Annotated in this window: 110 protein-coding genes and 1 pseudogene (1 of these 111 only partly in view); 42 read left to right on the top strand and 69 right to left on the bottom strand. The window is 74.4% G+C overall.

All coding sequences use genetic code 11. The features are described 5' to 3' along the window. Window positions 1-40: 40 nt before the first annotated feature. The 5 genes from TNCT1_RS04815 to TNCT1_RS04835 form a co-directional block, all read right to left on the bottom strand. Entirely contained in the window at window positions 41-709 is a 669-nt protein-coding gene (locus TNCT1_RS04815) for a potassium-transporting ATPase subunit C (protein WP_143628590.1), read from the bottom strand. A gap of 5 nt (window positions 710-714) precedes the next feature. Beyond that, window positions 715-2,817, bottom strand: a complete 2,103-nt coding sequence (kdpB, locus tag TNCT1_RS04820; protein WP_174266151.1) for a potassium-transporting ATPase subunit KdpB — start codon at window positions 2,815-2,817, stop codon at window positions 715-717. Between the two features lie 32 nt (window positions 2,818-2,849). Next, window positions 2,850-4,511 carry a potassium-transporting ATPase subunit KdpA gene (gene kdpA, locus TNCT1_RS04825; RefSeq protein ID WP_143629376.1) on the bottom strand — a complete coding sequence of 554 codons (1,662 nt, stop codon included), beginning with the start codon at window positions 4,509-4,511 and terminating at the stop codon, window positions 2,850-2,852. A 32-nt stretch (window positions 4,512-4,543) separates the two neighbouring features. Next, window positions 4,544-4,633 carry a K(+)-transporting ATPase subunit F gene (gene kdpF / locus TNCT1_RS04830; RefSeq protein WP_037775329.1) on the bottom strand — a complete coding sequence of 30 codons (90 nt, stop codon included), beginning with the start codon at window positions 4,631-4,633 and terminating at the stop codon, window positions 4,544-4,546. A 224-nt stretch (window positions 4,634-4,857) separates the two neighbouring features. Then, window positions 4,858-5,229 carry a ferredoxin gene (locus TNCT1_RS04835; protein WP_143628594.1) on the bottom strand — a complete coding sequence of 124 codons (372 nt, stop codon included), beginning with the start codon at window positions 5,227-5,229 and terminating at the stop codon, window positions 4,858-4,860. Window positions 5,230-5,372: 143 nt separating this feature from the next. Here TNCT1_RS04835 and TNCT1_RS04840 point away from each other — a divergent pair, with 143 nt between their 5' ends. Continuing rightward, window positions 5,373-5,738 carry a DUF6479 family protein gene (locus TNCT1_RS04840; protein WP_235902341.1) on the top strand — a complete coding sequence of 122 codons (366 nt, stop codon included), beginning with the start codon at window positions 5,373-5,375 and terminating at the stop codon, window positions 5,736-5,738. Between the two features lie 93 nt (window positions 5,739-5,831). Here the strand turns inward: TNCT1_RS04840 and TNCT1_RS04845 are convergent, their stop codons facing one another. The 16 genes from TNCT1_RS04845 to TNCT1_RS04920 form a co-directional block, all read right to left on the bottom strand. Next, window positions 5,832-6,287, bottom strand: coding sequence for an RpiB/LacA/LacB family sugar-phosphate isomerase (locus TNCT1_RS04845; RefSeq protein WP_143628596.1), 456 nt, complete (start codon window positions 6,285-6,287; stop codon window positions 5,832-5,834). Between the two features lie 124 nt (window positions 6,288-6,411). Next, window positions 6,412-6,606 carry a hypothetical protein gene (locus tag TNCT1_RS04850; RefSeq protein ID WP_143628598.1) on the bottom strand — a complete coding sequence of 65 codons (195 nt, stop codon included), beginning with the start codon at window positions 6,604-6,606 and terminating at the stop codon, window positions 6,412-6,414. Window positions 6,607-6,687: 81 nt separating this feature from the next. Beyond that, window positions 6,688-7,938, bottom strand: a complete 1,251-nt coding sequence (locus tag TNCT1_RS04855) for an ANTAR domain-containing protein (protein WP_235902343.1) — start codon at window positions 7,936-7,938, stop codon at window positions 6,688-6,690. A gap of 135 nt (window positions 7,939-8,073) precedes the next feature. After that, window positions 8,074-8,493, bottom strand: a complete 420-nt coding sequence (locus tag TNCT1_RS04860; RefSeq protein ID WP_143628600.1) for an STAS domain-containing protein — start codon at window positions 8,491-8,493, stop codon at window positions 8,074-8,076. 197 nt (window positions 8,494-8,690) lie between these two features. After that, window positions 8,691-9,611, bottom strand: a complete 921-nt coding sequence (locus tag TNCT1_RS04865) for a glycosyltransferase family 2 protein (protein WP_143628602.1) — start codon at window positions 9,609-9,611, stop codon at window positions 8,691-8,693. After that, a complete protein-coding gene (locus TNCT1_RS04870; RefSeq protein WP_143628604.1) occupies window positions 9,608-10,534 on the bottom strand; it encodes a glycosyltransferase family 2 protein in 927 nt (308 codons plus the stop codon). Before TNCT1_RS04870 ends, TNCT1_RS04865 begins: the two co-directional genes overlap by 4 nt. Next, a complete protein-coding gene (locus TNCT1_RS04875) occupies window positions 10,524-11,528 on the bottom strand; it encodes a glycosyltransferase family 9 protein (RefSeq protein WP_235902345.1) in 1,005 nt (334 codons plus the stop codon). Before TNCT1_RS04875 ends, TNCT1_RS04870 begins: the two co-directional genes overlap by 11 nt. A 37-nt stretch (window positions 11,529-11,565) precedes the next feature. Further along, the gene (locus tag TNCT1_RS04880; protein ID WP_143628608.1) at window positions 11,566-13,002 is read right to left on the bottom strand and encodes a PfkB family carbohydrate kinase; all 1,437 of its coding nucleotides are present in this window, start codon (window positions 13,000-13,002) and stop codon (window positions 11,566-11,568) included. Continuing rightward, window positions 12,999-13,844 carry an SIS domain-containing protein gene (locus TNCT1_RS04885; RefSeq protein WP_143628611.1) on the bottom strand — a complete coding sequence of 282 codons (846 nt, stop codon included), beginning with the start codon at window positions 13,842-13,844 and terminating at the stop codon, window positions 12,999-13,001. The genes TNCT1_RS04880 and TNCT1_RS04885 overlap by 4 nt, the downstream gene beginning before the upstream one ends. Window positions 13,845-13,857: 13 nt before the next feature. Further along, window positions 13,858-15,096, bottom strand: coding sequence for a glycosyltransferase (locus TNCT1_RS04890; RefSeq protein WP_143628613.1), 1,239 nt, complete (start codon window positions 15,094-15,096; stop codon window positions 13,858-13,860). Beyond that, the gene (locus TNCT1_RS04895) at window positions 15,093-16,055 is read right to left on the bottom strand and encodes a glycosyltransferase (RefSeq protein ID WP_143628615.1); all 963 of its coding nucleotides are present in this window, start codon (window positions 16,053-16,055) and stop codon (window positions 15,093-15,095) included. Before TNCT1_RS04895 ends, TNCT1_RS04890 begins: the two co-directional genes overlap by 4 nt. Continuing rightward, entirely contained in the window at window positions 16,052-17,062 is a 1,011-nt protein-coding gene (locus TNCT1_RS04900) for a glycosyltransferase family 9 protein (protein WP_143628617.1), read from the bottom strand. Before TNCT1_RS04900 ends, TNCT1_RS04895 begins: the two co-directional genes overlap by 4 nt. After that, window positions 17,059-17,634: an HAD-IIIA family hydrolase gene (locus TNCT1_RS04905; RefSeq protein ID WP_143628620.1), complete on the bottom strand. Its 576-nt coding sequence runs from the start codon at window positions 17,632-17,634 to the stop codon at window positions 17,059-17,061. The genes TNCT1_RS04900 and TNCT1_RS04905 overlap by 4 nt, the downstream gene beginning before the upstream one ends. Further along, complete coding sequence (locus TNCT1_RS04910) at window positions 17,631-18,632, bottom strand: glycosyltransferase family 2 protein (RefSeq protein ID WP_143628622.1); 1,002 nt, start codon at window positions 18,630-18,632, stop codon at window positions 17,631-17,633. The genes TNCT1_RS04905 and TNCT1_RS04910 overlap by 4 nt, the downstream gene beginning before the upstream one ends. Continuing rightward, window positions 18,629-20,263, bottom strand: a complete 1,635-nt coding sequence (locus tag TNCT1_RS04915; RefSeq protein ID WP_143628624.1) for a carbamoyltransferase C-terminal domain-containing protein — start codon at window positions 20,261-20,263, stop codon at window positions 18,629-18,631. Before TNCT1_RS04915 ends, TNCT1_RS04910 begins: the two co-directional genes overlap by 4 nt. Window positions 20,264-20,296: 33 nt before the next feature. Further along, complete coding sequence (locus TNCT1_RS04920; RefSeq protein ID WP_143628626.1) at window positions 20,297-21,355, bottom strand: NAD-dependent epimerase/dehydratase family protein; 1,059 nt, start codon at window positions 21,353-21,355, stop codon at window positions 20,297-20,299. A 316-nt stretch (window positions 21,356-21,671) separates the two neighbouring features. Here TNCT1_RS04920 and TNCT1_RS04925 point away from each other — a divergent pair, with 316 nt between their 5' ends. Both TNCT1_RS04925 and TNCT1_RS04930 read left to right on the top strand, forming a co-directional pair. Next, the gene (locus TNCT1_RS04925) at window positions 21,672-22,565 is read left to right on the top strand and encodes a polysaccharide pyruvyl transferase family protein (RefSeq protein ID WP_143628628.1); all 894 of its coding nucleotides are present in this window, start codon (window positions 21,672-21,674) and stop codon (window positions 22,563-22,565) included. Window positions 22,566-22,666: 101 nt separating this feature from the next. Beyond that, window positions 22,667-23,230 (top strand): hemerythrin domain-containing protein, encoded by a 564-nt coding sequence (locus TNCT1_RS04930; protein WP_143628630.1) that lies wholly within the window; start codon window positions 22,667-22,669, stop codon window positions 23,228-23,230. A 123-nt stretch (window positions 23,231-23,353) separates the two neighbouring features. Here TNCT1_RS04930 and TNCT1_RS04935 read toward each other — a convergent pair whose 3' ends face one another. Together TNCT1_RS04935 and TNCT1_RS04940 are read right to left on the bottom strand one after the other, a co-directional pair. Continuing rightward, on the bottom strand, window positions 23,354-23,719 hold the full coding sequence (locus TNCT1_RS04935) for a DUF3040 domain-containing protein (RefSeq protein ID WP_143628632.1): 366 nt from the start codon (window positions 23,717-23,719) through the stop codon (window positions 23,354-23,356). 155 nt (window positions 23,720-23,874) lie between these two features. Then, entirely contained in the window at window positions 23,875-24,744 is an 870-nt protein-coding gene (locus tag TNCT1_RS04940) for an NAD(P)H-binding protein (protein WP_143628634.1), read from the bottom strand. 279 nt (window positions 24,745-25,023) lie between these two features. Here TNCT1_RS04940 and dhaK point away from each other — a divergent pair, with 279 nt between their 5' ends. From dhaK to TNCT1_RS04955, 3 genes are read left to right on the top strand one after another with little or no spacing between them, the layout of a single operon-like run. Then, entirely contained in the window at window positions 25,024-26,016 is a 993-nt protein-coding gene (dhaK, locus tag TNCT1_RS04945) for a dihydroxyacetone kinase subunit DhaK (protein ID WP_143628636.1), read from the top strand. 47 nt (window positions 26,017-26,063) lie between these two features. Then, a complete protein-coding gene (gene dhaL / locus TNCT1_RS04950) occupies window positions 26,064-26,678 on the top strand; it encodes a dihydroxyacetone kinase subunit DhaL (RefSeq protein ID WP_143628638.1) in 615 nt (204 codons plus the stop codon). After that, window positions 26,671-27,081: a PTS-dependent dihydroxyacetone kinase phosphotransferase subunit DhaM gene (locus TNCT1_RS04955; RefSeq protein WP_143628640.1), complete on the top strand. Its 411-nt coding sequence runs from the start codon at window positions 26,671-26,673 to the stop codon at window positions 27,079-27,081. Before dhaL ends, TNCT1_RS04955 begins: the two co-directional genes overlap by 8 nt. 379 nt (window positions 27,082-27,460) lie before the next feature. Here the strand turns inward: TNCT1_RS04955 and TNCT1_RS04960 are convergent, their stop codons facing one another. Then, on the bottom strand, window positions 27,461-28,159 hold the full coding sequence (locus TNCT1_RS04960; protein WP_143628642.1) for a glycoside hydrolase family 75 protein: 699 nt from the start codon (window positions 28,157-28,159) through the stop codon (window positions 27,461-27,463). A 379-nt stretch (window positions 28,160-28,538) separates the two neighbouring features. On the opposite strand from TNCT1_RS04960, the gene TNCT1_RS04965 reads away from it, so the two are divergent. Together TNCT1_RS04965 and TNCT1_RS04970 are read left to right on the top strand one after the other, a co-directional pair. After that, complete coding sequence (locus TNCT1_RS04965; protein ID WP_143628644.1) at window positions 28,539-29,522, top strand: fibronectin type III domain-containing protein; 984 nt, start codon at window positions 28,539-28,541, stop codon at window positions 29,520-29,522. 193 nt (window positions 29,523-29,715) lie between these two features. Further along, window positions 29,716-30,255: a hypothetical protein gene (locus TNCT1_RS04970; protein ID WP_143628646.1), complete on the top strand. Its 540-nt coding sequence runs from the start codon at window positions 29,716-29,718 to the stop codon at window positions 30,253-30,255. 198 nt (window positions 30,256-30,453) lie between these two features. On the opposite strand, the gene TNCT1_RS04975 is transcribed toward TNCT1_RS04970, so the two are convergent. The 4 genes from TNCT1_RS04975 to TNCT1_RS04990 form a co-directional block, all read right to left on the bottom strand. After that, a complete protein-coding gene (locus tag TNCT1_RS04975; protein WP_143628648.1) occupies window positions 30,454-31,038 on the bottom strand; it encodes a PadR family transcriptional regulator in 585 nt (194 codons plus the stop codon). Window positions 31,039-31,077: 39 nt separating this feature from the next. Then, the gene (locus TNCT1_RS04980) at window positions 31,078-33,093 is read right to left on the bottom strand and encodes an NADPH-dependent 2,4-dienoyl-CoA reductase (RefSeq protein WP_143628650.1); all 2,016 of its coding nucleotides are present in this window, start codon (window positions 33,091-33,093) and stop codon (window positions 31,078-31,080) included. Between the two features lie 188 nt (window positions 33,094-33,281). Continuing rightward, window positions 33,282-33,653, bottom strand: coding sequence for a hypothetical protein (locus TNCT1_RS04985; protein WP_143628652.1), 372 nt, complete (start codon window positions 33,651-33,653; stop codon window positions 33,282-33,284). A 118-nt stretch (window positions 33,654-33,771) separates the two neighbouring features. Continuing rightward, the gene (locus TNCT1_RS04990; RefSeq protein WP_143628654.1) at window positions 33,772-34,659 is read right to left on the bottom strand and encodes a hypothetical protein; all 888 of its coding nucleotides are present in this window, start codon (window positions 34,657-34,659) and stop codon (window positions 33,772-33,774) included. A 319-nt stretch (window positions 34,660-34,978) separates the two neighbouring features. On the opposite strand from TNCT1_RS04990, the gene TNCT1_RS04995 reads away from it, so the two are divergent. Beyond that, a complete protein-coding gene (locus TNCT1_RS04995; RefSeq protein ID WP_143628656.1) occupies window positions 34,979-37,057 on the top strand; it encodes a SpoIIE family protein phosphatase in 2,079 nt (692 codons plus the stop codon). A 6-nt stretch (window positions 37,058-37,063) separates the two neighbouring features. Here TNCT1_RS04995 and TNCT1_RS05000 read toward each other — a convergent pair whose 3' ends face one another. Next, the gene (locus TNCT1_RS05000) at window positions 37,064-37,870 is read right to left on the bottom strand and encodes a putative protein N(5)-glutamine methyltransferase (protein WP_143628658.1); all 807 of its coding nucleotides are present in this window, start codon (window positions 37,868-37,870) and stop codon (window positions 37,064-37,066) included. Window positions 37,871-38,276: 406 nt separating this feature from the next. Here TNCT1_RS05000 and TNCT1_RS05005 point away from each other — a divergent pair, with 406 nt between their 5' ends. Continuing rightward, on the top strand, window positions 38,277-38,684 hold the full coding sequence (locus TNCT1_RS05005) for a MarR family winged helix-turn-helix transcriptional regulator (protein ID WP_143629385.1): 408 nt from the start codon (window positions 38,277-38,279) through the stop codon (window positions 38,682-38,684). A gap of 9 nt (window positions 38,685-38,693) precedes the next feature. Here the strand turns inward: TNCT1_RS05005 and TNCT1_RS05010 are convergent, their stop codons facing one another. Further along, entirely contained in the window at window positions 38,694-39,449 is a 756-nt protein-coding gene (locus TNCT1_RS05010) for a GNAT family N-acetyltransferase (RefSeq protein WP_143628660.1), read from the bottom strand. Then, complete coding sequence (locus TNCT1_RS05015) at window positions 39,446-40,372, bottom strand: NADP-dependent oxidoreductase (protein ID WP_143628662.1); 927 nt, start codon at window positions 40,370-40,372, stop codon at window positions 39,446-39,448. Before TNCT1_RS05015 ends, TNCT1_RS05010 begins: the two co-directional genes overlap by 4 nt. Before the next feature lie 169 nt (window positions 40,373-40,541). Here TNCT1_RS05015 and TNCT1_RS05020 point away from each other — a divergent pair, with 169 nt between their 5' ends. The 6 genes from TNCT1_RS05020 to TNCT1_RS05045 all read left to right on the top strand — a co-directional run bounded on the left by TNCT1_RS05020 (window position 40,542) and on the right by TNCT1_RS05045 (window position 46,101). Beyond that, a complete protein-coding gene (locus TNCT1_RS05020) occupies window positions 40,542-41,147 on the top strand; it encodes a sulfite oxidase-like oxidoreductase (protein WP_143628664.1) in 606 nt (201 codons plus the stop codon). After that, window positions 41,140-41,907: a ferredoxin reductase gene (locus TNCT1_RS05025; RefSeq protein ID WP_143628666.1), complete on the top strand. Its 768-nt coding sequence runs from the start codon at window positions 41,140-41,142 to the stop codon at window positions 41,905-41,907. Before TNCT1_RS05020 ends, TNCT1_RS05025 begins: the two co-directional genes overlap by 8 nt. A gap of 205 nt (window positions 41,908-42,112) precedes the next feature. Next, window positions 42,113-42,697 carry a hypothetical protein gene (locus TNCT1_RS05030; protein WP_174266152.1) on the top strand — a complete coding sequence of 195 codons (585 nt, stop codon included), beginning with the start codon at window positions 42,113-42,115 and terminating at the stop codon, window positions 42,695-42,697. A gap of 216 nt (window positions 42,698-42,913) precedes the next feature. Next, a complete protein-coding gene (locus TNCT1_RS05035; RefSeq protein ID WP_143628671.1) occupies window positions 42,914-43,882 on the top strand; it encodes an acetylxylan esterase in 969 nt (322 codons plus the stop codon). Window positions 43,883-44,061: 179 nt separating this feature from the next. Continuing rightward, window positions 44,062-45,228 carry a serine hydrolase domain-containing protein gene (locus tag TNCT1_RS05040; protein ID WP_143628675.1) on the top strand — a complete coding sequence of 389 codons (1,167 nt, stop codon included), beginning with the start codon at window positions 44,062-44,064 and terminating at the stop codon, window positions 45,226-45,228. Between the two features lie 129 nt (window positions 45,229-45,357). Next, a complete protein-coding gene (locus TNCT1_RS05045; RefSeq protein ID WP_143628677.1) occupies window positions 45,358-46,101 on the top strand; it encodes a GntR family transcriptional regulator in 744 nt (247 codons plus the stop codon). On the opposite strand, the gene TNCT1_RS05050 is transcribed toward TNCT1_RS05045, so the two are convergent. Continuing rightward, a complete protein-coding gene (locus tag TNCT1_RS05050) occupies window positions 46,071-46,817 on the bottom strand; it encodes a class I SAM-dependent methyltransferase (RefSeq protein WP_143628680.1) in 747 nt (248 codons plus the stop codon). The two genes, TNCT1_RS05045 and TNCT1_RS05050, sit on opposite strands and share 31 nt — an antisense overlap. A 60-nt stretch (window positions 46,818-46,877) precedes the next feature. Then, window positions 46,878-47,447 (bottom strand): PadR family transcriptional regulator, encoded by a 570-nt coding sequence (locus TNCT1_RS05055; protein WP_143628683.1) that lies wholly within the window; start codon window positions 47,445-47,447, stop codon window positions 46,878-46,880. 72 nt (window positions 47,448-47,519) lie between these two features. Here TNCT1_RS05055 and TNCT1_RS05060 point away from each other — a divergent pair, with 72 nt between their 5' ends. Beyond that, window positions 47,520-47,918: a nuclear transport factor 2 family protein gene (locus tag TNCT1_RS05060; protein ID WP_143628686.1), complete on the top strand. Its 399-nt coding sequence runs from the start codon at window positions 47,520-47,522 to the stop codon at window positions 47,916-47,918. 18 nt (window positions 47,919-47,936) lie between these two features. Here the strand turns inward: TNCT1_RS05060 and TNCT1_RS05065 are convergent, their stop codons facing one another. Next, complete coding sequence (locus tag TNCT1_RS05065) at window positions 47,937-49,166, bottom strand: cytochrome P450 (RefSeq protein ID WP_174266181.1); 1,230 nt, start codon at window positions 49,164-49,166, stop codon at window positions 47,937-47,939. Window positions 49,167-49,581: 415 nt separating this feature from the next. Between TNCT1_RS05065 and rho the strand changes: the two genes are divergently transcribed. Further along, window positions 49,582-50,733: a transcription termination factor Rho gene (gene rho, locus TNCT1_RS05070; RefSeq protein WP_143628691.1), complete on the top strand. Its 1,152-nt coding sequence runs from the start codon at window positions 49,582-49,584 to the stop codon at window positions 50,731-50,733. Between the two features lie 206 nt (window positions 50,734-50,939). Next, window positions 50,940-51,773: pseudogene (locus TNCT1_RS05075) on the top strand (D-alanyl-D-alanine carboxypeptidase family protein); the annotation flags it as partial. A 59-nt stretch (window positions 51,774-51,832) separates the two neighbouring features. Here the strand turns inward: TNCT1_RS05075 and TNCT1_RS36785 are convergent. The 12 genes from TNCT1_RS36785 to TNCT1_RS05135 form a co-directional block, all read right to left on the bottom strand. Beyond that, window positions 51,833-53,224: a glycosyltransferase 87 family protein gene (locus tag TNCT1_RS36785; RefSeq protein ID WP_143628693.1), complete on the bottom strand. Its 1,392-nt coding sequence runs from the start codon at window positions 53,222-53,224 to the stop codon at window positions 51,833-51,835. Further along, complete coding sequence (gene mptB / locus TNCT1_RS05085) at window positions 53,221-54,624, bottom strand: polyprenol phosphomannose-dependent alpha 1,6 mannosyltransferase MptB (RefSeq protein ID WP_143628695.1); 1,404 nt, start codon at window positions 54,622-54,624, stop codon at window positions 53,221-53,223. The genes TNCT1_RS36785 and mptB overlap by 4 nt, the downstream gene beginning before the upstream one ends. A gap of 115 nt (window positions 54,625-54,739) precedes the next feature. Continuing rightward, window positions 54,740-55,678 carry a glutaminase gene (locus TNCT1_RS05090; RefSeq protein WP_143628697.1) on the bottom strand — a complete coding sequence of 313 codons (939 nt, stop codon included), beginning with the start codon at window positions 55,676-55,678 and terminating at the stop codon, window positions 54,740-54,742. A 46-nt stretch (window positions 55,679-55,724) separates the two neighbouring features. Next, window positions 55,725-57,134, bottom strand: coding sequence for an aspartate ammonia-lyase (gene aspA, locus TNCT1_RS05095; protein ID WP_143628699.1), 1,410 nt, complete (start codon window positions 57,132-57,134; stop codon window positions 55,725-55,727). A 43-nt stretch (window positions 57,135-57,177) separates the two neighbouring features. Further along, a complete protein-coding gene (locus TNCT1_RS05100; RefSeq protein ID WP_174266153.1) occupies window positions 57,178-58,200 on the bottom strand; it encodes an asparaginase in 1,023 nt (340 codons plus the stop codon). Window positions 58,201-58,273: 73 nt separating this feature from the next. Continuing rightward, window positions 58,274-58,999, bottom strand: a complete 726-nt coding sequence (locus tag TNCT1_RS05105; protein WP_143628703.1) for a FadR/GntR family transcriptional regulator — start codon at window positions 58,997-58,999, stop codon at window positions 58,274-58,276. 118 nt (window positions 59,000-59,117) lie between these two features. Beyond that, on the bottom strand, window positions 59,118-59,954 hold the full coding sequence (locus TNCT1_RS05110; RefSeq protein ID WP_143628705.1) for an undecaprenyl-diphosphate phosphatase: 837 nt from the start codon (window positions 59,952-59,954) through the stop codon (window positions 59,118-59,120). 75 nt (window positions 59,955-60,029) lie between these two features. After that, entirely contained in the window at window positions 60,030-60,404 is a 375-nt protein-coding gene (gene crcB / locus TNCT1_RS05115) for a fluoride efflux transporter CrcB (RefSeq protein ID WP_143628707.1), read from the bottom strand. Further along, window positions 60,401-60,781, bottom strand: coding sequence for a DUF190 domain-containing protein (locus tag TNCT1_RS05120; protein ID WP_143628710.1), 381 nt, complete (start codon window positions 60,779-60,781; stop codon window positions 60,401-60,403). The genes crcB and TNCT1_RS05120 overlap by 4 nt, the downstream gene beginning before the upstream one ends. Continuing rightward, on the bottom strand, window positions 60,778-61,239 hold the full coding sequence (locus tag TNCT1_RS05125) for a CrcB family protein (RefSeq protein ID WP_143628712.1): 462 nt from the start codon (window positions 61,237-61,239) through the stop codon (window positions 60,778-60,780). The genes TNCT1_RS05120 and TNCT1_RS05125 overlap by 4 nt, the downstream gene beginning before the upstream one ends. Before the next feature lie 68 nt (window positions 61,240-61,307). Next, window positions 61,308-62,258, bottom strand: coding sequence for an SMP-30/gluconolactonase/LRE family protein (locus tag TNCT1_RS05130; RefSeq protein ID WP_143628714.1), 951 nt, complete (start codon window positions 62,256-62,258; stop codon window positions 61,308-61,310). A gap of 6 nt (window positions 62,259-62,264) precedes the next feature. After that, window positions 62,265-62,555 (bottom strand): helix-turn-helix domain-containing protein, encoded by a 291-nt coding sequence (locus TNCT1_RS05135; protein ID WP_143628716.1) that lies wholly within the window; start codon window positions 62,553-62,555, stop codon window positions 62,265-62,267. Window positions 62,556-62,642: 87 nt separating this feature from the next. Between TNCT1_RS05135 and TNCT1_RS35480 the strand changes: the two genes are divergently transcribed. The 3 genes from TNCT1_RS35480 to TNCT1_RS05145 all read left to right on the top strand — a co-directional run bounded on the left by TNCT1_RS35480 (window position 62,643) and on the right by TNCT1_RS05145 (window position 63,773). Then, window positions 62,643-62,801 carry a hypothetical protein gene (locus tag TNCT1_RS35480; protein ID WP_160160375.1) on the top strand — a complete coding sequence of 53 codons (159 nt, stop codon included), beginning with the start codon at window positions 62,643-62,645 and terminating at the stop codon, window positions 62,799-62,801. A gap of 150 nt (window positions 62,802-62,951) precedes the next feature. Continuing rightward, window positions 62,952-63,302, top strand: a complete 351-nt coding sequence (locus TNCT1_RS05140) for a VOC family protein (protein ID WP_143628718.1) — start codon at window positions 62,952-62,954, stop codon at window positions 63,300-63,302. Between the two features lie 72 nt (window positions 63,303-63,374). Continuing rightward, entirely contained in the window at window positions 63,375-63,773 is a 399-nt protein-coding gene (locus tag TNCT1_RS05145) for a MarR family winged helix-turn-helix transcriptional regulator (RefSeq protein ID WP_143628720.1), read from the top strand. 73 nt (window positions 63,774-63,846) lie between these two features. On the opposite strand, the gene TNCT1_RS05150 is transcribed toward TNCT1_RS05145, so the two are convergent. The 3 genes from TNCT1_RS05150 to TNCT1_RS35765 form a co-directional block, all read right to left on the bottom strand. After that, a complete protein-coding gene (locus TNCT1_RS05150) occupies window positions 63,847-64,248 on the bottom strand; it encodes an SseB family protein (RefSeq protein WP_143628722.1) in 402 nt (133 codons plus the stop codon). Window positions 64,249-64,478: 230 nt separating this feature from the next. Next, window positions 64,479-64,802 (bottom strand): DUF2795 domain-containing protein, encoded by a 324-nt coding sequence (locus TNCT1_RS05155; RefSeq protein ID WP_143628723.1) that lies wholly within the window; start codon window positions 64,800-64,802, stop codon window positions 64,479-64,481. Window positions 64,803-64,948: 146 nt separating this feature from the next. Next, the gene (locus TNCT1_RS35765) at window positions 64,949-65,095 is read right to left on the bottom strand and encodes a hypothetical protein (RefSeq protein WP_174266154.1); all 147 of its coding nucleotides are present in this window, start codon (window positions 65,093-65,095) and stop codon (window positions 64,949-64,951) included. Window positions 65,096-65,273: 178 nt separating this feature from the next. On the opposite strand from TNCT1_RS35765, the gene TNCT1_RS05160 reads away from it, so the two are divergent. Continuing rightward, complete coding sequence (locus TNCT1_RS05160; RefSeq protein WP_143628726.1) at window positions 65,274-65,468, top strand: DUF2795 domain-containing protein; 195 nt, start codon at window positions 65,274-65,276, stop codon at window positions 65,466-65,468. 48 nt (window positions 65,469-65,516) lie between these two features. On the opposite strand, the gene TNCT1_RS05165 is transcribed toward TNCT1_RS05160, so the two are convergent. After that, a complete protein-coding gene (locus tag TNCT1_RS05165; RefSeq protein ID WP_143628729.1) occupies window positions 65,517-66,158 on the bottom strand; it encodes a chloramphenicol phosphotransferase CPT family protein in 642 nt (213 codons plus the stop codon). 181 nt (window positions 66,159-66,339) lie between these two features. Between TNCT1_RS05165 and TNCT1_RS05170 the strand changes: the two genes are divergently transcribed. Continuing rightward, window positions 66,340-66,753, top strand: coding sequence for a cold-shock protein (locus tag TNCT1_RS05170; protein WP_143628732.1), 414 nt, complete (start codon window positions 66,340-66,342; stop codon window positions 66,751-66,753). 60 nt (window positions 66,754-66,813) lie between these two features. Here the strand turns inward: TNCT1_RS05170 and TNCT1_RS05175 are convergent, their stop codons facing one another. Then, window positions 66,814-67,632, bottom strand: coding sequence for a universal stress protein (locus TNCT1_RS05175; RefSeq protein WP_143628735.1), 819 nt, complete (start codon window positions 67,630-67,632; stop codon window positions 66,814-66,816). A gap of 349 nt (window positions 67,633-67,981) precedes the next feature. On the opposite strand from TNCT1_RS05175, the gene TNCT1_RS05180 reads away from it, so the two are divergent. Further along, entirely contained in the window at window positions 67,982-68,863 is an 882-nt protein-coding gene (locus TNCT1_RS05180) for a universal stress protein (protein ID WP_143628738.1), read from the top strand. 164 nt (window positions 68,864-69,027) lie between these two features. Here the strand turns inward: TNCT1_RS05180 and TNCT1_RS05185 are convergent, their stop codons facing one another. Both TNCT1_RS05185 and TNCT1_RS05190 read right to left on the bottom strand, forming a co-directional pair. After that, window positions 69,028-69,900, bottom strand: a complete 873-nt coding sequence (locus tag TNCT1_RS05185; RefSeq protein ID WP_143628741.1) for a universal stress protein — start codon at window positions 69,898-69,900, stop codon at window positions 69,028-69,030. 55 nt (window positions 69,901-69,955) lie between these two features. Continuing rightward, window positions 69,956-70,819, bottom strand: coding sequence for a universal stress protein (locus tag TNCT1_RS05190; protein WP_143628744.1), 864 nt, complete (start codon window positions 70,817-70,819; stop codon window positions 69,956-69,958). Between the two features lie 564 nt (window positions 70,820-71,383). Here TNCT1_RS05190 and TNCT1_RS05195 point away from each other — a divergent pair. Next, window positions 71,384-71,596 carry a hypothetical protein gene (locus tag TNCT1_RS05195; protein WP_143628746.1) on the top strand — a complete coding sequence of 71 codons (213 nt, stop codon included), beginning with the start codon at window positions 71,384-71,386 and terminating at the stop codon, window positions 71,594-71,596. 155 nt (window positions 71,597-71,751) lie between these two features. Continuing rightward, window positions 71,752-73,440: a GAF domain-containing protein gene (locus tag TNCT1_RS05200; protein WP_373920460.1), complete on the top strand. Its 1,689-nt coding sequence runs from the start codon at window positions 71,752-71,754 to the stop codon at window positions 73,438-73,440. A 23-nt stretch (window positions 73,441-73,463) separates the two neighbouring features. Here the strand turns inward: TNCT1_RS05200 and TNCT1_RS05205 are convergent, their stop codons facing one another. Beyond that, a complete protein-coding gene (locus TNCT1_RS05205) occupies window positions 73,464-75,848 on the bottom strand; it encodes a phosphoketolase (RefSeq protein ID WP_143628748.1) in 2,385 nt (794 codons plus the stop codon). 159 nt (window positions 75,849-76,007) lie between these two features. Then, entirely contained in the window at window positions 76,008-76,496 is a 489-nt protein-coding gene (locus TNCT1_RS05210; RefSeq protein WP_373920461.1) for a respiratory nitrate reductase subunit gamma, read from the bottom strand. Window positions 76,497-77,165: 669 nt separating this feature from the next. Here TNCT1_RS05210 and TNCT1_RS05215 point away from each other — a divergent pair. Next, complete coding sequence (locus TNCT1_RS05215) at window positions 77,166-77,588, top strand: pyridoxamine 5'-phosphate oxidase family protein (protein ID WP_143628750.1); 423 nt, start codon at window positions 77,166-77,168, stop codon at window positions 77,586-77,588. 438 nt (window positions 77,589-78,026) lie between these two features. Continuing rightward, on the top strand, window positions 78,027-78,830 hold the full coding sequence (gene ppk2 / locus TNCT1_RS05220) for a polyphosphate kinase 2 (protein WP_143628752.1): 804 nt from the start codon (window positions 78,027-78,029) through the stop codon (window positions 78,828-78,830). A gap of 189 nt (window positions 78,831-79,019) precedes the next feature. Here ppk2 and TNCT1_RS05225 read toward each other — a convergent pair whose 3' ends face one another. The 4 genes from TNCT1_RS05225 to TNCT1_RS05240 form a co-directional block, all read right to left on the bottom strand. Continuing rightward, entirely contained in the window at window positions 79,020-79,913 is an 894-nt protein-coding gene (locus tag TNCT1_RS05225) for a universal stress protein (protein ID WP_143628754.1), read from the bottom strand. Window positions 79,914-80,073: 160 nt separating this feature from the next. Continuing rightward, window positions 80,074-80,703 (bottom strand): hypothetical protein, encoded by a 630-nt coding sequence (locus TNCT1_RS05230; RefSeq protein ID WP_143628756.1) that lies wholly within the window; start codon window positions 80,701-80,703, stop codon window positions 80,074-80,076. A gap of 139 nt (window positions 80,704-80,842) precedes the next feature. After that, window positions 80,843-81,526, bottom strand: coding sequence for a response regulator transcription factor (locus TNCT1_RS05235; RefSeq protein ID WP_143628758.1), 684 nt, complete (start codon window positions 81,524-81,526; stop codon window positions 80,843-80,845). A gap of 303 nt (window positions 81,527-81,829) precedes the next feature. After that, window positions 81,830-82,270 (bottom strand): pyridoxamine 5'-phosphate oxidase family protein, encoded by a 441-nt coding sequence (locus TNCT1_RS05240; RefSeq protein ID WP_143628760.1) that lies wholly within the window; start codon window positions 82,268-82,270, stop codon window positions 81,830-81,832. Between the two features lie 812 nt (window positions 82,271-83,082). Here TNCT1_RS05240 and TNCT1_RS05245 point away from each other — a divergent pair. The 11 genes from TNCT1_RS05245 to TNCT1_RS05295 all read left to right on the top strand — a co-directional run bounded on the left by TNCT1_RS05245 (window position 83,083) and on the right by TNCT1_RS05295 (window position 94,530). Next, the gene (locus TNCT1_RS05245) at window positions 83,083-84,150 is read left to right on the top strand and encodes a glucose-1-phosphate thymidylyltransferase (protein WP_143628762.1); all 1,068 of its coding nucleotides are present in this window, start codon (window positions 83,083-83,085) and stop codon (window positions 84,148-84,150) included. A 61-nt stretch (window positions 84,151-84,211) separates the two neighbouring features. Next, window positions 84,212-84,811, top strand: coding sequence for an acyltransferase (locus TNCT1_RS05250; protein ID WP_143628764.1), 600 nt, complete (start codon window positions 84,212-84,214; stop codon window positions 84,809-84,811). A gap of 289 nt (window positions 84,812-85,100) precedes the next feature. Further along, a complete protein-coding gene (locus TNCT1_RS05255; RefSeq protein ID WP_143628766.1) occupies window positions 85,101-86,273 on the top strand; it encodes a hypothetical protein in 1,173 nt (390 codons plus the stop codon). Then, entirely contained in the window at window positions 86,270-87,040 is a 771-nt protein-coding gene (locus tag TNCT1_RS05260) for a WecB/TagA/CpsF family glycosyltransferase (RefSeq protein WP_143628768.1), read from the top strand. Before TNCT1_RS05255 ends, TNCT1_RS05260 begins: the two co-directional genes overlap by 4 nt. Further along, on the top strand, window positions 87,040-88,299 hold the full coding sequence (locus TNCT1_RS05265; RefSeq protein WP_143628770.1) for a nucleotide sugar dehydrogenase: 1,260 nt from the start codon (window positions 87,040-87,042) through the stop codon (window positions 88,297-88,299). The genes TNCT1_RS05260 and TNCT1_RS05265 overlap by 1 nt, the downstream gene beginning before the upstream one ends. A 3-nt stretch (window positions 88,300-88,302) precedes the next feature. Then, the gene (wecB, locus tag TNCT1_RS05270; RefSeq protein ID WP_143628773.1) at window positions 88,303-89,418 is read left to right on the top strand and encodes a non-hydrolyzing UDP-N-acetylglucosamine 2-epimerase; all 1,116 of its coding nucleotides are present in this window, start codon (window positions 88,303-88,305) and stop codon (window positions 89,416-89,418) included. Between the two features lie 51 nt (window positions 89,419-89,469). Then, entirely contained in the window at window positions 89,470-90,297 is an 828-nt protein-coding gene (locus tag TNCT1_RS05275) for a Wzz/FepE/Etk N-terminal domain-containing protein (protein ID WP_143628775.1), read from the top strand. Further along, window positions 90,266-91,867 (top strand): lipopolysaccharide biosynthesis protein, encoded by a 1,602-nt coding sequence (locus tag TNCT1_RS05280; RefSeq protein ID WP_143628777.1) that lies wholly within the window; start codon window positions 90,266-90,268, stop codon window positions 91,865-91,867. The genes TNCT1_RS05275 and TNCT1_RS05280 overlap by 32 nt, the downstream gene beginning before the upstream one ends. A 5-nt stretch (window positions 91,868-91,872) precedes the next feature. Next, window positions 91,873-92,982, top strand: a complete 1,110-nt coding sequence (locus TNCT1_RS05285; protein WP_235902352.1) for a hypothetical protein — start codon at window positions 91,873-91,875, stop codon at window positions 92,980-92,982. Between the two features lie 28 nt (window positions 92,983-93,010). Continuing rightward, window positions 93,011-93,799, top strand: a complete 789-nt coding sequence (locus TNCT1_RS05290; RefSeq protein ID WP_143628781.1) for a glycosyltransferase family A protein — start codon at window positions 93,011-93,013, stop codon at window positions 93,797-93,799. 53 nt (window positions 93,800-93,852) lie between these two features. Then, window positions 93,853-94,530, top strand: a complete 678-nt coding sequence (locus tag TNCT1_RS05295) for a class I SAM-dependent methyltransferase (RefSeq protein WP_143628783.1) — start codon at window positions 93,853-93,855, stop codon at window positions 94,528-94,530. 30 nt (window positions 94,531-94,560) lie between these two features. Here the strand turns inward: TNCT1_RS05295 and TNCT1_RS05300 are convergent, their stop codons facing one another. Continuing rightward, window positions 94,561-95,460 (bottom strand): glycosyltransferase family 2 protein, encoded by a 900-nt coding sequence (locus tag TNCT1_RS05300; RefSeq protein ID WP_143628786.1) that lies wholly within the window; start codon window positions 95,458-95,460, stop codon window positions 94,561-94,563. Next, complete coding sequence (locus tag TNCT1_RS05305; protein WP_143628789.1) at window positions 95,457-97,496, bottom strand: O-antigen ligase family protein; 2,040 nt, start codon at window positions 97,494-97,496, stop codon at window positions 95,457-95,459. Before TNCT1_RS05305 ends, TNCT1_RS05300 begins: the two co-directional genes overlap by 4 nt. A gap of 68 nt (window positions 97,497-97,564) precedes the next feature. Between TNCT1_RS05305 and TNCT1_RS05310 the strand changes: the two genes are divergently transcribed. Next, window positions 97,565-98,236, top strand: coding sequence for a hypothetical protein (locus tag TNCT1_RS05310; RefSeq protein WP_143628792.1), 672 nt, complete (start codon window positions 97,565-97,567; stop codon window positions 98,234-98,236). Window positions 98,237-98,247: 11 nt separating this feature from the next. Here the strand turns inward: TNCT1_RS05310 and TNCT1_RS05315 are convergent, their stop codons facing one another. The 8 genes from TNCT1_RS05315 to TNCT1_RS05350 all read right to left on the bottom strand — a co-directional run bounded on the left by TNCT1_RS05315 (window position 98,248) and on the right by TNCT1_RS05350 (window position 109,498). After that, window positions 98,248-99,294 (bottom strand): glycosyltransferase, encoded by a 1,047-nt coding sequence (locus tag TNCT1_RS05315; protein ID WP_143628795.1) that lies wholly within the window; start codon window positions 99,292-99,294, stop codon window positions 98,248-98,250. Between the two features lie 139 nt (window positions 99,295-99,433). Beyond that, a complete protein-coding gene (locus TNCT1_RS05320; protein WP_235902354.1) occupies window positions 99,434-102,991 on the bottom strand; it encodes a DUF4082 domain-containing protein in 3,558 nt (1,185 codons plus the stop codon). A 114-nt stretch (window positions 102,992-103,105) separates the two neighbouring features. After that, window positions 103,106-104,224, bottom strand: a complete 1,119-nt coding sequence (locus TNCT1_RS05325) for a DegT/DnrJ/EryC1/StrS aminotransferase family protein (protein WP_143628802.1) — start codon at window positions 104,222-104,224, stop codon at window positions 103,106-103,108. After that, window positions 104,221-104,931 (bottom strand): acetyltransferase, encoded by a 711-nt coding sequence (locus tag TNCT1_RS05330; protein WP_143628805.1) that lies wholly within the window; start codon window positions 104,929-104,931, stop codon window positions 104,221-104,223. The genes TNCT1_RS05325 and TNCT1_RS05330 overlap by 4 nt, the downstream gene beginning before the upstream one ends. Beyond that, a complete protein-coding gene (locus TNCT1_RS05335; protein WP_235902355.1) occupies window positions 104,928-106,064 on the bottom strand; it encodes a DegT/DnrJ/EryC1/StrS aminotransferase family protein in 1,137 nt (378 codons plus the stop codon). The genes TNCT1_RS05330 and TNCT1_RS05335 overlap by 4 nt, the downstream gene beginning before the upstream one ends. Beyond that, entirely contained in the window at window positions 106,061-107,044 is a 984-nt protein-coding gene (locus TNCT1_RS05340) for an NAD-dependent epimerase/dehydratase family protein (RefSeq protein ID WP_143628808.1), read from the bottom strand. The genes TNCT1_RS05335 and TNCT1_RS05340 overlap by 4 nt, the downstream gene beginning before the upstream one ends. Window positions 107,045-107,072: 28 nt before the next feature. Then, on the bottom strand, window positions 107,073-108,128 hold the full coding sequence (locus TNCT1_RS05345; RefSeq protein WP_216856585.1) for a Gfo/Idh/MocA family protein: 1,056 nt from the start codon (window positions 108,126-108,128) through the stop codon (window positions 107,073-107,075). A 23-nt stretch (window positions 108,129-108,151) separates the two neighbouring features. Continuing rightward, entirely contained in the window at window positions 108,152-109,498 is a 1,347-nt protein-coding gene (locus TNCT1_RS05350; RefSeq protein WP_235902357.1) for a sugar transferase, read from the bottom strand. A gap of 437 nt (window positions 109,499-109,935) precedes the next feature. Between TNCT1_RS05350 and TNCT1_RS05355 the strand changes: the two genes are divergently transcribed. Next, window positions 109,936-110,194, top strand: partial view of a glycosyltransferase family 2 protein gene (locus TNCT1_RS05355; protein ID WP_143628815.1) — the start only. It continues 590 nt past the right edge of the window; only the first 259 of its 849 coding nucleotides appear in the window; it begins with the start codon at window positions 109,936-109,938; the stop codon falls past the right edge of the window.

The raw sequence follows: 110,194 nt of genomic DNA on the forward strand, positions 1-110,194 counted from the left end.
TGCGGCCGGTGCCGGGCCCGGCACCGGCCGCACGCCGCCGTCACCGGTTCGCCGTCAGCTCCCGCAGCGCGACGTTGAGCTCCAGGACGTTCACCCGGGGCTCCCCGATGAAGCCCAGGGTGCGGCCCTCGGTGTGCTCCCCGACCAGCCTCTCGACCCGCTCGACCGGCAGGCCGTTCCTCGCGGCGACCCGGTGCACCTGGAGTTCGGCGTACCGCGGGGAGACGGCCGGATCCAGGCCGGAGCCGGAGGAGGTCACCGCGTCCGCGGGCACGTCCGCGGGGTCCACGGTGTACCCGGGCACCGAGTTGTCCTTCACGACGGCCGCCTTGGCGGCTTCGACCCGATCGGCCAGGACCTCGTTGTCGGCGGCCAGGTTGGTCGCGCCGGAGAGGATCAGCTTGTACCGGCTGTTGAGGGTGTTGACGCCGAGCCCGTCGGCCGGGCGGCCCTGGAACCATCTCAGGTCCGGTTCCGGGGTCTGCCGGCCCTTCTTCGGGGGCAGGTCGTAGGACTGCCCGATCAGGGACGAGCCGACGACCCTGCCGTCCGCCTCGATCTCGGAGCCGTTCGCGGCGCCGCGGAGAAGACTCTGGGCGACGCCGGTGACGGCCAGCGGGTAGACGACGCCGGTGACCAGGGTCAGCACGAGCAGCGCACGCAGGCCCGCGCCCAGCAGCCGGGCGGTGTTCACGAAGGAGTTGGTCATGGCGGTCAGCCGATTCCGGGGATGAGGGAGATGAGCAGGTCGATGAGCTTGATGCCGATGAACGGCGCCACGAGGCCGCCGACGCCGTAGACGGCGAGGTTGCGGCGCAGCATGCGGTCGGCGCCGACCGGCCGGTACCGCACGCCCTTCAGGGAGAGCGGCACCAGCGCGACGATGATCAGCGCGTTGAAGACGACCGCGGACAGGATCGCGGAGTCGGGCGAGGACAGCCGCATGACGTTCAGCCTGTCCAGGCCCGGGTATACCGCGGCGAACAGCGCCGGGATGATCGCGAAGTACTTCGCCACGTCGTTGGCTATGGAGAACGTCGTCAACGCGCCACGGGTGATGAGGAGTTGCTTGCCGATCTCGACGATCTCGATGAGCTTGGTCGGGTTGGAGTCGAGGTCGACCATGTTCCCGGCCTCCTTGGCGGCCGACGTGCCGGTGTTCATCGCCACGCCGACGTCCGCCTGGGCCAGCGCGGGCGCGTCGTTGGTGCCGTCGCCGGTCATGGCGACCAGCTTGCCGCCGGCCTGCTCCCGTTTGATGAGGGCCATCTTGTCCTCGGGGGTGGCCTCGGCGAGGAAGTCGTCGACGCCCGCCTCCTCGGCTATCGCCTTCGCGGTCAGCGGGTTGTCACCCGTGATCATGACCGTCCTGATGCCCATGCGGCGCAGTTCCGCGAACCGCTCCCGCATGCCCTCCTTGACGACGTCCTTCAGGTGGACGACACCGAGGACGCGGGCGCCCCGCTCGTCGTCGACCGCGACCAGCAGCGGCGTGCCGCCCGCCGCGGAGATGCGGTCGGCGACGGTGGCCGCGTCCGTGGCGGTCCTGCCGCCGCGTTCCTCGACCCAGGCCATGACCGAGGCGGCGGCGCCCTTGCGGACCCTGCGTCCGTCCAGGTCCACGCCCGACATGCGGGTCTGGGCGGTGAACGCGATCCACTCGGCGTGCGCCAGCTCGCCCTGGTGGCGTTCGCGCAGCCCGTACCTCTCCTTCGCGAGGACGACGACGGAACGGCCCTCCGGCGTCTCGTCGGCCAGCGAGGACAGCTGGGCCGCGTCGGCGACCTCGGCCTCGGTGGCGCCCTGGACGGGCACGAACTCGGCGGCCTGCCGATTGCCGAGGGTGATGGTGCCGGTCTTGTCCAGCAGCAGGGTGGAGACGTCGCCGGCCGCCTCGACCGCACGCCCGGACATCGCCAGGACGTTGCGCTGCACCAGCCGGTCCATGCCCGCGATGCCGATCGCGGAGAGCAGCGCGCCGATGGTGGTCGGGATCAGGCAGACCAGCAGGGCCACCAGGACCACCGTCGTCAGGTGCGCGCCCGCGTGGCCGGCGAACGGCGGCAGGGTGGCGCAGGCCAGCAGGAAGACGATGGTCAGCGAGGCCAGCAGGATGTTCAGCGCGATCTCGTTGGGCGTCTTCTGCCGGGCGGCCCCCTCGACCAGGCCGATCATCCGGTCGATGAAGGTCTCGCCCGGCTTCGTCGTGATCCTGACGGTGATCCGGTCGGACAGCACCTTCGTTCCGCCGGTCACCGCGGACCGGTCGCCGCCGGACTCGCGGATCACCGGGGCGGACTCGCCGGTGATCGCCGACTCGTCCACGGAGGCCACGCCCTCGACGACGTCACCGTCACCGGGTATGACGTCACCGGCCTCGCACACGACGAGGTCGCCGACGGTGAGCGCGGCGCCCGGGACGCGTTCCTCCGCGCCGTCGCCGAGGAGCCGGCGCGCGACCGTGTCGGTCTTGGCCTTGCGCAGGGTGTCGGCCTGGGCCTTGCCCCGGCCCTCGGCGACCGCCTCCGCGAGGTTGGCGAAGACCACGGTCAGCCACAGCCAGGCGCTGATCGTCCAGCCGAACCAGTCGGCCGGGTCCGTGAAGGAGAAGACCGTGGTCAGCACGGAGCCGGTCCACACCACGAACATCACCGGCGACTTGACCATCACCCGCGGGTGCAGCTTGCGAAGCGCCTCCGGCAGGGACTTGACCAACTGCCCGGGTTCGAACAGGCCCGCTCCGACGCGGCCCGGGCCGGGCCGGTGCGGGGTGGTGAGGTCGCCGTGCGGCGCCCGGGCGGGTGTGACTGTGGACATCGGGTCCTCTGGCTTCTTGGTGCGGGTGGTCATCACGCCAGCCCTTCCGCGAGCGGGCCGAGCGCCAGGGCGGGGAAGTAGGTGAGACCGGTGATGATGAGGATCGCGCCCACCAGCAGCCCGGCGAACAGCGGCTTCTCGGTGCGCAGGGTGCCCGCGGTGACCGGCACCGGCCGCTGCCCGGCGAGCGAGCCGGCCAGCGCGAGGACGAACACCATGGGCAGGAACCGGCCGAGCAGCATCGCGAGCCCGGTCGTGGTGTTGAACCAGTCGGTGTTCGCGTTCAGGCCGGCGAAGGCCGAACCGTTGTTGTTCGCCGCCGACGTGAACGCGTACAGCACCTCGGAGAACCCGTGCGCGCCCGGGTTGAGCATCGAGTGCCCGGGGGTCGGCAGGGCCATGGAGGCGGCGGTGAGGACCAGCACCAGGGCGGGGGTGACGAGGATGTAGCAGGCGGCGAGCTTCATCTCGCGGGCGCCGATCTTCTTGCCCAGGTACTCGGGTGTGCGGCCGACCATGAGACCGGCGATGAACACCGCGATCACGGCCATGATCAGCATGCCGTAGAGGCCGGAGCCGGTGCCGCCGGGCGCGATCTCGCCCAGCATCATGCCGAGCATGGCGATGCCGCCGCCGAGACCGGTGAAGGAGGAGTGGAAGGAGTCCACCGCACCGGTCGAGGTGAGCGTGGTCGCCACCGCGAAGATCGAGGAGCCGCCGACGCCGAAACGCACCTCCTTGCCCTCCATCGCTGCACCGGCCGCCTGCAACGCCGGTCCGTGGTGCGCGAATTCGGTCCACATCATCAGGGCGGTGAAGCCGAGCCAGATGGCGGCCATCGTGGCGAGGAGCGCGTAGCCCTGCCTGGTGCTGCCGGCCATCACGCCGAAGGTGCGGGTCAGCGAGAACGGGATCAGCAGGATCAGGAAGATCTCGAAGAGGTTGGTGAACGGGGTCGGGTTCTCGAAGGGGTGGGCGGAGTTGGCGTTGAAGTAGCCGCCGCCGTTCGTGCCCAGTTCCTTGATGGCCTCCTGGGAGGCGACCGCGCCGCCGTTCCACTGCTGCGAGCCGCCCATGAACTGGCCCACCTCGTGGATGCCCGAGAAGTTCTGCATCGCGCCGCAGGCCACCAGGACCACGGCGGCGAGGGCGGCGACCGGCACCAGGATCCGCAGGGTGCCGCGCACCAGGTCGGACCAGAAGTTGCCGAGTCGACCGGTGCGGGATCCGGTGAACCCGCGGACGAGGGCCACGGCGACGGCCATGCCGACGGCCGCGGAGACGAAGTTCTGCACGGCGAGGCCGGCTGTCTGCACGACGTGCCCCATGGTCTGCTCGCCGTAGTACGACTGCCAGTTGGTGTTGGTCACGAACGACACGGCGGTGTTGAACGACTGCGCCGGGCCGACGGAGGAGAAGCCGAGCGAGCCGGGCAGGACGCCCTGCAGTCGCTGCAGCAGGTAGAGGAAGAGGACGCCGACGGCCGAGAAGGCGAGGACCGCGCGCAGATACGCGGGCCAGGCCATCTCGGTGTCGGGGTCGGCGCCGATGCCCTTGTGGATCCACTTCTCCACCCGGAGGTGCTTGTCGGAGGAGTAGACCCGGGCCATGTAGGTGCCGAAGGGAATGTGGACGAGCGCCAGCGCCCCCGTCAGGGCGAGCAGCTGGAGCACGCCTGCCGTTACGGGGCCCATGTCGCCCGCTGCGACAACAGCCGGTGTCACCGTCAGAACCTCTCCGGGAAGATCAGGGCGAGGACGAGATATCCCAGCAGGGCTACGGCCACGACGAGGCCGACCGTGTTCTCGGCGGTCACAGCTTCGTGACCCCCTTGGCGACTAGGGCCACCAGCGCGAAACCCGCGAGCGCGGTGAAGACGAAGGCCAGATCGGCCATCGCGAACTCCTGGAGTGAGGTGCGTCTTGCGTCGGACGCTTAGAGGAAACCGCGTGCGCGGCCGTCCGCCGCCGCCGTTGACGGCTCCCTTACGGCAGCGCGCCCCGCTTTGACGGGACCCTGACGGCCGCGGGCCGCTCCGGCTCAGTCGAGCGCCACCATGAAGTCCGTGCACGCCACGGCGCAGGCGCGGCACACCGCCGCGGCCGACTCGGCGCCGGGGTGCTCCGCGAAGGCGTGGGCGCACTCCAGGCAGACCGAGCGGCACCACTCGAGCTGCACCCTGATCCCGTCCTCGTCCTGGGGGCTCTGCTCGGACAGCGTGCGGCACGTCGCGTCGCACACCTCGGCGCACATGATCCCCAGCCGCCGTACGCGTTCCTGCCGCTCGGTGCCGTCCGGGTCCAGGAGGCTCGCGCGCACCGCACTGGTCCTGGCGCACTCCGCGCACGCCTGGGCGCAGGTGAACCGGTCCTCGAGGAACCGGTAGAGCTGCTGCTGCGTCGGCGACGTCACACCCGGCGGGTAGCCGGGCCCCGAGCGGGCAAACCCTTGTACGGCAAGGGTTGCGAGGCATCCGCGCGGACGGGTCGCCCAGGGTGACGGACGACCACCCAAGGTGTCCGGTTCGTCCAGTTCTGGGCGGGTATCCCTGAGCTATGGACACCGCACAGATGCAGCTGGCCGCGGCGAGCGGCCTGATGAGCCTGGTGCTCTTCCTCATAGCCGTGGGCCTGCTCGCGCTGCTCGCCGGCGGCTTCTGGATGAACTCCCGGGTCAAGTACCGCGAGTCCCCCCGGCCGCGCCCCGAGGAGCAACCGCAGTTGCCACCCGAGGGCGCGGTGCACGAAGTCCGGGAGAACCGGGAATCGCAGGAGGTTCCCGTCACTCCCCCGGGCGGCCGCCCGCTCACACCGTACGAACTGAGCAACCTTGACACCAGGCCGAGCGAGTCCAAGGACCGCCCGCGCTGGAGCAAGGGGTCGAGCGGTTCCTTCGGCGGCGGCGGGCTGGGCGCCCACTGACACCGCACCGCACCCCGCACCCGACACCCGCCCACCCGACGAGATTCCCGGCACGTGGCCCGTGCCTGCCCGCCGTACCCCCCGTACCCGCCGCTAGGAGTCCTTCCTGGCGGCGTCGAGGCGGCCGACGCGGGCCACGTTGCGCAGGTCCTCGGGGTCCTGGCTGGGCTCGGCCGCGAACCAGGCGTCGAGGATCTCGCCCAGCACCGGCACGGAGGTGAGGCGCAGGCCGAGCGCCAGGACGTTGGCGTCGTTCCAGCGCCGCGCCCCCTCGGCCGTACCCGCGTCCGTGCACAGCGCCGCGCGGACGCCCGGCACCTTGTTGGCCGCGATGGAGGCGCCGGTGCCGGTCCAGCAGCACACCACCGCCTGATCGGCCGTGCCGTCGGCGACGTCCCGGGCGGCGGCCTCGGAGCAGACCGCCCACTGCGGGTCGGCGCCGGGCCGCAGCGCGCCGTGCTCGCGCACCTCGTGGCCGCGCCGGCGCAGCTCCTCGACGAGGTGCCGGGCCACGGGTTCGTCCATGTCGGAGGAGACCGAGATCCGCATGCTCCGGAGCCTAACGGCTGCCGGCCCGGCGGTCACCGGGACGACCCCGGCCGGGAAGCGGCCCCGCGGGCGTGCGGCGACGCCTGCGGGGCCGGGATGGACGGTTCGCGGGCCTCGTGGAGGATCAGGGGTGCTCGGGCTGCTGCGCCGGGGGCACCCCGCCGCCCTCTCCCCCGCCCTTGCGGCCCTTGTCGGAGCCGTGCGGGCGGTCTTCCGCGCCGCGTCCGGCCGATTGGCGGGCCTTCAGTTCACCGCTGTCCTGCGGGGTGGCGCCCCCCTTGTCACTGCGCCGCTGTTCGGGCTGCTGCGGATTGGACATGCGCCGGGCTCCCTTCGGGTGTACGTGCCGTGTGCGAGGTCCGGGTTCCCAGGGGTCCACGGGTGACGCACGCCGGCCGGTTCAGGGCGCGCGGCGGGTCAGGAGTCTGTGCAGGTGCTCCAGGGCGTCCAGGAGCACCGAGCGGTGGTACCAGCTCAGCCAGGCGGCCGTGTCGGCGGCCAGCACGTCGAGGATCTCGGCGCGGGCGCCGGCCGGCAGGTGACCGGCCTCCGGCCAGTGCAGGGTGATCACGCCGGTGCAGGACCCGGCGGCGGAGACCACGGGAACGCAGTGCAGGGCGCGGGTGTCCGTGGCCAGCAGCGCGTGCCTGACCTCGTCGGACAGCAGCGGCTCCGCCGCCACGTCGGGCACGCTCACCCGGCGGCCCCGGCTCCGGGCGGCCGCGTCGGCCATGCCCTCGTCCTGGCCCCGGACGAGGTGGTCCAGAAACCTTTCGTCACAGCCGTAGTGCGTCTCCAGCGTCAGGGCGTTCACCGCGGGGTCCACGAACCGCACGTACCCGGCGGTGGCCCGGCCGGCGGCCAGCGCCTCGTGGAGCACCGCGTCGATCATCTGCCGCCGGCAGCGCGGGTCCCGGCCTTCGCGGACGAGGATCCGCAACTGCGGCACCGGCAGGGAGCGGCGGCCGGGGAACCACACCTCGCCGTCCGGCGGCCGGGCCACCACGACGGCGGACACCAGCACGCGCAGCGGCACGTTGAACCGCTGGGAGGCCTCGCGCAGCACCCGGAAGGCGCTGCCGGAGTCGGGCAGGCCGTAGCGGGCCATCAGGGTGCCCTGCGCCATGCCGATGACCGGGGCGGTGCGCACCCGGGCCCGCAGCGCCCGCACCTCCTTGTGCAGGTCCTCGTACGACGGGCGCCACGGGTCGGACATCTGCGAGCGCCAGGCCGGCAGGTCCTCGACCGGGGAGGTGGCCCGCGCCAGCTCCCGCAGCGCCTCGTCGAGGGTGGCGTACAGGCGTACGCCGTCGAGGCGGGCGAGGTGCACGGCCTCGCGCACGCCGGGACGGGCCCGGATGATGATCAGGTCGGGGCGTCCGGCGCGGACCCGGGTGGTCTCGCTCAGCGCGTGCAGGACGGCGGCGCCGCCCAGTTGCACATGGGCCATGTCGAGAACCGGCCGCAGTCCGGCGCGGTCGGCCTCCTCCAGGTGGCCGCGCAGCTCGTCCGACCAGGCCTCGGCGCCGTCCGGGCTCAGGCTGCCGGACATGCGCAGGAGAAGGGCGCCCTCGGCGGGCAGCCCCTCCACCAGGGACGACTCGATGACGAGAGGGGCCGGTGCGCCCGGGCGGGCGGAGGAGAATTTCACGGCATCACCACACCAGGACGTCACAAAGCCTCAAAATATCCGCAAAGGCCTCTTCCTGACCTTGGACCACCACCTTGCACGCTCGGTGCCCGGCCCTCAACCGCACCGCGCGGGGGCCGGGGCCCGGGATTCGCGTCAGCGGGGGCCGCCGGGCCGGGCCGGTTCGCCCGCCGGGAGGGAGTCCAGGGCGGACGCCGTCGTGGCGTGCACCCGGACGCCCGGCAGGCCGGCCAGCCGCAGCGCCTCGCGCACATGGGGCCGGGGCTGCACGATGGGCAGGCAGCGGCCGGAGAGGGCGAGCCGGCCGGTGGCCCGGTCCAGCGAGCGCACCGCGACGGCGCTGGCCAGGTACACCTCGGTCATGTCCAGGACGAGGTGTTCCCCGGCGCCGTCTGACCGGCGCAGGTGCTCGGCCAGGGCTTCGGAGAACTCCGTGGCGTTGGACGCGTCGACCGTGCCGCGTGCCTTGAGGAGGGTGACCGGCCCGGACTCGGGGCGGGTGTCGCGGACGGCTCGGAGCAGCAGCGGGGCAGCGGGGAGCTGGCCTTTTTCCATGCGCGGGGCACTTCCTGGGAGGGAGGGCTCGGCCAGCCGCTTCTTGACCGGGGAGGGGACCACTGTGCCGCCCCGGGGTGCCCGAAGCAACGACGCTTCCCCGGGCGTGTCGCAGGCCGGCCGGGCCGGCGGGCCGCCGTGCTCGCCGGCGCTCCTGCCGGACCGCCCGCGCGGTCCCCGCGCGCCCGCCCCGTGGCCTATCCGACGTACCGCCGGGCCGGTGACGTCCGGCGTGCCCGCTCCAGCGCGGCGAGCCGCCGCTCCAGTTCCGGCGGCACCGGGTCGCGCTGGCGCAGCACCCAGGGCAGCCCGGCGGTGGCGCGGGCGAACGCGCGCGCGGAGGCGGCGTCGCGGGGCACCGTGCGCATCAGGTGCCCGGTGCGGCGCAGGGCCGACGGCAGGGGGCGGCGCAGCCAGGTGAACCACAGCGTGTTGCGGATCCCGAGGACGCGGCGCGCGGTGCTGTCGCGCAGCGGGGACGCCTGGTGGTGGACGGTGAGTTCCTCGGCGTAGGCGAGCCACCAGCCCTGCCGGAGCAGGTCGCAGGCGAGCAGTTCCTCCTCGCCGCCGAGCCACAGCCCGGGGTGGAAGCCGCCGCCGGCCCGGAAGGCGTCGGTGCGCAGCACGGTGGCGGCGGCGAGGAACGAGCCGAGCGCCGGGCCCGGCAGCCAGCCGGGGCCCGGCAGCGGCGATTCGCGCAGCTCGCGCACGACGGGATCCTCGGTGCCGTCCGGCTGGACGACGATCCGCGCGGTGACGGCCGCGAGGCCCGGCCGGGTGTCGAGCAGGTCGGCGGCGCGGCGCAGGCTGCCCGGCTCCCACCAGGAGTCGTCGTCGCAGAAGGCGACGTAGGGCGTGCGGACGTGGCGCACCGCCAGGTTGCGGCCGACGGCGCCGAGATTGCGGCCGGGCCGCAGCAGGGTCATCTCCGGGAAGTGCCGTGCGACGGCGTCGGCGGTGCCGTCGGCCGAGGCGTTGTCGGTGACGATCACCCGGGGCCGCTCGGGCAGCCGCCGGAGGCGGGCGAGGGTGCGCAGGAGTTCCTCACGGCGGTCGTGGGTGATCAGAACCACGGTCGTACGGCCGTCCGGGTTCTCCCGCGGCTGGGCGCGGGTCATCGGGGCCCTCCGTCGGGATGCCGGTCGAGCAGGCGCGCGGCGTGTTCGACGTGCGGGGGCAGGGGGTGGCGCCGGGCGACGGCGGCGGGGAGCCTGGCGAGGGTCTCCCGCAGGGCCCGGCGGGCGCCGGGCCGGGCGGCGACGGCGGCCAGCGCCAGGTCGGCCCCGGCGCGCAGGGCGACGGGCCACGGGCGGCGCAGGCAGGTGGTGAGCACGTGGTTGCGCCGGACGAGGCCGGCGCGGCCGGTGCGTCCCTCGGGGCCGGGGTGGTGGCGGGCGCACAGGGCGGGTTCGTAGGCGAGGCCCCAGCCGTCGGCCGCGAGGTCGTAGGCGAGCAGGGTCTCCTCGCCGCCGAAGAAGAGCAGCGGGTGGTAGCCGCCGGCGCGGAGGAAGGCCTCCCGGCGCACGACGCAGGCGCAGCCGAGGAAGCCGAGCACCGGGCGGCCGGGCAGGTCCGGTTCGCGGGGCAGGGGCGAGGCGGCGAGCACGGCGTTCAGCGGGTCCTCGGCGCCCCGCTCGCCGACCAGGGTGCGGGCGGCGAGCAGGCCGAGCCGGGGGTGCCGGTCGAGCAGGTCGGCCGCGTGGCGCAGGGAGCCGGCCGTCCACCAGGAGTCGTCGTCGCTGAAGGCGACGTAGGGGGTGCGGGCGTGCCGGACGGCCAGGTTGCGGCCGAGGGCGCCGGTGTTGGCGGCCGGCCGCAGCAGGCGGCTGACCGCGGGGTGGCCGTGCACCGCCCTGCGGGTGGTGTCGTCGCGGGAGTTGTCCACGACGATCACGGGCGGCCGTTCGGGCAGGGCGGCCAGGGCGTCGAGGGTGCGCAGCAGGCTCACGGACCGGTCGCGGGTGATGACGGCGACCGTGATCCTGGGGTCGGGTCCGGCGGTGGTCCGGCGGGTGGGTCCGGTGACCGGGTCAGCGCACACGGGCCGCCACCCCCGTCCCGAAGGCTCCCGGCGCCGCGGTGCGGGCCGGCCGGCCGCGCAGCCGCAGCAGGCAGGCGGCGGCGACCTCGCCGGTGTGGATGCGCAGCAGCCGGGCGTCCGGGCTCCGGCCGTGCGGGTCCCCGGGCGGGCCCGGTTTCCACAGGGCCAGGTGCGGGCCGCCGGGCGGCGGCCCCCACAGCCGCGGGGAGACGGGCCCGAACAGGGTGACCGACGGGGTGCCGTGGGCCACCGCGAGGTGGGCGATGCCGGTGTCGCCGCTGAGCACCAGGGACGCCCCGGCGACCAGCGCCGACAGCTCGGCCGGCGGCAGGCCGCCGGCCAGCACGTCGGAAGCGGGACTGCCACCGCGCTCGGCGACGTACCGCACGAGGGCGTCCTCCCCCGGGCCGCCGGTCAGCACCACGCGGTGTCCGGCCGCGCGCAGGCACCTCACGACGGCGGCGAACCGCTCCCCCGGCCAGCGGCGCGAGCCGGACGCGGCCCCGGGGTGCACCACGACCGCGCCGGGTGCCGGGGACGGCGTGGACGGAACGGGCAGACGCAGGTCGAGGGGGTCGGCCGGGATGCCGTGGGCCCGCAGGAAGCCGCACCAGCGGTCCCGTTCGTGGACGTGCGGCCGCCAGGGCGGGGCGTCCGGCAGGGCGTGGGCGAGCAGGCGGCGCGGGCGCAGGGCGGCCAGCGCGTCACGGCTCTCGGGGCCGTTGCCGTGCAGGTCGACCGCGACGTCCGGGGGCGGGCCCGGCCAGTGGGCGAGGGAGGGCACCGCCCGGCCCGGCGCCTCCGCCGGGAAGACCGCGTCGACCGCCCCGGTGGACAGGGCTGTGTCGGTCAGTCCGGGCGGCAGGGCGAGGACCACCCGGTGCCCGGGGAAGCCCCGCCGGATGCCGCGCAGCGCGGGCACCCCGGCGAGCAGGTCGCCGAGTCCCAGGGCGCGCAGCACCAGCACGGTCGGGGGGCGCGGGGCGGGGCTCACCGGAGCCGCCCCCCGGACGGCGGGCGTGGCGCGCGGGTCACCGGGCGGGCCCAGCGGTGCGGGCGGGCGCCAGGGCCGCGCGGCGCGCCAGGCCGGTGGTGGAACGGCCGTCGAGGTAGGGCAGCAGCAGGACCTGGCCGCCCCAGCTCTCCACCAGCGGCTGCTCGGGCAGCCGGGTCCGGGCGTAGTCGCCGCCCTTGGCCCAGATGTGCGGACGCAGCTCGCCGAGGACGCGTTCCGGTGTGTCCTCGTCGAAGACGGCGACCGCGTCGACGCACTCCAGCGCGGTCAGCACGCGGACCCGGTCGGCCGCCGGGACCAGGGGGCGGCCGCCGCCCTTGCGCCGGCGCACGGAGTCGTCGGAGTTGACGCAGACGATCAGGCAGTCGCCGGCCCGGCGCGCGGCCTGCAGCAGGGCGACGTGGCCGGCGTGCAGCAGGTCGAAGCAGCCGCCCGCGGCGACCACGGTGCCGCCCGCCGCCCGGACCCGTGCGGCGGTGCGCCGGGCGCCGGCCGCGGGATCCTCGCCGGCCGGCCGCTCCGGTGGCGTGTCCGGCGCCTCGGGCACGGCGACCGCGCGGGCGCCGCCCTCGGCGACGTACCGGGTGGCGGCGTGCACGGCGGCCTGCACGGCCGCCTCGGTGAGCGCGCCGTCGGCGAGCAGCCCGGCGGCGGACGCGGCGAACCGGTCCCCGGCCCCGCAGGGGTCGCCCGCCGCGGTGGCCGGTGCCGGCACCAGCAGGGGGTTCTCGCCGTACGACAGCAGCGCGCCGCGTTCGCCCAGGGTGACCGCGACGGCGTGCGCGCGCCAGGCCCGGGCGAGCGCGCCGGCGTCCCGGGCGGCGGTACGCAGCACGCCCCCGTCGCCGGGCTCGGCGCCGGGGTCGCCGTCCAGCCGCCCGGTGAGCGCCCGGGCCTCCGGTGCGGAGGGGGTGGCGAGCCGCACGCCGGGCACCGGTGCACCGCCCCGCACGTGCGGGTCCCACACCACGGGCACCCGCGCGGCGGCGCCGGCCAGCGCCTCGCTCAGCACCTCGGCGGTGCCCCGGCCGTAGTCGGCGACCAGGACGGCGTCCGCCGCGCGGACCGCGGCCGCGGCGGTCCGGGTCGCCCCGCGGGCGCGTCCGTCGCCGTCGTCGAGGCGGAGCAGCGGCCGGTCTCCGGCGAGCACCCGTGTCTTGCTGCTGAGTTCGCCGTCCAGCGGAAGCTCGACCAGGTCGACGCGCCCGGCCAGCAGGTCCCGCAGGACGCCGCTGGACCCGTCGTCGCCGAGGGCGGTGACGAGGGTGACCGGGCGGCCGTCGGCGGCGGCCAGGCAGGCGGCGAGGGCCGCGCCGCCCGGGCGGGAGCTGCGCCGGGCGCCGTGCACCACCGGCACGGGCGCGTCGGGAGCGAGCCGCTCGGCCCGGCCGCACAGGTCGTGGTCGAGCAGCGCGTCCCCGACGACGACCAGCGGGGTACGGGGGGTGTTCATGCGTCTCCTTCCGCGCGACGCGGCCGGGTACCCACGGTGCGCGGGCCCACCGGCAGGCCGGCGGGGCGGGCCGCGGGGCCGCCTGGGCCGTCCGGCCGGGCGCCGTCCACCCGGCCTTCCGTCCGGGCGCCCGCCCGCCCGTTGGCGCCGGGCCGGCCGTCGCCCCGGTGCGAAGGGGCGGGCCGGCCGTCGCCCCGGTGCGAGGTGGCGGGCCGGCCGTCGTCCCGGGCGTCCGCCGGGTGGTCCGCCGCACGCGCCGTCGCGGCCGGCTCGCCGCTTGCGACCGCCTGGTCGAAGGACTCGCAGAGCATGTGCACCGCGACCAGGTGCAGCTCCTGCACGGTGGCGGCCACCGGCGCGTCCACGCACAGCGAGTCGTCCGCCGCCAGGTGCAGCGGGTTCGGGGCCCGGCCGGTCAGCGCCCAGACGGTCATGCCGAGCCGGTGCGCACGGTCGGCCGCGGCCAGCAGGTTGGCGCTGGCGCCGCTGGTGGACAGCAGCATCAGCACGTCGCCGGGACGGCCGTGCGCGGCGGTCTGGCGGGCGAACACCTCCTGGACGCCGTAGTCGTTGGCGATCGCGGTGGTGGAGGAGGTGTCGGCGTGCAGGGCGAGCGCGGAGAACGGCGCGCGGTCGTCGCGGTAGCGGCCCACGAGCTCGGCGGTGAGGTGCTGGGCCTGGGCGGCGCTGCCGCCGTTGCCCGCGACGAGCAGCCGGCCTCCCGCGCTCAGCCGCCGGGCCAGTTCGGCGCCCCAGCGTTCGATGAGGGAGCCCTGCTCGCGGAAGGTCTCCAGGGCCTTCATCAGATCGTCGCAGTGAGCGGTGTCGGTGACGGTCTTCATCGGACGGCTCCCTTCATCGGACGACTTCCGAGAGCGAGGGCATCGAGGACACGGCGCCGTACGCCCGGGCCACGCCGTCGGCCACGCGGTCCCAGGTGTAGTGGGCCAGCACCCGCTCGCGGCCCGCGGCGCCGAGGCGGCCGAGCCGGTCCGGGTCCGCCAGCAGCCCGCGGACGACGGCGCCGAGGTGGTGGTGGTCGTCGTCGGCCGGGACGAGGACACCGGTCGCGCCGTCCACGACCGTGTCGAGCTGGCCGCCCACGGCGGTCGCGACGACCGGGGTGGCGCAGGCCATGGCCTCGAGCGGCACGATGCCGAAGGGCTCGTAGCGGGGCAGCGACAGCACCAGGTCGGCGCCCGCCATCAGGCGGGGCATCCGGGTCCGGCCGACCCCGCCGAGCAGGGTCACCCGGTCGGTGACGCCGTACTCGCCGGCGATGGCGTGCAGCCGCCGTGCCTCCGGTTCGGCACCCAGCAGGTCCGCCTCGGGCCCGCCGGCGACCAGGAGTTCGGCGTCGGGTATCCCGGCGAGGGCGCGGATGGCGCGGTCGAAGCCCTTGCGGGGCACGAGCCGGCCCACGGCGAGCAGCCGCCGGCGGCCGCCGGGCAGGGTCCGCGGGCGGTCGGACGGCGCGAACTGGTCGGGGTCCACTCCACAGGGCACGACCGTGACGCGGTCCTCCGGCAGCCCCATGGCCCGCAGTTCGGCCACCTCGTCGGAGCAGGTGGCGATGATCCGCGCGCACTCGTGGCCGACGGCCTCCTCGATCGCGAGGCGCTCGGGCGGGCTGGTGTCGTCGGCGCCCTGGTAGCGCTTCTTGACGGTGCCGAGGGCGTGGTAGGTCTGCACGACGGGGATGCCCAGGCCCCGGGTCCCGGTCAGGGCGGCGAGTCCCGACATCCAGAAGTGGGCGTGCACCACGTCGGGCGGGTCGGCGGCCCACTGCCGGGCCAGGAAGGCCCCGAACTCCGCCATGTGGGGCAGCAGTTCATCCTTGGGCACGGGCGCGGGCGGTCCGGCGGGCACATGCACCACCTGGACGCCGTCGATGAGGGTCATCCGGTCCGGCAGGCCGGTGGAGTCCCGCCGGGTGTACACCGTGACCCGGTACCCCTTCCTGGCGAGCTGCCGGGCCACCTGCGCCACGTACACGTTCTGGCCGCCCGCGTCCGGTCCGCCGAGCGCGGCCAGGGGGCTGGCGTGCTCGGAGACCATGGCGACGCGCCCGGCCGGGGACAGTGTGCGGCTCATCGGGTGACCTCCTTGATCAGGCGCTCCCAGTCGTCGAGGAAGCGCCGCTCTCCGTAGCGGGCCAGCGCCGCGGCGCGGGCCGCCCGCCCGGTCAGGCGGGCGTGCTCGGGTTCGGCGAGGAACGTCCGTACGGCGTCCTCCAGGACGTCGAGCCGGTTGGAGACCACGCCGGCGCCGGCGGGTACCGCCTCGCGGACCTCGGTGGTGTCCAGGGCGACCACCGGCATGCCCAGGAGCATGGCCTCCAGCAGGGACAGGCCGAGCGAGGTCCAGCGCACCGGGTGCAGGTACAGCCGGCAGCGGGCCATCTCCCGGTGCAGCTCGCTCTGGGGCAGGTCCCGGACGCGGCAGCGTGCGGCGGGCAGGCCGAGGTGTCCGGCGAGCCCTTCGGTGCGCATCCCGAAGACGTCGAGGGGCGCCGAGCGGGCGAACCGGGGCAGCAGGTCGGTTCCGGTGGTGCGGCCCCGGCGCACGGGGTCGTTGACCACGACCGCGGCGCGGCGCTCGGTGCCGGTCCAGCGGTGGCCGGGGTCGATGACGCCGTGCTCCACGACCTCGGTCGGGGCCCTGCCGTTGTCCCACATCAGCCGGTTGAAGTGGGTGACGTGGACGACGGGGATCCGGGTCTGCCCGGCGAGCGGATGGGGCTGGCGCTCCGGGGAGGCGTCGGGGCTGTTGTGCTCGACGTACACGGCGGGCACGTCGACGTCGGGCCGGCGGCCGGTCCACCGCCGGGCGAGGTCGATCTCGTGCGGACGCTGCAGCACCATGAGGTCGATGCGGGCGTCGCGCAGTTCCCGGGGGGTCCGTTCGAGCACCGTGCCGGGCCAGTCCCAGGTGACAGCGCGGCCCAGGCCGTCCGGCCCGCGGTCCTCGGTGACCGGGACCAGATAGGTGTGCGGGCCCTGCACGAAGGCCGTGAGCCAGGATCCGTGCACGTGCCAGACGAGGATGTTCATGACTGCCGCTCCTGGATGAGCTTGTGGACCGCGCGCACCACGTCCTGTCCGGTGACCTCGTCCAGGCAGGGGTGGCCGGGCACCGGGCAGACCAGCGCCCTGGTGTCCGCGCACGGCGCCGACTGGTCGCCGAGAAGGATGACGGGGACGCCATAGGGCGCCCAGCGGCCGGCCGGGACCACGGGCGCGAACAGCGACACGACGGGGGTGCCGACCGCGGCCGCCAGATGGGCCGGGCCGGTGTTGGCGCTCACCACGACGTCGGCCGTGCGCAGCACGCCGGCCAGGGTGCGCGGGGTGGTCCGGCCGCCGAGGTCCACGGCCAGGCCGGCGCTCACCCGGCGGGTGAGTGCGGTCTCGTCCGGCCCGCCGGTGACGACGACGCGGTGCCCGGCGTCGGCCAGCAGCGCGACCGCCTCCTCGCAACGGTGGGGGCTCCAGGCGCGGGCGGGGGCGGTAGCGCCGGGGTGCAGCACCACGTAGGGGCCGTGGCCGGTCAGGGCGTCGGTGTCCGGCGGCGGCAGGACCCGCAGGCGGCCGTCGTCGTGGGCCGGGAGCGGGAAGCCCATGGCCGCGGCGGTGTCCAGGGCCGCCTCGGTCTCGTGCCGGCCCGCCCGCCGCCGGTGGCGGACGTCCAGCAGCCGGCCGGGGTGGTCGGTGCTGTCGGCGCCTATGTGCCCGATGCCCGCGAGGCGCAGCACGAGCGCGGTCGGCAGGGGGCTCTGGTGGAAGGAGGTGAGGATCAGGGCGGAGTCGAAGGCGGCCTCGCGCAGCCGCTCGGTCAGCGCGCCGATGCCGGCGGCGTCGACGGGGGGCGGGTCGAAGCCCTCCCAGGGGGCCTCCCACACCAGCACCTCGTCGACGCCGGGCAGCAGCCGGGCGGCCTCGGCGCCGCGCGGCCCGCACAGCATGGCCACGTGCGCGCAGTGCGCGGCGACGGCTCGCACGGCGGGACCGGCGAGGAGCACGTCCCCGAAGCTGTCGAGCCGGACGACGAGCGTCTTCACGTGGACCGCCTCCCGTCCTGGGCGTGGCCGTCGCGCGCCGGTGCGCCCAGCGCCGTGCACACCGCGGTGAGGACGTCGGGGGCGCTCTGCGCGGCGAAGCGCCGCACCTCGGCGGGCGCGGTGGCCGCGTTGGGAACGAGCACGCCCCGGGCGCCCGCAGCCCGGGCGGCCAGCAGGTCGGCGGCGATGTCGCCGATCACCAGGCACCGGTCCGGGCGGACGCGCAGGCGGGCGGCGGCCGCGAGGACGAGGCCCGGGCGGGGCTTGCGGCAGGCGCAGCCGGCTTCCGGGGCGTGCGGGCAGTAGATCCAGGCGCCGAGGCCGCCGAGGAGTTCGTCCGCCCGCTCGTTGACGGCGCGGACCTGCTCGGCGGTGAGCAGGCCGCGCCCGATGCCCGACTGGTTGCTGATCACGGCGGTGGCGAGCCCGGCGCCGCGGGCGAGCGCCACCGCCTCGGCGGCGCCGGGCAGCGGGCGGACCCGGTCGGGGTCGCCGTTGTAAGGGACGTCCGCGACGAGGGTGCCGTCGCGGTCGAACAGGACGGCGCCGAGGGGCGGCCGGGCCGTGCTCACGCGGCGCCTCCCAGGGGGACGGCGCCCCGGTGGCGGACGGCTCCGCGCAGCCAGTGCCGTACCGCGAGCGGGGGGATGAGCACGCTGGTGCCGAGCATCCCGGCTATCTCGCGGGCGGTGCGGGGGCCGGGCCGGATCCGGGCGAGGGCGAACTCGGCCGTGCCGAGCGTCCACAGGGCCGCGCAGACGGCGGCGGCGCGGCGGCGGCCGGCGAGCGCGAGGACGGCGGAGGCGAGCGCGGCGCCGGTCACGGCGACGTGCCCCGGCAGCCGTCCCCGGGGGGCCTGGGCGCGGGCCCACCAGTCGCGTCCGTGCAGGCGGCTCATCAGGGCGTCGTCGGCGTTTCCGCGCTGTGCGGGCAGCGAGGCCCACCACTGGGAGGGGCGGACCGGGTGCCGGGTGAGGCGGGTGCCGCGGTGCAGGGCCCAGCCGGCCCGCTCGACGCGCAGGGCGAGGTCGGCGTCCTCCCGGAAGGCCCGCGGGAAGCGCTCGTCGAAGCCGCCGACCTGGATGAGCGCGGCGGTCCGGTACGCCATGTCGGCGGTGGCCCAGGCCGCGTTCTCCAGGCCTTTGGTGGTCCGCTCCCAGTCGGTGGGCCGGCGGTCCGGGGGCAGCGGGACACGCAGCCGCCCCTGGATGCCGCCGACGTGCTCACCGGCCGCCCGGAGGTCCTCGGCGAGTCTGCGGGACCAGTCCGGCAGCACCTGGACGTCGTCGTCGAGGAAGACGGTCCAGGGGGTACGGACGGTGCGCCATCCGGCGTTGCGGGCGGCGGCCGGGCCCTTGCCTCCGGTGTGCAGGGCCCGTACCCGGTCCAGGAGCAGACCGGCGGACTCCAGCGGCAGGCCGGTGTCGGGGTCGGTGGCGGGCCGGTCGTCCACGACGATCACCTCGTGCGGCGGGTGGCCCTGGGCCGCGGCCAGCGCGCGCAGGCACTCGGCGAGACAGGGGCGGCCGACGGTCGGTACGACGACGGTGTAGGCGGGGGCGGCGCTCATGCGAAGGCCTTTCCGCGGCGGACGGCGAACGGGCCGAGGACCAGCAGGTCGACGGGGGCGGAGCCGAAGCACTCCAGGGCGTCCCGGGGGTCGTCCACCATCGGCCGACCGGCGGTGTTGAGGCTGGTGTTGACCACCACGGGCAGGCCGGTGCGCCGCTCGAACCCGTCGATCACGCGGGCCACCAGCGGCTCCTGGCCGCGGTCCACGGTCTGGATGCGGGCGGTGCCGTCGACGTGCACCACGGCCGGGATGCGGCCCTTCCAGCCGGCCGCCACCTCGTGCACGAAGAGCATGTGCGGGCTGGGCAGGGGCCCGTCGAACAGTTCCGCGGCGCGTTCGGCGAGGACCATGGGTGCGACCGGCCGGAACTCCTCGCGTCCCTTGACCGCGTTGAGCCGTTCCACGTTGGCCGCGTGCCCGGGGTGGGCCAGCAGGGAGCGGTGGCCGAGCGCGCGGGGCCCGTACTCGGCGCGGCCCTGGAACCAGGCCACGATCCCGTCGGCGGCCAGTGCCTCGGCGGCCGTCTCGGCGATGTCGGCGGGCTCCTCGTAGGGCACCGCGGCCCGTTCGAGCCAGTCGCGCAGTTCGGTGTCGCTCCAGCCGCGGCCGAGGGCGGCGGTCGGCATCGGCTCCAGGGTGTCCTTCCGGCCGGCCACGTGCGCGGCCGCGCCCAGGGCGGTGCCGGCGTCCCCGGCGGCGGGCTGCACCCACACGTGCCGGAAGCCGCTCTCGCGCCAGACGCGGGTGTTGGCGACGCAGTTGAGAGCGACGCCGCCGGCCATGGTGAGGGCGTCCTCGCCGGTGCGTTCGCGCAGCCACCGGGCCAGGGCGAGCACGGTCTCCTCCAGGCAGAGCTGGGCGCTGGCCGCGAGGTCGGCGTGGTCCTGGCTCCAGGCTCCGCCCGCCTCGCGCGGCGGGACGAGGGAGGCCCAGGGCACCGGGCGGGCCCGGAAGCCGCCCCCGTCGTCGGACCCGACGTACTCGCGCAGCCGGCCGGCGAAGCGCGGGGTGCCGTAGGAGGCCAGCGCCATCACCTTGAACTCGTCGCTGCTGCGCAGGAATCCGAGGTGCTGGGTGAGGTCCTCGTAGAACAGGCCCAGGGAGTCGGGCAGTTCCTGGGCGCCGAGGACGGTCAGCTCGCGGTTGGTGTAGCGGCCCGCCAGGTGGGAGCCGCACTCGCCGCGGCCGTCCAGGACGAGTACCGCGCAGTCCGGGTACGGCGAGACGGGTCCGGCGGAGGCCGCGTGCGCGACGTGGTGCGGGACGAAGCGGACCTTGGCCGGGTCCAGGCCGGGCAGCGCCTCGGCGAGGAAGCCGGGGGCCCGGCGGGCGTACTCCTGGCGCAGGTGGTCCCAGGGGTCGTGCAGGCCCATCCGCTCGGCGGGGCGGGCCAGCGAGGGGTCGTAGGAGTAGGCGACGGCGTCCAGGTCGGACGGGGTCAGGCCGGCCTGTTCCAGGCACCAGCGGGCCGAGAGGCCGGGCAGTTCCCAGGCGGAGAAGGGAAGGGGCCGCTTGCCGTGCTTGCGACGGGAGAACCGTTCCTCCTCCGCCGCCGCCACGACCTTGCCGTCCGTCACCAGGGCGGCGGCGGGGTCGTGGAAGAGTGCGTTGATACCGAGGACGTGCATGCGCTGTCTCCTGGGCGGCGTGCGGTGGCGTGGTCAGGTCTGCGTGGCCGGCTCCTCGTCCGGGGGCGGGGCCTGTCCGCCCGGTGGCGGGCCGGGCTCCCGTGGGGGCCGGGCCCGCTCCTGCGGGGACAGGGCGGTGAAGTAGGCGATCGTCTGCTTCAGGCCCTCCTCCCAGGGCACCTGGGGCGACCAGCCGAGCAGTTCGCGCGCGAGGGCGGTGTCCGGGCGGCGCCGGCCGGGGTCGTCGACGGGCCGGTCGACGAACGCGATCGGTGAGCGCGATCCGGTCAGGGCGACCACGCGGCGGGCGAGGTCCGCCATGGTGATCTCGTCGGCGCCGCCGATGTTCACGGGCCGCACCGAGCGGCTGGCCGCCACCCTCAGCACCCCGTCGACGGTGTCGTCGACGTAGCACAGCGAGCGGGTCTGGCTGCCGTCGCCGGTCACGGTGAGCGGTTCGCCCGCCAGGGCCTGGCTGATGAAGGTGGGCACGGCCCGTCCGTCGTGGGCGCGCATGCGCGGCCCGTAGGTGTTGAACAGCCGGACGATCCCGGCGTCGGTGCCGTGGGTGCCGGCGTGCGCGGTGACGAGCGCCTCGGCGAACCGTTTGGACTCGTCGTACACGCTGCGCGGGCCGACCGGGTTGACGTTGCCCCAGTAGCCCTCGTGCTGGGGGTGCACCAGCGGGTCGCCGTACACCTCGGAGGTGGAGGCCAGCAGCAGGCGGGCGCCGTCGCGCCCGGCGATCGCCAGGGCGTTGCGGGTGCCGAGGCTGCCCGCGTCCAGGGTCTCCAGCGGCAGCCGGAGGTAGTCGGCGGGCGACGCCGGGCAGGCGAAGTGCAGGACCAGGTCGTACGGCCCCGGCAGCAGACGGGGGCAGTCGGGCGCGCTGACGTCGCAGTGCACGTAGCGGAAGCCGGGCCGCCCCTCCAGGTGGGAGACGTTCTCCCGCCGGCCGCAGACCAGGTTGTCGGCACAGTCGACTTCGGCGCCCGAATCCAGCAGCCGTTCGCACAGATGGGAGCCCAGGAAGCCGGCGCCGCCGGTCACGACGGCACGGCGCCAGGGCACCGCGAGGGTCTCACCAGTCATGGAGGCTCGTCCTTAGTCCACGTCATCCGCGTCGCCGGGCTCGCCGGTGCGCCCGGAACGCCGCTGGAAGGCGGGCGTTCGGCGCGTGTGTGCGGCCCGGCCGGCCTCGTCGCCGGCTCGTCGAGCGGGACTGTGATGGAAGACGGTGGGGGCCGGGTCCCCGCTGATCGGGAGGACCGCCCTCGTCGGCCGCCGCTGGCTGGACGGCACTGGCAATTGTGTTCCCATGCCAGTTGGTTTCATACCTTGTACCTTATTGTCCGGAATGCCGGGTACTTGCGCGACTCAAGACCATCGCCCGCCCCGGGAGACGCCCATGGACGACGAGATACCGGACGTCCTGCTGCGCCTGCTGCGGCCGCCCGGCCCTCCGCCCCGGCGGCTGCTCCTCACCGGCTGGTTCAGCTTCCTGCACGGGGAGGCGACGGCCGGGGACGTCCTGGCGCAGCGGCACGCGTCGGCGGTGCTGGACCGGGCGGGCGTCCGGCACGACACCGCCTGGAGCCCCGGCTTCCGGCCGGACGCGCTGTCCCTGGAGACGGCGGACCCGGGCGCGTACGACACCCTCCTGTTCGTCTGCGGCCCGCTGCACGGGCCGCAAGTCGCCGCGCTCCATGAAAAGTTCGGGAACTGTCGGCGACTCGCGGCCGGGGTCAGCGTGATCGACCCGGCGGATCCGGCGGTCACCGGCTTCCACGAGGTCGTGCCCCGGGACGGCACCCCGGCGCCCGCCCGGCGCGACCTGGCCGCCGCGGCCCCGGTGGGCGCGCTGCCCCCGGTGGCCGGCCTGCTGCTGTCGCACGGCCAGGGCGAGTACGGCGAGCGCCGCAGGCACGAGCGGGTGAACGAGCGTCTCACCGGCTGGCTCGCCGCCAAGGACTGTGTGCGCCTGTCCGCCGACACCCGGCTCGCCAGGGACGACTGGCGGCTGTGCGCCACGGCCGAGCAGTTCCTGGCCCTGGTCTCCCGGCTCGACCTGGTGGTCACCACCCGGCTGCACGGCCTGGTGCTCGCCCTGCGCACCGGCACCCCGGTGATCGCCGTCGACCCGGTGGCGGGCGGCGCCAAGGTGAGCGCCCAGGCGGAGGCGGTGGGCTGGCCGGCGGTGATCGGCGCGGACGCGCTGTCCGCGCGCGTCCTGGACCACTGGTGGGAGTGGGCGCTGTCCGGGGACGGCCGGACGGCGGCATGCCGCCACTCGAAGGGCTGAGCGGCGCCGGCGGGCGGTGTGGCGGTCCGGCGGCGGGGCACTCGGCGCGGCGACGAGCGGCGGCCGCACACGGCCCCGTACGTATCCGAGGAGGTAACGACATGGGCCACGGCGGAAACGTCATCCAGGAGCTGACGACCGATCACCGGGAGGTCGAGGAGATCTTCGGCCGGATCGAGGCGCTGCCGCCGGGCAGCGAGGAACGCAAGAAACTGGCCGACCAGGCCACCATCGAACTGGTCCGTCACTCGGTGGCCGAGGAGGCCTACCTCTACCCGGCGGTGCGCGAGCACGTCGAGGGCGGGGGCGCCCTGGCGGACAAGGAACTCGAGGACCATGCCGGGGCCGAGCGCATCATGAAGGACCTGGAGGGCCTCGGCGCGGACGACGCGCAGTTCGACACGCTCCTCACCCGGCTGATGAGCGAGATCCGCTCGCACGTGGCCGACGAGGAGCAGAACCTCTTCCCGCGGCTCCAGGCGTCTTGTACGCCGGAGGCGCTGAACGAGCTGGGCGAGAAGGTGCGCAAGGCCAAGAAGACCGCGCCGACCCGCCCGCACCCGATGGCTCCGGACAAGCCCCCGGCCAACAAGCTGCTGGCGCCCGGCGCGGGCATGGTGGACCGGCTGCGGGACGCGATGTCGGGGCGCGGCAAGGAGAGCTGAGCAGGCTCACCGCGGCCGGCCCGGTCGTGTCCTCATGCGCCCGCCGCCCCGCCGAAAGGGGCGGCGGGCGCGGGACGTCGGCCGTGCCGGAGGGCCGTGATCCGCCTCCGGTCCGCGGCCGGGTCACAGCCACCGGGTGAACCGGCGGGCGGGCCGGGCACGGCGGGTGATCCGGCACAGCAGCCGGAAGCCCTGGACCAGGGTGAGCGGCCACAGCAGCGCGAAGCACCACAGCGGCGCGGGTTGCTGGGTACGGGCTCCCGCGACGGCCGTGAAGGCGGACGCCACGAGCAGCAGGAGGACGGACAGCGGAAGCCACACGCCCCGCCGGCTCCGGGTGCCGCGGCGGTCTCCCGCCATCCGGTGCGCGGCGGCGTGCATGCGGTGGGCGAGCCGGCGGTCCTGCCGCAGGTTCGCCTCGATCTCCAGCAGCGCGAGCCGCTCGCGCGGCGAGAGCCGCACGTCCTCGGGGGTCTCCCAGTCGTCCACGGAAACGGCACCTCCTCGCACCGGCCGACGGCCCGCCCCCTCTTCCGGGCTCCTGCCGGGGCCGAGTTCCCCGTGCGGCCGCCCCGAAGCGGCCCCCGCCGCTCCGGCCCGCCGCACCGAACGGCCGGACCCGTCACGGGCAGCGCCGCCCGCCCTCACAACCGGGGACGGAGGACCTCGTAGGCCCACGAGCCCAGCGTGGTGGGGGTGGTGCTGCGCAGGGTCCGGGGCTGCTCCGGCACGAAGCCGTCCCGCAGCCCGGTCGACATCCCCATGACCGCCTCCACCACGCCGTCCGGCCTCCCGGACGCGCGCAGCAGTCCCCGCATCTCGTCGTCGCCGACGCGCTCCGCGCGCAGCGGGCGGCCGGTGGCGGCCGACACGACAGCGGCCGCCTGCGGCCAGGTGAGATCGGCCGGGCCGTGGACGGCCTGGACACCGCGTCCGGACCAGCCGCCCGACAGCAGCCGCGCCACGGCGACCTCCGCGACGTCGCGCGGCGCGACCCACGCGAGCGGCAGGTCCAGGGGCAGGACCACGGGGATCACGCCGGCCCGGACGGCGTCGAGCTGGGACTCCAGGTTGGTGAAGAAGTAGCCGCAGCGCAGGTGCGTGACCGTGGCGCCGAGGGCGTCGAGGGCGAGTTCGGTTGCCGCGAGGCCGTCGATCTCCCCGGCGCCGCGGCGCTTCTCCGCGCCGACGCTGCTCAGGAAGACCGTCCGGGCGATGCCGTTGGCCGCGACGGCGCTCGCGACGCTCTTCGTGGCCGCGGCGTAGTCCGCGAGAGGATCCGGACCGGCCGACGGGGGGTCGACCCAGAACAGGGCGTCGACTCCGGCGGTGGCGGCGACGACCGCCTCCGCGTCGCGCTGGTCCACCGCGACGGCGTCCACCTCGCGCCGGACCCCGGGGTCGAGCCGGCCGGGGTCGCGTGCCAGCACCCGCGGGCGGATCCCGGCGCGCAGGAGCATGGTGACGACGTGGCGTCCGACGTTCCCGGTCGGCGTCGTGACTGCGATACGCATGCCTTGTCCTTTCGTGGCTTGCAGCGCGACGCTACGAGCCGATCCGGACACCTGTTGTCTCCTTTTACCGGCGCGCACCTGGAGTGACAGGACACTACGCACAGTGAAGAAGGCGTACCTGGAGGTGACCTCCGGTTCACCAGGGCCGATACTTCCAGTAGACGGGCGGCCCCGCCCCGGACCGTGCCGGACCGCCCGGATCGAGAACCGTTCTCAGCGCCGCTGACCTGCGAAGACGCAATCCCTGAGCCCCAGCCCCGAGCTCCGGAGGAGACACCCATGAGGATGCTGATCAACGTCCCCGAGACCGTCGTGGCGGATGCTCTGCGGGGTATGGCGGCCGCCCATCCGGAGCTGACCGTGGACGTGGAGAACCGGGTGATCGTGCGCCGGGACGCCCCCGTGGCCGGCCAGGTCGCACTCGTCTCGGGCGGCGGGTCGGGGCACGAGCCGCTGCACGGCGGTTTCGTCGGTCCGGGCATGCTCTCGGCGGCCTGCCCTGGAGAGGTGTTCACCTCGCCGGTGCCGGACCAGATGGCGCGGGCCGCGGCGGCCGTCGACAGTGGGGCCGGCGTGCTGTTCGTCGTGAAGAACTACACCGGTGACGTGCTCAACTTCGACATGGCGGCGGAACTCGCCGAGGACGAGGGCATCCAGGTCGCGAAGGTACTGGTCGACGACGACGTGGCGGTGACCGACAGCCTGTACACGGCCGGGCGGCGCGGCACCGGCGCGACGCTGTTCGTCGAGAAGATCGCGGGCGCCGCCGCCGCCGAGGGCCAGCCCCTGGAGCGGGTGGAGGCCGTCGCCCGCCAGGTGAACGGGAACGCGCGCAGCTTCGGTGTGGCGCTCAGCGCCTGCACCACCCCTGCGAAGGGCAGCCCCACCTTCGATCTGCCGGACGGCGAACTCGAGTTGGGCGTCGGCATCCACGGCGAGCCCGGCCGGGAGCGGCGGGCGATGATGACCTCCGGGGAGATCGCCGACTTCGCGGTGCACGCCGTCCTGGAGGACTTGCCCCCGCGCAGCCCCGTGCTGGTCCTGGTCAACGGCATGGGCGCCACCCCGCTGCTGGAGCTGTACGGCTTCAACGCCGAGGTGCAGCGGGTGCTCACCGAACGGGGCGTGACCGTGGCCCGCACCCTGGTCGGCAACTACGTCACCTCCCTCGACATGGCGGGCGCCTCGGTGACACTGTGCCAGGTCGACGAGGAGCTGCTGCGGCTGTGGGACGCGCCGGTCAAGACCCCCGGGCTGCGCTGGGGGATGTGACCGGCCGGTCGAAGCGGCCGGCCTCCCTACCACGCCAAGGAGATCCAGTGCTCGACGCCGAATTCTTCCGCCGTTGGATGACCACGGCCGCCGCGTCGGTCGACCGGGAGGCGGAGCGGCTCACCGCCCTCGACTCCGCCATCGGCGACGCCGACCACGGCAGCAACATGCAGCGCGGGTTCACGGCGGTCAAGGCCGCCCTGGAGAAGGAGGCGCCGGACACTCCCGGGGCCGTGCTCGTGCTGGCCGGCCGGCTGCTGATCTCGACGGTCGGCGGGGCGTCCGGACCGCTGTACGGCACCCTGCTGCGCCGGACCGGCAAGGCGCTCGGGGACGCCGCCGAGGTGAGCGAGGAGCAACTCGCCGAGGCGCTGCGGGCGGGCGTGGACGGGGTGATGGCGCTCGGCAAGGCGACTCCCGGTGACAAGACCATGATCGACGCGCTGGTCCCGGCGGTGGACGCGCTCGGCGACGGGTTCGCCGCGGCGCGCTCCGCCGCCGAGGAGGGTGCGGTGGCCACCGTGCCGCTGCAGGCCCGCAAGGGCCGGGCCAGTTACCTCGGCGAGCGCAGCATCGGCCACCAGGACCCGGGCGCCACCTCCTCGGCGCTGCTGATCGCCGCGCTCGGGGAAGCGGCAGGCGGGGAGGCCCGCGATGAGTGACGAGAAGCTGGTGGGGATCGTGCTGGTGTCGCACAGCGCGGAGGTCGCGGCCTCCGTCGCCGAGCTGGCGAAGGGCCTGGCGGGCGGCGCCACCGCGGTGCCGGTCGCCCCGGCGGGCGGTACCGAGGGCGGCGGGCTCGGCACCAGCGCCGAGCTGATCTCCGCCGCGGCCGCGGCCGTGGACCGGGGCGCGGGTGTCGCCGTCCTCACCGACCTCGGCAGCGCGGTGCTCACCGTGAAGGCGCTGCTCGCCGAGGGCGACGAACTCCCGGACGGCGCACGCCTGGTGGACGCCCCGTTCGTGGAGGGCGCGGTCGCCGCGGTGGTCACGGCGTCCACGGGCGCCGACCTGGACGCGGTGGAGGCGGCGGCGACGGAGGCGTACAGCTACCGGAAGGTGTGAGCCCCGGCCCGGAGGCCGGCGGCTACGGCGGGCAGCTTGTCGGCGCGTTGCCGGCACCCTGCCGGCGCCTTGCCGCCTGCGGTCCGCCTGCGGTCCGCCGCCGAGCCACCGCCGAATCGCCGCCGGGCCGCCGCCGGGCCGCCCCCGGACCACCGCCGAATCGCCGCCGGGCCGCCCCCGGACCACCGCCAAGTCGCCACCGATCGCCGCCGAGTTGCCGCCGATCGCCGCCGGTTCGCCTCCGACGGCACGGTCCGGCGAACGGCCGCCGGCGCGGGCCGCCGACGGCACGGGCCCGCCGCCGGCCGTGACCGGTGGGCCGCCGTCCGCTCACGGGTGCCCGGAGGGGCACCCGCTCCGGGCGCGCGCGAGGCGGTGCTCAGTCGGGTTCGACGAAGCGGCGGGCCAGGCGCTCGCCCGCCCGCACCGCCGCACGGGGGTTCTCGATCGGGGTGACGTGCGAGTCCTTGAAGACGATGTACGTGACGCCGGAGGCCGCTCCGCCGCTGATCGGGTCGGTGTGGATGCCGAGCCCGCGGGCGGTGGCGTAGGAGGCCTCGCCGATGATGTCGCGGGGGCCCGCGTCGCCGACGACCGCGTACTGCACCCGGTCCCGGTAGATCACCGCCGCCACGGAGCCGCCGCGGATGCCGTAGTCGCGGTGGTCCCAGATGCGGCTCGGGACCGGCAGCACGATGTAGGGCAGGGACGCGGCGTTCAGATGACGGCCGTCGGACTGCTGGTAGGCGGTGGCGGCCGTGAACAGCGGGTCCGTGCGGCGGTTGCAGCGGGCGGTGGGCCGCCCGTCGCAGTCGATGTCCAGGTCCGCCTTCCAGAACACCGCCCCGCGGGTGCCGCACACCGGCACCTTCGCCGACGAGGCGTCGTCGGTGCGGTACCGGCCCCGGGAGACCCGGTCGCAGGTGCGTACCCGGTCCAGCAGGTCGGCGGCGGTCACGGCGTCCTCGCCCCGCGCCGCCGGTGGCCTCTCCCGGGGCGGGACGGCCGCGGCGGGCGGCGTTGTCGGGGCGAGCAGGGCGGCGCCGGCCGCGGCCAGCGTCAGCGTCTGGACACGCACTCTGGGGGACCCTCTCCTCGGGAACATTCCGGACACCATGCCTAAAACGGCATCAAACGGCGAGTACGACACTCCTTTGGGTCCGGATGGAGCAGCACCTTGACGCGTTCGTCGGATGAGAAGCCGAATAGGCCCGTGGAGCGGGAAATCGCTATGGGTCCCGACCTCCCGGCCGCCCGCCAGGGCAACGGGTCCGGCGGCGACGCCGCGTCCGCACCGCCGACGCGAACCAGCCGACACCGTGCGGCAGTTCAGTTGGGACTGAACAAGCCTGGGCGGCACCCGCGCGGCACCGGCAGGGCCCCCTTGCCACGCCCGCACCGCCGGGCCCATATTGGTCCGGACCTTTACTGTGGCGCCGTACCCGGGAGGCAGAACCGTGCGACGCGTTCCGCTTCGGCCCCTGCTGGTCTCCGCGGCCCTGGTACTGGTCGCCTCCTGCGGCTGGGGCGGGGCGGAGGACGACGGCGGCCGGGCGCCCGGCGCCCCGACGGGCGTCACCGCGGCTGCCGGCAGCGCCTCCAGCGTGCACGTGATGTGGAACGCGGTGACGGGCGGCCCCGGGGTGCGCGTCTACGAGGTGTACCGCGGCCGGACGAAGGCCGGCGAGGTACCGGGCTCACAGCACATGGTGGACGTCACCAGGCTCAGGCCGTCCACCATGTACTCCTTCACCGTCCGGGCCCGGGACACGGACGGCCGCCTCGGGCCGCCGAGCCGGGCGGTGCGGGCGCGGACCCCGGCTGCCGCGGCTGCGGACCGTTCGGCGCCGACCCGTCCCGGCAGGGCCGCCGGACGGGCGGCCGGCAGCCGCGCGGTCCGGCTCTCCTGGTCCGCCTCCCGGGACGACCGGGGCGTGGCGTCCTACGAGATAGAGCAGGGCGGCGCGAGGATCCACAGCGTCGGCGGCGGCCAGAGCGCGACCGTGGTCACCGGACTGCGCCCGGGCACGCGTTACGTCTTCACCGTGCGGGCCCGGGACGCGGCCGACAACCTCTCCCCCGCGAGCGCGCCGGTCCGCGTCACCACGCCGGGCGCCGACGACGGCCGGGACACCGCGCCGACCGCCTTCACCGCCTCGAGCCACCGGTCCGGCGGGGCGTACTACTTCGACCTGTCGTGGGACCCGCCGGCCGTGGACGGGGTGGTCACCGAGTACCGCATCCAGCTCGACGGCGCCACGGCCACCTCCCTGGTGTGGGGCGGCGAGCCGCCGCGCGGCCGCGCGCACTACAGCTTCTTCGCCGGGCGGAAGGCGGGCGAGGAGCACCGGGTGCGGCTCGGGGCGCGGCTGCCGGACGGCACCTGGGGCGGCTTCTCGGCCGAGCGGACGGTCGTCCTGGGCGGCGGGGCCGGGGGCTGACGGGCCGTAGGGCACCCCGGCGCGGGGCGCGCGCCGGGGCAGGCCGGACGGGGTACCGGTCACCCGACCGGGCGCGGTACGAGTGCGGCGGTGACCGGGGCCGCGTTGGCTGCCGTTGAGGCAGCACGGACCTTTCCCGACCCCAGGCGGCGCATGGGACGTACCGCCGACCGTGCCGCCGGAGGGCCAGCCAATGCGCAACTCCCGACTCCTCCTCCGCCCCGGTCTGACCCTGGCGGCCGCCGCCGCGCTCCCGGCCTCACTCGCCGGACCGTCGGCCGCGGCCTCCGGCATATCGGTGAGCACCACCGGTTCCACGGTCTCGGTCGTCACCAGCGCCTGCACCCAGTCCAACGGCAGCTGGGGCAATGCCTCGCTGATCAGCAGCCGCCAGGCGAACTTCGCCCAGGGGCGGCAGGTCGCCCTGTCCGGCACCTCCGTCAGCCAGTTCGCCGCCTGGTCGGGAGTGAGCCCGGGGACGTACACGGTGGTCGTGATGTGCTCGAACGGCACGACCGCCGGCACCCAGTCCGTGATCGTCTCCGCGCCCGGCGCGCCCACGATCTCCTCGACGTACTCGCCCGCGCCGTCGCGCGGAGTGAAGGGCGGCCTCGGCGGCGCCACCCGTGACTACGGCCCGGTCACCCTGGGCATCGGCGCCACCCTGGTGACGGGCGCCGTGGCCGCCACGGTCTGGTTCCTGCGCCGCCGCGCGAAGCCGTACCGGTTCTGAGCCGGCGCACGGCGCGGCCCCTGCCGCACGACGGCCCTTCCGCGCGGCGGCCCCTGCGCCCGACGGCTCCCGTCTGCACGCCGGTCCCCGCCCGCACGGCGGCCGCGCACGGCTGCCCCCTCCGCGCGGCCGGCGACTTTGCACATCCGGTCCCGCCCGCGGCCCCTGTCCCCACGGCCGCCGCGCCGACGCCGCCTCTCACCGGGACGTGCCGTCCGCCGGCCGTGTGCCGTTCTCGCCCGCGGGGCCGGCGAGTTCCGCGAACTCGGCCAGCGCCCGGCCGAGCCACTGCGTCCAGAAGGTCTCCAGGTCGATGCCGGCCCGCAGGACGAGGTGGCGCAGCCGGTCCTCCGGGGTGTCCCGGCCGGGCGGGAAGTCGCGCTGCTCGATCTCCTCGTACTCGGCCAACTGCCGCCGGTGCAGGTCCAGATGGCGGCCCAGTTCGGCTTCGAGGCCCGCCGTGCCGACGACCGCCGCCGCGCGCAGCCGCAGGAACAGGGCGTCCCGGTGCGGCCTGGGGTCCTGGGACGCGGCGGTCCAGCGGGCCAGTTCGGCGCGGCCCGCGGGCAGCACCTCGTAGCTCTTCTTCTGCCCGCGCACCGGCTGTTCGGCCGGCAGCGCGCGGATGAGCCCCTCCCCTTCGAGCCTGCCCAGCTCGCGGTAGATCTGCTGGTGCGTCGCGGACCAGAAGTAGCCGATCGACCGGTCGAACCGGCGGGTCAGCTCCAGGCCCGACGACGGCTTCTCCAGCAGGGCGGTGAGGATGGCGTGCGGGAGTGACATGGGCTCATCCTAGGGACGCGCGCCGGGGCCCCTGGGTCCCTACAGTGCCGCCGCCAGCTCGGTGCCCTGCTTCACGGCCCGCTTGGCGTCCAGTTCGGCCGCGACGTCCGCGCCGCCGATCAGGTGGGCGCTGCGGCCCGCGGCGACCAGCTCCTCGTACAGGTCCCGGCGCGGTTCCTGGCCGGTGCACAGCACCACCGTGTCGACCTCGAGGACGGTGCTCTCCCCGCCGACGGTGATGTGCACTCCGGCGTCGTCGATCCGGTCGTAGCGCACACCCGGGACCATGGTGACGCCCCGGTGCTTCAGTTCGGTGCGGTGGATCCAGCCGGTGGTCTTGCCCAGTCCGGCGCCGACCTTGGTGGTCTTGCGCTGCAGGAGGTGGACGGTGCGGGGCGGGGCGGGGCGCCGCGGGGCGGTGAGGCCGCCGGGCGCCCGGTAGTCCATGTCGACGCCCCAGTTGCGGAAGTAGGTGCCCGGGTCCTCGCTCGCCTTGTCGCCGCCGTCGGTGAGGTACTCGGCGACGTCGAAGCCGATGCCGCCGGCGCCGAGGACGGCCACCCGGTCGCCGACGGGGGCACCGTCCCGCAGCACGTCGAGGTAGCCGATGACGCGGGGGTGGTCGACGCCGGGGATGTCGGGGACGCGCGGGGTGACGCCGGTGGCGACGACGACCTCGTCGTAGCCGTCGAGGTCCGCCGGGGTGACCCAGGCGCCGAGCCGTACGTCGACGCCGTGCTCGTCGAGCTGGTGGCGGAAGTAGCGCAGCGTCTCGTCGAACTCCTGCTTGCCCGGGACCCTGCGGGCCACGTTGAGCTGGCCGCCGATCTCGTCGGCGGCGTCGAACAGGGTGACCGAGTGGCCGCGTTCGGCGGCGCTGACGGCGCAGGCGAGTCCGGCCGGTCCGGCGCCGACGACCGCGACCCGCTTGGCCAGCCGGGTCGGGGAGAGCACCAGCTCGGTCTCGTGGCAGGCGCGCGGGTTGACCAGGCAGGAGGTGATCTGCCCGCTGAAGGTGTGGTCGAGGCAGGCCTGGTTGCAGCCGATGCAGGTGTTGATGGCCTCGGGCTTCCCGGCGGCGGCCTTGGCGACGAAGTCGGGGTCGGCGAGCATCGGGCGGGCCATGGAGACCATGTCCGCGGCGCCGCCGGCGAGCAGTTCCTCCGCCAGCTCGGGGGTGTTGATGCGGTTGGTGGTGACCAGCGGGACGGACACCTCGCCCATCAGCCTCCTGGTGACCCAGGTGTAGGCGCCGCGCGGCACCGAGGTGGCGATGGTGGGGATGCGCGCCTCGTGCCAGCCGATGCCGGTGTTGATGATCGTCGCCCCGGCGGCCTCGACGGCCCTGGCCAGGGTGACGACCTCGTCCAGGGAGGAGCCGCCCGGGACCAGGTCCAGCATGGACAGCCGGTAGACGATGATGAAGTCCTCGCCGACGGCCTCGCGCACGCGCTTGACGATCTCGACGGGGAAGCGCATCCGGTTCTCGTACGAGCCACCCCAGCGGTCCGTGCGGTGGTTGGTCTGCGCGGCGGTGAACTCGTTGATCAGATAGCCCTCGGAGCCCATGATCTCGACGCCGTCGTACCCGGCCCGCCGGGCTAGGCGGGCGGCGCGGGCGTAGTCCTCGACGGTCCGCTCGACCTCGGCGTCGCTCAGCTCGCGCGGCACGAAGGGGCTGATGGGGGCCTGTACGGGGCTCGGGGCGACCAGGTCCCGGTGGTAGGCGTACCGGCCGAAGTGCAGGATCTGCATGGCGATCCGGCCGCCCTCGCGGTGCACGGCGTCGGTGACGGTCCGGTGCTGCTCCGCCTCCTCCTCGGTGGTGAGCCTGGCGCCGCCCTCGTAGGGCCGGCCCTCGTCGTTGGGCGCGATGCCGCCGGTGACGATGAGGCCCACTCCGCCGCGTGCGCGGGCCGCGTAGAAGGCCGCCATCCGCTCGAAGCCGCGCTCGGCCTCCTCGAGGCCGACGTGCATGGAACCCATGAGCACGCGGTTGGGAAGGGTGGCGAAGCCCAGGTCGAGCGGGGACATCAGGTGGGGGTAACGGCTCATCGGGGCCTCCGTGCGGGGTGCGGTCGCCTCTTGTTGTAGAGGACGCGGAGGCCTTTGTGCAACTAGTTGCATAAACAGGCGGAGGTGAGTCCGGCCACTTCACGCGGACGCGACGGCGCCCCGGCCGGCATGGAGCCGGCCGGGGCGCCGCGGCCCTGCTTGCGTCCTCCGGGTCCCGCCGGAGGCCGTCAGCGGCTCTCCAGCCGCAGGTGCAGGTCCCGCTCCTGGTCGCCGGAGGCCGTGCAGGTCTCCTCGACGGTGAACATGGAGTCCAGCGTCGCGCGGAACCGGTCCACGGCCCAGTAGCTGCCCTGGACGTCCGCGAGGATGGACGAGTCGAGGTGGACGGGCGGACAGCCGGACCCGCGGGCGTCCGCGACGTCGTACGTGCCGAGCCACACCATCGGACGGACATCGTGGAGCTGCCTCGGAATCTCCTCAGGCGTCCGGTCCGACGCGAAACAACTGTTGAGAGCGTCGAATACGAGGCGGGCGTCCTCCTTGGAGCCGCTGATCTCCACCGAGACGGTCTCCTGGTGCGACTGGTCCGTGTTCTCCATGATCGCTCCTTTCCTGGCCGCGCTGCGGTGGAACGGGGTACCCCGCCGGACCGCGTCCATCCTCAGCAAAGCACCGCGGACCGGTGAGCACACCTCAGCGGCGGCAGGCGGGGCCTGCTCAGCCGCGGGTGAACTTGTACGTCTTGCTGTCCGTGAGGACGCAGAAGCCGGGCGAGACGACGATGACGCGCAGGATCCCGGTCCGGCGGTCGTAGTCGACGCCCTCCGCCTCGAAGGACCCCGAGCAGGAGCTGCGCAGCGGCAGCTGACGCAGGGCGGTGACGTGTCCGGTGACGTCCGCCGTGCCGTTCGGCGCCGCCGACAGGTCGATCCGCAGCAGCGGCTTGGTGATCCCGAAGAGGGAGCCGTCCGGGTCGTCGGAGGAGCACAGCAGGGTGGTGGGGCCGGAGAAGTCGCAGCCCTGGACGTCGCGCACGGCGTGGTCGAGGCCGACCGCGGAGACCTGCGGGAGGTTCGCCGAGGGCGAGGTGGCCGGGTTCACGCCCGGGGTCGGGAAGACCAGCAGGCGGTTCATGGTGCCCCACTCGCCCGACAGCATCCACTGGCCGTCCGGCGAGACGGCCGCCCAGGAGTTGTTCAGGGCCTCGCCGGGGCTCAGCGTGTGGACGTACTCCGACCAGCCGCCGCCCGGCGCCTGCACGCGGAACATCTTCGAGTTGCCCGAGTCGCGCTGGTAGGGCTCGATGTAGTGGCCGTCGTACGAGGCGTCGGGGTCGCCCACATGGTTCCAGCCGCGGCTGGAGACGCCGATCGGTATGGTGCCGATGCCGGTGTACCGGTTGGGGCTGCTCGCCGGGACCTCCACCGAGGTCAGGCCCTGGCTCTCGGTCAGCGGGTCGGCCCGGTCGGAGCCGGTCTCGGTCCAGGTGTCGGCGGCGTGGGCCGGGGCGGGCGCGGCGAGGGACACGACTGCGGCGGTGGCCAGGACGACGAGTCCGGTGAGGGCTGCGTGACAACGTTGCCTGGCGGAGGGGGACGCGGGCATGGCCGGCTCCTCGGTGGAGGGGGGTGGGTGCACTCGGTCGGCGGACAGTCTGGCCCGGACGGGTGGTCATGTACAGGCCAATGGAGCAACATGAGCGTGAACTCTCCCCGCTCCGGGCACCGTCCTGCGCGGCCCCCGTGGGCGACGGCCTCCCCCGTCCGCGCCGCCGGCCCGGTGCCCACGGCGAACGTCCGCCGCCCGGCTGAGAGATGGTGGAGACAGGTGCGACGGCACGGAGAATCGGAGTGAGCGCGGCAGGACGAGGGGAGCCGGTACGGGGACGGGCGTGCCGTGCGATCGGGCGAAGGCGGTGCGTGGCATGAGTGCAGCCGGGGCCGCGGCGGCGGACGGCGACGTGCCGGCGGGCGGGCCGGTGCGGGCCGGCGGACTGCTCGACGTGCTGCGGGTGGCGTCGGTGGTGCTGGACGACAGGGGCCGCATCGTGCTGTGGAGCCCGCAGGCCGAGGAGCTGTTCGGCTACTCGGCGCGGGAGGCCCTCGGCCAGTACGCCGCCCGGCTGATGGTGGACGAGCGGCACATCGAGCTGGTCGGCAGGCTGTTCGCCGATGTGATGCGCACCGGCCGGAGCTGGGCCGGCGGTTTCCCGGTCCGCCACAAGGACGGCAGCACCCGGCTGGTCGAGTTCCGCAACATGCGGCTGCTGGACGACCGGGGCGACGTCTACGCGCTGGGGCTCGCCGCCGACCAGTCGACCGTGCGGCGCCTGGAGCAGGACGTGGCGCTGTCCGAGCGGATGGTGCAGCAGTCGCCGATCGGGCTCGCCGTGCTCGACACCGAGCTGCGGTTCGTCACCGTCAACCCCGCCCTGGCCCGGAACAACGGCCTGCCGGCCGAGGAGCACATGGGGCGCAGACTGCGCGACGTGCTGCCGATGCTGGACACCGCCGCCCTGGAGGCCGCGACCCGCCGGGTGCTGGAGACCGGCGTCCCGCTCATCGACGCGCCGCTGGTCGGCCGCACCGCGGCCGACCCGGACCGGGACCACACCTGGTCGCAGTCGCTGTACCGGCTCGAGGACGCGACGGGCAACGTGCTCGGGGTCGCCGTCTCCCTCGTCGACATCACCGAGCAGCACCGGGCCTCGCTGGAGGCGGAGACCGCGCGGCGCCGGCTCGCGATCATCGCCGACGCCTCCGTACGGATCGGCACCACGCTGGAGCTGGAGCGCACGGCCTGCGAGCTGGCCGAGGTGTCGGTCCCGGCACTGGCCGACGTCGCCGCCGTGGATCTGCTGGACGCGGTGGTGGCGGGCCGGCCCAGCACACTGGGCCCCTCGGAGGAGGCGGTGTTCCGGGCCCTCGCGGTGCGCCCGGCGCAGGGCTCGGACGCCGTCGGCGCCGCCGATCCGCCCGGCCAGGTCGCCCGGTACGGCCCGGACCGGCTGGTCACCGAGTGCGTGCGCACCGGCGAGGTGGTGCTCGTGTCACGGGTGGCGGACGAGGACCTGCCGCGGATCGCCCGTTCCCCGGAGGCGGCCGCCCTGCTGGGCCGGGCGGGCCTGCACTCCTATCTCGCCGTGCCGCTGATCGCGCGCGGGGAGGTGCTCGGCGCCCTCGATCTCAAACGGACCCGCAATCCGGCGCCCTTCGACGAGGACGACGTCCTGCTGGCCCGCGAGCTGGCGGCCCGCGCCTCCGTGCACATCGACAACGCCCGCTGGTACCAGGACGCCCGCGACACCGCGCTCACCCTCCAGCGCAGCCTGCTGCCGGGCCGGCCGCCGGTGACCACCGGCCTCCAGGTGGCCTCCCGGTACCAGCCGGCGGGCGCCACCAGCGAGGTCGGCGGCGACTGGTTCGACGTCATCCCGCTGGACGGCGGCAGGACCGCGCTCGTGGTGGGCGACGTGATGGGCAGCGGCATCGGCGCGGCCGCGACCATGGGCCGGCTGCGCACGGCGACCACCACGCTGGCGTCGCTCGGTCTCGACCCGGCGATGCTGCTCGAGCACCTGGACAGGACGACCTCGGCCCTGGACCACTCCATCGCCACCTGCGTGTACGCCGTGCACGACCCGCGTCTGCGCCGGTGCCGGATCGCGAACGCCGGGCACCTGCCGCCGGCCCGGGTGCGGCCGGGCCGGCCGCCCGAGCTGCTCGACCTGCCCACCGGGGTGCCGCTGGGGGTGGGCGGGGTGGAGTTCTCGACCGTCACCGTCGACTTCGAGCCGGGCGACGAGCTGGTGTTCTACACCGACGGTCTGGTCGAGACCCGCTGCCATTCGCTGGACGAGCGCCTGGACCTGCTGCTGTCCCTGCTGGACGACCCCGGGCGCCCGCTGGAGGAGACCTGCGACCTGCTCCTCGGCACCCTGCACCACCCGGACAACCACGACGACGTGGCGCTGCTCATCGCCCGGGCGCAGGAGCTGCCGTAGGCCGCGTCAGCGCTCCCGTACGCCGATCACCACGTGCGCGTACAGCTCCTCGGACGCCGCCGCACGGGCCGTCAGACCGGCGTCGGCGAACGCCTGGACGGCGGCCCGGGCCTGGTGCTCGCCGGTCTCGGCCAGGAGGCAGCCGCCCGGCGCCAGCCAGCCGGCGGCCCCGGCGGCCACCCGGCGCAGCACGTCCAGTCCGTCCGCGCCGCCGTCGAGCGCGACCGGCGGCTCGTGGTCGCGGGCCTCCGCCGGGAGGAGCGGCACCTCGGCGCTCGGGACGTAGGGCACGTTGGCGGTGAGGATGCCGACCCGGCCGCGCAGCGCGGGCGGCAGGGCGTCGAACAGGTCGCCCACGTGGGCCCGGCCGTCGTACGGGGCGAGGTTGCGGCGGGCGCAGCGCACCGCGGCGGGGTCGATGTCGGCGGCGTGCACCTCGACGGGGCCGAGCGCATCGGCCAGGGCCGCGCCGAGCGCACCGGATCCGCAGCACAGGTCCACCACGACCGTGGCGTCCGGGGCCTGGGCCAGGGCCTGGTCGACCAGGAACTCGGTACGGCGGCGCGGCACGAAGACACCTGCGTCCACGGCGATCCGCAGACCGTGGAACGAGGCCCAGCCGACGACGTGCTCGAGCGGCAGGCCGGCGGCTCGCCGGTCCACCATCGCGGCCAGTTCGGCGGGGGTGCGGGCGGTGCCGAGGATCAGCTCCGCCTCTTCCTCGGCGAAGACGCAGCCGGCGGCGCGCAACGCGGAGACGACGGCGGGGCGGGAGAGCGGGGACGGGGAGGGAAGGGAGGGCAGCGAGGACATGCGGGCCGAGAGCCTTTCGGAGAACCGGAGCCGAAGGGCGCTCCCGCGCTCACAGCAAGCGGTCACGAAGAGGGAGCACCCGGGCTGACACAGCGGTAATGGGTCTCACCTCCTCGACACCTCGACAACCGTCAGGCCGCGGAGATCCGCGACCGGACGGCCACCTTACCCCAGCCCGTCGGCCCCCCACAGCCTTCTCGGCCCTCTTCCCCGGCCCTCTTCCCGGGCCTGTTCCCGGGCCTGTTCCCGGGCTTGTTCCCCGGCGGCCCGGCATCCCGGCACCGGCGAGCCGATGGTTGACCTGGGCAACTTTCTTTCTTTCCCTAGTTGTACTGTGCAACTGGAGTGCAGGAGGTATCCCGTGACAGCAGCAGCGCAGACGGCCGTCGAGACCATCCAGCGCGAGATGACCATCTTCGCCCGCCGGGCCCGGGCCTCAGCGGGCCGGATGCATCCCGAGCTGTCACTGGTGTCGTACACGTTGCTCGGGCATCTGGAGGAGAGCGGCGGCTGCCGGGCCACCGATCTGGCCGCGCACTACGCCCTGGACAAGTCCACGGTCAGCCGCCAGGTGGGGGCGCTGGAGCGGGCCGGGCTCATCGAGCGCCGTACCGACCCGGAGGACCACCGCGTCCAGGTGCTGGACCTGACGGAGGCCGGCCGGGCGATCCTCGCCCAGGTCACGCGCAGCCGCCGGGCCGCCTTCCGGGAGCGGCTCGCCGAGTGGCCCGAGGAGGACCTGGTCCGTTTCGCACGCTACCTGGAGCGGTACAACGCCGGACCGGCCCCGGCGGCCGGCCCCGGCGGCGCCTGACGACAGGGTCTAGGCCACCGGTACGGCAGCCGCCCGGCCGTCCGTGATCCGCTCCGGCACGCGGGCCGCGAGGAACGCCGTGCCGCGGCGCAGCCGGAAGCCGAGCGCCTCGTAGAGCCGCAGGGCGTCGGTGTTCCGGGCGCTCGCGTGCAGGAACGGGGTCTCGCCCCGCTCCCGTACGCCGTGCGCGACGGCGCCGATCAGCCGGCCGGCCAGGCCCTCGCCGCGGTGGGCCGGGTCGGTGCAGACGGCGCTGATCTCGGTCCAGCCCGGCGGCCGCAGCCGCTCCCCCGCCATGGCGACCAGGGCGCCCTCGCGGCGGATGCCGAGGTAGGTGCCCAGTTCGACGGTGCGCGCCAGGAAGGGGCCCGGCCGGGTGCGCCGCACCAGGTCGAGCATCTCGGGCACGTCGCGCGGGCCGAGGCGGACCGCCTCCGGGTCCGGCGCGGCGGCGAGGCCGTCGTCCACGAGCTGCACGCCCTCCGTCCGGAAGGTCACCTCCCAGCCGTCCGGGACCTCCGCGATGTAGCCCGACAGGGGCACCTCGGCGCCCGGACCGGCCAGTGCGGCGAGGTCCGCCCAGTCGTCCGCGTCCGGGTCGTCGGGCAGCGCCAGCCACGGGGACACGTCGAGCGGGTAGCGCAGCACACGGCCGCGCCGCTCTGCGAAGTGCGCGTGCGGGCCGGTCAGGGAGGCGAGGGCGGGATTGTCGAGGACGTGCCGGGCCGCGGACGCCTCCGGGCCCGCGCCGGTCGCGGCGCTCATCCGCCCACCTCGATGACGATCTTGCCCTGGGCGTGCCCCTCTTCCACGGCGCGCAGAGCCTCCCCGGCGCGCTCCAGCGGGAAGGTGCGGGTGACGTGCGGGTCCAGGACGCCGCGCAGCACGAGGTCCGCCAGCTCGGCCAGCACGGTGGCGGTGCGGGCCCGGGCGACGCGTGAGCCGCCCAGCGCGGCGGCCTCCGCGGGCGGGGCGCCCGCCGTGATCAGTCTCGTCCGGTCGGCGAGCAGGCCGGCCGCTTCGGCGAGCGTGTCGCCGCCCACCAGGTCGTACACCGCGTCCACGCCGCCGGGAGCGGCGGCGCGCACCCGTTCGGCGAGGTCCGGGCCGCCCGGCACGTGCACGGCGCCCAGCGACTCGACGAAGTCCTTCTTGGCCTCGCTCGCCACGCCGACCACCCGCACCCCGAAGGCGCGGGCGATCTGCAGGGCCGCGGCGCCGACCCCGCCGCCCGCGCCGGTGACCAGCAGCGTCGCGCCCTCGGGCAGGGCGAGCTGGCTCAGGCCGTCGTAGGCGGTGGCCGCGGCGACCGGCAGGGTGGCGGCGTCGGTGAACGACAGCCCGTCCGGCTTGTGCGCGGTCACGGAGGCACTGAGCAGGGCGTACTCGGCGTACCCGCCGTCGACGGTGTTGCCGAACACGGCATCGCCGGCGGCGAACCCGGTCACTCCCGGCCCGGCCTCCTCGACGACGCCGGCCGCCTCGTTGCCGAACACGGCGGGGAAGACCCTCTCCGCGGGGTCGCCGGGGCGGCGCAGGCCCTCGCGCAGCTTCCAGTCGACGGGGTTCACCCCGGCCGCGCGCACCGCGACCAGCAGCTCACCCGGGCCGGGGCTCGGCCGGTCCACCTCGGTCAGCGCCTCGGCCTCCGGGCCGCCGTACCGCGTGAAGACGTACGCCTTGGCCATCCTGTGTCCTCTCCTCCGTCGTACCGTCGCCGGCGCACCGGCCGGCACTCAGCGGCAAGACCGGGCGGGCCGGGGCTATTCCCGGCCGCGGAATCAGTTCGCACGGCTGTAACGATCGGGGTACTGACCTGGGGCGGAGCACGCGCGCGGACAGCGTACGGTGGAAGCCATGAACGTCACCCGAGGCTTCACGGGTCGTCCGCGCGTCACCGATCCGGGACTGCCGCCGGGGCAGTACGACGCGCGGGACGAGTGGCCCGTCCTGTCCGCCGAGGTCACCCCGGACCTCGCCCCCGCCGACTGGTCCTTCCGCGTCGACGGGCTGGTGGAGCGGCCGCGCACATGGGGCTGGGAGGAGGCCCGGGCGCTGCCCGCCTCGGTGTACGAGGGCGACATCCACTGCGTGACCGGCTGGTCGAAGTTCGGGGTGCGCTTCGGGGGCGTCTCACTGGACGCGTTCCTGGACGCGGTGCGGCCGGACCCGGCCGCCACCCACGCGGTCGCCTACTCGCACACCGGCTACACCACCAACCTGCCGCTCGCCGACCTGACCGGCGGGCGCGCCTGGATCGCCCGGGAGTTCGACGGCGAGCCGCTGTCGCCGGAGCACGGCGGCCCGGCGCGGCTGCTGGTGCCGCACCTGTACTTCTGGAAGAGCGCCAAGTGGATCGCCGGCATCACGCTGCTCGACCACGACGAGCCCGGCTTCTGGGAGGCCAACGGCTACCACGAGCGGGGCAATCCCTGGGAGGAGCAGCGGTACTCCGGTGACTGAGACAGTGACCGCGGCCCGCGTCCCCGCGACGCGTTTCGCCGTGCCCGGGCGCATCGCGGTGAGCGAGCAGGCCGCGTCGGTGTGGCAGACGGCCACGCTGACCGGGATCCGCCGCGAGACCCCGCACGCGGCCACCTTCCGGTTCGCGGTGCCGGACTGGGCGGGCCACCTGCCCGGGCAGCACCTGCTGCTGCGGCTGACCGCGCCGGACGGCTACGTGGCCCAGCGCCACTACTCGATCGCGTCCGCCCCCGACGACTCGGGCCACATCGAGCTGACCCTGGACCACGTGCGGGACGGCGAGGTCTCGGGCTGGTTCCACACCACGGCCCGGCCCGGTGACACGGTGGAGATGCGCGGCCCGCTGAGCGGCTTCTTCGCCTGGCCGGGCGACCGGCCCGCCCTGCTGCTCGGGGCCGGTTCCGGCGTCGTGCCGCTGATGTCGATGGTGCGCCACCACCGGGCACGGGGACTCGACGTGCCGCTGCGGATGCTGGTCTCGGCGCGCGGCCCCGAGGAGCTGATCTACGCCGGGGAACTGGGCGAGGAGACGACGGCCGTGTTCACACGGAGCGCCCCCGCGGGGGTGCCGGTGGGTCGTATGGCTGCCGCCCATGTGGCGCCGCTCCTGGCCGAGCAGCCTCCGGGTGGCTGGGAAGCCTATGTGTGCGGCTCCAACGGCTTCGCGGAGCATGCCTCCAGGCTGCTGGTCGCGGCGGGCCAGCCGGTCGAGCGGATCCGCATCGAGCGCTTCGGCTGAGCCGCTCGCCGCTCGCCCCGGCCGCGAGGGGCGTGCCGCGCGCCGGGCTCCAGGAGGGCTTGAACTCGCGGTGGGCGGGGTGCGCGAGGCGCACCGTACGGGGTACCAGACGGGTGCGGACGCCTCGCGGGAGGCGGCGGAGGGCGGCCCGCCGGTGCCCCGGCCCGGTGGCCCTCCGGCTCCCGCCGCGGCGAGGAGGTGGGCCATGCGTACCCGGGTGCGCGGCTGGCGCTGGCGGCGCAATCCGCTGCGGCGCAGGTCGGACGTCATGGAGGCCTGGACGGTCCTGGTCGTCGCCGTCCTGCTGTTCGTCGTCGCGCCGCTGGCCGGGGTGGCGGCCGGTCTGCACGCCCACGACCAGGCGCGGTCGCGCGCGACGGCGCTGCGGACCGAGCGGCACGAGGTGCGCGCCACGCTGACCGGCGAGGTGTCCCGGCGGCCGCGCCCGGTCGAGGGCTACCGCGCGCACCCCTATCAGGCCAAGGTCCGCTGGACCGAGCCGGGCGCCGGCACGCGTACCGCCGTGGCCCGCGTACCCGCCGGGAGCAGGGCCGGTGACGTGGTGCCCGTGTGGTTCGACGCCCGGGGCCGCGCCGTCGCCCCGCCGCCGAACGACGTCGCGGTCTGGCAGCACACCGTCACGGTGGGCCTGTGCGCGGCGGGCGGCTCGGCGTCCGTGGTCCTCCTCGGGTACGCCGTGCAGCGCCGGTCCGCGCTGCGCCACCGGATGGACGAGTGGGAGCGGGAGTGGGCGCGCACCGGCCCGAAGTGGACCCGGCCGCGCACCTGAGCGGGTGAGGCGGCCCGACGACCGCGGCCGTCCGGACCGTCCGTGCACCGCCGTGAACCGACCGCGGCGGCAACCGCTTTCACCGCGGTGACCAGCATGAGGACCGTTCGCCGCGCGGGCTTCGGGAAACCGTGTCCCGAACGGGCCTGGCGAGTCGTCCGGCCACCCTCCTACCGTGGGCCCACGCAGTCCTTTCGTTGACGAAGGCGGTTCCCGATGGCCCTGTTCGACCTCCCCCTCGACGAACTCCGCGAGTACCGCGGCGCGTCCACCGCGCCGGAGGACTTCGACGCCTTCTGGGACAAGACCCTCCAGGAGGCCCGCGGGTACGAACTGGACGCCCGGTTCGAGCCGGTGGACACCGGGCTGTCCACGGTCCAGGTGTACGACGTGACGTTCGCCGGCTTCGGGGGCCACCCGGTCAAGGGCTGGCTGCGGCTGCCCGCCGGCGCGGCGGAACCGCTGCCGCTGGTGGTGGAGTTCATCGGTTACGGCGGCGGGCGCGGCCTCGCGCACCAGGATCTGCTGTGGGCGTCGACGGGCCGGGCGCACTTCGTGATGGACACGCGCGGCCAGGGCAGCGCCTGGGGCGGCGGTGGCGGCACGGCGGACCCGGTGGGCGCCGCGCCCGCCTTCCCCGGGTACATGACGCGCGGCATCGACGCACCCGAGAACTACTACTACCGCCGGGTGTTCACGGACGCCGTGCGCGCGGTGGAGGCGGCCCGTTCGCATCCGCTCACCGACGCGGCGCGGACCGTCGTGATCGGCGAGAGCCAGGGCGGCGGCATCTCGCTGGCCGTCGGCGGTCTGCTGCCCGACCTGGCCGCCGTCGCCCCCGACGTGCCGTTCCTGTGCGACTTCCCGCGCGCCACGACCCTGACGGACCGTCACCCGTACCGGGAGATAGGCCTGTTCCTCAAGACGCACCGCGGTCGCGCCGAGGAGGCGCTGCGCACGCTGGCCTACTTCGACGGCGTGCACTTCGCGGCCCGCGGCCGGGCCCCGGCCCTCTTCTCGGCCGCGCTGGAGGACCAGACCTGCCCGCCGTCGACGGTGTTCGCGGCGTTCAACGCCTGGGCGCACCAGGACAAGGCGATCGAGGTGTACGACTTCAACGACCACGAGGGCGGCGGTCCGTTCCAGGAGGAGCGCAAGCTGCGCTGGCTGCGCGCGTACGCCTGACCCGCGGTCACGCCGGACGCGCCGTCGCGCCGGGCCTGCGGTCGCGCCGGGCCCGGCCCGCACCGGCCGGACCGGCGCCGCCCGCCGTCTTCCCTCCGGTCCGACCAGTCGGTACGTTCGGGTGCGCCCCGGGCCGCGCTGCCGCCGCCCGGGTTCCCGGCGACGACGACGGAGGCTGGATGTCCGCGCACGAGGCACCGGTTCACGGCCACTGCGATCCGCGCTTCACCGCGGTGCGGGAGGCGTTCGAGGAGAACTTCCGGGAGCGGGACGAACTGGGCGCCGCCGTGACCGTGACCGTCGGCGGCGAGACGGTGGCCGATCTGTGGGGCGGCTGGGCGGACGCGGCCCGCACCCGGCCCTGGGACCGGGACACCCTGGTCAACGTGTGGTCCACCACCAAGGGGCCGGTGGCCCTGTGCGCGCATCTGCTCGCCGACCGGGGCCTGCTCGACCTGGACCGGCCGGTGGCCGCGTACTGGCCGGAGTTCGCGGCCGCGGGCAAGGCTGACGTCCGGGTACGGGACCTGCTCTCGCACCGCGCCGGGCTGTCCGGCCTGCGCGAGCCGCACTCCGTCGAGCAGCTCTACGACTGGGAGCTGACGACCGCGCGGCTGGCGGCCACCGAGCCCTGGTGGGAGCCGGGCACCCGGTCCGGATACCACGCGCTGACCTGGGGCTTCCTGATCGGCGAGGTGATGCGGCGGGTCTCGGGGCTGCTGCCCGGCGCACTCCTGGAGCGGGAGGTGACGGGGCCGCTCGGGCTGGACTTCACGATCGGCCTGCCGGAGAAGGAGGCCGGCCGGGCGGCCGAGCTGGTCCACGCGCGGTCCGGAGACGACGGTGAACGGGCCGCCGCCTTCGCCCGGTTGCCGCCGGCCGCGATCGCCGCACTGGCCAATCCGCCGGTGGGCGCGGCGCAGGCGAACACGGCCGCGTGGCGGGCGGCGGAGATCCCCGCGGCCAACGGGCACGGCACGGCCCGCGCGGTCGCCGCGCTGTACGGCGTCCTCGCCGGACGGGGCTCCCACGGCGGCCGGCGCGTCCTGTCGCAGCGGGCCGCCGAGCGGGTGCGCGAGGGGCAGGGCCGCTGCCGCGACCTGGTGCTGGGGGCGGGCCTGGGAGGCGAGACGGAGATCGGACTCGGGGTGTGGCTGAGCGGACCGCACGGCTCCTACGGACCGAACCCGCGCGCTTTCGGACACGACGGGTTCGGGGGTTCCTGCGGACTCGCGGACCCGGAGGCGGGGGTCTCGCTCGGCTACGTGATGAACCGGATGGGGCCGCACATCGCGGACGACCCGCGCAAGAGCGCCCTGGTGAAGGCGGTCTACAGCGCCCTGTGAGGACAGGCCGGGCGGGTGGGTTTCGGCCGAACCGGCAGACCGCTCTTCCCTCGTGGTTTAGACCAATGCTAGATGTGGTCGCGCAATGAGCCCATCCGGCTACGTCTTGTCACCAACAGGAGGCGCGGCATGGCCCGCACCACCCCGCTCGACCCCCCGCAGACCGACGACCTGCCGCTGTACCGGCGGGTCGCGGCGCTGCTGCTCGCCGAACTGCACGACGGCACCGTCCCGCCCGGCGACCGGCTGCCGAGCGAGCGGCGCCTCGCCCGGCACTTCGGCGTCAGCCGCGAGACCGTACGGCAGGCGCTCGAGGTGCTGCGCCGGGACGGCCAGGTCGCCACGGACCGGCGGGGCAGCCACGCCACGCTGCCCGGCCGCCCGGTCGAGGACCCGCTCTCGCTCACCTTCCCCGTCGGCGCCCGGCCGGCCGACCCGTGCGCGGTGGACCGGGCGACGGTGACCTGGGAGGCGCCGTCCCCGGAGCACGCGCGGGCGCTCGGACTGGCCCCGCACCGGCCGACGCTGGTGCACCGCTACCGGTCGGCCGCGCCCGACGGCCACTCGCTGCGCACGGCGGTGACAACGTTCTCCACGGTGGCGCTGAGCGAGGTCGCGGAGCTGGGCCGCTACCGCGACCGGGCGGACGGGGCCACCCCGGCGGAGCTGCGCCGGGCCTACGACTGGATGCGCAAGGCCGGGCTCACCCTGCACCACCGGGACTCCATCTCCCAGACCGGCGACGCCTCCTCGGTCCGGGTGACGCGCCGGGTGCACGACCAGTACGCGCGCCCGCTGGAGATCACCGACCTGGTGGTCGACTCCGGACGGGACGCGCTGGTCTACGAGTTCACGCTGCCGGCGGCCGGCTGAGCGCGGGCCACGACGAGTCGTGCCCTCGGGGCGCCGTCGCCGCGCCGGCCGAACTCCGCCAGCGGGTGCAGTCCTACCGCGAAGCCGGCGCGGGCCAGCCCGCCGAGGACGTCGCCGAGCCGGAAGGTCCGGTAGTACATGACGAACGGCGGCCGCCACAGGGCGTTGCGCACCCGCATCACCGAGTCGAAGCCGAACAGCGTCCAGAACGCGGGACTGCCGGGGCGGGGCGGCGCGAAGAGCGGGAAGGCGAAGCTGCCGCCCGGCCGCAGCACCGAGCGGACCCCGCTGAAGAGCCCCGGCAGTTCGCGGGGCAGGAAGTGGCCGAACGCGCCGAAGCTGACCACCAGGTCGAAGGCGGGCCCGAAGGGCAGCGCCCGGGCGTCGCCGCGCACCCAGGCGACGTCCGGGCCGCCGGACGGCCGCCGGCGGCGGGCGACGTCGAGCATGCCGGCGCTGAAGTCGACGCCGGTGACGCTCCGGGCGCACAGCCCCGCCAGCAGTTCCGTGCCCGCTCCGGTGCCGCAGCACAGGTCGAGGCCGTCCTCGAACGGCCCGAGCGGGCCCAGCGCCTCGGCGACGGACTCCAGCACGCGACGGGGCGTGCGGAAGGGGGTGCTGTCGAACTTCGGGGCCAGCAGGTCGTAGCCGTGCTCGACGGACGACATCGCCTGGACGGCGAGTTCGCGCAGGCTGGGGCCTTCGGGGCTGAACATCGCCTCAGCCTAGGGCGCAGCGAGGTGCGGTGCCAGGAGCCGCGGGCCCGGCGGGGATGGTCAGAGTGGCCCCAGGGGCACGCGCTGCTCGATGACGCGCAGAACGCGTTCGCACCAGCGCAGGTTCTCCTCCTCGAAGGCGATGCCGGCCATGAGCGTGAGGTACGGGCCGATCCGTTCGGCGGTGCGCAGGTACTCCTCCTCGGTCCGCCCGTCGAGGAGGCGGGCGCGCACCCGCTCGTAGCGGTCGAGCTTGCCGCGGGCCCAGCCCCTGCGCTCCGCCACGAGCGCGCGGGCCACCGAGGGGTCGCCGCCGTCCATGGCCTGGATCTTGATGAGGAGTTCGTCCCGGACGGCCGTGGGCCGCTTCGGCGGTTCGTCGGCGAACGCCCGCAGCCGGCTCCGGCCCGCGTCCGTGAGGCTGAACATCCGCTTGGTGGGCCGCCGCTCCTGCGGCACCGTCCGGGCCTCGACCAGCCCGTCCTGCGCGAGGCGCTCCAGCTCCCGGTAGAGCTGCTGGGGGGTGGCGGGCCAGAAGTTCGCGAGCGAGACGTCGAACACCTTCGACAGCTCGTAGCCCGAGGCCTCACCCTCCAGCAGGGCGGCCAGGACGGCGTACTTGAGCGACATGTGGACACGCTAGCAGCAGGTGATTACTCTCATCCGCACCTATTCAACTAGTTGACTATGCGGGGAGATCGGATGCGCGCGTTCCGCGAGGCGGTCGAGGCGGGCGACCTGGACGCCGTCGAGGCGCTGCTGGCCGACGACGTCGTCTTCACCAGTCCCGTCGTCTTCAAGCCGTACTCCGGCCGGGCGATCACCGCGGCGATCCTGCGCGGGGTCTCCCAGGTCTTCGAGGACTTCCGTTACGAGCGGGAACTGGCCGGTGCGGACGGCCGCGACCACGCACTGGTGTTCCGTGCGCGGGTGGGCGACCGGGAGCTGACCGGCTGCGACTTCATCCACCTCGACGACGAGGGGCTGATCGACGGGCTCACGGTGATGGTGCGTCCGCTCTCGGGCGCCCAGGCGCTCGCCGCGGCCATGGGCGCCCGGTTCGACTCGATCGAGCGGGAGGCCCGGACGCGCCCGGTCTGACCGCGGCGGCCCCGCGCCTCAGGGCGCCGGGCGCACCGGAAGGGCGCGCACGCTGTTGCCGACGAACCCGGCGTGCGGGCTCAGTTCCGCGTCGGGGACGGCGAGTTCGAGTCCGGGGAAGCGGGTGAACAGCCGCTCCAGCGCGACGGTCGCCTCCAGGCGGGCCAGCGGTGCGCCGAGGCAGTAGTGGGCGCCGTGCCCGAGGGACAGGTGGCGTGCGGAGCCGGGGCGGGCGGGCCGGGTGACGTCGAACCGGCCGGCGTCCGGGCCGTGCGCCGACTCGTCCCGGCCCGCGGCGGAGTAGCCGGCCAGGACCGGGGTGCCGGCGGGGATGAGCGTGCCGTCCAGGGTGAGGTCGCGCACCGGGTAGCGGAACGGGAAGTAGCTGACCGGCGCGTCCCAGCGCAGGGTCTCCTCGACGACGTCGGCCCAGCTCGCACCGCCCGCGCGCACCAGGTCGAGCTGGTCGCGGTGGCCGCACAGGGCCCGTACGGCGTTGGTGATCAGGTTGAGCGTGGTCTCGTGCCCGGCGATGATCATCAGGACGAGCGTGCCGATCAGCTCCTGCGGGCTGAGCCGGTCGCCGTCCTCGTCCCGGGCCGCGATGAGCGCACTGGTCAGGTCGTCCCCGGGGGCGGCGGCCTTCGCGGCGGCGATCTCTTCGAGCACGGCGAGGAGTTCGCGGTTGGCCGCGACGGCCTCGGCGGGCTCGGTGTCGGTGGCCACGATCCGGCTGCTGAGACGGTGCAGCCGGTCCCGGAACCCGGCCTCCACGCCGAGGAGTTCGCAGATGACGCCCATCGGCAGCGGCAGCGCGAAGTGGCGGCGCAGGTCCGCGACGCCTCCGCCCGCCGTGGCCGCCGCCGCCAGTGCGTCCAGCAGCGACTCGGTCAACTCCTCGACGCGCGGCCGGAGTTCCTCGGCACGCCGCGGCGTGAAGGCGCGGCTGACCAGGGAGCGCAGCCGCCGGTGGTCGGCCCCGTCGGCGGTGGTCATGCCCGCCACGGTCGCGAAGGTGAGCAGCGGCCACCCCTGGGCTATCCGTCCCTCGCGCAGCGCCGTGAAGTGACGCGCGTCCTTGGCCACGTCGGGATGTTGCAGGAACTCCCTGAGCGCCTCGTACCCGAGGACGACCGCGCCCGCGATGCCGCCGGGCAGTTCGACCGGGGTCACCGCGCCGCGGGCCAGCAGTCGCGCGTTGTCGGCGTGCGGGCAGCCGCCGGCGGGGTCCAGACGGTGGGGCGGCATGGCGGGCGTGGTCTCCACCGGCGGCTCCTGACGCTCGTACGACGAGGGTGACGCCGACGATCGTAGGCTCCCGGAGGGCGCTTGGCCTGGGGTTTCGCACCACCGGGAATGTCCGGCAGCGGCGACGTGTTGACGCGGTCACGGACAGGCCGCTCCACCGGGTGGTACTGTGCCGACAGCACCCGTGCACGTCCCTCTGCGGACGCCGGTGCCAGTTCTCCCCCATCGCGCCGATCCGGCCGCCGGTCTCTCCGGCTCCCGGCGCACCGGCTCCCCGGCGACACCTCGTGACCAGGCTTCTTCGCCGTACCCGAGGCGCCGTTCCCGCCGCCCGGAGACACCCGTGTGTCCGTCTCCCGCTCGCGGCCCGTTCCCCTCCTTACTCCTTCCTCCGTCCGTGAAAGGACCTCCCGGCATGACCACCACACTCGAACACCCCCCTGTCGCACAGCGGCCCCGGACCACCCGGCCCGTCACCGGTGTCCTGGACATCGACGCGCGCGGGAAGGGGCACCTGAGGGGCGCGCACCTGCTGCCCTCCCCCGCCGACCCGCAGGTCTCCCCCGCGCTGATCCGCCGTCACGGCCTGCGCCGCGGAGATCTCGTGCAGGGCGAGAGCACGGCGCAGCACGGCCTGACCGGCATCACGCTGGTCGACGGCCGCACCCCGGCCGAGCTCCGCTCCCGCCCGCACTTCCACGACCTCACACCGGTGCACCCCCATGAGCGGCTGCGCCTTGAACACCCGGGGTCCGGACTGGCCGGGCGGGTCACCGACCTGTTCGCGCCGGTCGGCAAGGGCCAGCGCGGGCTGATCGTGGCCCCGCCGAAGAGCGGCAAGACCGTGCTGCTGCGGCAGCTGGCCGCCGCCGTCGCCGGCAACCACCCCGGCAGCCGGCTGATGGTGCTGCTGCTGGACGAGCGCCCCGAGGAGGTCACCGAGATGCGCCGCTCGGTGCGCGGCGAGGTGTACGCCTCCACCTTCGACCGGGCGGCGAGGGAGCACATCGCCCTGGCGGAACTGGTCGTGGAACGGGCCAAGCGGCTGGTCGAGGCCGGTGAGGACGTCGTCGTCCTGCTGGACTCGCTGACCCGGCTGTGCCGGGCCCACAACAACGCCTCCGCCGCCGGCGGCCGCACCCTGAGCGGCGGTGTCGACGCGGGCGCGCTGCTCGGCCCCAAGCGGTTCTTCGGCGCCGCCCGGCAGGCCGAGGAGGGCGGCTCGCTCACCATCCTCGCCACCGTCCTGGTGGACACCGGCTCCCGCGCCGACGGCTACTTCTTCGAGGAGCTGAAGAGCACGGGCAACATGGAACTGCGGCTGGACCGCGAACTCGCCGCCCGCCGGCTCTTCCCGGCCGTGGACATCGACGCCACGGGCACCCGGCGCGAGGAACTCCTGCTCACCCCGGCGGAGTCGGCGGCCACCCGGGGCCTGCGCCGGGCTCTGCGCTCCCGCGACGGCGGACCGGCGGCCGTGGAGACGCTGCTGGAGCGGATGCGGGACACCCCGGACAACGTCACGTTCCTGCGCCGCGTCCAGCCGACGCTGCCGGCCGTCGGCTGAGCCGCTCGGGACCGCCGTGGAGGGCGACGGCCGGACCGCTACCGGCCCGCCCGCGCGTCCGGTGTCCGGACCGCCTCCCGGCCCGCCCGCGCGTCCGTGGCCGGACCACTTGCGGCCCGCCCGCCGGTGCGGCATCCGGGTTGCTCCCGTAGGCCGTCCGGCGCGGGCAGCCCGTCGAGGCCGCCCCGCCTTCCTATGTTGATCGTATGATCACCGGATTCTCTCGTCGGGTCGCCGTCACGGCCTGCTCCCTGTGTGCGGCGGGCGTCCTCGCCCTCGCACCGGCCGCCGCCTCCGCCGCACACCGTGCGGGGGATCCCGCACCGCCCGGTCCACGCACCACGGTGCCGCCGCCGTCCCTGCTCAACCACTCCGGCACACAGGTCAGACCCCAGCGGGGCGCCCCCGAGGTACCGGCCGTCTCCGCGCTGTCCTGGCTGGTCGCCGACGCCGACAGCGGCAAGGTGCTGGCCGCGAACGAAGCGCACCGCCGGCTGCCGCCCGCGAGCACCATGAAGACCCTGTTCGCCCTCACCCTGCTGCCCGGCCTGCCCGCCGGCATGCGGCACACCGTCGACTACCGGGAACTGCAGGACATCGGCGAGGGCAGCAGCCTGGTCGGCGTCGAGGAGGGGCACAGCTACCAGGTGGCCGACCTGTGGCGCGGGGTCTTCCTCAGCTCGGGCAACGACGCCGTGCACGTGCTGGCCTCGCTGGGCGGCGGCTGGCAGGCCACGGCCAGGAAGATGCAGGCCAAGGCGCGGTCCCTGGGCGCCCTGGACACCAATGTCGTCTCCCCCGACGGCTACGACGCCGACGGCCAGGTGTCCTCGGCCTACGACCTGGCCGTCTTCGGACGGGCGGGGCTGCGCAACCCCGACTTCGCCCGGTACTGCTCCACCGCCCGGTCCGAGTTCCCGGGCGACGCGGACCCGTACCAGATCGAGAACACCAACCGGCTGCTGACCGGCGCGGACGGGGTGACGCCGTACCCGGGGCTGATCGGGATCAAGAACGGCTACACCAGCAACGCGGGCAACACCCTCGTCGCCGCGGCCCGCCGGGACGGCCGCACCCTCGTGGTGACCGTGATGAACCCTCAGGAAGGCGGCGGCTTGGCCGTGTACGAGGAGGCCCGGCGACTGCTCGACTGGGGCTTCGCCGCGGCCGGATGGGTGGACCCGGTGGGATCGCTGGACGCGCTGCGCCCCCCGGCCGCCCCCGCCGCGGCCGCCGCCCCCGCCGCGGCGCCCGCCGCCCCCGCGCCGGACGACGGCTCGGACTGGGCGCCCGCCGCGGCCGTCGTGGGCTTCTCCGGGCTCGGCGCGGCGGCGCTGACGCTGGTGCTGCGGGCCAGGATCGGCCGGGGCGCCCGCGGCTGACCGGCCGACAGGCCCAGCAGCAGACCGAGCGTGACCCAGGTGTAGGCGCTGCCGCCCAGAAAGCCGCCCACGCCGGAGGCGTCCCGTACCCAGAGCCAGACCACGCTGGTGCACAGCACCGCGTACAGGGCGCCCGCGAGCCGCGGGTGCCCGGCGCGCGCCAGCACCACCAGGGACGGCAGCAGCCACACCAGGTGGTGCACCCAGGTGACGGGGCTGACCAGGCAGGCCGCCGCGCCGGTGAGCGCGAAGGCCGCGGGCCAGTCGGCCGCCGCCACCGCCCGGCGGGCGCGCCACGCCCACCCGCACAGCACCAGCAGCACCGCACCGGCCCACAGGGCGCGGTCCGGCTCGCCGAGGCGGGCCAGGACGCCCTGCAGCGACTGGTTCGACACGTAGTCGAGGCGGCCGACGCGGCTCGTGTCCCACAGCGCCCCGGTCCAGTAGAAGCGGGACGCGCCCGGGTCCGCCCAGGCGGCCAGCCCGGTCGCCGCGAGGGCCACACAGCCGGCCACGGCGGCCGCCCGCCACCGCCGGGCGAGCAGCAGCAGGGCGATGAACAGGGCGGGGGTGAGCTTCACCGCCGCGGCCAGCCCGATCCCGGCGCCCGCCCACCGGCCGCGGCCGGTCCCGAGCAGCCAGGCGTCGCCGAGCACCAGGGCCAGCAGCACCAGGTTCACCTGCCCGAAGCTGACGGTGTCCCGCAGCGGCTCGAACAGCGCGAGCGCGCACAGCGCCAGCGACCAGCGGAACCAGCCGTGCCGGCGCCACCCGGGCCCGGCCAGGACGCGCAGGACGACCGCCAGCGCGGCCAGGTTCAGCAGCAGCGAGGCGGCGATCGCGGTGGGCCGGCCCATCGCGGCGAGCGGCAGCATGGCCAGCGCGGCGAACGGCGGATAGGTGAAGCCGTACGACGTACCCGGCACCCGGTAGTCGTAGATCCGGCCGCCGTGCCCGGCCCACGTGTGCACGGTTCCGTAGTAGACGCGCAGATCGAAGAAGTCCCGCAGCAGGGGCACGGTGGCGGTGAAGACGGTCACCGCGGCGGCCAGGGCCACCACCAGCAGCAGGCGTCCGCGGTCGGTGCGCGGCAGCGAGGGGGCCCTCATGCCGTGCCTCGCGACGCCGGTGCCCCGGCCGCCAGGCGGGCCTGTCCCAGCAGGACCAGCCCCAGGGCCGCGCCGCACACGGCGAGGGCGAGCTGGCCGGGGCCGGGCGGGCCGCCGCTCGGCAGCACCGCGAGGGCCAGGGCGGCGGTCGGGGCGGCCAACCGGTGCCGTACCGGCGTGCTGGGCGCGGCGGCCGCGACGAGGAACAGACCCCACAGGACGTACCAAGGCCGGATCGCCGGTCCGAGCACGGCGACCGTCAGCAGGCTCAGTCCGAGCGCGTAGACCGGCAGCGGGCGCAGCCGGAGCCAGATCAGCGTCACGGCGACGGCGGTGGCCACCAGGCCCAGCAGGTGCCAGGCGGGCACGGCGAGCGGGGCGAGGCCGCTGCCGAGGTGTTGGAGCAGGGCGCCGGTGGCCCGGCCGAGCAGGCTGGTCAGGGCCCAGTTGTGCGCGGAGACAGGGGTGTCGAGCGCGCCGATCCAGCCGTAGCCGGTGCCGGCCAGGGCGGTGGCCAGGACCGTCGTCGCCGCGGCGCCGGCCGCCGTCGTGACCGTGGCGCGCAGCGGGCCGCGGCCGGAGTGGACCTGGAGGAGCAGCGCCGCCGGCAGGCCCAGCGCGGCGGGCGCCTTGACCAGGGCGGCGAGGGTGATGAGCACCGTGCCGAGCAGGGGCCACCGGCCGAGGGCCGCGACCAGGCCGAGCCCGAGCAGGCCGAGCATCAGCGCGTCGTTGTGGGCGCCCGCGACCAGGTGCAGCAGGACCAGCGGGTTGAGGGCGCCGAGCCACAGCGCCGCGGCCGGGTCGGCGCCGCTGTGCCGGGCGAGGCGGGGCAGCGCGGCCGCCATCAGGGCCACGCCGAGCACGGCGACCAGGCGCATGCCGGCCAGGCCCGCGGGCAGCTCGCCGCGGGTGAGGGCGGACAGCGCCGAGGCCAGGCCCAGGAACGCCGGGCCGTAGGGGGCGGCCGTGTGCCGCCACACCGGGGCCACCTCGTCGGCGAGCGGGCCGCCGAGCCGGGCGGGCCCGTGGGCGTAGACGTCCATGTGGGCGTCGACCATGGCTCCCTGCGCGAGATAGCTGTAGACGTCCCGGCTGAAGAGCGGGGGTGCGAGCAGCAGCGGGGCCGCCCAGACGGCGAGCACCGTCAGCAGGGCGCGCACGCCGGGTGGTCGCGGGCCGCGCACCAGCCGGCCGAGGAGCGCCCAGGCCGCGGTGAGCAGCACGACGCCGCAGTAGACCCCGACCAGGCCGAGCGCGGCCCGTGCGGAGGCCGGGGCGAGCAGGTCGCGCACGGGCAAGGCGCCCGCCGTCTTCCCGCCCAGCGCGAGGACGGCGGTGCCGGCCAGCCCGAGCAGCCGGCAGCGGCGCAGGTCGAAGGGAGCGGTGAGGGCCGGCACGCCGTCAGCCTGGCAATGCCGGGTGGCCGGTGGGCGACGCTCCCGGCACCGGCGGGCGGCCCGCACGTGACCGGCGTGTGCGGAGCGGGCGCCGCCCGGGTCAGAACGGCCCGGGTCAGAACACCGACAGGCCGGTGAGGGTGGTGAACCGGTCCAGGGCCGCCACGCCCGCCACCGAGTTGCCCCGCTCGTCGAGGCCCGGGCTCCACACGCACAGCGTGCAGCGGCCCGGGACCACCGCGATGATCCCGCCGCCGACGCCGCTCTTGCCGGGCAGCCCGACCCGGTAGGCGAAGTCGCCGGCCGCGTCGTACGTGCCGCAGGTCAGCATCACCGCGTTGACCTGCTTGGCCTGGCTGCGGGTGAGCAGCCGGGTGCCGTCGGCGCGGATGCCGTGGCGGGCCAGGAAGCCGGTGGCGAGGGCGAGGTCGGCGCAGGAGGCGGCGACGGAGCACTGCCGGAAGTACTGGTCGAGCAGCACCGGCACGTCGTTGTCGATGTTGTGGTACGACGCCATGAAGTGGGCGAGGGCCGCGTTGCGGTCGCCGTGCGCGGTCTCGGAGGCGGCGACCTCCAGGTCGAAGTCCAGCTGGGGGTTGCCGCTCTCGGCGCGCAGGAAGGCGAGGAGCTCGCCGGCGGCGTCCCCGGTGCGGGTCTGCAGGCGGTCGGTGACGACCAGCGCGCCCGCGTTGATGAACGGGTTGCGCGGGATGCCGTTCTCGTACTCCAGTTGCACCAGGGAGTTGAACGGGTTTCCGGACGGCTCGCGGCCCACGTGCTCCCAGAGTTCGTCGCCCTCGCGGGCCAGGTCGAGGGCGAGGGTGAACACCTTGGTGATGGACTGCGTGGAGAACGGCTGCCGCCACTCCCCCACCCCGTACACCGTGCCGTCCAGCTCGGCGACCGCCATGCCGAAGCTGCGCGGATCACGGGCCGCGAGGGCCGGGATGTAGTCGGCGGGGCGCCCGCGGCCGGGGGTGCGGCCCAGTTCCTGGGCGATGCGCTCCAGGACCGGCAGGAAGGCGGGGGGCGACGTCGTTGCCATGACCGCCATTGTGCCGTCGGGCCGCTCCCGGCACCCCGTCGCGTGCCCGCGCGGGTCAGGCGGCGGGCGACCCGCTGCCCGCGACGATCTCGGGGCGCAGCAGGCCGGCCAGCCGGTCGGCGGGCAGCAGGCCCTTCTCCAGGACGAGTTCGGCAACGCCCCGGCCGGTGGCGAGGGCCTCCTTGGCGATGTCGGTGGCGGCCGTGTAGCCGATGTAGGGGTTGAGCGCGGTGACCAGGCCGATGGAGTTCTCCACGGCGGCGCGCAGCCGCTCGGTGTTGGCGGTGATGCCGGTGACGCACCGCTCGGCCAGTGTCAGACAGGCGCTGCGCAGGTGGGTGATGCTCTCCGACAGGGAGTGCAGGATGAGCGGCTCGAAGGCGTTGAGCTGGAGCTGTCCCGCCTCGGCGGCCATGGTGATGGCGACGTCGTTGCCGATGACCTCGAAGGCGACCTGGTTGACGACCTCGGGGATCACCGGGTTGACCTTGCCCGGCATGATCGACGAACCGGCCTGCACCGGCGGCAGGTTGATCTCGGCGAGGCCCGCGCGCGGGCCCGAGGAGAGCAGGCGCAGGTCGTTGCAGCTCTTGGAGAGCTTGACGGCGATCCGCTTCAGCACGCCGGACATCTGCACGAAGGCGCCGCAGTCCTGGGTGGCCTCGACCAGGTTGGCCGCGGTGACCAGGGGCAGCCCGGTGATGGCGGCGAGGTGCCGGCGGGCCGCCTCGGCGTAGCCGGCCGGGGCGTTGAGGCCGGTGCCGATGGCGGTGGCGCCGAGGTTGATCTCGTGGATCAGTTCCACCGCCTCGGCGAGCCGGCCGCGGTCCTCGTCGAGCATGACGGCGAACGCCGAGAACTCCTGGCCGAGGGTCATCGGCACGGCGTCCTGGAGCTGGGTGCGGCCCATCTTGAGCACGTCGCGGAACTCGACGGCCTTGTTCGCGAAGGCGTCCTGCAGGACGGCCATGGCCTTGAGCAGGCCGCGCACCGCGAACACCGTCGCGATCTTGACGGCGGTCGGGTAGACGTCGTTGGTGGACTGGCCGAGGTTGACGTCCTCGTTGGGGTGCAGGTGCGCGTACTCGCCCTTGCCGTGGCCGAGCAGTTCCAGCGCGCGGTTGGCCACGACCTCGTTGGCGTTCATGTTGGTGGACGTGCCGGCGCCGCCCTGGATGACGTCCACGACGAACTGGTCGTGCAGCTCGCCGGCGCGTATCTCCCGGCAGGCGGTGATGATCGCGGCCGCCTTCCGGGGCTCCAGCAGGCCGAGTTCCTCGTTGGCGAGGGCGGCGGCCTCCTTCACGGCGGCCAGGGCGTCGATCAGGTGCGGGTAGGCGGAGATCGGGGTGCCGGTGATGGGGAAGTTCTCCGTCGCGCGCAGGGTGTGGATGCCCCAGTAGGCGTCGGCGGGCACGTCGCGGTCGCCGAGCAGGTCGTGCTCGCTTCGGGTGGCGGCGGTCATGGGGGGTGCGGCCCTCTTTCCGAGGTGCGGGGGCGGGAGGGGGTCAGGCGCAGGTCGGGAGCGGCGCCGGGTCGAGTGCCGGCACCGGACGCACCCGGCCGACCGGCTGCCCTCCGCCGAGCAGGGGCTCGCCCGCGAACGCGGCGAGCGGGGCCGGGTCGACGCCGGCCAGGGCCAGGGCGGCGGCGGCCACGGGTATCCGCGCCCGGTTCGCGCCGTCGGCGATCTTGACGGCGACGGCGCGGCCGTCCGGGAGCGCGGCGACCTGGACGCCCTCGAAGCCGTCCTTGGCGAGCAGGCCGGGCACGGCGCGCATCAGCTCGGCCACGTCCCGGCCGGCGCCGGAGGCCATCTCGGCGTGCTCGCGCATCGCGTCGGCCACCCGGCCCTCCGGGGTGCCGGGCGCCGCGGTGGTCAGGCGGGCGGCGGCGCGGGCGAGGCCGTGCAGCGAGACCGAGAACAGCGGCGCGCCGCAGCCGTCCACGGTGACCCGGGCGATCCGCTGGCCGGTGAGCTCCTCGATCGTGGCGGCGACGGCCCGCTGCAGCGGGTGGGCCGGGTCCAGGTAGTCCGGCAGGGACCAGCCGTTGGCCTTGGCGGTCCACAGCATCGCCGCGTGCTTGCCGGAGCAGTTCTGGGCGAGCCGGGCGGGTCCCCGGCCCTCCCGGACCCAGGCGTCCCGGACCTGCGGGCCGTAGGGCATGTCGGGCACGTTGCGCAGGTCGTCCTCGCCGAGCCCGGCGAGTTCGAGGATCCGCCGGGCGCCGGCGAGGTGGCGCTCCTCGCCGGAGTGGCTCGCGGCGGCCAGGGAGAGCAGAGCGCCGTCCAGCGGGAGCCCGGCGCGCAGCATGGCCACGGCCTGGAGCGGCTTGAGGGCCGAACGGGGGTAGAACGCGGCCTCGACGTCGCCGAGCTGGAGCTGGACGCGGCCGTCGGCGCCGAGGACGACGACCGAGCCGTAGTGGACGCCCTCGACCACGCCGCCGCGCACGAGGTGGGCGACGGGGGCGTGCCGGGGTTCACGGACGACGGGTGCGGGCGCGGGCGCGGGAGAGCTGCTGTACATCACTGCCTGGTTCGGTGGTCGGTTCGGGCGGGGAGGACGGAGCCGGGGCGGGAACCGGCGGGCGGGAGACGGGTCACGCGCCGGCGCCGGCCGACGGGCCGGGGCGTCCGGCGCGCACGATGTCGGTGAGGGTCGTCTCGACGCGGTCGAGGTGGTGGCTCATGGCCTGGATGGCGTCGTGTTCGCTGCCGTCCACCAGTGCCTCGACGATCGCCCGGTGCTCGCGGTTGGACTGTTCCCGGCGCCCGCCCAGCTCGTTGAGGAAGGCGGACTGGCGTGCCAGCGCGTCGCGGATCTCCTCGATGACCCGGCGGAACACCGGGTTCTGGGCGGCCTCGGCGACGGCGAGGTGGAAGAGGCTGTCCATGGCGACCCACGCGGTGGTGTCGGTCTCCCGCTCCATGCGGTCGAGGAGCCGGTGCAGGTGGTCCAGGTTCTCCGGGGTGCGGCGGACGGCCGCGTACCCGGCGACCGGGATCTCGACGTGGCGGCGGACCTCGAGCAGGTCACCGGCCGTGTAGTCGCCGAAGGTGGGTTCGTCGACGGCGTCGGCGACGACGAAGGTCCCCTTGCCGGTGCGGGAGACCGTCAGGCCCATCGTCTGCAGGGCGCGCAGTGCCTCGCGGAGCACGGGCCGGGAGACCTCGAGGGTGCGGCACAGCTCGGCCTCGGAGGGCAGCTTGTCGCCGACGGCGTACTCGCCGTTCTCGATGGCGCCGCGCAGGTGGCCGAGGACCGCCTCCATGGCGCTGACGCGCCGCGGACCGGGACCACCTGTCTGGCTGTCTGACAGGTTCACGGAGCGATCCTGCGCCTCGCGGGAGCGCGCTGTCAAGGCGGACCGGCCCCGGGAACGGGCACGGGGTGCGGCGCCCGTCGTCGGGCTGCCGCACCCCGTGGGTGGCCGGTGGCCGCGCTCAGCCGCTGAGCGTGCCGGTCGCGAGGAGACCGAGGAGCGCCACGCCGATCACGATCCGGTAGATCACGAAGGCGTTGAAGGAGTGCTTGGCGACGAACTTCAGCAGCCAGGCGATGGAGGCGTAGGCGACGACGAAGGACACGATCGTGCCGACGGCCAGCGGGGCGGCGCCCACGCCGGCGCCGAGGGCGTCCTTCAGCTCGTAGACGCCGGCGCCGGTCAGGGCCGGGATGCCGAGGAAGAAGGACAGCCGGGTGGCCGCGACCCGGTCCAGGTCGAGGACGAGCGCGGTGGACATGGTGGCGCCGGAGCGGGAGAAGCCGGGGAAGAGCAGGGCGAGGATCTGCGAGCAGCCGACCAGCATCGCGTCCTTGAAGGACGTGTCGTCCTCACCGCGCTTGTGGCGGCCCATCTGGTCGGCCGCCCACATCACACCGGACCCGGCGATCAGGGAGCCGGCGACCACCCAGAGCGAGGCCAGCGGGCCGTCGATCAGCGGCTTCGCCGCGAGGCCCACGACGACGATCGGGACGGTGGCGGCGATCACCCACCAGGCGAACTTGTAGTCGTGGTGGTAGCGCTCCTCGGGCTTGGTCAGCCCGCGGAACCAGGCGGAGACGATCCGCTTGATGTCCTTGAAGAAGTACACGAGCACGGCCGCGATGGCGCCGACCTGGATGACGGCCGAGAACCCGACGACGGACTTGTCGTCGACGGGGATGTCCATGAGGCCTTCGACGATCTTGAGGTGGCCGGTGGACGACACGGGGAGGAATTCGGTCACCCCCTCGACGACTCCGAGGACGACGGCCTGACCGACGGAGATGGCGCTCATGGGATCCAGTTCTGAGGAGAGTTGGTCGACAGGGCTGTAGACGCCCCTACTATGCCCGGTCCGCGGGACGGGTCGCTACGCCCACAGGGCTCCGGCGAGCCACACCCCGGCGAAGGCCGCCGCCAGGCCGGCCACCACGCTCGCCGCGGCGTTGGCCGCAGCGTAGAGGCTCGCACCGGCCTCGGTCAGCCTGAGCGTCTCGTAGGAGAAGGTCGAGTACGTCGTCAGGGCACCGCACAGGCCGGTACCCAGCAGCAGCTGAAGGTGCTGACCTGCGGCTCCGGCGGAGGCGGCGCCGGTGATCAGGCCCAGGACCAGACAGCCGGTGACGTTCACCACGAAGGTGCCCCAGGGGAAGAGCGAGTCGTGCCTGGCCTGGACGGCCCGGTCGGTGAGATAGCGCAGCGGCGCCCCGACCAGCGCACCCAGGACGACCAGCAGCCAGTTCACAACGACCTCTTACCCTTCGGGTCCGTTTCGTCCGGTTCCGGGGTTCGGCCGGCGTACCGGACGACCTCGCACTCGTCCAGGGTGACCAGGCCTTCGGCGACGAGTTCGTCCAGTTGCGGCAGGAAGGCGCGGATCCGCTCCTCGGTGTCCACGACGACGATCGCGACGGGCAGGTCCTCGCTCAACGACAGCAGCCGGCAGGTGTGGATGCGCGAGGAGGCGCCGAAGCCCTCGACGCCACGGAAGACGCTGGCCCCGGCGAGACCGGCGGCGTGCGCGCGGTGCACGATCTCGGAGTAGAGGGGCTTGTGGTGCCAGGTGTCGTCCTCGCCGATGTACACGGTCAGCCGCAGCGCCCGGCCGGTGAGGGATGTCATCGCTGCCTCCTGGTGAGCAGGGCCCGGGCGGCGGCCGAGGCCGCCCACACCGCCGCGACGGCCGCGAGCAAGGTGACGGCGAGGTAGGCGAGCGCGGTGCGCGGGTGCCCGCCTTCGGCCAGTTTCTGGATGTCGACGGCGTAGGTGGAGAAGGTGGTGTAGCCGCCGAGCACGCCGGTGCCGAAGAAGGGGCGCACCAGACGGTGGGCGGCCCACACATCGGTGATCAGCACCATGAAGACGCCGATCACGGCGCAGCCGGTGACGTTGGTCCAGAAGGTGGCCCAGGGGAAGCCGCCGGGCGGGGTGGGCCAGGCCAGAGTGAAGGCGTAGCGGACGGTCGCCCCGAGGGCGCCGCCGGCCGAGACCACCGCGACGACGGGGGCCTGGGTGCGCCACGCGGGCCGCCGCCGCGACGCGGGGCGGGCACGAAGGCTCTCGGTTTCCGGGGCTGTCATGCGCGGGGATCTCCTGTTCGGCCGGACCACGGCGGGTGATCACGGCCGGGCACCAGGGTACCGCCGGGTCACCCGGTGGCCGGAGCCGCGCAGACGGCGACGCCCGGCTCCCAGAAGCTGCCGAGGACCAGGAGTCCGCCGGTCCTGCAGACGCTGGTGACCATGCGGAAGCGGGAGCGCCGGCGGGTCAGGTGGTGCACGGTGCGGCCGTGGTCGTCGACCGCGAGCACGCCGGTCGTGCCGCTCGGCCGGTACGGGGCGCGGACTGCGGCCCGGGCGGCGGCGCGGCGGACGCCGGACGGGGCGCGGTGCAGCAGGTCGAGCGGGGGGACGCGGGGCCCGGCCAGGGCCACCCAGACCGGGCCGGCCGGGCCCTCCCGCCAGATGTTGTCGGGCATGCCGGGCAGCTCGGCGAAGAGTTCGGCCTGTCCGGCGCGCGGCCCGGTGAGGTGGTACCGGGTGAGCCGGCAGGCGCCGGTCTCGGCCACCACCAGGAAGGATCCGTCGCCGCTCGGCGCGAGGCCGTTGGCGAACTGGAGGCCGTCCAGCAGCACCTCGGGGGCGCCGCCGCCGGGCGACAGGCGCAGCAGCCGCCCGGTGCCGGTGTGCTCCACGATGTCGCCGATCCACCGTTCGAGGGGGTAGCGGCGGCTGGAGGCGGTGAAGCACACGCTGCCGTCGGCCAGCGCGACGGCGTTGCTGCACACCCGCAGCCGCTCCCCCGCCACCGAGTCCGCGAGCACCCGCACCGCGCCGGCGGGGTCGACCCGCAGCAGGCCGCGCTCGGCGTCGCACACCAGCAGGCCGCCGTCGGGCAGCGGCTCCAGGCCGAGCGGGCGGCCGCCGGTGTGGGCCACCGTCTCGACCTGGGCCGTGTGCGGGTCCGTGAGGTGGCGGATCCGCAGGACGCGGCCGTCCGCCGTGCCGGTCAGGACGTCGCCCCGGGCGTCGGTCACCACGTCCTCGGGGCCGCGGCCGCCGAGGGCGACGCAGTGGAGCGGGACGAGTGCCGTGGACATACCTGTTCACCAGCCTTTCTCGAACATGCGGGCCACCTCGGCGATGCGCGTCTCGTCGCGACGGTAGTGGGTGCGGCACCGGATCCGCCGGGTACGCAGCAGACCCAGACGGGCCAGGAGGCCGAGGTGGGCGGCGGCGGTGCGGCGGGGCACGCCGAGCCCGGCGGCCACGGCCCGCGCGGTGACGCCCGTCTCCGCCGGGTCGCCTTGCGCGCGGCCCGCCGGGAAGTGCGCCGCCGGGTCCTTGAGCCGCTCCAGGATGGTCTGCCGTATGCGGCCCGAGGGGGTCCCCGTCATCCGTCCCGCCTCCGTCCCCCGTATCCTCGTGCGCGGCATTCCCACTGTGCCGCGGCCGGACACGTCCCGTACGGAACTCGCCGGTCCTTGACCGGTACCGAACTGCTCCTGCGGCGGCGGCAGTTGGCGGGTACCGGGCCGGCCGGTCCGGCGTCGGCGGGGCTCGTGACCACGGTCATCGGCGCGCACGTCCCCGCCCGACGGGCGGCACGCCTCACCGTCGCGGGGGTGCTGCACGGCGAGTGAGCGGCCCCGCCCGGCGCCCGCCCGCGGCCACCGGTCAGGACCGCGGTCAACCGGTCAGGATCGGAGAAGCGGTCGCGGGTGCACCCGCCCTAGCGTGGGAGTCACCGGTGGGAAGCCGCCGGTGACCTTCGTCTTCCAGGAGTGAGTGCCATGACCGCCGGTGTGCAGACGATCATCTACCCCGTCAAGGACCTGGAGCGCGCCAAGGCGCTGTTCGCGGCGCTGCTGGGGGTCGAGCCGTACGCGGACGAGCCGTACTACGTGGGCTTCAAGGCCGCCGGGCAGGACGTCGGTCTCGATCCGAACGGACACGCCAAGGGCATGACCGGGCCGGTCCCCTACTGGCACGTGAGCGATCTGCGGGAGCGGCTGGCGGCGCTGGTGTCGGCCGGCGCCGAGCTGCTGCAGGACGCGCAGGACGTCGGCGGCGGACGGCTGATCGCGTTCGTCAGGGACGCCGACGGCAACCTGGTGGGCCTGCTCCAGGACCCGGCCGCCTGAGCCGCCACCGGCCCCGGCACCGATACTAGTTGCACAGTCAACGATTGGCCGGAACGGTGCTACCGTGCGGGTATGGCAGTGAAGACGGCCGACGCCCGGCTCGAGGAACGCTGGCGGGACATCCTCACGGTGCACGCGCGCACGATGTGCGAGATCGACCGTGCCCTGCATCCGCACGGGCTCGGCGCCAGCGACTTCGAGGTGCTGGACATCCTCGCCGCCGAGTCGCCCGCGGAGGGCGACCAGTGCCGGGTGCAGAACCTGGTCGGACGGGTCCATCTCAGCCAGAGCGCGCTGTCCCGGCTGATCGACCGGCTGGAGAAGGACGGGCTGGTCGAGCGCTCGGTGTGCGCGGAGGACCGGCGCGGGGTGTGGGTCGCGCTGACCCGCAAGGGGCGCGAGCTGCACGCCGAGGTGCTCCCGCTGCAGCGGGCCGTGCTGGAGCGCATGCTCGCCGAACGGGCCGGATGACCGGTCCCGGACGGCGTTCCGCCGCCCGCGGGGCACTCTCGTGCGCCCCGCGGGCGCGTCGTGCACGGGCCGCTCAGCGGGCCAGCAGCGTGCGCACGCCCTGTGAGGTCAGCGTCAGGCCGTGGGCGGAGCTGCCGTCGATGGCGAGGGAGAGGTCTTCCTCGGGCCACTGGGAGGCCAGGGCGCCGAGCGGTATCAGACGGTAGCGGGAGACGAACGGCAGCAGCTCGGCCATCGTCCCCTCCGAGGTGAACACCGGCACCACCGGGTCCCCTTCGCTCTGTTCGAGGATGGGCAGTGCGAGGGTCGAGCCGTCTGCGCCCTCCCCGTCCACCGCCTCGTCCGGCACCGGGACGAGCACCTCGCTGTGGGCGAGGGTGTCCAGGGCGATCTGGTCCTCCGCGTTCACGGCCAGCGCGTCGAGCGCCTGCTGGGCCGGCGTGGGCTGTCGGTCGTCGTGGGCGGGTGTCTCCATGGCAGATCCCCAGGTAGCGGCGGTACGGGCACACGGCCGGGGGCCCGGGCGTGCTTCCGCCTCGCGTACCCGGTTCCGATTCGGGCCATGCGTGCGGATTCCGGGGAGGACCGGCGGCCGGCCGGTGAGGGGGGCGACGCGGCCGCCGGAGGCCGGCGGCGGACGGCGCACCACGGCGGCGGCCTCCGCCCGGCGGGGCGGGCCCAGGGGTGTCGAGCACGGTGTGCGGGTCAGCGGCCGAACTCCTCCTGGATCGGCGTCCTGGGCTCCTCGCGCAGGTGCTGGGCCAGGTCGGGCCTGCCGCCGTGCCGCGGCCGCGCCCGTTCGGGCCGTCGTACGACGTGGCGCCCGAGGTCCGGGCCGCGCTCGGCACGGACCGACCCGGCGACCTCCTCGCGGTCGGCGTACCGCCCGGGCGGGATGCCGCGCAGGGTCTCGACCACTTCCTCCGGTGCGCCGGAGGCACGGGCGGCCGTCACCAGCCGCTCCCTGCCGGCGGGGAAGTCGACGCCCTCGATCGCGGCCAGCACCGCGGGAACGCCGGTGTGGGCCATCGTGTCGCCTCCTCCGGTCTCCTTCTTCCGCGGTCTCCTTATCCGGCCTCCGGTGTCCTCCTATGGCCCCTTTTGGACGTCGATTACGGCCCTTTTGGACGTCGATTACGGCCCTTTCGACGCCACTCGCTACGGCCCTTTCGTCGTCACTCGCCGCCGCCGGAGACGTCCTGCTCGCTCTCCTCGTCGTCCCGTTCGCCCTCGGCCTGCGAGGGAGTGGTGTGCGGCGGTCCGGGCGTCAGGTCGTCGTCGTCCCGTTCGCCCTCGGCCTGGGAGGGAGTCTGCTCGGTCATTCCGTGCCTCCACGCCTGTCGCGAGACTGTGCGGGCATTCCGGGTACCCGCGCGCACCGGATCCCATAACGGGAGGAATCGGGGTGAATCCGTCACCTGCGACGGGGTACCTGAGCGGTCCGGCGCGAAGTGGGCGCCGGCCGAACCGTAGATCCCTTCTCGCCGCCCTGGAGGAACCATGGCGGGTGTCAGCCCCACCGATCTGCAGAAGGCCCTGTCCGGCGCGGAGTACCCGTGCGACTCCGCCCAGCTCCGGAAGGTCGCCGAGGACAACCACGCGCCGAAGGAGGTCACCGAGCGCATCGCGCACCTCGGGAAGAAGGAGTTCCAGAATCCCGCCGAGGTGAGCAAGGCGGTCTTCCGCAACGAGTAGCCCGTCGAGGGCGCACGGCGGCCGGGGCGTCCCGCTCCGGCCGCCGCGTCACGCCCCGGCCGCCGGTCCGGGTCCGTCCTCTTGGCGCGAGGCCGCCCGGAGCCTTTGGAAGGCGGTGGGGCTCGGCCGGTCCCGCATGAAACCGGCGATGCGCAGGGCGCAGTCGCGCGGGGACAGCACGCTGGTGTCCACCTCGACGTCGTGCGGTGCGTACGCGTGGACGTGCTCGTACTGCAGGGCGGCCAGCCCCGGCTGCCGGTCGCCCCGGGCGCGCTCCCGGCGTGCCAGCTCGGGCAGCGGGCAGCGGACCGCGACCAGGACGGTGTCGGCGGGCGCCAGCAGGCCGAGCAGGTCGAGCAGGCGCCAGTGGCGGCTGAGCGGATGGTCCACCACGAGGTTGTTGCCGCCCGCCGCCATCCCGGCGACGGCGCGATGGAAGCCCTTGACGGTGCGGTCGATCTCGGCCTGGAGGTCAGCGCCCGCGGCCGGCCGGCCGCCGCGCATGGCGTGGAAGGCGTCGACGGGCATGTGGAACCAGGTGCCGTCGAGCTCCTTCAGCAGCTCCCCGGCGATGCTCGACTTGCCCGAGCTGGACGTGCCGTTGAGCAGGACGACCGTCCCGCCGACGGGGGTGTCCGGGATGCGCGCGTGGTCCGGGTCGGCGGGGTGCGGAGCCGCTTCGGTGGCCATGAGTCGTCCTTCCGTCCGCGCGGGCCGAGCCGGGCGTGACGCGCTGATCATCGCACTGCGGCAGGCGGCCCGTGCGAGCGGGCGGGGCCGGGCTCGGCTCGCCCCGGCGGCTCGCGGTGGCCTAGTCTTCGCGCTGGTGACGGCCCGGGCAACGGGGCCGGGTTCTCTGGGGGTTGGTGGCATGGTCGCTGGTCGGGTGGTGCGGTTCGACGGTTCCCGGGGGTATGGGTTCATCGCTCCGGACGACGGCACCGAGGACGTCTTCCTGCACGTGAACGACCTGCTCATTCCCGAGCAACAGGTGCGTCCGGGACTCGCGGTGGAGTTCGACGTCGAGGAGGGCGACCGGGGCCTGAAGGCCTCGGCGGTGAAGCTGGCGGCGGCCAGGGCCGGGGGCGCGGTGTCCTTCCCGGTCGCGGCCAGGCAGCCGGACGGCGACGACTCGCTGTGCGACGTCCTCACCCCGGACGAGTACCTGCACGAGGTCACCGAGATCCTGCTGGCCGCCGCGCCGACCCTGACCGGGGCCCAGATCCTCCAGGTCCGGCTCGGACTGCTGCGGTTCGGCCGGAATCACGGGTGGACCGAGGACTGACGTCCCGGCTCCGGTCATGCCCGGGGCACGGCTCCGGTCATGCCTGGGGCACGGCTCCGGTCATGCCCGGGGCACGACAGCGACCGGGCACGGCGCGTGATGGAGCATCGCGTGGCTGATCAGGCCCAGTTGCAGACCCGGGTGCGTGTGCCGCCGGGGAGCGCCGACGACCAGCAGGTCCGCGCCGGAGGCGGCGTCGAGCAGCTCCCGGCGTGCCGGACCCTCGGTCACCCTGCGGGTCACCGGGACGTCGGGGTACCGCTCCGTCATCTCGCGCAGGGCGTCGTCGAGCACCTGCGCGGGCGCGCGCCGGTGTGCCTCCAGGGGCCATGAGGGCGCCTGCGCCGTGGTGTGCGCGTCGCGCGGCGCGGTCCAGGCGTGCACCGCGACCAGCCCGCTGTGCCGCACCTGCGCCTCGCGGAAGGCGAACGCCACCGCCGTGCCGCTGCCCTGCCCGGCCTCGACGCCCACGACGACGCCGCCGGACCCGCTCCCCCGGTGCCCTGCGCCGCCGCGCACCACGACCACCGGGCAGTCCGCCCGGGCCGCAACGGCCAGGCCGACCGACCCCAGGAGCATCCCCTCCCAGTCCCCGAGACCCCGGGAGCCGAGGACCAGCGCGAAGGCGTCGCGTCCCGCCCCGGTCAGGGCCGTGGCCGGGTCACCGCGCAGCACCTCGCGGGAGACCGGCGCCGCGCGGGCGTGCCGCCCGGCGCGCTCCATCGCGGTGCCGAGCGGTTCGGGGACGTCCTGCTCCTCCGCCGCCACGTGCACGAGACGCAGCGGCAGACGGTGCCGGACCGCCTCGTCGGCGGCCCAGTCGACCGCGTCCAGACTCGCCTCGGAGCCGTCGACGCCGACCACCAGGGGTTTCGCCACCGCCGTCGTCTCCTCTCGGGCCGGCGGACCGGCCACCCGGGTCTCCAGCTTCTTACGGGAGCAGTACGGCCGCCACGCGACCGGCGGCCGCGCCGGGGCCTCGCGGCTCCGGGGAGCGCGGACGGACGCGGTGTCCTGGAGTTGAGCCGGGGGCCGCGGGGTCCTGTCGTCGAATTCCCGTCGTCCGCCCGCGGGGCAGACGGGATTTTTACGACAGGGCCTGGGGACACGGTGAAGCGAGCGGAACCGCACGCCGTGCGTTCAGGGCCCGCGCGAGGCGGGCGGCCCCCGGCTCCCTCCGTGCCGGGGTCAGCGCCGGGAGGGACACCCGGCTGTCCGGAGGTGTGTCATGACGAACCCGGTCGTCGTCGGAGTGGACGGATCGCCGTCGAGTCTGGTCGCGGTCGAGGTGGCCGCCCGTGAGGCGGGGTTGCACGGCACGGAACTGCGCCTGGTGCACGCCTTCGGCTGGCCGTCGCTGCACCTGCCGCCCGGCGGGCCCCCGTGGAGTCCGGCGGCGGCGGGGATGCGCGAGATGGTGGACGGCACTCTGGAGCAGGCCGAACAGCGGGCCCGGGAGACCGTGCCGGAGCTGGCGGTCGCCCGCGAAGTGGCCGTCGGCGAGCCGCTGATGGTGCTGGAGATCGAGTCGCACACCGCCTCGCTCGTCGTGGTCGGCAGCCGGGGTCTTGGCGGGTTCGGCGGCCTGCTGCTCGGCTCCACCGGGGTGCACCTGGCCGCGCACGGCCGCTGCCCGGTGCTGGTGGTGCGCGGCCGGCCCGATCCGGACGGTCCGGTGCTGCTGGCGTTCGACGGTTCGCCGGCGGGCGGGGCGGCCGTCGCCTTCGCCTTCGCCGAGGCGTCGCTGCGCGGCGCCGACCTGGTGGCGCTGCGGGCGTGGAACACCTGGAGCGAGGGCCCCGACGAACTCACCCATCCGCTGGACTTGGTGGTGGACGTCGACCGGGTCCAGGCGCTGGAGGAGCGGGCGCTGGAGGAGGGGCTGCGCCCGTGGCAGGAGCGGTATCCGGATGTCTCGGTGGAGCGGCGGGTGGAGTCCTCCAGAGTGCGCCCCGCACTGATCGAGGCCACCGGCGAGGCGCAACTGGTGGTCGCCGGCGCCCGCGGCCGCGGCGGCTTCACGGGCCTGCTGCTGGGCTCGGTGAGCCAGGCCCTGCTGCACCACGCCCACTGCCCGGTCGCCGTGGTACGGGGCCCTGCGGAGGCCTGAGGGGTCGCCCGGGGCAGCGCGGGGTCCGGCTGTCACTGGGCGGGGCGGGGCTGGGGGACGCAGGCTCTGGGGCGGGGGCAGTGGCACGGGGGCGGGGCCTGCGAGGATGCGGGTCTCGCCTTACCGACGAGGGCGGGCCGCGCTCGTTCCGGGTTCCGGGCCGGTCAGGGGGGCTCGGGAACGACGGCCACCGGGCAGGCCGCGTGGTGCAGGACGCCGTGTACGACACGGCCGAGGTGGAGGTCGAAGGCACCGTGCCGGCGGCGGGCGCCGACGACGAGCAGGCCGGCCTCGCGGGAGGCGGTGAGCAGGACGTCCCGGGCGTGGCCCTCCAGGGCGAGGTGGTCCACGCGCAGACCGGCCGGCGTGTCGGTCAGGGCCTCCGCCGCCGCCTCGGCGGCCCGCTGTTCCTCGAAGCGGGCGGGCTCGCCGGCCCGCGGCGGGTGCCCGGCGGCCGCGTGCGCCGGATGCCGCCACGCCCGCAGGGCCTTCAGGGGCACCCCGCGCAGCAGCGCCTCCTCGGCCGCGAAGCGCGCGGCGGCCGAGAGCGTCGGCTTCTCCCCGACGCCGAGGACGACCGGACCGTGCTGTGCGGAGGGGTCCCGGTCGTCGTGGCCGCCGCGCAGCACGATCACCGGGCACTGCGCCCGCCCGGCGACCGTGAGGCTCACCGAGCCGAGCAGCGCCTCGGCCATGCCTCCGCGGCCGCGGCAGCCCAGCACCACCGCGAGCGCGACGCGGCTCTCCCGTACCAGCCCGTCCGCCGCCTCCTCGGGCAGCACGTCGGTGGCGACCCGCACTTCGGGCCGCCGGCGCCGGGCGCGCGACTCGGCGGTGCCGACCACGTCCTGCGCCATGACCTCCTCCTTGGGGCGGTTCAGCTCCTGGGCGAGCAGGGCGCCCTCGTAGCGGTCCCAGAGCGAGGCGTACACCAGGCGCAGCGGCGCGCCCCGCAGGGCGGCCTCTTCGGCCGCCCAGTCGACGGCCCGCAGGCTGGGCTCGGATCCGTCGACGCCGACGACGATCGGCAGGTCCATCGGGCTCTCCTTCGCTCGGGGCCGGGCGTGCGGGTGCGCTCGGCGGTCAGGTGCGTCAGGTGTGCGGAACGACGGCCACGGGGGCTTCGGCGTGGTGCAGCACGGCGTGCGTGACATGGCCGACGCGGGCGCCGATGGCTCCGGTGCGGACGCGGCGGCCCACGACGACCAGGGCGGCGTCGCGGGCGGCGCCGACGAGGACCCGTGCGGCGCCGCCGCACCGGCTCGCCTCGATCACCCGGACATCGGGGAACTTCCGCCGCCAGGGACGCAGTACCTCGGTCAGGACGGCGGCCTGCCCGCGCGCGTACGAGGCGCGCGCCGCGGCGTCACCGTACAGGGGGTGCACGCCGGCGCGCGGCTCGGTCCAGCCGTGCACGGCCCGCAGGGCGGTGTTCCGGCACGCGGCGGCGGCGAAGGCGAACTCCAGCAGCGTGTCGTCCGGCGTGCCGGTGTCGAGGCCGAGGACCACGGGCCGGAAGGGCGTGCCGGCCGACGGTACGCCCGCCGGGTCCGGCCGGTGTTCGCCGGCGGCCCGCTCACCGGCGCGTACCAGCACCACCGGACGCTCCGCGCGGGCGATGACGGCCAGGCCGACCGCGCCGAGCAGGAACCCGCCGACCGTGCCGAGCCCGCGCGAGCCCAGCACCATCAACTCGGCGCCGTCCGCCGCCTCGGTCAGGGCCGCGGCGGGGTCTCCGGTGAGCTGGTCGGTGACCACCTCGACCCGCGGGTGGCGCAGCCGGACGTCCTCGGCGGCCGCACGCGGGACGACGGCCGTGCCCGCGGGGGCGCCCGGCTCCCGGACGTTGACGATCTTCAGCGGCAGCCGGCGCAACAGGGCTTCGCGGGCGGCCCATTCGACGGCGGCCCGGCTCTCGGGCGAGTCGTCGAGCCCCGCGGTGACGGTTCGGATCACGGTCTCCACCTCCGGGACGGGATCGCGGTTCGGACGGAGTGCGCACCCGGTTCGGACGGGGCTCGGACGGGGCTGCGCGCCGCCACCACGGAGGCGGGAGCCCGGGGCCGACGCCGGCCTCGCCGCGGCCCGACACGCCTCCGCCTTCCCGGCGTCCGGGCCCGCCCCGCCGGTGGACGCGGACGCCGGTACGACCGGCCTGACGTCGTCCTCGCCGACGCGCCGCCCGCCGACGCGCCGAGCGGCAGCGCACCGGCTGCCGGCCGCGTCCGACGCCGTGGCTCCGGCCGCCGGCCGCCGACGGAGGCGACATCTCCAGTGCAGCGCGTGCGACGGAGCCGCACCTGGGCCGAACAGCCCCTATTCCGGGTCCCTGAGTCCTTTCCGCGCCCGGCGCCACGGCCCGGGGGCGCGGGAACTGGCAGCCCGGCCGCAGCGGGACTTCCATGGAAGGAGCGGTGGTTCTCCCCCGTTCCCGGATCCCCCACCGCCCGGTACGGCACGGCGGCCCGCGACGCAGCGCGGGCGCGTGACACCGGTCCGCCGCACGCCCAGGGAGGAACAGTGAGCAAGCGTGCCCGACCCCTGCCCCGCATCGAGTCCGAGCGCTGCGGGGCCCGGCTGCCGCCCCGCGGCACCGCGCGCCTCGCTGGCGTTCGTGTGAAGGACGGTCACGGCGCCAGGGCGTCCCGGGGCGCGTCGGGCGACTGGATGCTGCTGCCCGGCGGCACCTGGCGGCGCGTCCGGACGATCCGCGTGCCGAGCCTGTTCGGCTGAGGTGCGAGCGGCCGGCCGGGCCGTCGCCCGGAACCCCGGGCTGGCGTGGAGCGAGCCTGCACGGTCGGGCATCCTGGGGGTGAGTCGGCGATACGGTGAGGGGATCCGTGGTGGACGAGCGCGCGCAGGACGGGCGTGAGGCGGAGGCGTCCGGGATGTCCCCGCAGTTGCGCCTGGACGTGCTGCTGGACGATCTGCAGAGCCAGGTGGCGCAGGTCCGGGCGGCACGGGACCGGGTGCACACGCTGCTCGACGCCGTCCTGGCCGTCGGTTCGGACCTTGACCTGGAAGTGGTGCTGCACCGCATCGTGGAGTCGGCCGTCGTCCTGGTGGACGCGCAGTACGGGGCGCTCGGCGTGCTGGGCGACGAGGGCACGATCAAGCAGTTCATCACGGTCGGCATGGACGAGGAGACCATCGCCCGGATCGGGCACTACCCGCGGGGCGAGGGCATCCTGGGCCTGCTGATCCGTCATCCGGAGCCGCTCCGGCTGGCGGACCTGCACAAGCACGCGGCGTCCGTGGGCTTCCCGGGCGGGCACCCCCCGATGAACAGCTTCCTCGGCGCCCCCGTCCGGGTCCGCGAGCAGGTCTTCGGCAATCTCTACCTGACCAACAAGCGCAGCGGGGCGGAGTTCGACACCGACGACGAGGCGGTGCTGCGCACCCTGGCGGCGGCGGCCGGCGTGGCGATCGACAACGCCCGGCTGTACGAGGACGCGCAGCGGCGGCAGCGGTGGCTGGCGGCCAGCAACGAACTGACCCGCAGCCTGCTATCCGGCGCCGAGCCCGGCGAGGTGCTGGAGTCCTTCACCGGCAAGGTGCGGGAGGTGGCCGGCGCCGATCTGGTCACCCTCGCGGTGCCGGTCGGCGATCGCGGCGAGCTGGTCATCGAGGCGGCCTCGGGGGCGGGGGCGGAGAAGGTCCGCGGCCTGGTGCTGCCCCCTTCGGCGCTGGCCGCCAAGGTCTTCACCTCCGGTGAGACGATCACCAGCGACGCCCTGAGCGCCGACCCGCGCTCGGAGGGCGGCAGCGCCTCGGTGGTGGAGCTCGGGCCGGCGTTCTTCGTGCCGCTCGGCACCCCGGAGCACGTCCGCGGGGTGCTGCAGGTGGCGAAGCTGCCCGGCGGCGCCCCGTTCGCGGACGCCATGAGCGACATGGTGACCGGGTTCGGCAACCAGGCCGCGCTGGCCCTCGACGTCGCCGAGCACCGGCGGGACACCGAGCGGATGGTGGTGCTCGACGACCGCGACCGGATCGCCCGGGACCTGCACGACCTGGTCATCCAGCGGCTGTTCGCGGGGGCGCTGTCGCTGCAGTCGACGCTGGGCCGGGTCTCCGACCGGCCGCAGGCGAGCGAGCGGATCCAGCGGGTGGTGGACGACCTGGACGACACCATCAAGATCATCCGTTCCACCATCTACGCGCTGCGCGAGCGCGACCAGGCGCGCCGTGGCAGCGGGCTGCGCTCCCAGCTCGTCGCGGCCGCCGAGCGGGCCACCGAGTCGCTCGGCTTCGCCCCGGCGCTGCGCATGACCGGGCTGCTGGACACCGTCGTCACCGCTGAACAGGGCGAGCAGTTGCTCGCCGTGCTCGGCGAGGCGCTGTCCAACGCGGCCCGGCACGCGCACGCCACGGCGGTCGACGTCGGCGTCGAGGTCACGGACGTCGTCCTCAGGCTGCGGGTGGCCGACGACGGCCGGGGCGTCGATCCGGCGGCCACCCGGCGCAGCGGTCTGGCGAACCTGCGCCGGCGCGCGGAGGAGCTGGGCGGCTCGTTCTCGCTGTCCGCGAACGAGCCGAGCGGCACGGTCGTCGAGTGGACCGTGCCGCTGGCTCCGTAGCCGCCCGCGGCGGGCCGGCCGGCTCAGCCGTCCCAGGTCCAGTCGGCCACCTCGGGCAGGTCGGTGCCGTGCTCGCGGATCCACACGTGGTGCCGCTGGCGGGTGTCCTCCATGTGCTGGCGTACGGCCGCGGCGCGCACCGCGAGTCCGGGGACGCGGTCGATGACGTCCATGACCAGGCGGTAGCGGTCGAGGTCGTTGCTGACCACCATGTCGAACGGCGTGGTGGTGGTGCCGATCTCCTTGTAGCCGCGCACGTGCAGGTGGGGGTGACCGGTGCGCCGGTAGGCCAGGCGGTGGATCAGCCACGGGTAGCCGTGGTAGGCGAAGATGACCGGCTTGTCCGGGGTGAACAGCCCGTCGTACTCGAAGTCGGTCATCCCGTGCGGGTGTTCCTCCTTCGGCAGCAGCCGCGCGATGTCCACCACGTTGACCACGCGCACGGCCAGTTCGGGCAGGTGGCGGCGCAGCAACTGGGCGGCGGCCAGCACCTCCTGGGTGGGCACGTCGCCGGCGCAGGCCAGCACCACGTCCGGGTCCCGTGAGCCGTCCTCGGTGCCCGCCCACTCCCAGACGCCGGCGCCGCGCGCGCAGTGCACGCGCGCCTGCTCCATCGGCAGCCAGTCGTAGCAGGGCTGTTTGCCGGCGACGATCACGTTGACGTAGTCGCGGCTGCGCAGGGCGTGGTCGGCCACGGACAGCAGGGTGTTGGCGTCCGGCGGGAAGTACACCCGGACCGCCTCGGGGCTCTTGTTGAGGATGTGGTCGACGAATCCGGGGTCCTGGTGCGAGAACCCGTTGTGGTCCTGGCGCCAGACGTGCGAGGTCAGCAGATAGTTGAGGGAGGCGATGGGGGCGCGCCAGGACAGCCGGCGGGTGGTGCGCAGCCACTTGATGTGCTGGTTGACCATCGAGTCGACGATGTGGACGAAGGCCTCGTAGCAGGAGAACAGTCCGTGCCGGCCGGTGAGGAGGTAGCCCTCCAGCCAGCCCTGGCAGGTGTGTTCGGAGAGGATCTCCATCACCCGGCCGTGCCGGTCGAGGTGTTCGTCCACACCGAGGGTGCCGGCCTGCCAGGCCTTGCCGCTGGCCGCGTAGACCGCCTGGAGGCGGTTGGAGGCGGTCTCGTCCGGGCCGACGAGGCGGAAGTCCCGGCGTTCGGCGGTGGCCCGCATGGCGTCCTCGAGCATGTCGCCGAGGACGCGGGTCGGTTCGTGCAGCGTGGCGCCCGGTTTGTCGACGGCGACGGCGTACCGCTCCAGCGGCGGCAGCGGCAGTTCGCGCGCCAGCAGGCCGCCGTTGGCGTGCGGGGTGGCGCCGAGCCGGCGGGCGCCCTCGGGGACGCAGGCCAGTACCTCCGGGCGCGGGGCGCCCCGCTCGTCGAAGAGTTCCTCCGGCCGGTACGAGCGCAGCCACCGCTCCAGTTGCCGCAGGTGCTCGGGGTTGTCCCGGACGGCGGCCAGCGGGACCTGGTGGGCGCGCCAGGTCCCCTCGACGGGCAGTCCGTCGACCTCGGCGGGCCCGGTCCAGCCCTTCGGGGTGCGCAGCACGATCACCGGCCAGCGGGGCCGTTCGGTGGCGCCGTCCTCGCGGGCGGCGCGCTGGACGGCGGCGATGCGGTCGAGGGCGGTGTCCATGGCGTCGGCCATCGCGCGGTGCACGGCGGCCGGGTCGTCGCCGGTGACGTGGATCGGGTCGTGGCCGTAGCCGGTCAGCAGGTCGTCGAGTTCGGCCTCGGGGATCCGGGCGAGCACGGTCGGGTTGGCGATCTTGTAGCCGTTGAGGTGCAGGATCGGCAGGACGGCGCCGTCGTGGACCGGGTCGAGGAACTTGTTGGAGTGCCAGGAGGCGGCCAGCGGCCCTGTCTCCGCCTCACCGTCGCCGATGACGCAGGCGACGACGAGGTCCGGGTTGTCCAGCGCGGCGCCGTAGGCGTGGGACAGCGCGTAGCCGAGTTCGCCGCCCTCGTGGATCGAGCCGGGCGTCTCCGGTGCCACGTGGCTGGGCACTCCGCCGGGGAAGGAGAACTGCCTGAAGAGCCGCGCCATGCCGGCGGCGTCGCGTGTGATGTCGGGGTACGTCTCGGAGTAGGAGCCCTCCAGCCAGGAGTTGGCCAGCACCGCCGGTCCGCCGTGGCCGGGACCCCAGACGCACAGGGCGTTCAGGCCGCGGGACTTGATGACGCGGTTGAGGTGGGTATACACCAGGTTCAGGCCGGGCGAGGTGCCCCAGTGGCCGAGGAGGCGCGGCTTGACGTGCTCGGGCCTGAGCGGCTCGGTCAGCAGGGGGTTGGCCATGAGGTAGATCTGGCCGACGGCAAGGTAGTTCGCGGCACGCCAGTGGGCGTCCAGCGACCTCAGCTCGTCCTCCTCAAGCTCGGCGGGCACCTGCTGGGTGTCGACGGACATCTGCGTTCCTCTCCATGTCGGGTCGGGGCTCGGCGGACGCGCGTGCCGGTCTGTGGGACCCACCCTCCGCCGGGGCCCCGGGTACCCGACAGGGCCGTTCGGGCCACAACGCCGGAGCCGGTCGGGTGAATCGGTCCGGCCGGCCGCGGTGACCGCCCGTCACCCGATGCGCTCCCAGCCCCGGCGGGGTGCGCGGGTGCCGAGCCGGGTGTCGCGGCTGCGGTAGACGATGTAGGGGCGGGTGAGGTAGCCGATCGGCGCGGTGAGCATGTGGACCAGGCGGGTGAAGGGCCAGGCGGCGAAGAGGAGCATCGCGCTGATGGCGTGCAGCCGGTAGAGCAGCGGTGCGCCGCTCATCAGGTGCGGGTCGGGCTGGACGGCGAAGACGGAGCGGAACCAGGGCGAGACGGTCTCGCGGTAGTTGTAGCCGCCGCCCGCGATGTTGGCGTCGACGGTGGCGGCGAGGCCGAGCGCGAGGGTGGCGGTGAGCGAGACGTACATGGCCTTGTCGTTGCGGGTGGTCGCGGAGAACACCGGGCCGACCGTGCGGCGCCGGCTCCGTCTCCCTGACCACCGCTCCGCTCCTTCCCGGACCTGACGGCCCTTCGGATATGCGCCTCGGTCCGTGTCCAGGGAACGCCATCGCAGGTGTTGTCACAATTCCGGCACCGACACCCCGGGACGCGCCATGCGGGGGGGACGGCTCCGGCCCAGTGCGGACGCCGGGCCGAGCGGACGGCGGCGGCTGAGGGAAACGGGCGCCGGGGCGGGCGGACGACGGCGGCTGCGGCAAACGGGCGCCGGGGCGGGCGCGCACGGCCTCGACGGCCTCTGTACCCGGTCACGGGGTGCGGGCTCCGGCACATCGGCGTTCTCCCGGGCGGCTTCCGCCATCCGCGTGAGGCGGCCGTCCCGGAGGGGGTCACGCGGGACCGGCCGGCCGCTGCGGCAGCCGGCAGCCGCAACGCTCGCGCGTCACGCGGCTCCCCTCGTCGTGGCGCGGGCCGGACACGGACAAGGGTCCCTCACAGCGGGCGGGCCGGTCGCCCCGTCCCACTGTCCGCGCCCGCGCCCTGCGCCGGAGAGGGCCGAACGTCCCCCGCGGCGGGCCCGTCCGTCCCCGGCTCGCGGACCGGCCGGCGGGCGTTCCGGCTCCGGTCGCGACTACCGGGCGTCGTCCGGCTCCGCCGGCGGGCGGGTCCGGCGGGAAGGCAACCGGCGGTCCTGCGCGGTCCCCGTGGCCGTCCGGGTCCGGGTACGGCCTCAAGGGTCGTCCGGCCCTAACGGTGCTCGGCGCCCGGGAGGGACCATGGACGGGTGTTCCCCGCCGACGGCTTCCGCGTGCTCGGCCGGCAGAAGTGCCTGCGCCTGCTGGCCGGGGTTCCGGTGGGCCGGGTCGTGTACACCCACCGGGCGCTGCCCACGGCGCTCCCGGTCAACTTCTCCCTCGACACGGACTCCTCCGTCGTGCTGCGCACCTCGGGGGACTCGGACCTCGTCCGGGCCATCGACGGGGTGGTGGTGGCGTTCGAGGCGGACGACTTCGACGCCGAGGTCCGAACCGGGTGGAGCGTGGTCGTCACCGGCCGCGCGACGGTGGTGACCGAGCCCGCCGAGCACGAACGCCTGTCACGCACCGGTCCGCGTTCCTGGGTGGTCACACGCGGCGGGGTCTTCGTGCGCATCGAGGCGAAACTGGTCACCGGCCGCGAGCTGGCGGGCGGCCCCGGCGCGCACTGAGACCAAGCGGCCGCGTGCCGCCGGGCGCTCCGGCCGGACGTGAGGGCCGGCCGGGCCACGCGGCGGGGCCCACCGTCCCCGGACGCCGCGTCACCACCGTTGCGCCGCAGGCCCGTCGGCGCCGCGCCGCCCGGTTCGCCCCGCAGCCCCGTCGACGCCAGTTCACCTGGTGTGCCCCGAAGCCCCGTCACGGGCCCGGCGGCCGCCGCTCCGACCGGGAACCGGAACACGGCGTGCCGTCGGAGGCGGTCCCGGCGGACGCGGCGGTCCGGCCGTGGACGGGGCGGTCCGGCCGTGGACGGGGCGGACCGGCCGTGGACGGGGCGGGTGGTGCACCGGTGGCGGACGGTCCGCGGCGGAAAGTACGGTGGCGTCCTGGAGTCCGGCCCCGGGGACGTGCACGAGCGCGCGGGCCGGCGGGCGGCGGGTGGAGGCGGCATGGCCGGTAAGAAGGCGGCGAAGCTGCCGCGCGTGGTGTACGAGAACGAACTGCTGCGCCTGCAGACCGAGTTGGCGAAGCTGCAGGAGTGGGTGCGGTCCGAGGGCGCCCGGCTGGTGGTGGTCTTCGAGGGCCGGGACGCGGCGGGCAAGGGCGGCACCATCAAGCGGGTCGCCGAGCACCTCAATCCCCGGGTGGCCCGGATCGCGGCGCTGCCGAAGCCGACCGAGCGCGAGCGCACGCAGTGGTACTTCCAGCGGTACGTGGAGCACCTGCCGGCCGCCGGGGAGATCGTGCTGTTCGACCGGTCCTGGTACAACCGGGCCGGGGTGGAGCACGTGATGGGCTTCTGCACCAAGGAGGAGCACCAGCTCTTCCTGCGCCAGTGCCCGATCTTCGAGCGGATGCTGGTGGAGGACGGGATCCTGCTGCGCAAGTACTGGTTCTCGGTGAGCGACACCGAGCAGCAGGAGCGGTTCAGACGCCGGCTGGAGGATCCGCTGCGACAGTGGAAGCTGTCCCCGATGGACCTGGAGTCCATCACGCACTGGGAGGCCTACTCCCGGGCCAAGGACGAGATGATGGTCCACACCGACATCGCCGAGGCCCCGTGGTTCGTCGTGGAGAGCGACGACAAGCGGCGGGCGCGGCTGAACATGATCGCCCACCTGCTCGGCTCCGTCCCGTACCACGAGGTGCCGCCGCAGGTGCTGCGGCTGCCGCCGCGTCCGCCGTCGACCGGCTACGAGCGTCCGCCGCGCGATCTGCAGACGTACGTGCCCGATCACACCGCCGGTCTCTGAGCGGCCGGCGGCTCCGGGCCGGGCCGCCCCACGCCGGGCTGCCCCAGGCCGGGCTGCCCCACGGGCCGCCCCGGGCCGGGCTGCCCCGCATCACGGCACCCCGCATCGGCACCCCGCGCCACGGCGCCCGCGCCACGGCCGCCGCCGCACCCTCCCCGGAGTGCGGCGGCGGCCGGGCGGGGCCGGGCGTCAGCCGTGCGCCACCACGGCGACGGGCGCGACGGCGTGGTGCAGCACGGCGTGGGCGACGGTGCCGATGTGGGCGCCGAGCGGGGAGCGGCGGACGCGCCGGCCGACCACGACCAGCGAGGCGTCGCGGGAGGCCTCGATCAGCAGGAGCGAGGGGCTGATCCAGCGCGACTGCGTGACGACCTCGACGCCGGGGTGCTTCAGCCGCCAGGGCCGCAGCGCCTCCTCCAGGGCGGCGGCGTGGCTCTTCGCCACCGTCGTGGTGACCTCGGGGTCCATGGCCATGCCGTAGGAGTAGTAGTACGACGGCGGGTTCCAGGCGTGCACCACCCGCAGCGGCACCGAGGCGCGCTCGGCGGCCTCGAACGCGAACTCGACCGGGGCCGCGTCCGGCGCCTTGACGTCCAGTCCCAGCACGACGGGGCCCGCCGGGTCGCCCGCCGCACCCGGGCCGGGCCCTTCGCCCGCCTGCTCGGCGGAGCGGACCAGGACCACGGGCCGTTCGCTGTGCGCCACGACCGACTGCCCCACCGAGCCGACCAGGAAGCCGCCGAGCCCGCTGAGGCCGCGCGAGCCGAGCACGAGCAGTTCGGCCTGCCCGGCAGCGGCGGCCAGGACCTCGGCCGGCTGTCCGGTGAGCTGCTCGACGCCGACCTCGACGCCGGGGTGGCCCGACCGCAGGGCGTCGGCCGTTTCGCGGAGGATCCGCTCGGTCCAGTGCTGGTGCGTGTCGGCGCCCAGCAGCGGGGCCTCAGCCATGGGCTCCGGCACGGGCTGCCAGACCTGGACCAGCTTCACCGGCAGGCCGCGCAGCCGGGCCTCACGGGCGGCCCACTCCGCCGCGGCGCGGCTCTCGGCCGAACCGTCGATGCCTACGGTGATGGTGCGGGACATGATCTCCACCTCTCGTGGATGGGGGGACGCCGGGGTGGCGTCGCGCTCCGGGGGGTTGTGGGACTGTGCGGGCCGGCGTCGCCGCCTTCGCCGGGGTCGCGGCGCGGGAAGCCGGCCGGTCGCCGGGGCGGTCCCGTGGGGGCCGTCCCGGCTCGGCGGGTCAGCGCAGCCAGGCGTGGTCGCGGACGACGGGGAGCCGGGCCCACCGCCGGCCCAGGCCCCAGGTGGTGCCCGCGCCCGCCGCCGCCACGGCGATCAGCGCCACCGCGTAGATCACGTGGTAGTCGGCGAACGGGTTGGCCGACATGCTCGGCGACCCGTCCGACAGCCGCCTGGCCGGCGGCCACTCGGCCAGCCACATCAGCGCCATCATCGCCGTGCCCGCGAGCGCGGCCGGCCGCAGCGCCACCCCCGCCATGACCGCGGCCCCGATGCCCAGCAGGCCGAGCATGAACAGCCAGTCCGCCCAGCCGGCGCCGGCCCAGGCGTGGAACGTCGACTCCATCGGGCCGGCGGCCACCGAGCTGAGGAAGCCCCTGGTCGGCGACCCGCCGTCGATCCAGCCCCGGCCGGAAGCCGTCGCGTACCCGAGCCCGAAGGCCTTGTCCAGGAACGCCCACAGGAAGACGAACCCGGTCAGCAGCCGCAGCGACGCCAGGGCGGCGTCCTGCGCGGTGTGCGTGGCGGCGCGTGCCGAAGCGCCGGATCCGGCGACTGAGCGGGCCAGGTGCCGGCGGAGGGCCGGCAGGCGGAAGCCGGGGCTCCGGTGGGTGTGCTCGTGCACGGCCATGATGGTGGTCCCTTCGGGGGGTGTCCGGGTCGTCGTTTCCCGACGGCACTCACTCTGGCCCGGCGCGCGGCGCCGGGCCGGATGCCGAAGGTCTCCCTCCGAGGGCCGAACGTCCCTGTCCTGACGGGACGTTGTGCCGTCAGCGTCCTTCCCGGCCCCGTTTGTCCTGGATCTGGGTGGCGATGACGGCGGCCTGGATGCGCCGCTCGACGCCGAGTTTGGCGAGCAGGCGGGAGATGTGGTTCTTCACCGTCTTCTCGGCGAGGTACAGCCGCTGACCTATCTGACGGTTCGTCAGACCTTCGCCGATGAGGGCCAGGATCTCCCGCTCGCGGTCGGTGAGGCCGGGCAGCTCGTCGAGTTCCTCCCGCTGCTGCGGGCCTCCGCGCAGCCGGGCCATCAGTCTGGCGGTGGCACTCGGGTCGAGCAGCGACTGGCCGGCCGCCACGGTGCGTACGGCGGACACCAGATCGGAGCCCCGGATCTGCTTGAGGACGTAACCGGAGGCGCCCGCCATGATCGAGTCGAGCAGCGCCTCCTCGTCGTCGAACGAGGTCAGCATCAGACAGGCCAGCTCGGGCATGCGCGAGCGCAGCTCCCGGCAGACGCTCACGCCGTCGCCGTCGGGCAGCCGGACGTCCAGCACCGCGACCCGGGGGCGCAGCGCGGGGATCCGCACCAGTGCCTGCTCCGCCGTGCCGGCCTCGCCGATCACCTGGATGTCCGGTTCGTCGTCCAGCAGGTCGCGCACACCGCGCCGGACCACCTCGTGATCGTCCAGCAGGAAGACCGGGATCGGGCTGCCCTGCTCGCCGTCCGCCATTGACCGCTCCTCGTTCGCGCTCTCCGCCCGCCGGCGGATACCGGCGGCCTCCCTACCGGATCCTTGCCCCACCCGGGCCGGACAGCCAGGGCCGAACGGCCCTGGTGTGCGGGACACCGTGCGGTTCCGGCCCCCGTCCGTGCCCGGGCGACCCGCACCCACCGGGTACCCGGGGCGGACGACCGGGCGGCGCGGAAGGACGGGCGGCGCGGAAGGGACGGCCGGGCGGCGCGAAGGGGCGGTCAGCGCGGAAGGGACGGCCGGACGGCGCGGAGGGGCGGGCGGAGGGCCGTGGGCGGCGCGTCAGGCGGGAAGGTGGACGCCGTACATCGTGCGGCCGCCGACGAGCTCCCGGCCGGTGACCAGCTCGGGCTCGATGCGCACGAAGATCTCGTCGGGCGAGGGCACCCAGGAGCACGGGCCGATCCGGTCCAGGCGCTCCGCCTCGGCAGGGTCCGTGACGACCCGGGCCCGGCCGGTGACGACGACGCTCCACCCGGACCGCGCGTCCGCGTCGACCGCGTCCGCCTCGAAGGCCACGACGGAGCCGTCGACGGCGTGGGCCATCTCCGAGGCCGCCGAGGTGCGCAGCAGCACCGCGCCGTCGTCGTCGAGGCTGAAGTTCACCGGCACGACGGCGGGCAGCGCCTGGCGGGTGTGGACGATACGGCCGACGGGGGCCGTGCCCAGCAGGCGCTCGCACTCGTGACGGCCGAGCTCGCGGAATCCATCGTTCGGGTACATCGGACAGACCGTCTTTCGCCAGTTGGACCGGATCACGATCCATGCTGGGCCGGACCCCGGCCGCCGCGCGAGGGACCACCGGTCCCTACGGCCCGGCAGAACGGCCCGTGGACGGACGGCGCCCCGGGAGGGCCGGGCGACCCGCCCACGTCCCCGCGAACGCCCCGCTCGGCCCCGTCGACGCTGGGCCGGTCCACGGCACGCGCCCCCGCTCCGGCCACGTCGGCATCCAGGTCCGCTCCCGCCGCCGCGGCGCCAGGTCCGCTCCCACCCCCAGGCGTACGCTCGTGAGCCCGCCCTCGCGCGCACCCCCATGCGTCAGCCCCGGCGCGCACGCCGCCCTTCGGCGTCACACCCGGTGACGGCAGGACCGCGGCCCGGGCCCGGTGGAGGCGGACGGGCGGCCGGCCCCCTGCGGACCGGTGCCACCGCACGCATCCGGCTCGGCGCCCGGGAGGGCCGAGCGCCTGAGCCCTGGGCACCCGGCGCGGCAACTTCCCGGCCGGCGGCCGGAGCGGCGGGCAGACTGTGCGGCAGGCGGCGGCCGGATTGGCGGGCGGCCGGTGCGGCGACCGGCGGCCGATGTGGCGGCCGGCGGTGACTGGACCGGCGGCGCATCGAGGGTGGGACCGGGAAGGGCCCCCGCGTCACCGCCGGCGGCACAGCACCGGCTGACCGGCGGCGCGCGCCCCGCCTCTCGTGCCGTCGCTCCGCGCCCGGGCGACCACGGCGGCATGACGGGCCGTGAGGCCGGCACCCCGTGTACCCGGAATCCCCCCGTCAGCAAGTCCGCTGTAAGTAGGCTGATATGCATGAAGGCACTTTTGTTGTCTGGTGGCTCAGGTACCCGGTTGCGCCCCATAACCCATACATCGGCGAAGCAGCTCGTACCCGTCGCGAACAAGCCGGTGCTTTTCTACGGCCTGGAGGCGATCGCCGAGGCCGGCATCACCGACGTCGGCATCATCGTCGGGGACACGGCCGAGGAGATCCGGGAGGCGGTCGGCGACGGTGCCGCGTTCGGACTCGCCGTCACCTACATCCCCCAGGAGGCCCCGCTGGGCCTGGCCCACGCGGTGCTGATCGCCCGTGAGTTCCTGGGCGACGACGACTTCGTGATGTACCTGGGCGACAACTTCATCGTGGGCGGCATCAGGGATCTGGTGGACGCCTTCCGCGCCGAGCGGCCGCAGGCCCAGATCCTGCTGACCCGGGTGCCGGACCCGACCGCCTTCGGTGTGGCCGAACTCGACGCGCAGGGGCGGGTGACCGGCCTGGAGGAGAAGCCCAAGCACCCCAAGAGCGAACTGGCCCTGGTGGGCGTGTACCTGTTCACGCCCGCGATCCACGAGGCCGTGCGCTCCATCGAGCCCTCCTGGCGCGGCGAGCTGGAGATCACGCACGCCATCCAGTGGCTGATCGACGCCGGCCGCGACGTGCGCTCCACGACGATCTCGGGGTACTGGAAGGACACCGGGAACGTCACCGACATGCTCGAGGTGAACCGCTCGGTGCTGGAGACCCTGGACCGCCGGGTCGACGGCACCGTCGACGACGACAGCGAGATCATCGGGCGGGTGCGCATCGAGTCCGGCGCGAAGGTGACCGGCAGCCGGATCGTGGGTCCGGTGGCCATCGGCGCGAACACAGTGATCACCGACTCGTACATCGGCCCCTTCACCTCGATCGCCGGCGACTGCCGCATCGAGGACAGCGAGATCGAGTACTCGATCGTCCTGCGCGACTCCTCGGTGAGCGGCGTCCGGCGGGTCGAGGCCTCGCTCATCGGCCGCAACGTCGAGGTGACGCCCTCGCCCGGCAAGCCCGCCGCCCACCGGTTCGTCCTGGGCGACCACAGCAAGGTCCAGATCTCGTCATGACGACCGGCGACCCGGTGAACGGCCGGGTGGGCCGCACCGACGACACAAGGAGACCGACCCGTTGAACACGAGGATCCAGCCCACCGCCCAGGTCGACGGGACGGCCGTCGTCGGTGACGGCACGACGGTCTGGGATCTGGCCCAGATCCGGGAGGACGCCCGGCTGGGAAGCGGGTGCATCGTGGGCCGGGGGGCCTACGTGGGCCCGGGGGTGTGGATCGGCGACCGCGTGAAGCTCCAGAACCACGCCCTGGTCTACGAGCCCGCGGTGCTCGGCGACGGCGTGTTCGTCGGCCCGGCGGCGGTGCTCACCAACGACCACAACCCGCGTTCGGTGGATCCGGAGGGCCGGCTGAAGCGCGGCGGCGACTGGGATGCCGTGGCCGTGGTGGTGGACGAGGGGGCGTCGCTGGGGGCCCGTTCGGTGTGCGTGGCGCCGGTGCGCGTCGGGCGCTGGGCGCTGGTCGCGGCGGGTGCCGTGGTGACCCGCGACGTGCCGGACTTCGCGCTCGTGGCGGGCGTGCCGGCGCGCCGGATCGGCTGGGTCGGCCGGGCCGGCGTCCGCCTGATGGAGCGGGAGGGCGAGCCGGGTTGCTGGGAGTGCCCCGAGACCGGCGAGCGGTACGACGAGAAGGACGGCGAACTCGTCCCGCGCGTCTGAGGAGTTCGACTTCAGAAGTACCGGTCCCGATTTACCCAAAACACCGTTCGTCGAACATGTGCAGGCATAACATGTGTGCGAACTGTGCAGGCTCAGCACAGTGAGCACACGATTCGGCAGTGCCCGGGGGGGTTTTCACAGTGGGGACATCTGTGCCTGAAGCGAGGAGCGGCAGCCGCTCCGGCGCCTGACATCCACGTCGCCTTTTTCACCGCCCGGCCGTTCGCGCCGCGGCGATCTCAAGTCTGCGCGAAAACAGGACCCACAGGGGGGTTGGTGTGTCCGAACGATGACCATCACACGTCTGGCGGCGCTCGGCCGTGAGGAGCCGCGGCTGCTCACGCTCGCCCAACGGCTGCTCTCGGTCGCCGAGTCGGGGCTTCCGTCGATGCTGCTCCCCGGCAAGGAGGCCTTCGCCTTCACCATGGCCGGGCACCGGTCACCCGACGGCTCCTGGACGCTGGAGCGGCGCGGGACCAGCACCCGGTACGCGGCCATCACCGCGCTCGGGGCGCGGTTCCTGCCCGAGGACCGACAGCGCGCGGTGCTCGGCGGGCGCGGCGCCCAGGAGTTCACGGGCCTGCTGATCGAGTCGCTGCCCGCGGTGACCAACCTCGGCGACGCGGCCCTCATCGCCTGGGCCGCCGCCGACACCGGGCACCCCAAACTGTCCGACGCCCTCGACCGGATGCACGCGCTGGACGAGGAGGGGCGGCCGCAGTACACCGTCGAGGCCGCGTGGGTGCTGTCCGCCCTAGCGGCGGCGCGCGGCACGGCCGACGTGGAGGAGCGCCTCACCGCGGCCCGCGACCGCCTGCTGCGGGCCCGGATCGGCGACAGCCCGCTGTTCCCGCACGCCACGGGCCCCGGCCTGGTGCCCTGGTACCGGGCCCATGTGAGCTGCTTCGCCGACCAGACCTACCCGCTCCAGGCCCTGGCCCGGGCGCACGCCACCGGCGACGCGGACGGCGATCCGCGGGCCCTGGCCGCGGCCGAGGCCTGCGCCGCGCGCATCTGCGCACTGCAGGGTGACGGCGGGCAGTGGTGGTGGCACTACGACGCCCGCACCGGCGGCGTCGTGGAGGGCTACCCGGTCTACAGCGTCCACCAGCACGCGATGGCCCCGACCGCCCTGTTCGACCTCGCCGACGCCGGCGGCGCCGACTTCGCCGCGTCGGTCCGCAAGGGCCTGGCCTGGATGACGGCCGTACCGGAACTGGCCGCACACCCGGACAGGGACGAGCCGCTGATCCTGGACGAACTGGGCGTCACCTGGCGCAAGGTCTTCCGGGGCGACCCGAAGAAGGCCGTGCGCGCCGCCCGGGGCCTCGGTACCCGGGTGGCTCCCCACCTCCGGCTGAAGCCACTGGACCGGGTGTACCGGCCCGTCCACGTGGACCGCGAATGCCGGCCGTACGAATTCGGCTGGATGCTCCACGCCTGGCAGGGAGGCAGAGTATGAGCGGGCGTCAGTCCCTCTTCGGGGTCGAACTGGACCCCCTGACCATGGACGAGACGGTGGGGCGCTGCCTGGCCGCGGTGCGCGAGGGCCGGCAGCTGGAGATCGGGGTGGTCAACGCCGCGAAGCTGGTGAACATGCGGCGCGACAAGCGGCTCGCCGAGGCCGTGGCCGGCTGCGATCTCGTCCTGGCCGACGGACAGGCCGTGGTCTGGGCCGGCCGGATCCTGCGCGCCCCGCTGCCGGAGCGGGTGGCCGGCATCGACCTGTTCCTGCGGCTGCTGGCCGAGGCGGAGTCCGCGGGCATGAGCGTGTACTTCCTCGGCGCCCGCCAGGAGGTGCTGGAGCGGATGCTGGACCAGGTGGCCGGCCGCTTCCCCGGCCTGAAGGTGGCCGGCAGCCGGAACGGCTACTTCGACGACTCCGAGCAGCAGGCCGTCGCGGACGCGATCGCCCGCAGCGGGGCCCAGATGCTGTTCCTCGGCATGACCTCGCCCAAGAAGGAGATCTTCACCGCCGCGTACGGCGAGCGCACCGGCGCCCGTCTCGTGCACGGGGTCGGCGGCTCCTTCGACATCCTGGCCGGGGTCACCAGACGGGCCCCGGTCTCCTGGCAGCGGTGGGGCGTCGAGTGGCTCTACCGCGCGCTGCAGGAGCCGCGCCGGCTGGGCCGGCGCTACCTCACCACCAATGCTGCCTTCGTCCTCATGACGGCGCGCGAGTTCGTGCGGCTCACCCCGTCCCCCGCCTCCGCGAACAGGAGCAACTGATGCGCGTCGTCGTGGTCGGACAGGGATACGTCGGCCTGCCGCTGGCCATCCGGGCCGCCGAGGTCGGTCACGAGGTGATCGGCTATGACGTGGACTCCCGGCGGATCAAGAGCCTCGCCGCCGGCGAGTCCTTCGTCGAGGACGTCTCCTCGGAGCGGATCCGCGCCGCACTGGACAGCGGCACCTACCGCCCGAGCGACGCGGCCCGGGACTGCGGCGGCTTCGACGTCGCCGTGGTGACCGTGCCCACCCCGCTGCACGAGGGCACCCCCGACCTGCGGTACATCAGGGAGTCCGCGGTCACCCTCGCCCGCTATCTGCGCCCCGGCGCCACCGTCGTGCTGGAGTCGACCACCTACCCCGGCACCACCCAGGAGCTGTTCGCCCCGATCCTGGAGGACGGCTCGGGCCTGACCGCGGGCCCCGACTTCCACCTCGGCTACAGCCCGGAGCGGATCGACCCCGGAAACGCCGTCTGGGGCTTCAAGGAGACCCCGAAGGTCGTGTCCGGCGTCGACGCGGCCTCGCTGCAGGCCGTGCGCGACTTCTACGGGCAGCTCGTCGACACCACCGTGCCGGTGCGCTCCCCCAAGGAGGCCGAACTCGCCAAGCTGCTGGAGAACACGTTCCGGCACGTCAACATCGCGCTGGTCAACGAGATCGCGATGTTCGCGCACCATCTGGACATCGACGTCTGGCAGGCCATCGACGCCGCCTCCACCAAGCCGTTCGGCTTCATGAAGTTCACCCCCGGGCCGGGCGTCGGCGGCCACTGCCTGCCGATCGACCCCTCGTACCTGTCCTGGCGGGTGCAGCGCGAACTCGGCCAGAGCTTCCGCTTCGTGGAGCTGGCCAACGACATCAACAACCACATGCCCGAGTACGTGGCACGGCGCATCAGCGAACTGTTCAACGAAAGACGCCGTTCCGTGAACGGCTCGAACATCCTGCTGCTGGGCCTCGCCTACAAGAAGAACACCGGCGACGCCCGCGAGTCGCCCGCCCTGCGCATCTCCCAGTTGCTGCTCGACATGGGGGCCCAGGTCAAGGCGGCCGACCCGCACGTGGTCGAGGACCTGCCGGTGGACACCCGGCTGGTGCGGGTCGAGCCGGTGCCGGAGGAACTGTCCGCCGCCGACGTGGTGGTGCTGCTCACCGACCACGACAGCTTCGACTACGAACTCGTCGCCGAACACGCCCGTTTCGTACTCGACTGCCGTCGCCGGCTGTCGGCCGGGCCCACGATCGAGGTGCTCTGAACCATGCCCCGCATCGTCTGCGTCGCCGGCGCGCGACCCAACTACATGAAGATCAAACCGGTGATGGACGCCCTGGAGCGCCGGGGTGCCGAGGTGGTCCTCGTCCACACCGGCCAGCACTACGACCCGGCGATGAACGACGTGTTCTTCTCCGACCTCGGCATCCGGCCGCCCGACCACTTCCTCGGGGTCGGCTCCGGCACCCACGCCGAGCAGACCGGACGCGTGATGACCGCGTTCGAGCCTCTGCTCGGCGAGCTGTCCCCGGACGTCGTCGTGGTGGTCGGGGACATCAACTCCACCCTGGCCTGCGCCCTGGTCACCGCCAAGGCCGGCCCGCTGCTGGCCCATGTGGAGGCCGGACTGCGCAGCCGTGACTGGAGCATGCCGGAGGAGGTCAACCGGGTCGCCACCGACCGCGTCAGCGACTACCTGCTGGCCCCCTCCCCCGACGCCGCCGCGAACCTGCGTGCCGAGGGGTACCGCGACGACCAGATCCACCTGGTCGGCAACGTCATGATCGACACGCTGCTCGCCAACCTGGAGCGGGCCCGCGCCTCGGACGTCCTCGACCGGTACGGCCTGTCCAGGGGGGAGTACGGTCTGGTCACCCTGCACCGTCCCGCCAACGTGGACGACCCCGGCGTCCTCGCCGGGCTGCTGAAGGCACTCGGCGAGGTCGCCGGCCGCTGCCCGCTGCTGCTGCCGGTGCACCCCAGGGCCGCCGAACGGCTGGCCGCCCTCGGGGTCCCCGGGGGCGTCCGGCTGGTGCCGCCCGCCGGTTACCTGGACTTCATCGCGCTGCAGGACTCGGCCCGCCTCGTGCTGACCGACTCCGGCGGCGTGCAGGAGGAGACCACCGCGCTGGGCGTGCCCTGCGTGACCCTGCGGGACAACACCGAGCGGCCCGTCACCGTGGAGCAGGGCACCAACGTGCTGGCGGGCCGGGACCCGGCGCGCATCGTGTCCACCGTGAACCGGGTGCTGGACGATCCGCCCGCGCCGCGCCGGCCCGAACTGTGGGACGGCCGTGCGAGCGACCGCATCGCCGGCGTGCTGCTGGAGGGAGGACCCGCGGGCGGCCGGCCGAGGCCAACCGACCGGACGTGCACCGTATGATCCGCTCGCGACATATGCTCATCGGGGGTCGGGGCGTGAGGGGGGACCACCATGGATCTCGCTGAGATCTTCCGGGTCATGCGCAGGCGCTGGTACGTGCTGCTGCCCGGACTGCTGCTGACCGCCGGCCTGGCGGTCGCCGTGGCGATGGTGGTTCCGGTCACCTACCAGTCGCAGAGCACGGTGGCCCTGCTGAACTCCCAGAAGGCCACCGTGGCCTACGACGGCAATCCGTTCCTCAGCACCCAGACCTCGCTCACCGGCATGGCCGACAGCCTGGCCCGCAACCTGAACTCCGACGGCTCGGTGCGGGAACTGAAGTCCCGTGGCGCCACGGGCACGTTCGCGGCCAAGATCGCCGACAACGCGCAGGGGCCGCTCATGTGGCTCACCGTCACCGGCACCGACAAGGCCGCCGTCCTGGAGTCGGACCGCGTCCTGACGGCGTTCGCCAAGGAGCGGCTTGACCAGTTCCAGAAGCAGCAGTCGGTCGCGCCGAAGGCCATGATCCGCATGACCACGATCGTGCCCCCGCAGAACCCGGTGGCGCAGACCAAGACCAGGCTTGAGTACCTGGTCATGGCCGGGGCCCTGGGCCTGGTGCTGAGCATGGGCGCCGCGTTCTACGTGGAGGCGCGCAAGAGGTCGCCGAAGCCCGGGCCGGAGCGCGAGGCCGCCCCCGTCCCCGCGGCCGTGACCCCGGTCGTGGAGGAGACGCTCACCATGCGGCGGCTGCCGCACTGGTCGCGGACCGCCGAGGACGGGTCCGCCGCCGCAGGAACCACCGCGCCGCGGCCCGTAGTGGCCGGGGCGTCCGCCGCAGAGCCGCTCGACGAGGAGTCGACTCATGGACACCGCCCGCGCGCCGGAGACCGGTGAGACGAGCGACGGCCCCGCTCCTCCCGCTCCCGCACTCCCCGCTCTTCCCGGATCCGCCCCGCCCGACCCCACCGCGCCCCCTTCCGACGACCTCCGCCTGAAGGTCCGTTCGGCGGCCCGGTGGAGCCTGATCAACACCGTCGTGATGCGGCTGGGCAACTTCGCGACCGGCATCCTGCTGGCGCGGTTCGCCCTGGGCCCCGCGGAATGGGGCGTGTACGGCATCGCCCAGACCGTGCTGCTGGTCCTGCTGTCCGCGAACGAGCTGGGCGTGGGTCTGGCCATCGTGCGCTGGGAGGGGGACGCGCGGCGCTTCGCGCCGACCGTGCTGACCCTCAGCACCCTCTCCAGCGGCCTGCTGTACGTGGCCCTGTTCGCGGCGGCGCCGACGGTGGCCGGTCTGATCGGTTCGCCGGACGCCGTGGGCGTACTGCGGGTGATGTGCCTGTGCGTGGTGATCGACGGGGTGGCCCAGGTGCCCGGTGGCTTCCTCACCCGTGAGTTCGCCCAGGGCAAGCGGATGGTCATCGACGCCCTCAACTTCGTGACCGGCACCGCGGTGACGCTGCTGCTGGCCTTCGAGGGCTGGGGGGCGATGAGCTTCGCCTGGGGAGCGGTGGCGGGGAACCTGGTGACGCTGGTCGGCTGCGGGCTGGCGGCGCCGGGCACCCTGAAGTACGGCTGGGACACCGGCCAGGCGCGGGCGCTGCTGAGATTCGGGCTTCCGCTGGCGGGGGCGAGCATGCTGGCCCTCGCGGTGGTCAACGTCGACACCATGGTGGTGGGCGCGACGCTGGGCAACGTGTCCCTGGGCTTCTACGTGCTGGCCTTCAACATCTCCGGCTGGCCGGTGCGGATCATCTCCGAGGCCGCCCGCCGGGTCTCCTTCGCCGGCTTCTCCCGCCTGGCCGAGTCGCCGGGGGCGCTCGCCCAGGGCTTCAGCCGTGCCCTGGGCGTGCTGATCACCGCGACCGTACCGCTCTGCGTCCTGCTGGCCGCCCTCGCGGAGCCGGTCGTCCACCTGGTGTACGGCGGCCAGTGGACCCCGGCGGCCGCGGCACTGCCCTGGCTGATGGCCCTCGGCCTGATACGCATCGGCGGCGAACTCGCCTACGACTGCCTGGTCGCGATCGGCCAGCGCCGGTCGCTGTTCCTGGTGCAGGGGCTGTGGCTGGTGGCCCTCATCCCGGTGCTCGTCGTCGCCGCCCGCCTGAACGGCATCGTCGGAGTCTCGCAGGGCCATGTCGTGGTCGCCGCGGGCCTGGTGGTGCCCGTGTTCCTGATCGCCCTCGGCCGCGGCGGCATCGGCGTCGGCCGGATCGCCAGGGCCTGCGCCTGGCCCTTCCTCGGCGGGGCCGTGATGACCGCGGTGGTGCTCGGTCTGCGGCACCCGCTCGGCGACGGCCGGCTCGCGCTCCTCGCCATCGGCACGATCGCCCTGGCCGCCTACACGCTGTGTGTACTGCCCAGCCGCGGCTTCCTGCGCGGCGCCGGCCGCGGTGAACGACCCCACCGCGGCCGGCGCAGGCCGGCCGCACCGCTTCGGCCCGACCGACAGGACGTGGAATGAACCCGATGTCACGGCGTATCAGCCAAGGCCTGCTCACCGGACCGCTGCTGGCGGCGTTACTCGCGGTCATGGCCGTGGCCTGTTCGGGATCGGACCGGGCCGCCTCGCCCCCGTGCCCGGACGACGCGCTGACCTGCCCCACGGGCGCGTCCCCGGCGTCACCGGGCGCGGGACGGTCGACCACGGCCGGCGACGACTCCAGGACGGGCGCCTCCGCCCCGCCGTCCCCGGCCGGGAAACCCGCCGCGACGGCCGGTGCGCGGGGTACGACCAAGAAGCCCTCGGCCAGGGCCGCCTGCGCCTCGCCCGGAGCCTGCGGCTTCCCCGACACCCGTACCACCGGCCCGCGCATCCCCCTCACACCGCACAGCACGGGGGCGCTGACCGTCCGCACCGACGGGCTCGTCATCCGGGGCTGGGACATCACCGGCTCGCTCGACATCTACGCGAACGACGTCACCGTCATCGACACCAAGGTCACCTCGGACAACTGGTGGGGCATCAACCTGCGTCCGGGCTACCGCGGCCTGCGGGTGCTGCACTCCACGATCACCGCCGTGCCGGGCAAGGGGCCCGACAACGGCGGTGTGGACTACGCCGTGTCGAACATGGGCGGCAGCTCCATCGAGGTCGGATGGTGCGACGTCTCGGTGTTCGGCGACGCCCTGGCCATGGGGCAGGGCAACCTGCACGACAACTACGTGCACGACATCGCCCCGTTCATCAACCGGGACGGCGAGTGGCAGCACACCAACGCGGTGATCAGCGGGGGCGGCAACACCGGGCAGCTGATCATCCGGCACAACACCCTGCTGAACCCGACGGGCCTCAAGCAGGGGGCCTCCGGGAGCATCGGCCTGTTCGCGGACACCGGGGTGGTCCGCAACGTCGTCGTCGACCACAACTGGCTGGCCGGCGGCGCCTACGCCCTCTACGGGGGCGACAAGGGCGCCACCGGCATCAAGGTCACCGGCAACATCTTCTCCACGCAGTACCACCCCGCCTCCGGCGGCTACGGCGCGGTCGCCCACTGGAACGCGGGCGGCGCCGGGAACGTGTGGCGCGACAACCGGATGTCCGACGGCCGCCCGGTCCGACCCGAGCCGTCGCCGTGAGCGGGGCGCCCTGCCGGGAGGCGATCACATGAGGCATCGTGTCGCACGGGCGCCCTGGGAGGTGCTCAAGGCGGCGTTCGGCTGGCTGGTGCTCTTCGAGGCCAGGAACAAGGTCGTGCTGGCCCCCTCCGCGGTGCGGCTGCGCCGGTTCGAGGACGCCGAGACCCGGCGGCTGGCCGCGGCCCTGCCGTCGCCGCCGACGGCGCTGGTCGCCACCGTGATCGCCACCCACCGGCGGCCCGAGGCGCTGCGCGCCGCGGTGCGCTCGGCCCTTGGGCAGACGGTGCGCGACCAGGTCGTCGTCGTGGTCGACGACGGCGCCGGACTGCCCGAACTCCCCGACGACGAGCGGCTGTCGGCCGTGTCGCTGGCGCGCAACACCGGCGTGGCGGGTGTCGTGCGCAACGTCGGCATCCGCCTCACCCGCTCGCGGTACGTGGCGTTCCTGGACGACGACAACCTCTGGGAACCCGACCATCTCGAAAGGGCGTTGGCGGTCCTGGAGTCGCCCGGCGGACCCGACGGCGTCTACACGGCGCTGCGCCGGGTGCTGCCCGACGGCACCGAGAAGGACATCCTGTCGGTGCCCTGGGACCGCCGCCGCGCGGCTCGCGAGTCCTTCCTGGACACCAACGCCTTCGTCGCCCGCCGCACTCGCCGGCTGCTCTTCAGCCGCCTGCACCGGAGCCCGGAGGTGATGCCCCGCGAGGACTGGGAGCTGATCCACCGGTACGGCCGCAGGCACCGGGTGCGCCACGTGCCACACCCCACCGTCCGGTACCTGATGAACCCGGCCAGCTTCTACACCCAGTGGTGACGGCCGGGCCGACGCCCGCTCCCCTTCCGATCCGATCACAGGTGGTTGATCCCATGCCCCACTCCCGCGCCCTGAGGAACAGATTCGTCGACGCGCCCGGCTCGCTGGGCGAGAAGCTCCGCATCGCCCGCTGGGAGCGGCTGCGGCGCTGCTTCCCCGGCATCGAGGGCATGCGCGTCGTGGACCTGGGCGGTACGGCCGAGATGTGGCTGCGCGCGCCGGTGCGCGCCAAGCACGTCCACCTGATCAACCTGGAGGAGCATCCCGCCGAACTGCCCGACTGGATCACCGCGGAGGTCGCCGACGTCACCGATCCGGCGGTCGCCGCGGAACTCGCCGGAGCCGGCGGCTACGACCTGGTGTTCTCCAACTCGACCATCGAGCACGTGGGCGGCCACAGCCAGCGCCGGAAGTTCGTCGCGGCCGTCGAGCGGCTGGCGCCGCTGCACTGGATCCAGACGCCGTACCGCTACTTCCCCGTGGAGCCGCACTTCGTCGCGCCCGGCTTCCAGTTCCTGCCCCTGGGCGCCCGGGCGCGTCTGGTGCGGCACTGGCCGCTCGTCCACAGCCGCCCGGACAGCCCGGAGTCGGCGATGGACGCCGTGATCAACATCGAGCTGCTGACCCGGACCGAGATGCGCTACCTGTTCCCGGGGTCCGTGCTCCTGAGCGAACGCATGCTCGGCGCGACGAAGTCGCTCATCGCCGTGCGGGCCGGGAACCCGCGCTGAACCGGCGTGAGCCGGATCCCGGCGTCCGGCTCACGGCCCCGGCGTGGCGCGCAGGGCGCCCGGCCGGGCCAGGGCCGCGGCGGCCGCCCGGCTCGCCGGGCGGCCCAGCGCGGCACGCGACGCCTCCCGGAGCAGGACCGCGGCGCGGAAGGCGGCCGTGGCGAGCGGGCCGTGCCGGCGCCGGTACAGCCGGACGCGGTTGAGGGTGAGCAGGGTCCAGAGGCGGGGCGAGACCTGGGAGTCGCCCCCCAGGTGAACGGCCTCGGCCGTCGGCTCCAGCCGGGTGGCGTAGCCCAGGTCCCGTGCGCGCAGGCAGTACTCGGTCTCCTCCGAGTAGAGGAAGAAGGACTCGTCCCACGGCCCGCACACCGCCAGGCAGTCCCCCGAGACGGCCATGAGCGCGCCGGTGGCCCAGTCCGCACGGGTGGGCCGCCGGTAGGCGGCGGGGTCGGTGACGAGCTCGCTCAGGGCCGGGAAGCGCCCGGCCCGGGTGTTGCCGATCAGCGCCTCGCCGAGCGCCCGGAGCACGGTGGACTCGCGGCGCAGCGAGCGGTGGGGCGTTTCCCGGCCCTCCTCGTACAGCAGGGGCACGGCGATCCCCACTCCGGCCCGGAGGCTGTCGACGAGGCGTTTGGCGCAGCCCTGCCGCATGCGGATGTCGGGGTTGCAGATGAGCACGGTGCCGTACTCGCCGGCCGCGTTCAGCGCCGCGTTGATCCCCGCCGCGTACCCGGCGTTGCGGCCGGTCTGGACGAGGGTGGCGCCGGGGGCCAGGGTCCGCAGCACCTCGACGGTGTCGTCGGCCGAGTCGTTGTCGGCGACGACGAGGTGCCAGTCCAGCCCGGCCATGCCGTCGGGCAGTGCGGTGAGGAACCCGGGGAGCACCGGGGCGCTGTTCCAGGTGACGACGATGACGGCGACGGCGCTCATCGGGACTCCACGAGTCGGGGGAGCTGGGCTCCGGGCGTCGGGGTTGCTTCGGGTGTCTTGCCGGGGCCGGGGCGGGCGGCCGCCTCGCGGCGCACGAAGCCGAGGTAGCTGCCGCCGGCGCCCAGGGTCAGGAAGAACATCCCCGCGTACATGGGGAAGCTGAGCGCGTCGAAGGTGGCGCTGATGACCAGGGCGACCAGGGCCGAGGCGAGGAAGGCCTGCCCGAGCTCCCGGTCCGACTCGGTGCGGGCGAGCCGGCGGACGGCGCCCCCGGTGTGGATCCCGGTGACGAACAGGGCCAGCAGCGCGATCAGCCCCACCACGCCCGTCTCGGCCAGGGTCAGCATGTACTGGTTGTCGGTGAAGAAGTACAGGTCGGGGGTGAAGGTGCCGAACCCGCGGCCGAACCAGGGGCGTTCGCTGAGGTAGGGCACGATCGCGCTGTACTTCACGGTGCGTGCCTGGGTGCTGCTGTCGGAGTTGGACAGGAAGCTGGCGAACAGGCCCGTGATGGTGCCGATCAGGCCCGGGATGATCACCTTGAAGCCGGCCACCGAGCCGAGGATCAGGCCGATCGCGGCCCAGCGCCGCTGCGGCTTCCAGCGCGGCACCATCACCAGGATGACGATGAACGCGCCGATGATCGACGTCCGGGACACGGTCAGCGGCAGAGCGCCCGCCATGACCGCCACCGGACCCCAGCGTCGCAGCGCGCCGGCGTGCCGGCGCACCGGGTCGAAGGCCTGGTGGACGGCGAAGGGCACCAGGATGGCCAGCATTCCCCCGAACTCCAGCGGGTGGGCCGTGGTGGACCGCGGCCGGGTGAACGAGCCGCGGTCCATGGTGCTGATCCCGGCGCTGCTCGACTGCAGGCCGGGGATGTGGATCGAGTCGGCGATGTTGGTCGCGGCGAAGAAGTCGTAGTAGCCGATCAGGGCGACCACCGTGCCCAGGACGACGAGCCGGCGCATCAGGGTCTCCAGCCGGCTGCGTTCCTGGATGCCGGCGGATGCCAGCACCACCAGCGCCACCCACACCCCGAGCCCGATGAGGCCGCGGTCGGCCCCGAGGACCTCCTTGTGCGAGCTGCCGCGGGTCGCGTCGGCGACGTAGGACAGCAGCACCGCCGCGGCGAGCAGGCACATCGTCAGGCGCGGCAGCCTGGTGCCCTCGGCCGGGCGGATCCGGCCGCCCAGCCAGGTCGCGAGGTACCACAGGAGCCCCAGCAGGGCGAAGACGTTGGCCGGGGTGCCGACGCCGCCGAGCGCGGGCAGGGTGAGGTTCGACGGGACGAAGAAGGCCAGAACCAGGTACCCGGTGAGGATCGTCACGGCGTCCAGCCTGCGCACCAGCAGGCCCCTGGGCGCCCGCTCGGGGGGCCGCAGGCGGTGGCGCCGGGGGACGTACCCGGCGCGGGCGCGTCCCCGCCGGCGGACCACCGCGACGCCCTCGGCGAGGATGGACAGCAGGAACGCGCCGACCATTCCCACGATGACGACCGCCGCGATGTCCTGGTACCTGGCCTTGGACTCCGGGACCGGTTTCTGCGGCAGGACCACCGGAGCGGCCTGCACGGCGTACACCGTCGGCACCTTGGAGCCGGCCTGCAGGGCTTTGAGCTGTTCCCCGGTGAAGTTGGTGAGGGTGGTGGTCTCCCTGAGCACCTTGGCCCGGTCGGTCCCGGTGACGCTCAGGGTGAGCAGCGGGCTGTCGGCGTCCGACGCGAAGCCGGCGGTGTACGGGTCCGTGACGCCGCGCGATCGCAACTCCTTGGCGGAGTCGCCCGACTGGAGCGTCCTGATCAGCACGTCGGCCGTGACGACCAGTGAACCGCCCGCGTTCGAGATCGGGTTGCCGAAGGTCGGCGCCAGGTTGGCGACCGCCCTGGAGTCCAGGAGCGTGACGGAGCTCTGCGACTCGTAGGACACCGGGATGGTCCGGTGCAGGTATCCGCCGGCCAGGAGACTGAGCAGGGTGAGGGGCACCATGAAGTACCAGCGCCGGCACATGATGGCCCAGAGGTCGGCGAGGCTCATGAGAACTCCCTTTCGGTGGCGGGCCGCCCTGGCGCCTGCGAGGATCGGTGCCGACGGAAGGAATCCCTGTGTCGCCTCGTGACGTCACCGAAGCGCTTCTCCGCCGCTGGTACGTGCTGCTGATCGTGTTCCTGCTGACGGCCGCCGGAGCCTACCGCGTGGTGAATCCCACGCCGGAGTACGTGAGTTCGGCGGTGGTCGTCCTCAAGCCGCCCGCGACCGGAAGCCAGCCGAACCAGCTGACGAACCTTCAGCCGCCCCTCGCCGCCCTCTCGTACGGGGTCATCCAGCAGCTCGAGTCGCCGGACGGGCACAGGGAGCTGGCCGCCGCCGGGGTGCACGGGGCGTACCAACTCATCCCGCGCAACAGCGGCACCAGCGCGACACCGCAGTACCTGATCCCCTCGCTGCAGGTGCAGGCGCGGCGCAGCGACCCCGCGGCGGCGGACACGGCCGTCCGCCGGATCATCGACGTCTACTCCAGGCACGTGGCGGCCACGCAGTCGGCGGAGGGCGTCGCGGACAGGGCGCTGATCACGGCCTCCGTCCTGGTCGCCCCCGGCGCCACGCCGGTGCGGGGCGACAAGGCCCGCGCACTGGCGGGCACGGCGCTGCTGGGTGCGCTCGCCGGCGTCCTGGGCGCGCTGTGGTGCGACCGGTACGCGCTGCGGCGCGGGAAGAGGAGGGCGGCCTCCCCGGACCCGCTCCGCCGCACCGACGGTGTTCCCGCGGCGGGCTGAGCTCCTGGGCATCAGATACCGCGGCGCTTCCAGGACTCCCACCACAGCCGTTCCCGGCCGCGCTCGGCCACGGCCGACCACACCAGGGGCTGGAGGTACGGCATCGCCTTCGGGCCGATGCGCCGTCTGAGCCGCAGCGCCCGGTACTCCGGGAGCTCGGTGTACTCCGGCAGGCACTGTGCGGCGAAGGCGACGCACTCGTCGACCGGGACGGTGTCCGTGCGCCCCCGGTCGTAGGCGCGGTAGGCCCGGCGCAGCGCGAAGCGGGCGAGGCGGGTGTGGACCTGGTCGGCGAGGCGGTCGGCGTGCGGCAGCCGGTCGGCGCACTTGGCGAGCACCGAGTCGAAGGCCACGAGGCGCTGGCGCAGGTCGTCGAGCTGACCGCCGAAGTCGGTGGTGGACATGTTGTTGCCGTGCACCCGGTAGAAGGCCTGGTCGGCCCCGCGTACGTAGCCGACGTCGGCGTGCGCGGCGAGCCGCATCCACATCTCGATGTCGCCGGCGTGCGGCAGGGCCGGGTCGTAGCCGCCGACCTCGCGCTGCAGGCCGGTGCGGACGACGACCTCCGGCGAGGTGATGCAGCCGGTGCCCTCGCGGAAGCGCCGCTCCAGCCACCACTGCCCGGGGTAGACGACCGAGCCGGTGCCGCGGGTACGGGCCGGCGGCAGCGGTCCGCCGTGCCGGAAGCGCAGCGGGCGTCCGTAGGCGAACCCCGCCTCGGGGTGGGCGTCCAGCAGGGCGGCGGCCCGGACCAGGGCGCCCGGGACCAGCCGGTCGTCGGCGGAGAGCAGGGCGCAGTAGTCGCCGTCGGCCCATTCCAGCAGGCCCTCGTTGTAGGTGGCGATGTGGCCCTTGTTGGTCTCGTGGACGCGGACCTCGATCCGCGGGTCGGAGGCGGCCAGCTTGTGCGCGATCTCCGCCGAGTCGTCGGGCGAGGCGTCGTCGATGATCAGGACCCGGACGTCGACTCCGTCCTGCTCGTCCAGGACGCTGCTGACGCAGTCGGCGAGGAAGTGGCCGTACTTGTAGCAGGGGATCACAACACTGACGCTGCTCATGGGTGGGTAATGCCAATCCCCGGCGGCGGCCCACGGGTTCGCCGTGGGCCGGGTGAAGGGCGCGGCGGAGCGCGGGACGCCCCCCGCCCCCGCGGCCGCCGGGGTTCGCCGTGGGCCGCCGCCGGTGCGCTGTGTCGGGTCAGTTCTTCTTCTTGTGCGCGGTCCTGGCGGTCAGGGTCCAGCTGTGGGACTTCAGCACGTGGCGGTGCCTGTCCCGGGCCGTGACCGTGACCTTGAACCGGGTGCCGTCCGGCAGCGGTGCCGACAGGTGGACGGACGCCTTGTGGCCGGCCCGGTCGTAGGAGGTGACGGCCGTGACGTGGAGCTTCCTGGCGGCTGCCGCCCGGGGGCCGGACAGCACGGTCACGGTCGCCCGGACGGACGACACCGCGGCCCCGGCGGGCAGGGCGGTCACCAGCGGGTCGCCCGCGTCGGCGGTGTGGGTCAGGGCGGAGGCGTTGTCCTCGGAGGCGCCGGGCGCCGCCAGGGAGGCGCCCGGGTTGTCGGCGGTGAAGACCGGGCCGACCCAGTAGTTCGCGGATCCGTAGGAGCTGTTGGGGAAGGCCGGGTCGGCGCCGTACCGGTAGAGCCCGTTGTGCTGGGCGGTGGTGTCGGCGGTGCCGGTCAGCGGGTAGGACTGGTGGGCCGCGGCGAAGTAGCCGCCGTCGACCGCGTAGTGGCCGTTCGGCGCGTGGTAGGAGACGACGTACGGGGTGTCGGCGCTGACGGCGACCGGGTTGGTGAAGGTCATCCGCTGCCAGCCCGAGGCCGTCTCGCCGGTGAAGGTGCCGGTGGCGAGCAGCGTGCCGTCGCCGGACCACAGACTGCCGGTATGGGTGCCGGTGTTGCCGGCGCCCTTGTAGAAGGTGACGCCGGTGACCCAGCCGCTCGCCGAGGACGTGAACCGGGAGCCCAGCTCGACCGAGTTGGTGTCGCTGGTCATGTCGGTGGTGGCGGGCACGGCGGAGGAGTTCCACAGCGTGCAGGGGCAGGTGACCGCCGGCGGGGTGGTGCTCGTGGTGAACGACCAGGTCACCGGGTCCGCCATGGTGTTGCCCCACAGGTCACTGGCCTTGACGGAGGCGGTGTACGTGGTGTGCAGCGCCAGTTCCGTGGACGGGGTGAAGGTGGCCTTGTTGGACGAGGGGAGCGTCCAGGTCCCGGGCACGGCCTCGCCGTTGGGGTCCTTCACGGTGAAGGTCAGGCTGTCGGAGTCGACGGCCGAGCTGAAGACGGCCGACACCGGCGCCGTGATCGACACGCCGGTCGCCCCGGACGTCGGGGAGGTCGAGGTGACGGTGGGCGGGGTGGTGCTGGCCGCCGAGGTGTCCAGGACCACGTCGACCCAGTAGTTGCTGCCCGAGGACTGCGAGGACGGGAAGGCGCTGGACGAGCCGTAGTGGTAGACGCCGTTGCCGCCGTCGGTGCCCGACTTCAGGGCGGTGAGCGGGGCCAGGCCCGCGTCGCCGCCGGAGAAGTACCCGCCGTCGTAGGAGTATCCGCCGTTGGGGGCGAAGTACGAGGCGACGTACGTGGTGTTGGCCTTGACGCTCACCGGGGTGGAGAAGTTGAGCTGCTGCCAGCCGGAGGCCGACTCGCCGGTGAAGGTGCCGGTGGCCAGGCGGGTGCCGGAGGCGGTCCACAGGCTGCCGGTGTGGGTGCCGGTGTTGGCCGGCGACTTGTAGAAGCGGATGCCGGTGATCGAACCGGCCACGGTGGTACGGAACTTGGTGCCGAGTTCGACCGCGCTGCCGTCGCCTCCGTTGACGGTGCCGGGCACCGCCGAGGCCGGCCAGACGGTGCAGGGGCAGGCCTGCGGTCCGACGGTGAGCGGGACGGTGCTGACGGCGCCGATGTTGACGCTGTCGTCCACCGCGCGGACCTTGACGGACGCGGCGCCGGGGGTGGCCGGGGTCCAGGTGTACTTCCAGGAGGTCAGGCCGCTCGCGGCGTTCCAGGTCTTGCCGCCGTCCGTGGACACCTCGACCCGGGCGACCACGCCGCCGGAGTCGGTGGCGGTGCCCGTGACGGTGACCGGCTTCAGCGCCGGGACGGTGACCCCGGAGGCCGGCGCCGTCACGGTGACGGACGGGCCGGTGGTGTCGGTGGTGGCCGTCGCGGCGGCGAGGTTGCTCTGCCGGGTCAGCGGCTGGACGCCCATGTCGGCCAGGATGTTCACGGTCGCCTGCTGCATGCGGGCGTCCTCGGTGACCACGGTGTCGGCGGGGTCGTAGGTCGGGATGTCGGTCAGCCCCCACGACCACTGCACGGTCCCCGAGCCGAAGACCAGGGCGCCGGAGTCCTGGTCGCGGAACTCGACGAGGTTGTGCGTCGCCGTGCCGTTGCCGTAGACGTTGCCCCAGTCCGTGCGGAGCTTGCCGTCGTCGATGTCGACCGTCGTGGAGGACACGTCGATCGCCCCGGCGGGCCGGGTGCTGTTGTCGATGTCGCTGTCCCACTCGTAGCCGAGGGTCCCCTCGGGGAAGGTGGCGGTCTGGCTCGACGTCAGGCCGGCGATGGAGGTGTTGCGCCAGATCCGGTTCTTCCCGTACGAGCCGGGGACAGTGATGGCGTCGCTGCGGTAGCCGTTCACCGTGAACATGGAGCCGGTGAGGATGTTCGGCGGCTGGTAGTCCTGCCCGTACTGGGTGCTGGCGGGATCCATCCAGGTGCCGGTCCAGGTCCCGCTGGGGTCGGCGATGCCGTTGTTCTGCGCCATCTTGGTCATCTTGTAGCAGACCAGGGTGCGGTTGGCCGTGTTCGCGCCGTCGATGCTCGGGGTGAGCCGGGTCTTCCAGAAGACCTCGTTGCCGCTGAAGAAGGCCTGCCGGACACCGGCCTTGCGGGCCGCGAGGACGTTGGAGTACTGGCTCTGCGTCCAGTACTCGTCGTGGCCGGAGGACATGTACACCTTGTGCTTCTTCAGCAGGGTGGCGCCGTTGGCCGACACGTCCACGCCGGACAGGTAGCTGACGTCGTAGCCGTTGCGCTCCAGCCAGGACAGCATCATGTACTCGGAGCCGTAGATGCCGTTGTCGCCGCCGATGTCCAGCGGCCGGTTGTAGCTGACCTCGTAGGCACGGCCGTCCGGCGCGGGTCCGGCGCCGCCGTAGAGGTCCTGGCCGCCGTAGTCGTTGTACGCCTGCCAGGTCTGGTCGCTGGTCTGCACGACGATGTCGGAGGTGCTGGAGTCGTTGCGGACCACGAACGGGTACGGCATCAGGCCGTCGCCGTCCGTCTGGGTCAGGTTGGCGATGTACAGGCCGGAGACCGCGTTGCCGGGCACCGTCCAGGTGGCGGTGACCGGCCAGTTGCCGCAGTCGACCAGGCCGGTGCTGCTCTTGGTGGCGCAGTTGGCCGGCTTGGTGAGGTAGTTGGCCGGGTAGGTGACGGCGGCCTGGGCCGCGGTGGACATCTCGCGCGCGCCGTCGCCGCCGTACCAGCCGAGGCGGTATATCTCCACGTGGTAGGAGACCTTCGACTGCACCTTGAACTGCACGGTGTCACCGGCCTGGACGCTCTCCTTGGTGGAGAAGCCCTTGATGTCACCGTAGGCGTTGGGCGAGAACCAGTCGGACTTCGGGCTGCCCGGTTTGGAGTTCTCGCAGACGACGGGGTTCGAACCCGTTCCGCACGGATCGGAGGCGGCCAGGGCGGACCCCGCCTGCGGGAGCACCGCCCAGATCAACGCTGCCACGACGGCGAGGCGGCTGCCTCTGATCCGTCTGCTCCATTTCTTCATGTGTACCTCTCGCGGTGCTGTGCAGGACCGACCCGTGCGGTCGGGGTGGCGCTGTGAAGCGGTGACCGGTCAGCCGCGCAGGGCGTGGGCGAGTGCGTCCACCACGCGCTGCTGCTGGTCCTGGGTGATGTGCGGGTGGAGCGGGAGCGACAGGATGCGCTCCGCCGCCTTCTCGGCGTTCGGGAAGTCGCCCCGGCCGTGGCCGAGCCGGCGGTAGGCCGGGGTCAGGTGGACCGGCGCCGGGTAGTGCACCCCGGCGCCGATGCCCTCGGCGTTGAGCTTGCCGACGATGTCGTCGCGGTCGGCCCCGTCGACCTGGACGACGTAGAGGTGCCACACGTGGACGTTGCCGGGCGCCGTCACCGGGAGCACGACCCGTCCGGCCGCGGCGAGGCCGGCGAGCAGTTCGTCGTAGCGGGCCGCGGCCGCCCGGCGGGCCGCGTTGCCGGCCGCGAGGCGCTTCAGCTTCGCCCGCAGGACGACGGCCTGCAGCCCGTCCAGCCGGCTGTTGAAGCCCGGCACGTCGTGGCGGTACTTGGCGACGCCGCCGTGGTTGGCGATGGCGCGCACCAGGCCGGCCCGCTCCTCGTCGTCGGTGAGCACCGCGCCCGCGTCGCCGTAGGCGCCCAGGTTCTTGCCCGGGTAGAAGCTGGTCGCCGCGATGCCGCCGCTGCCCGGGGACCGGCCGTCGCGGGTGGCGCCCTGGCACTGTGCGGCGTCCTCGACCAGTGCCACCCCTTCGGGCAGGCGGCCGGCCAGCGCGGTCACGTCGGCCATCTGCCCGTACAGGTGCACCGGCACCACCGCGCGGGTGGCCGGGCCGACCGCGTCCAGCGCGGCCTGCGGGTCGAGCAGGCCGGTGCCGGGCTCGCAGTCCGCGAGGACCGGCCGCGCGCCGGTCCTGGCCACCGCGCCCGCGGTGGCGATGAAGGTGTTGGCGGGCACCACGACCTCGTCGCCGGGCCCCACCCCGTTCGCCCGCAGGGCGAGTTCGACGGCGTCGGTGCCGTTGGCGACGCCCACGCAGTGCGCGACGCCGCCGAAGCCGGCGTACTCGCGCTCGAACAGGCGGACCTCCTCGCCGCCGATGAACGCGGTGTTCGCCAGGACGCGTTCGAAGCCGGCCCGTACCTCGTCGGCGACCTCCTCGTGGGCCGCCTTGAGGTCCACGAGCGGTATCTGGTTCATGTGACCGGTCCCCCCAGTGCATGCGTCGCGAAGTCGCTCTCGCCCCGCGCCAGTTGATCGAGCGCGGGCGGGTCCGCCGCGCGCAGCCGCCGGGCCGGGCTTCCCGCCCAGACCTCGCCCGGCGGCACATCGCCGAGCACGGCGCTCCCCATCCCGATCAGCGACCAGGCGCCGACCGTCGTGCCTTCCCTGATCAGGGAGCCGGAGCCCAGATAGGCGCCCCGCTCCACCCGTACGCCCCCGCCCAGGCGGACGCCGGAGGCGATGGTGGCGCAGTCCCCGACCACGTCGTCATGGGTCAGGACGGCCTGCGGCATGACCGCGACGTGCGCGCCCACCCGCACGGCGGCGGTCAGCGCGCAGTGCGCGAGCAGCACCGAGCCGGGGCCGATCTCGGAGGTCCGCGACACCGAGGCGGTCGGGTGGACCACGGTGGCGTAGCGGTCGGCGGGCAGTCCGAGTCTGGCGACCAGCCGGGCGCGGGACGCGTAGTCCCCCGGGTTGCCCACGCAGACGACGACCCGGGCCCGGGACAGGTCGTGGACCAGGTCGCAGCCGCCGAGGACGGGCACGCCGTCCACCTCGGTGCCGTGCAGGGCGGCGTTGTCGTCGAGGTGCCCGAGCAGCTCGGTGCCGCCCGCGTCCCGCACGGCCTGTGCGGTCTCCCGGGCGAAGCCGCCGGCGCCGACGATCAGCAGCCCGTTCATCCGCCGGCCTGTTCGCGCAGGGCCGTCACGACGCGGTCCTGCTGGGCCTCGGTCATCGTGTGGAACAGCGGCAGGATCAGCGAGTCACGGCTGATCCGCTCGGTGACCGGGAGCGGGGCGTGGGGGTGGCCGGCGTAGGCGGGTTCGAGGTGCGCCGCCATGATCCCGCGCCGGGCGGAGACCCCGGTTCCGGCGAGTGCCGCCAGCAGGCCGTCCCGGCCGACGGGGAAGTCCTCGTCCAGGAGCACCCAGTAGGACTGGAAGTTGCTCTGCCCGTGCGCGGGGTCGCGCACCGGGGTGAGGCCGGGGACGTCGCGCAGCGCCGCGTCGTAGCGGGCCGCCAGTTCGCGCCGGCGGGCGATCATCGCGTCGAGCCTGCCGAGCTGGACCAGGCCGATCGCGGCCTGGACGTCCGTCATCCGGTAGTTGAAGCCGACCTCCAGGTAGCTCTCCAGGACCGGCTTGCTGCTCGCGTGGCGTTCGGCCGCCGAGGCGTTCATGCCGTGCTCGCGCAGCCGCCGCAGGCGGGCCGCCCATGCGGCGTCGTCGGTGGTGACCATGCCGCCCTCGCCGGTGGTGACGAGCTTGCGCGGATGGAAGGACCAGGCGGCGAGCAGCGCGCCGTGGCCGACCGGCTTGCCGCCGACGGTGGAGCCGATGGCACAGGCCGCGTCCTCCACCAGCGGCAGGTCCCAGTCGGCGCAGGCGGCGCGCAGGGCGTGCACGTCGGCCGGCACGCCGCCCTGGTGGACGGCGAGGACGGCCCGGGTGCGGGGGGTGCGGACGGCGTCGACGGTGGCCGGGGTGAGGTTGCCGGTCGCGGGGTCGACGTCGGCGAAGACGGGTTCGGCCCCGACGTAGCGCACGGCGTTGGCGGTGGCGATGAACGACAGCGAGGGCACCACGACCTCGTCGCCGGGGCCGAGGCCGAGCACGACGAGGGACAGGTGCAGGGCGGTGGTGCAGGAGCTGACCGCGACGGCGTGCTCGGCGCCCACCCGCTCCGCGAAGGCCCGCTCGAACGCGGCGACCCGGGGGCCCTGGGCGACCCAGCCGGACAGCACCGCCTCGGAGGCGGCCCGGGCCTCCTCCTCGCCGAGCCAGGGGATCATCACGGGGATGCGGTCGCTCACCGGGCCGCCTCCCCCGCGGCGCGCTCCGCACGCCACCAGTCCACCAGGTCCCTGAGTCCGGTGCGCAGGTCGATCCGCGCGGTGAAGCCGAGCCGTTCGGCGGCGCGCGAGGTGTCCGCGAGCCGCCGGACCACGCCGTTCACCGCGCGGGCCGGCCCGTGCTCCGGCTCCAGGCCCTCGGCGCCCATCGCCTCCAGCAGGCACTGGGCGAGCTCCTTCAGCGAGGTCTCGGTGCCGCTGGCGACGTTGAAGACCTCGTCGGTCAGGTCGGACTCGGCGGCCAGCACATTGGCCCTGGCGATGTCCCGGACGTCGACGAAGTCCATGGTCTGGCTGCCGTCGCCGAGGATCAGCGGCGGCTCGCCCGACTCGATGCGCTCCATCCAGCGGATGAGCACCTCGGTGTAGAGGCCGTGGATGTCCATCCGGGGGCCGTAGACGTTGAAGTACCGCAGGGCCACGTAGTCCAGGCCGTACATGGCGTGGAAGCTGCGCAGCATGCCCTCGTTGAAGGCCTTGGCCGCGCCGTAGAAGGTGTCGTTGTTGTACGGGTGGTGGCGTTCGGTGGTCGGGAAGTCCTCGGCCATGCCGTAGACGGAGGCCGAGGACGAGGCGATCACCTTGCCGACCCCGGCCTGGACCGCCGCCTCCAGGACGTTGAAGGTGCCGTCGACCATGACCTCGTTGGCGAGCCGGGGCTCCTCCGCGCACTGCGTGATGCGGATCGCGGCGAGGTGGAACACCAGATCGGCGCCGTCGGTGGCCTTCCGCACCGCGGCGGCGTCGCGGATGTCGCCCTCGACGACCTCGACGACGCCGCTGTCCAGGGCGCGGGCCAGGTTGCCCATCCGCCCTCGGACGAAGTTGTCCAGCACGACGATCTCGCGGGCACCGCCCTCGGCCAGGAGGTCGACGAGATTGGACCCGATGGTCCCCGCCCCTCCGGTGACCAGGATCTTCTTGCCCCGTACGCTGCTCAACTGAAGTGCCCTCTCCCTAGTGGAACTGTCAATGCCCGGCGCGCAGGCCGACGACCGCGCCGCGGAACTCCAGGCTCCGGGAGGCCGCTTCGAGGATGTCCAGCACGCGCAGTCCGGCCCGGCCGTCGGTCAGCGGGGCCCGCCCGCCCCTGATCGCGTCGGCGAACTCGTCGACCATGCTGCGCAGCGCTTCCTTCTCGCCGATCGCGGGGGCGACCATGTCACCGGAGCGGTAGGAGACGAGCATCTCCCGGCGCTCGTCCGCGCCGATCTCCTGCGGCGCGGCCAGGTCCACCCCGCGGTCGTAGACCGCGACGCGCTGCACCGGGTTGAGGTCGTCCCAGATCAGGGTGCGCTTGGAGCCGCCGACCATGGTGGTGCGCACCTTGGTCGGGGAGAGCCAGTTGACGTGCACGTGGGCGATGGCGCCGGTGTTGAGCTGCAGCGTCAGGTAGGCCACGCAGGCCTGTCCCGCGCCGATCGGGTCGGCCCCGTGGGCGGCGACGGCGACCGGTTCGACGTTGTCGGGGAGGATGAAGTCCAGGATGGACAGGTCGTGCGGGGCGAGGTCCCACAGGACGTCGATGTCCTTCTGGACGAGTCCGAGGTTGATCCGCACCGAGTCGACGAAGTGGATCTCGCCGAGTTCCCCGGAGCGGACCATGTCGCGGATGCGGCCCACGGCGGGCGTGTAGCAGTAGGTGTGGTCGCACATCAGGGTGAGCCCGCGCTCCTCCGCCTCGGCGACCAGGCGCATCCCGTCGGCGTAGGTGGCCGCGAGCGGCTTCTCCACCAGGACGTGCTTGCCGGCTCGCAGGGCGGCCAGGGCGATGTCGAGGTGGGTCCCGGCGGGTGTGGCCACGGCGACGGCGGCCACGTCGGGGTCGGCCAGGACGGCCGCGTAGTCCGAGGTGGCCTGGACCGTCGAGTAGCCGCCGAGGACCCGCTGGGCCCGGTCCACGTCGAGGTCGCACAGCCAGCGCAGCCGGAACCGGTCGCTGGCCTGGAAGTTGCGTACGAGGTTGGGGCCCCAGTAGCCGGCCCCGACGACCGCGACCCCCAGCGGATCCGTGGTCTGCGTCACTGCGTCCCTCTTCCTTCGGTCCATCAGTAGGCCCCCGCTCCGCGCACCACGGCCGACCCGGTGCGCAGCAGGATGGTCAGGTCGAGGCCGATCGACCAGTTGTCCACGTATCCGAGGTCGAGCCGGACGGCCTCGTCCCAGGGCAGGTCGGAGCGGCCGCTGACCTGCCACAGTCCGGTGAGACCGGGCTTCACCAGCAGCCGGCGTTTGATGTCCGGCGTGTACTCCTCGACCTCCTCGGGCAGCGAAGGGCGGGGGCCGACGAGCGACATGTGCCCTCTCACCACGTTGATGAGCTGCGGGAGTTCGTCGAGCGAGCTGCGGCGCAGCACCGAGCCGACCCGGGTGATCCGGGGGTCCTCCTTCACCTTGAACAGCAGCCCGTCGCTGTTCTGGTTGAGGTGCTCCAGTTCCGCGCGGAGGGCCTCGGAGTCCTCCCGCATGGTGCGGAACTTCAGCATGGTGAACTGGTTCCCGTAGCGGCCCACCCGGCGCTGCCGGAAGAGGGCGGGGCCGGTGCTGTCCAGCCGGACGACCAGGGCGATCACCAGCATGGGCGGCAGCAGCACCAGCAGCAGGGCCGCGGCGAGCGCCCGGTCCAGCACCTCCTTGGGCAGCCGGGAAAACCGGGAGAGGTTGGGCGCCTGTATCCGCATCAGCGGGACCCCGTTGGTGGGCCGTACCACCAGCCGGGAGGCGGAGACGTCGGTCAGTACGGGCGCCACCAGGAAGTCGATGTCCTGGACGGCGGCCGTCCAGGACATCCGGCGCAGGACGGAGGCGTCGAACTCGGGGGCCGGGAGCGCCACGACGGTGCCGATGCCCATGGCCCGCGCGACGTCGTTCATGTCGGCGATCCCGCCGAGGACGGGGATCCCCAGCCCGCGGATCGCGACCGCGTTCTCCGGGTCGCTCAGGCACACCCCGGCGACCTGCAGCTCCTGTGCGCCGCCCGCCCGGCGCAGCACGCCGACCAGTTCGACTATCGCGTGCGACGGACCGACCAGCAGCGTCGCGCTGCGGTCCCGGCCCCGCGCCCAGCGCCGGTGCAGTCGGCGGCGCAGCACGTACCGGACCGACAGCGCGATCAGGGCGGTGGGCGCCGCGGCCGCGATCATGTCGTGCAGCAGCCCCAGGTCGCGTGCGAACAGCCAGTAGGCGCACGCCGCCAGGGCCGGCAGGGCGACGGCCCCGCGCAGTACCCGCAGGTACTCCTCGGCGCCCAGGCCCAGCGCCCGGCGGTCGTACGAGCGATGGACGAGCATCGCCACGATCCACAGCGGCGGCAGCACCAGCGCCACCGTCCAGCGGCCCCAGGCCCCGTGGACCACCAGGGCCGCGGCTACGGCCGCCAGGCCGTCCGCGACCAACAGGGCCGTACGGTAGTTCCGTTCCCAGCGTCTTCGGCGCGCTTCTGGACTCCTGTGATCCAGAAGCACCTGCTCATGCGTGACCTCAATGGTCATGCCCCCCCCACCACATGCGCGGCTACCCCTGACCGAGCGGTGCGGACATACGGTCGAAGTCCGCGGCCAGGGCCGGAACGACGCCGATGCGTCTCCTCAACACAACGGCGCCGGAAAACCAGGGAGCGCCCAGCGGTTCCCCAACCGCTCTGCGTACCCTGCATGTTGGTTGTTGCCTGTGCCGTATCCGGTTCATGATTCCGCGAGTTGACGGAGCGTCAGGTGCGGAAGTCCCTCCCAAACCGGTGCGGCGGACCTCAATCTAGACCACTGAACGCAGTCGCGGGAACAGTTGGACGAAACACACACCGCGATGCCGGCACCGGCGGCATACTGCCCGGGTGACGAGCATCGTGATCCCGGCTCACAACGAGGCGCGCGTCCTCGGCCGGCTCCTCGATTCGCTGCTGGCGGACCCCGCCGAGGACGAGACCGACATCGTGGTCGTGTGCAACGGCTGCACGGACGACACCGCCCGGATCGCGGCGGCGCGCGGCGCGCGCGTCCGGGTGGTCGAGATCCCGGTGCCCTCCAAGCACGCGGCCCTGCGGGCCGGCGACGAGCACGCACGGGGCTTCCCGCGCGTCTACGTGGACGCCG

Origin of the sequence: Streptomyces sp. 1-11, assembly GCF_007176755.1 — a bacterium.
GTDB lineage: Bacteria > Actinomycetota > Actinomycetes > Streptomycetales > Streptomycetaceae > Streptomyces.

Coding starts and splice junctions, on each gene's coding strand:
- TNCT1_RS04815 (WP_143628590.1), bottom strand. CDS start 709: ATGACCAACTCCTTCGTGAACACCGCCCGGCTGCTGGGCGCGGGCCTG.
- kdpB (WP_174266151.1), bottom strand. CDS start 2,817: ATGTCCACAGTCACACCCGCCCGGGCGCCGCACGGCGACCTCACCACC.
- kdpA (WP_143629376.1), bottom strand. CDS start 4,511: ATGGGCCCCGTAACGGCAGGCGTGCTCCAGCTGCTCGCCCTGACGGGG.
- TNCT1_RS04840 (WP_235902341.1), top strand. CDS start 5,373: ATGGACACCGCACAGATGCAGCTGGCCGCGGCGAGCGGCCTGATGAGC.
- TNCT1_RS04845 (WP_143628596.1), bottom strand. CDS start 6,287: ATGCGGATCTCGGTCTCCTCCGACATGGACGAACCCGTGGCCCGGCAC.
- TNCT1_RS04850 (WP_143628598.1), bottom strand. CDS start 6,606: ATGTCCAATCCGCAGCAGCCCGAACAGCGGCGCAGTGACAAGGGGGGC.
- TNCT1_RS04860 (WP_143628600.1), bottom strand. CDS start 8,493: ATGGAAAAAGGCCAGCTCCCCGCTGCCCCGCTGCTGCTCCGAGCCGTC.
- TNCT1_RS04865 (WP_143628602.1), bottom strand. CDS start 9,611: ATGACCCGCGCCCAGCCGCGGGAGAACCCGGACGGCCGTACGACCGTG.
- TNCT1_RS04880 (WP_143628608.1), bottom strand. CDS start 13,002: ATGAACACCCCCCGTACCCCGCTGGTCGTCGTCGGGGACGCGCTGCTC.
- TNCT1_RS04885 (WP_143628611.1), bottom strand. CDS start 13,844: ATGAAGACCGTCACCGACACCGCTCACTGCGACGATCTGATGAAGGCC.
- TNCT1_RS04890 (WP_143628613.1), bottom strand. CDS start 15,096: ATGAGCCGCACACTGTCCCCGGCCGGGCGCGTCGCCATGGTCTCCGAG.
- TNCT1_RS04895 (WP_143628615.1), bottom strand. CDS start 16,055: ATGAACATCCTCGTCTGGCACGTGCACGGATCCTGGCTCACGGCCTTC.
- TNCT1_RS04910 (WP_143628622.1), bottom strand. CDS start 18,632: ATGAGCGCCGCCCCCGCCTACACCGTCGTCGTACCGACCGTCGGCCGC.
- TNCT1_RS04915 (WP_143628624.1), bottom strand. CDS start 20,263: ATGCACGTCCTCGGTATCAACGCACTCTTCCACGACCCCGCCGCCGCC.
- TNCT1_RS04920 (WP_143628626.1), bottom strand. CDS start 21,355: ATGACTGGTGAGACCCTCGCGGTGCCCTGGCGCCGTGCCGTCGTGACC.
- TNCT1_RS04925 (WP_143628628.1), top strand. CDS start 21,672: ATGGACGACGAGATACCGGACGTCCTGCTGCGCCTGCTGCGGCCGCCC.
- TNCT1_RS04930 (WP_143628630.1), top strand. CDS start 22,667: ATGGGCCACGGCGGAAACGTCATCCAGGAGCTGACGACCGATCACCGG.
- TNCT1_RS04940 (WP_143628634.1), bottom strand. CDS start 24,744: ATGCGTATCGCAGTCACGACGCCGACCGGGAACGTCGGACGCCACGTC.
- dhaK (WP_143628636.1), top strand. CDS start 25,024: ATGAGGATGCTGATCAACGTCCCCGAGACCGTCGTGGCGGATGCTCTG.
- TNCT1_RS04955 (WP_143628640.1), top strand. CDS start 26,671: ATGAGTGACGAGAAGCTGGTGGGGATCGTGCTGGTGTCGCACAGCGCG.
- TNCT1_RS04970 (WP_143628646.1), top strand. CDS start 29,716: ATGCGCAACTCCCGACTCCTCCTCCGCCCCGGTCTGACCCTGGCGGCC.
- TNCT1_RS04975 (WP_143628648.1), bottom strand. CDS start 31,038: ATGTCACTCCCGCACGCCATCCTCACCGCCCTGCTGGAGAAGCCGTCG.
- TNCT1_RS04980 (WP_143628650.1), bottom strand. CDS start 33,093: ATGAGCCGTTACCCCCACCTGATGTCCCCGCTCGACCTGGGCTTCGCC.
- TNCT1_RS04985 (WP_143628652.1), bottom strand. CDS start 33,653: ATGGAGAACACGGACCAGTCGCACCAGGAGACCGTCTCGGTGGAGATC.
- TNCT1_RS04990 (WP_143628654.1), bottom strand. CDS start 34,659: ATGCCCGCGTCCCCCTCCGCCAGGCAACGTTGTCACGCAGCCCTCACC.
- TNCT1_RS04995 (WP_143628656.1), top strand. CDS start 34,979: ATGAGTGCAGCCGGGGCCGCGGCGGCGGACGGCGACGTGCCGGCGGGC.
- TNCT1_RS05000 (WP_143628658.1), bottom strand. CDS start 37,870: ATGTCCTCGCTGCCCTCCCTTCCCTCCCCGTCCCCGCTCTCCCGCCCC.
- TNCT1_RS05005 (WP_143629385.1), top strand. CDS start 38,277: ATGACCATCTTCGCCCGCCGGGCCCGGGCCTCAGCGGGCCGGATGCAT.
- TNCT1_RS05010 (WP_143628660.1), bottom strand. CDS start 39,449: ATGAGCGCCGCGACCGGCGCGGGCCCGGAGGCGTCCGCGGCCCGGCAC.
- TNCT1_RS05015 (WP_143628662.1), bottom strand. CDS start 40,372: ATGGCCAAGGCGTACGTCTTCACGCGGTACGGCGGCCCGGAGGCCGAG.
- TNCT1_RS05020 (WP_143628664.1), top strand. CDS start 40,542: ATGAACGTCACCCGAGGCTTCACGGGTCGTCCGCGCGTCACCGATCCG.
- TNCT1_RS05030 (WP_174266152.1), top strand. CDS start 42,113: ATGCGTACCCGGGTGCGCGGCTGGCGCTGGCGGCGCAATCCGCTGCGG.
- TNCT1_RS05035 (WP_143628671.1), top strand. CDS start 42,914: ATGGCCCTGTTCGACCTCCCCCTCGACGAACTCCGCGAGTACCGCGGC.
- TNCT1_RS05040 (WP_143628675.1), top strand. CDS start 44,062: ATGTCCGCGCACGAGGCACCGGTTCACGGCCACTGCGATCCGCGCTTC.
- TNCT1_RS05045 (WP_143628677.1), top strand. CDS start 45,358: ATGGCCCGCACCACCCCGCTCGACCCCCCGCAGACCGACGACCTGCCG.
- TNCT1_RS05050 (WP_143628680.1), bottom strand. CDS start 46,817: ATGTTCAGCCCCGAAGGCCCCAGCCTGCGCGAACTCGCCGTCCAGGCG.
- TNCT1_RS05055 (WP_143628683.1), bottom strand. CDS start 47,447: ATGTCGCTCAAGTACGCCGTCCTGGCCGCCCTGCTGGAGGGTGAGGCC.
- TNCT1_RS05060 (WP_143628686.1), top strand. CDS start 47,520: ATGCGCGCGTTCCGCGAGGCGGTCGAGGCGGGCGACCTGGACGCCGTC.
- TNCT1_RS05065 (WP_174266181.1), bottom strand. CDS start 49,166: ATGCCGCCCCACCGTCTGGACCCCGCCGGCGGCTGCCCGCACGCCGAC.
- rho (WP_143628691.1), top strand. CDS start 49,582: ATGACCACCACACTCGAACACCCCCCTGTCGCACAGCGGCCCCGGACC.
- TNCT1_RS36785 (WP_143628693.1), bottom strand. CDS start 53,224: ATGAGGGCCCCCTCGCTGCCGCGCACCGACCGCGGACGCCTGCTGCTG.
- TNCT1_RS05090 (WP_143628697.1), bottom strand. CDS start 55,678: ATGGCGGTCATGGCAACGACGTCGCCCCCCGCCTTCCTGCCGGTCCTG.
- aspA (WP_143628699.1), bottom strand. CDS start 57,134: ATGACCGCCGCCACCCGAAGCGAGCACGACCTGCTCGGCGACCGCGAC.
- TNCT1_RS05100 (WP_174266153.1), bottom strand. CDS start 58,200: ATGTACAGCAGCTCTCCCGCGCCCGCGCCCGCACCCGTCGTCCGTGAA.
- TNCT1_RS05110 (WP_143628705.1), bottom strand. CDS start 59,954: ATGAGCGCCATCTCCGTCGGTCAGGCCGTCGTCCTCGGAGTCGTCGAG.
- TNCT1_RS05120 (WP_143628710.1), bottom strand. CDS start 60,781: ATGACATCCCTCACCGGCCGGGCGCTGCGGCTGACCGTGTACATCGGC.
- TNCT1_RS05125 (WP_143628712.1), bottom strand. CDS start 61,239: ATGACAGCCCCGGAAACCGAGAGCCTTCGTGCCCGCCCCGCGTCGCGG.
- TNCT1_RS05130 (WP_143628714.1), bottom strand. CDS start 62,258: ATGTCCACGGCACTCGTCCCGCTCCACTGCGTCGCCCTCGGCGGCCGC.
- TNCT1_RS05135 (WP_143628716.1), bottom strand. CDS start 62,555: ATGACGGGGACCCCCTCGGGCCGCATACGGCAGACCATCCTGGAGCGG.
- TNCT1_RS05140 (WP_143628718.1), top strand. CDS start 62,952: ATGACCGCCGGTGTGCAGACGATCATCTACCCCGTCAAGGACCTGGAG.
- TNCT1_RS05145 (WP_143628720.1), top strand. CDS start 63,375: ATGGCAGTGAAGACGGCCGACGCCCGGCTCGAGGAACGCTGGCGGGAC.
- TNCT1_RS05150 (WP_143628722.1), bottom strand. CDS start 64,248: ATGGAGACACCCGCCCACGACGACCGACAGCCCACGCCGGCCCAGCAG.
- TNCT1_RS05155 (WP_143628723.1), bottom strand. CDS start 64,802: ATGGCCCACACCGGCGTTCCCGCGGTGCTGGCCGCGATCGAGGGCGTC.
- TNCT1_RS35765 (WP_174266154.1), bottom strand. CDS start 65,095: ATGACCGAGCAGACTCCCTCCCAGGCCGAGGGCGAACGGGACGACGAC.
- TNCT1_RS05160 (WP_143628726.1), top strand. CDS start 65,274: ATGGCGGGTGTCAGCCCCACCGATCTGCAGAAGGCCCTGTCCGGCGCG.
- TNCT1_RS05165 (WP_143628729.1), bottom strand. CDS start 66,158: ATGGCCACCGAAGCGGCTCCGCACCCCGCCGACCCGGACCACGCGCGC.
- TNCT1_RS05170 (WP_143628732.1), top strand. CDS start 66,340: ATGGTCGCTGGTCGGGTGGTGCGGTTCGACGGTTCCCGGGGGTATGGG.
- TNCT1_RS05180 (WP_143628738.1), top strand. CDS start 67,982: ATGACGAACCCGGTCGTCGTCGGAGTGGACGGATCGCCGTCGAGTCTG.
- TNCT1_RS05185 (WP_143628741.1), bottom strand. CDS start 69,900: ATGGACCTGCCGATCGTCGTCGGCGTCGACGGATCCGAGCCCAGCCTG.
- TNCT1_RS05200 (WP_373920460.1), top strand. CDS start 71,752: ATGTCCCCGCAGTTGCGCCTGGACGTGCTGCTGGACGATCTGCAGAGC.
- TNCT1_RS05205 (WP_143628748.1), bottom strand. CDS start 75,848: ATGTCCGTCGACACCCAGCAGGTGCCCGCCGAGCTTGAGGAGGACGAG.
- ppk2 (WP_143628752.1), top strand. CDS start 78,027: ATGGCCGGTAAGAAGGCGGCGAAGCTGCCGCGCGTGGTGTACGAGAAC.
- TNCT1_RS05225 (WP_143628754.1), bottom strand. CDS start 79,913: ATGTCCCGCACCATCACCGTAGGCATCGACGGTTCGGCCGAGAGCCGC.
- TNCT1_RS05230 (WP_143628756.1), bottom strand. CDS start 80,703: ATGGCCGTGCACGAGCACACCCACCGGAGCCCCGGCTTCCGCCTGCCG.
- TNCT1_RS05235 (WP_143628758.1), bottom strand. CDS start 81,526: ATGGCGGACGGCGAGCAGGGCAGCCCGATCCCGGTCTTCCTGCTGGAC.
- TNCT1_RS05240 (WP_143628760.1), bottom strand. CDS start 82,270: ATGTACCCGAACGATGGATTCCGCGAGCTCGGCCGTCACGAGTGCGAG.
- TNCT1_RS05245 (WP_143628762.1), top strand. CDS start 83,083: ATGAAGGCACTTTTGTTGTCTGGTGGCTCAGGTACCCGGTTGCGCCCC.
- TNCT1_RS05255 (WP_143628766.1), top strand. CDS start 85,101: ATGACCATCACACGTCTGGCGGCGCTCGGCCGTGAGGAGCCGCGGCTG.
- TNCT1_RS05260 (WP_143628768.1), top strand. CDS start 86,270: ATGAGCGGGCGTCAGTCCCTCTTCGGGGTCGAACTGGACCCCCTGACC.
- TNCT1_RS05265 (WP_143628770.1), top strand. CDS start 87,040: ATGCGCGTCGTCGTGGTCGGACAGGGATACGTCGGCCTGCCGCTGGCC.
- wecB (WP_143628773.1), top strand. CDS start 88,303: ATGCCCCGCATCGTCTGCGTCGCCGGCGCGCGACCCAACTACATGAAG.
- TNCT1_RS05275 (WP_143628775.1), top strand. CDS start 89,470: ATGGATCTCGCTGAGATCTTCCGGGTCATGCGCAGGCGCTGGTACGTG.
- TNCT1_RS05280 (WP_143628777.1), top strand. CDS start 90,266: ATGGACACCGCCCGCGCGCCGGAGACCGGTGAGACGAGCGACGGCCCC.
- TNCT1_RS05285 (WP_235902352.1), top strand. CDS start 91,873: ATGTCACGGCGTATCAGCCAAGGCCTGCTCACCGGACCGCTGCTGGCG.
- TNCT1_RS05290 (WP_143628781.1), top strand. CDS start 93,011: ATGAGGCATCGTGTCGCACGGGCGCCCTGGGAGGTGCTCAAGGCGGCG.
- TNCT1_RS05295 (WP_143628783.1), top strand. CDS start 93,853: ATGCCCCACTCCCGCGCCCTGAGGAACAGATTCGTCGACGCGCCCGGC.
- TNCT1_RS05300 (WP_143628786.1), bottom strand. CDS start 95,460: ATGAGCGCCGTCGCCGTCATCGTCGTCACCTGGAACAGCGCCCCGGTG.
- TNCT1_RS05305 (WP_143628789.1), bottom strand. CDS start 97,496: ATGAGCCTCGCCGACCTCTGGGCCATCATGTGCCGGCGCTGGTACTTC.
- TNCT1_RS05315 (WP_143628795.1), bottom strand. CDS start 99,294: ATGAGCAGCGTCAGTGTTGTGATCCCCTGCTACAAGTACGGCCACTTC.
- TNCT1_RS05325 (WP_143628802.1), bottom strand. CDS start 104,224: ATGAACCAGATACCGCTCGTGGACCTCAAGGCGGCCCACGAGGAGGTC.
- TNCT1_RS05330 (WP_143628805.1), bottom strand. CDS start 104,931: ATGAACGGGCTGCTGATCGTCGGCGCCGGCGGCTTCGCCCGGGAGACC.